Origin of the sequence: Sphingobacterium spiritivorum (genome assembly GCF_016724845.1) — a bacterium.
Taxonomy (GTDB): domain Bacteria; phylum Bacteroidota; class Bacteroidia; order Sphingobacteriales; family Sphingobacteriaceae; genus Sphingobacterium; species Sphingobacterium spiritivorum_A.
In genome coordinates this window covers 1,787,816-1,903,158 of record NZ_CP068082.1, presented here as the reverse complement: position 1 = coordinate 1,903,158, position 115,343 = coordinate 1,787,816, and the positions used below count along the sequence as shown (strand labels likewise).

Annotated in this window: 100 protein-coding genes (2 of these 100 running past the window's edge); 81 read left to right on the top strand and 19 right to left on the bottom strand. The window is 37.9% G+C overall.

Annotated features, from left to right (window positions below):
- From I6J03_RS07925 to I6J03_RS07915, 3 genes are all read right to left on the bottom strand, one after another.
- On the bottom strand, positions 1–1,599 hold the 5' portion of the coding sequence (locus I6J03_RS07925; RefSeq protein ID WP_003009116.1) for a protein-disulfide reductase DsbD family protein. The gene continues 78 nt to the left of window position 1, outside the view; the window shows 1,599 of its 1,677 coding nt (coding positions 1–1,599); the start codon lies at positions 1,597–1,599; the stop codon falls past the left edge of the window.
- A gap of 85 nt (positions 1,600–1,684) precedes the next feature.
- A complete protein-coding gene (locus tag I6J03_RS07920; protein ID WP_003009114.1) occupies positions 1,685–2,140 on the bottom strand; it encodes a protein-disulfide reductase DsbD domain-containing protein in 456 nt (151 codons plus the stop codon).
- A 121-nt stretch (positions 2,141–2,261) separates the two neighbouring features.
- Positions 2,262–2,978 (bottom strand): biotin--[acetyl-CoA-carboxylase] ligase, encoded by a 717-nt coding sequence (locus I6J03_RS07915; RefSeq protein ID WP_232279765.1) that lies wholly within the window; start codon positions 2,976–2,978, stop codon positions 2,262–2,264.
- Between the two features lie 108 nt (positions 2,979–3,086).
- Between I6J03_RS07915 and rsfS the strand changes: the two genes are divergently transcribed.
- The 5 genes from rsfS (at position 3,087) to I6J03_RS07890 (ending at position 7,412) form a co-directional block, all read left to right on the top strand.
- On the top strand, positions 3,087–3,461 hold the full coding sequence (rsfS, locus tag I6J03_RS07910; protein ID WP_003009107.1) for a ribosome silencing factor: 375 nt from the start codon (positions 3,087–3,089) through the stop codon (positions 3,459–3,461).
- A 41-nt stretch (positions 3,462–3,502) separates the two neighbouring features.
- A complete protein-coding gene (gene ftsH, locus I6J03_RS07905; protein ID WP_201694287.1) occupies positions 3,503–5,572 on the top strand; it encodes an ATP-dependent zinc metalloprotease FtsH in 2,070 nt (689 codons plus the stop codon).
- 76 nt (positions 5,573–5,648) lie between these two features.
- Entirely contained in the window at positions 5,649–6,296 is a 648-nt protein-coding gene (locus I6J03_RS07900) for a LutC/YkgG family protein (protein ID WP_003009103.1), read from the top strand.
- Between the two features lies 1 nt (position 6,297).
- Positions 6,298–6,924 carry a rhomboid family intramembrane serine protease gene (locus I6J03_RS07895; RefSeq protein WP_003009101.1) on the top strand — a complete coding sequence of 209 codons (627 nt, stop codon included), beginning with the start codon at positions 6,298–6,300 and terminating at the stop codon, positions 6,922–6,924.
- Between the two features lie 59 nt (positions 6,925–6,983).
- Positions 6,984–7,412 carry a hypothetical protein gene (locus tag I6J03_RS07890; protein ID WP_003009099.1) on the top strand — a complete coding sequence of 143 codons (429 nt, stop codon included), beginning with the start codon at positions 6,984–6,986 and terminating at the stop codon, positions 7,410–7,412.
- On the opposite strand, the gene I6J03_RS07885 is transcribed toward I6J03_RS07890, so the two are convergent.
- Positions 7,409–8,947, bottom strand: a complete 1,539-nt coding sequence (locus tag I6J03_RS07885) for a YifB family Mg chelatase-like AAA ATPase (protein ID WP_003009096.1) — start codon at positions 8,945–8,947, stop codon at positions 7,409–7,411. The two genes, I6J03_RS07890 and I6J03_RS07885, sit on opposite strands and share 4 nt — an antisense overlap.
- 229 nt (positions 8,948–9,176) lie before the next feature.
- On the opposite strand from I6J03_RS07885, the gene I6J03_RS07880 reads away from it, so the two are divergent.
- The 8 genes from I6J03_RS07880 to I6J03_RS07845 all read left to right on the top strand — a co-directional run bounded on the left by I6J03_RS07880 (position 9,177) and on the right by I6J03_RS07845 (position 19,470).
- A complete protein-coding gene (locus I6J03_RS07880) occupies positions 9,177–9,446 on the top strand; it encodes a YtxH domain-containing protein (RefSeq protein ID WP_002998090.1) in 270 nt (89 codons plus the stop codon).
- A 164-nt stretch (positions 9,447–9,610) separates the two neighbouring features.
- Positions 9,611–10,027 carry a hypothetical protein gene (locus tag I6J03_RS07875; protein ID WP_003009093.1) on the top strand — a complete coding sequence of 139 codons (417 nt, stop codon included), beginning with the start codon at positions 9,611–9,613 and terminating at the stop codon, positions 10,025–10,027.
- Complete coding sequence (locus I6J03_RS07870; RefSeq protein WP_003009092.1) at positions 10,002–10,508, top strand: hypothetical protein; 507 nt, start codon at positions 10,002–10,004, stop codon at positions 10,506–10,508. The genes I6J03_RS07875 and I6J03_RS07870 overlap by 26 nt, the downstream gene beginning before the upstream one ends.
- A gap of 74 nt (positions 10,509–10,582) precedes the next feature.
- Entirely contained in the window at positions 10,583–11,236 is a 654-nt protein-coding gene (gene trmB, locus I6J03_RS07865; RefSeq protein ID WP_003009090.1) for a tRNA (guanosine(46)-N7)-methyltransferase TrmB, read from the top strand.
- Positions 11,237–11,305: 69 nt separating this feature from the next.
- Positions 11,306–12,748 (top strand): M20/M25/M40 family metallo-hydrolase, encoded by a 1,443-nt coding sequence (locus tag I6J03_RS07860; RefSeq protein WP_003009089.1) that lies wholly within the window; start codon positions 11,306–11,308, stop codon positions 12,746–12,748.
- Between the two features lie 379 nt (positions 12,749–13,127).
- Positions 13,128–16,376 carry a SusC/RagA family TonB-linked outer membrane protein gene (locus I6J03_RS07855; protein ID WP_003009086.1) on the top strand — a complete coding sequence of 1,083 codons (3,249 nt, stop codon included), beginning with the start codon at positions 13,128–13,130 and terminating at the stop codon, positions 16,374–16,376.
- Positions 16,377–16,387: 11 nt separating this feature from the next.
- The gene (locus tag I6J03_RS07850; protein ID WP_003009084.1) at positions 16,388–17,917 is read left to right on the top strand and encodes a SusD/RagB family nutrient-binding outer membrane lipoprotein; all 1,530 of its coding nucleotides are present in this window, start codon (positions 16,388–16,390) and stop codon (positions 17,915–17,917) included.
- A 26-nt stretch (positions 17,918–17,943) separates the two neighbouring features.
- Entirely contained in the window at positions 17,944–19,470 is a 1,527-nt protein-coding gene (locus I6J03_RS07845) for a DUF5689 domain-containing protein (protein WP_232279764.1), read from the top strand.
- 461 nt (positions 19,471–19,931) lie between these two features.
- Here I6J03_RS07845 and I6J03_RS07840 read toward each other — a convergent pair whose 3' ends face one another.
- Entirely contained in the window at positions 19,932–22,043 is a 2,112-nt protein-coding gene (locus I6J03_RS07840; RefSeq protein ID WP_236586220.1) for a carboxy terminal-processing peptidase, read from the bottom strand.
- A gap of 239 nt (positions 22,044–22,282) precedes the next feature.
- Here I6J03_RS07840 and I6J03_RS07835 point away from each other — a divergent pair, with 239 nt between their 5' ends.
- Entirely contained in the window at positions 22,283–23,023 is a 741-nt protein-coding gene (locus I6J03_RS07835; protein ID WP_003009076.1) for a dienelactone hydrolase family protein, read from the top strand.
- Positions 23,024–23,119: 96 nt separating this feature from the next.
- On the opposite strand, the gene I6J03_RS07830 is transcribed toward I6J03_RS07835, so the two are convergent.
- Entirely contained in the window at positions 23,120–24,232 is a 1,113-nt protein-coding gene (locus I6J03_RS07830) for a tetratricopeptide repeat protein (RefSeq protein WP_003009074.1), read from the bottom strand.
- Between the two features lie 112 nt (positions 24,233–24,344).
- Between I6J03_RS07830 and I6J03_RS07825 the strand changes: the two genes are divergently transcribed.
- From I6J03_RS07825 to I6J03_RS07595, 47 genes are all read left to right on the top strand, one after another.
- Positions 24,345–25,625 carry a replication-associated recombination protein A gene (locus I6J03_RS07825; RefSeq protein ID WP_039990149.1) on the top strand — a complete coding sequence of 427 codons (1,281 nt, stop codon included), beginning with the start codon at positions 24,345–24,347 and terminating at the stop codon, positions 25,623–25,625.
- Between the two features lie 228 nt (positions 25,626–25,853).
- Positions 25,854–26,465, top strand: a complete 612-nt coding sequence (locus I6J03_RS07820) for a 3'-5' exonuclease (protein ID WP_003009069.1) — start codon at positions 25,854–25,856, stop codon at positions 26,463–26,465.
- Positions 26,466–26,530: 65 nt separating this feature from the next.
- Positions 26,531–27,493, top strand: coding sequence for a GDP-L-fucose synthase family protein (locus I6J03_RS07815; RefSeq protein WP_003009067.1), 963 nt, complete (start codon positions 26,531–26,533; stop codon positions 27,491–27,493).
- A gap of 149 nt (positions 27,494–27,642) precedes the next feature.
- Positions 27,643–28,782, top strand: a complete 1,140-nt coding sequence (gmd, locus tag I6J03_RS07810) for a GDP-mannose 4,6-dehydratase (protein ID WP_003009065.1) — start codon at positions 27,643–27,645, stop codon at positions 28,780–28,782.
- Positions 28,783–29,453: 671 nt separating this feature from the next.
- Positions 29,454–29,906, top strand: a complete 453-nt coding sequence (locus tag I6J03_RS07805; RefSeq protein WP_003009061.1) for an adenylyltransferase/cytidyltransferase family protein — start codon at positions 29,454–29,456, stop codon at positions 29,904–29,906.
- A gap of 67 nt (positions 29,907–29,973) precedes the next feature.
- A complete protein-coding gene (locus I6J03_RS07800) occupies positions 29,974–31,266 on the top strand; it encodes a nucleotide sugar dehydrogenase (RefSeq protein ID WP_003009060.1) in 1,293 nt (430 codons plus the stop codon).
- A gap of 90 nt (positions 31,267–31,356) precedes the next feature.
- A complete protein-coding gene (locus tag I6J03_RS07795) occupies positions 31,357–31,776 on the top strand; it encodes an adenylyltransferase/cytidyltransferase family protein (protein ID WP_003009058.1) in 420 nt (139 codons plus the stop codon).
- Between the two features lie 248 nt (positions 31,777–32,024).
- Positions 32,025–33,023: a mannose-1-phosphate guanylyltransferase gene (locus I6J03_RS07790; RefSeq protein ID WP_002998051.1), complete on the top strand. Its 999-nt coding sequence runs from the start codon at positions 32,025–32,027 to the stop codon at positions 33,021–33,023.
- A gap of 51 nt (positions 33,024–33,074) precedes the next feature.
- Positions 33,075–33,623, top strand: coding sequence for a helix-turn-helix domain-containing protein (locus tag I6J03_RS07785; protein WP_157600511.1), 549 nt, complete (start codon positions 33,075–33,077; stop codon positions 33,621–33,623).
- A 76-nt stretch (positions 33,624–33,699) separates the two neighbouring features.
- Positions 33,700–34,749: a dTDP-glucose 4,6-dehydratase gene (rfbB, locus tag I6J03_RS07780; RefSeq protein WP_003009055.1), complete on the top strand. Its 1,050-nt coding sequence runs from the start codon at positions 33,700–33,702 to the stop codon at positions 34,747–34,749.
- Positions 34,750–34,856: 107 nt separating this feature from the next.
- Entirely contained in the window at positions 34,857–35,183 is a 327-nt protein-coding gene (locus I6J03_RS07775) for a four helix bundle protein (RefSeq protein WP_232279763.1), read from the top strand.
- A gap of 34 nt (positions 35,184–35,217) precedes the next feature.
- Positions 35,218–35,766 carry a dTDP-4-dehydrorhamnose 3,5-epimerase gene (gene rfbC, locus I6J03_RS07770; protein ID WP_003009051.1) on the top strand — a complete coding sequence of 183 codons (549 nt, stop codon included), beginning with the start codon at positions 35,218–35,220 and terminating at the stop codon, positions 35,764–35,766.
- Positions 35,763–36,626 (top strand): dTDP-4-dehydrorhamnose reductase, encoded by an 864-nt coding sequence (gene rfbD / locus I6J03_RS07765; protein ID WP_003009049.1) that lies wholly within the window; start codon positions 35,763–35,765, stop codon positions 36,624–36,626. Before rfbC ends, rfbD begins: the two co-directional genes overlap by 4 nt.
- Positions 36,627–36,632: 6 nt before the next feature.
- Positions 36,633–37,493, top strand: coding sequence for a glucose-1-phosphate thymidylyltransferase RfbA (gene rfbA / locus I6J03_RS07760; RefSeq protein WP_003009048.1), 861 nt, complete (start codon positions 36,633–36,635; stop codon positions 37,491–37,493).
- 1 nt (position 37,494) lies between these two features.
- Positions 37,495–38,682, top strand: coding sequence for a UDP-N-acetylglucosamine 4,6-dehydratase (locus tag I6J03_RS07755; protein WP_003009046.1), 1,188 nt, complete (start codon positions 37,495–37,497; stop codon positions 38,680–38,682).
- A gap of 2 nt (positions 38,683–38,684) precedes the next feature.
- Positions 38,685–39,827 carry a LegC family aminotransferase gene (locus I6J03_RS07750; protein ID WP_003009044.1) on the top strand — a complete coding sequence of 381 codons (1,143 nt, stop codon included), beginning with the start codon at positions 38,685–38,687 and terminating at the stop codon, positions 39,825–39,827.
- Between the two features lie 4 nt (positions 39,828–39,831).
- On the top strand, positions 39,832–40,452 hold the full coding sequence (locus I6J03_RS07745) for an acetyltransferase (RefSeq protein ID WP_003009042.1): 621 nt from the start codon (positions 39,832–39,834) through the stop codon (positions 40,450–40,452).
- Positions 40,452–41,456 carry an N-acetylneuraminate synthase gene (gene neuB, locus I6J03_RS07740; protein ID WP_003009041.1) on the top strand — a complete coding sequence of 335 codons (1,005 nt, stop codon included), beginning with the start codon at positions 40,452–40,454 and terminating at the stop codon, positions 41,454–41,456. Before I6J03_RS07745 ends, neuB begins: the two co-directional genes overlap by 1 nt.
- Entirely contained in the window at positions 41,457–42,608 is a 1,152-nt protein-coding gene (neuC, locus tag I6J03_RS07735; RefSeq protein WP_003009039.1) for a UDP-N-acetylglucosamine 2-epimerase, read from the top strand.
- Complete coding sequence (locus I6J03_RS07730) at positions 42,605–43,657, top strand: nucleotidyltransferase family protein (protein WP_003009037.1); 1,053 nt, start codon at positions 42,605–42,607, stop codon at positions 43,655–43,657. The genes neuC and I6J03_RS07730 overlap by 4 nt, the downstream gene beginning before the upstream one ends.
- Positions 43,658–43,665: 8 nt before the next feature.
- Positions 43,666–44,394, top strand: a complete 729-nt coding sequence (locus tag I6J03_RS07725; RefSeq protein WP_003009035.1) for an acylneuraminate cytidylyltransferase family protein — start codon at positions 43,666–43,668, stop codon at positions 44,392–44,394.
- A gap of 2 nt (positions 44,395–44,396) precedes the next feature.
- Positions 44,397–45,317, top strand: coding sequence for a Gfo/Idh/MocA family protein (locus I6J03_RS07720; protein ID WP_003009033.1), 921 nt, complete (start codon positions 44,397–44,399; stop codon positions 45,315–45,317).
- Positions 45,302–46,048, top strand: coding sequence for an SDR family oxidoreductase (locus I6J03_RS07715; RefSeq protein ID WP_003009030.1), 747 nt, complete (start codon positions 45,302–45,304; stop codon positions 46,046–46,048). Before I6J03_RS07720 ends, I6J03_RS07715 begins: the two co-directional genes overlap by 16 nt.
- Before the next feature lie 31 nt (positions 46,049–46,079).
- Positions 46,080–47,219 carry an N-acetyl sugar amidotransferase gene (locus tag I6J03_RS07710; protein WP_039990146.1) on the top strand — a complete coding sequence of 380 codons (1,140 nt, stop codon included), beginning with the start codon at positions 46,080–46,082 and terminating at the stop codon, positions 47,217–47,219.
- Positions 47,216–47,830 (top strand): imidazole glycerol phosphate synthase subunit HisH, encoded by a 615-nt coding sequence (gene hisH, locus I6J03_RS07705; protein ID WP_003009026.1) that lies wholly within the window; start codon positions 47,216–47,218, stop codon positions 47,828–47,830. Before I6J03_RS07710 ends, hisH begins: the two co-directional genes overlap by 4 nt.
- On the top strand, positions 47,830–48,621 hold the full coding sequence (locus I6J03_RS07700; protein WP_003009024.1) for a HisA/HisF-related TIM barrel protein: 792 nt from the start codon (positions 47,830–47,832) through the stop codon (positions 48,619–48,621). Before hisH ends, I6J03_RS07700 begins: the two co-directional genes overlap by 1 nt.
- Positions 48,622–48,700: 79 nt before the next feature.
- On the top strand, positions 48,701–49,150 hold the full coding sequence (locus tag I6J03_RS07695; RefSeq protein WP_201694276.1) for an acyltransferase: 450 nt from the start codon (positions 48,701–48,703) through the stop codon (positions 49,148–49,150).
- The gene (locus I6J03_RS07690) at positions 49,147–50,340 is read left to right on the top strand and encodes a hypothetical protein (protein WP_003009020.1); all 1,194 of its coding nucleotides are present in this window, start codon (positions 49,147–49,149) and stop codon (positions 50,338–50,340) included. The genes I6J03_RS07695 and I6J03_RS07690 overlap by 4 nt, the downstream gene beginning before the upstream one ends.
- 2 nt (positions 50,341–50,342) lie before the next feature.
- Complete coding sequence (locus tag I6J03_RS07685) at positions 50,343–51,869, top strand: lipopolysaccharide biosynthesis protein (RefSeq protein WP_003009018.1); 1,527 nt, start codon at positions 50,343–50,345, stop codon at positions 51,867–51,869.
- 5 nt (positions 51,870–51,874) lie between these two features.
- Entirely contained in the window at positions 51,875–52,555 is a 681-nt protein-coding gene (locus I6J03_RS22840; RefSeq protein ID WP_003009016.1) for a CatB-related O-acetyltransferase, read from the top strand.
- The gene (locus tag I6J03_RS22835; protein WP_003009014.1) at positions 52,542–53,126 is read left to right on the top strand and encodes an acyltransferase; all 585 of its coding nucleotides are present in this window, start codon (positions 52,542–52,544) and stop codon (positions 53,124–53,126) included. The genes I6J03_RS22840 and I6J03_RS22835 overlap by 14 nt, the downstream gene beginning before the upstream one ends.
- A gap of 9 nt (positions 53,127–53,135) precedes the next feature.
- On the top strand, positions 53,136–54,272 hold the full coding sequence (locus tag I6J03_RS07670; RefSeq protein ID WP_003009012.1) for an NAD-dependent epimerase/dehydratase family protein: 1,137 nt from the start codon (positions 53,136–53,138) through the stop codon (positions 54,270–54,272).
- 5 nt (positions 54,273–54,277) lie between these two features.
- Positions 54,278–55,216, top strand: a complete 939-nt coding sequence (locus I6J03_RS07665) for a glycosyltransferase (RefSeq protein ID WP_003009010.1) — start codon at positions 54,278–54,280, stop codon at positions 55,214–55,216.
- On the top strand, positions 55,216–56,001 hold the full coding sequence (locus I6J03_RS07660) for a glycosyltransferase (protein ID WP_003009007.1): 786 nt from the start codon (positions 55,216–55,218) through the stop codon (positions 55,999–56,001). Before I6J03_RS07665 ends, I6J03_RS07660 begins: the two co-directional genes overlap by 1 nt.
- The gene (locus I6J03_RS07655) at positions 56,001–57,245 is read left to right on the top strand and encodes a hypothetical protein (RefSeq protein WP_003009005.1); all 1,245 of its coding nucleotides are present in this window, start codon (positions 56,001–56,003) and stop codon (positions 57,243–57,245) included. Before I6J03_RS07660 ends, I6J03_RS07655 begins: the two co-directional genes overlap by 1 nt.
- Positions 57,226–58,632, top strand: a complete 1,407-nt coding sequence (locus I6J03_RS07650; RefSeq protein ID WP_003009003.1) for a hypothetical protein — start codon at positions 57,226–57,228, stop codon at positions 58,630–58,632. Before I6J03_RS07655 ends, I6J03_RS07650 begins: the two co-directional genes overlap by 20 nt.
- A gap of 5 nt (positions 58,633–58,637) precedes the next feature.
- Entirely contained in the window at positions 58,638–59,960 is a 1,323-nt protein-coding gene (locus tag I6J03_RS07645; protein WP_003009001.1) for a UDP-glucose dehydrogenase family protein, read from the top strand.
- A complete protein-coding gene (locus tag I6J03_RS07640) occupies positions 59,950–60,939 on the top strand; it encodes a UDP-glucuronic acid decarboxylase family protein (protein WP_039990143.1) in 990 nt (329 codons plus the stop codon). The genes I6J03_RS07645 and I6J03_RS07640 overlap by 11 nt, the downstream gene beginning before the upstream one ends.
- Positions 60,940–61,003: 64 nt before the next feature.
- Complete coding sequence (locus I6J03_RS07635; protein WP_003008997.1) at positions 61,004–62,116, top strand: glycosyltransferase family 4 protein; 1,113 nt, start codon at positions 61,004–61,006, stop codon at positions 62,114–62,116.
- The gene (locus tag I6J03_RS07630; protein ID WP_003008995.1) at positions 62,113–63,012 is read left to right on the top strand and encodes an NAD-dependent epimerase/dehydratase family protein; all 900 of its coding nucleotides are present in this window, start codon (positions 62,113–62,115) and stop codon (positions 63,010–63,012) included. The genes I6J03_RS07635 and I6J03_RS07630 overlap by 4 nt, the downstream gene beginning before the upstream one ends.
- A gap of 20 nt (positions 63,013–63,032) precedes the next feature.
- Complete coding sequence (locus I6J03_RS07625; RefSeq protein WP_003008994.1) at positions 63,033–63,992, top strand: MraY family glycosyltransferase; 960 nt, start codon at positions 63,033–63,035, stop codon at positions 63,990–63,992.
- A gap of 12 nt (positions 63,993–64,004) precedes the next feature.
- Positions 64,005–64,430 carry a cupin domain-containing protein gene (locus tag I6J03_RS07620; protein ID WP_003008992.1) on the top strand — a complete coding sequence of 142 codons (426 nt, stop codon included), beginning with the start codon at positions 64,005–64,007 and terminating at the stop codon, positions 64,428–64,430.
- A 139-nt stretch (positions 64,431–64,569) separates the two neighbouring features.
- Positions 64,570–65,010: a hypothetical protein gene (locus tag I6J03_RS07615; protein WP_003008989.1), complete on the top strand. Its 441-nt coding sequence runs from the start codon at positions 64,570–64,572 to the stop codon at positions 65,008–65,010.
- 218 nt (positions 65,011–65,228) lie between these two features.
- Positions 65,229–65,798 (top strand): RNA polymerase sigma-70 factor, encoded by a 570-nt coding sequence (locus tag I6J03_RS07610; RefSeq protein WP_003008987.1) that lies wholly within the window; start codon positions 65,229–65,231, stop codon positions 65,796–65,798.
- 58 nt (positions 65,799–65,856) lie between these two features.
- Entirely contained in the window at positions 65,857–66,789 is a 933-nt protein-coding gene (locus I6J03_RS07605) for a FecR family protein (RefSeq protein WP_201694274.1), read from the top strand.
- 10 nt (positions 66,790–66,799) lie between these two features.
- Complete coding sequence (locus I6J03_RS07600) at positions 66,800–70,147, top strand: SusC/RagA family TonB-linked outer membrane protein (protein WP_003008983.1); 3,348 nt, start codon at positions 66,800–66,802, stop codon at positions 70,145–70,147.
- A 28-nt stretch (positions 70,148–70,175) separates the two neighbouring features.
- Positions 70,176–71,699, top strand: coding sequence for a SusD/RagB family nutrient-binding outer membrane lipoprotein (locus I6J03_RS07595; RefSeq protein ID WP_232279762.1), 1,524 nt, complete (start codon positions 70,176–70,178; stop codon positions 71,697–71,699).
- Positions 71,700–71,744: 45 nt separating this feature from the next.
- Here I6J03_RS07595 and I6J03_RS07590 read toward each other — a convergent pair whose 3' ends face one another.
- Both I6J03_RS07590 and I6J03_RS07585 read right to left on the bottom strand, forming a co-directional pair.
- Positions 71,745–74,291, bottom strand: coding sequence for a carboxylesterase family protein (locus tag I6J03_RS07590; protein ID WP_201694272.1), 2,547 nt, complete (start codon positions 74,289–74,291; stop codon positions 71,745–71,747).
- A gap of 193 nt (positions 74,292–74,484) precedes the next feature.
- Positions 74,485–75,276, bottom strand: coding sequence for a tyrosine-protein phosphatase (locus I6J03_RS07585; RefSeq protein WP_002997995.1), 792 nt, complete (start codon positions 75,274–75,276; stop codon positions 74,485–74,487).
- Positions 75,277–75,818: 542 nt separating this feature from the next.
- Here I6J03_RS07585 and I6J03_RS07580 point away from each other — a divergent pair.
- The 9 genes from I6J03_RS07580 (at position 75,819) to I6J03_RS07540 (ending at position 91,044) form a co-directional block, all read left to right on the top strand.
- Positions 75,819–77,612 carry a polysaccharide biosynthesis protein gene (locus I6J03_RS07580; protein ID WP_232279761.1) on the top strand — a complete coding sequence of 598 codons (1,794 nt, stop codon included), beginning with the start codon at positions 75,819–75,821 and terminating at the stop codon, positions 77,610–77,612.
- Between the two features lie 148 nt (positions 77,613–77,760).
- The gene (locus I6J03_RS07575) at positions 77,761–79,179 is read left to right on the top strand and encodes a sensor histidine kinase (RefSeq protein ID WP_003008974.1); all 1,419 of its coding nucleotides are present in this window, start codon (positions 77,761–77,763) and stop codon (positions 79,177–79,179) included.
- A 10-nt stretch (positions 79,180–79,189) separates the two neighbouring features.
- Positions 79,190–79,873 carry a response regulator transcription factor gene (locus I6J03_RS07570; RefSeq protein WP_003008970.1) on the top strand — a complete coding sequence of 228 codons (684 nt, stop codon included), beginning with the start codon at positions 79,190–79,192 and terminating at the stop codon, positions 79,871–79,873.
- 96 nt (positions 79,874–79,969) lie between these two features.
- Entirely contained in the window at positions 79,970–80,530 is a 561-nt protein-coding gene (locus tag I6J03_RS07565; RefSeq protein WP_003008969.1) for a discoidin/SUN/FTP domain-containing protein, read from the top strand.
- A gap of 42 nt (positions 80,531–80,572) precedes the next feature.
- Positions 80,573–83,677, top strand: coding sequence for a SusC/RagA family TonB-linked outer membrane protein (locus I6J03_RS07560; protein WP_003008968.1), 3,105 nt, complete (start codon positions 80,573–80,575; stop codon positions 83,675–83,677).
- Positions 83,678–83,699: 22 nt separating this feature from the next.
- A complete protein-coding gene (locus I6J03_RS07555; RefSeq protein WP_003008966.1) occupies positions 83,700–85,508 on the top strand; it encodes a RagB/SusD family nutrient uptake outer membrane protein in 1,809 nt (602 codons plus the stop codon).
- Positions 85,509–85,652: 144 nt separating this feature from the next.
- Positions 85,653–88,007: a GH92 family glycosyl hydrolase gene (locus I6J03_RS07550; protein WP_003008964.1), complete on the top strand. Its 2,355-nt coding sequence runs from the start codon at positions 85,653–85,655 to the stop codon at positions 88,005–88,007.
- 5 nt (positions 88,008–88,012) lie between these two features.
- Positions 88,013–88,729, top strand: coding sequence for a basic secretory family protein (locus tag I6J03_RS07545; RefSeq protein ID WP_232279760.1), 717 nt, complete (start codon positions 88,013–88,015; stop codon positions 88,727–88,729).
- Between the two features lie 5 nt (positions 88,730–88,734).
- Positions 88,735–91,044, top strand: a complete 2,310-nt coding sequence (locus tag I6J03_RS07540; RefSeq protein WP_003008960.1) for a GH92 family glycosyl hydrolase — start codon at positions 88,735–88,737, stop codon at positions 91,042–91,044.
- A gap of 167 nt (positions 91,045–91,211) precedes the next feature.
- On the opposite strand, the gene I6J03_RS07535 is transcribed toward I6J03_RS07540, so the two are convergent.
- The 6 genes from I6J03_RS07535 to I6J03_RS07510 form a co-directional block, all read right to left on the bottom strand.
- Complete coding sequence (locus I6J03_RS07535; protein WP_003008958.1) at positions 91,212–94,025, bottom strand: COG1470 family protein; 2,814 nt, start codon at positions 94,023–94,025, stop codon at positions 91,212–91,214.
- A 14-nt stretch (positions 94,026–94,039) separates the two neighbouring features.
- Complete coding sequence (locus I6J03_RS07530; protein ID WP_003008956.1) at positions 94,040–95,119, bottom strand: hypothetical protein; 1,080 nt, start codon at positions 95,117–95,119, stop codon at positions 94,040–94,042.
- A complete protein-coding gene (locus I6J03_RS07525) occupies positions 95,103–95,912 on the bottom strand; it encodes a fimbrial biogenesis chaperone (protein ID WP_003008953.1) in 810 nt (269 codons plus the stop codon). Before I6J03_RS07525 ends, I6J03_RS07530 begins: the two co-directional genes overlap by 17 nt.
- Positions 95,913–95,998: 86 nt before the next feature.
- Complete coding sequence (locus I6J03_RS07520; protein WP_003008951.1) at positions 95,999–96,589, bottom strand: hypothetical protein; 591 nt, start codon at positions 96,587–96,589, stop codon at positions 95,999–96,001.
- Between the two features lie 109 nt (positions 96,590–96,698).
- Positions 96,699–97,229 carry a hypothetical protein gene (locus I6J03_RS07515; protein WP_003008949.1) on the bottom strand — a complete coding sequence of 177 codons (531 nt, stop codon included), beginning with the start codon at positions 97,227–97,229 and terminating at the stop codon, positions 96,699–96,701.
- Between the two features lie 110 nt (positions 97,230–97,339).
- Complete coding sequence (locus tag I6J03_RS07510) at positions 97,340–98,248, bottom strand: helix-turn-helix domain-containing protein (protein WP_232279759.1); 909 nt, start codon at positions 98,246–98,248, stop codon at positions 97,340–97,342.
- A gap of 439 nt (positions 98,249–98,687) precedes the next feature.
- On the opposite strand from I6J03_RS07510, the gene I6J03_RS07505 reads away from it, so the two are divergent.
- The 3 genes from I6J03_RS07505 (at position 98,688) to I6J03_RS07495 (ending at position 102,645) form a co-directional block, all read left to right on the top strand.
- Positions 98,688–99,467, top strand: a complete 780-nt coding sequence (locus I6J03_RS07505; protein WP_003008945.1) for a polysaccharide biosynthesis/export family protein — start codon at positions 98,688–98,690, stop codon at positions 99,465–99,467.
- Positions 99,468–99,473: 6 nt separating this feature from the next.
- Complete coding sequence (locus tag I6J03_RS07500; protein WP_003008944.1) at positions 99,474–101,891, top strand: GumC family protein; 2,418 nt, start codon at positions 99,474–99,476, stop codon at positions 101,889–101,891.
- A gap of 121 nt (positions 101,892–102,012) precedes the next feature.
- Positions 102,013–102,645, top strand: coding sequence for a porin family protein (locus tag I6J03_RS07495; protein WP_039990134.1), 633 nt, complete (start codon positions 102,013–102,015; stop codon positions 102,643–102,645).
- 46 nt (positions 102,646–102,691) lie between these two features.
- Here the strand turns inward: I6J03_RS07495 and I6J03_RS07490 are convergent, their stop codons facing one another.
- The gene (locus I6J03_RS07490) at positions 102,692–103,030 is read right to left on the bottom strand and encodes a UDP binding domain-containing protein (RefSeq protein ID WP_232279787.1); all 339 of its coding nucleotides are present in this window, start codon (positions 103,028–103,030) and stop codon (positions 102,692–102,694) included.
- A 122-nt stretch (positions 103,031–103,152) separates the two neighbouring features.
- On the opposite strand from I6J03_RS07490, the gene dnaG reads away from it, so the two are divergent.
- The 3 genes from dnaG (at position 103,153) to I6J03_RS07475 (ending at position 106,847) form a co-directional block, all read left to right on the top strand.
- Entirely contained in the window at positions 103,153–105,204 is a 2,052-nt protein-coding gene (dnaG, locus tag I6J03_RS07485; RefSeq protein ID WP_003008938.1) for a DNA primase, read from the top strand.
- A 1-nt stretch (position 105,205) separates the two neighbouring features.
- Positions 105,206–105,562 carry a YraN family protein gene (locus tag I6J03_RS07480; protein WP_003008936.1) on the top strand — a complete coding sequence of 119 codons (357 nt, stop codon included), beginning with the start codon at positions 105,206–105,208 and terminating at the stop codon, positions 105,560–105,562.
- 250 nt (positions 105,563–105,812) lie between these two features.
- A complete protein-coding gene (locus I6J03_RS07475) occupies positions 105,813–106,847 on the top strand; it encodes a glutaminyl-peptide cyclotransferase (protein WP_003008934.1) in 1,035 nt (344 codons plus the stop codon).
- Between the two features lie 65 nt (positions 106,848–106,912).
- On the opposite strand, the gene I6J03_RS07470 is transcribed toward I6J03_RS07475, so the two are convergent.
- Together I6J03_RS07470 and I6J03_RS07465 are read right to left on the bottom strand one after the other, a co-directional pair.
- Positions 106,913–107,548, bottom strand: a complete 636-nt coding sequence (locus tag I6J03_RS07470; RefSeq protein WP_002997950.1) for a response regulator transcription factor — start codon at positions 107,546–107,548, stop codon at positions 106,913–106,915.
- A complete protein-coding gene (locus I6J03_RS07465; protein WP_201694270.1) occupies positions 107,541–109,565 on the bottom strand; it encodes an ATP-binding protein in 2,025 nt (674 codons plus the stop codon). Before I6J03_RS07465 ends, I6J03_RS07470 begins: the two co-directional genes overlap by 8 nt.
- A 192-nt stretch (positions 109,566–109,757) precedes the next feature.
- On the opposite strand from I6J03_RS07465, the gene I6J03_RS07460 reads away from it, so the two are divergent.
- A complete protein-coding gene (locus I6J03_RS07460) occupies positions 109,758–110,231 on the top strand; it encodes a hypothetical protein (RefSeq protein WP_003008925.1) in 474 nt (157 codons plus the stop codon).
- Positions 110,232–110,285: 54 nt separating this feature from the next.
- Here I6J03_RS07460 and def read toward each other — a convergent pair whose 3' ends face one another.
- The gene (gene def, locus I6J03_RS07455) at positions 110,286–111,509 is read right to left on the bottom strand and encodes a peptide deformylase (RefSeq protein WP_232279758.1); all 1,224 of its coding nucleotides are present in this window, start codon (positions 111,507–111,509) and stop codon (positions 110,286–110,288) included.
- Between the two features lie 179 nt (positions 111,510–111,688).
- On the opposite strand from def, the gene ruvX reads away from it, so the two are divergent.
- The 3 genes from ruvX to I6J03_RS07440 all read left to right on the top strand — a co-directional run bounded on the left by ruvX (position 111,689) and on the right by I6J03_RS07440 (position 114,226).
- Entirely contained in the window at positions 111,689–112,105 is a 417-nt protein-coding gene (gene ruvX / locus I6J03_RS07450) for a Holliday junction resolvase RuvX (protein ID WP_003008921.1), read from the top strand.
- A 22-nt stretch (positions 112,106–112,127) separates the two neighbouring features.
- Positions 112,128–112,556 carry an rRNA maturation RNase YbeY gene (gene ybeY, locus I6J03_RS07445; protein ID WP_003008919.1) on the top strand — a complete coding sequence of 143 codons (429 nt, stop codon included), beginning with the start codon at positions 112,128–112,130 and terminating at the stop codon, positions 112,554–112,556.
- A 101-nt stretch (positions 112,557–112,657) separates the two neighbouring features.
- A complete protein-coding gene (locus I6J03_RS07440; RefSeq protein ID WP_201694268.1) occupies positions 112,658–114,226 on the top strand; it encodes a calcineurin-like phosphoesterase C-terminal domain-containing protein in 1,569 nt (522 codons plus the stop codon).
- 77 nt (positions 114,227–114,303) lie between these two features.
- On the opposite strand, the gene I6J03_RS07435 is transcribed toward I6J03_RS07440, so the two are convergent.
- Complete coding sequence (locus I6J03_RS07435) at positions 114,304–114,723, bottom strand: nucleoside-diphosphate kinase (RefSeq protein WP_002997935.1); 420 nt, start codon at positions 114,721–114,723, stop codon at positions 114,304–114,306.
- Between the two features lie 182 nt (positions 114,724–114,905).
- On the opposite strand from I6J03_RS07435, the gene I6J03_RS07430 reads away from it, so the two are divergent.
- Positions 114,906–115,343, top strand: partial view of a 4-hydroxy-3-methylbut-2-enyl diphosphate reductase gene (locus tag I6J03_RS07430; RefSeq protein ID WP_003008912.1) — the 5' portion only. The gene runs 411 nt beyond the window's last position; the window shows 438 of its 849 coding nt (coding positions 1–438); its start codon is at positions 114,906–114,908; its stop codon lies beyond the right edge, outside the window.

Below are 115,343 nucleotides of genomic sequence, written 5' to 3'. Positions count from 1 at the left end.
TGGTGGCACCAATACATTACCTTCCGTATCTACAATAACATATAGCGGTTGTGAATTACTATTGAATGCAGAGGCCTGAAAGTCACTGTTTTTATTTCCTATAGTACGAATCTTTTTACCGCTGAATTTAGAAACATATTGTTCTTCAGGAGTCAGTTCGGTCTTGTCGTCTACAAATAATTCTGCCATTACGAATTGTTCTTTTAACAACTTGGCAACTCTCGGATCTGTCCAGACATTGGCTTCCATCTGTCTGCAATTGACACAGTTCCATCCTGTAAAGTCGATCATTACCGGTTTGTTCACTTCCTTAGCGGTCTGCAGCGCCTGATCATAATCGTAGTACGGATCAAAACCTTTTGGTGTACCACGCTCATGGAAGATTTCCGCATATTTCTTTACTTTGCCGTCATGTGCCGAAGGTCCTGCAGCCACACCTGCACTAAGATCAAAATCCTGTGTTGCGGAAGGAGGAAGGAAAGCCGAAATAGATTTCAGCGGTGCTCCCCACAACCCCGGAACCATGTAGACAACAAAAGAAAATACAATTATGGCTAAAAGTGTGCGCGGCACAGACATATATGCTAAGTCACTGTCATGCGAGAATTTGATCTTACCTATTAAATACAGTCCCATAAGTCCGAAGATCACGATCCACAAGGAAAGAAATACTTCGCGGTCAAGCCAGTTCCAGTGGTAGGCCAGATCTACGTTGGAAAGAAATTTTAATGCTAATGCAAGCTCCAAAAATCCCAGAACCACTTTGACACTGTTAAGCCATCCGCCTGATTTTGGCATTGACTTTAGCAGAGACGGGAATAAGGCAAACAATGCAAAAGGGATGGCCAGTGCAACCGAAAATCCCAGCATACCAATCGCCGGCCCCAAACGATCTCCTTTGGAAGCGGCATCGACAAGTAATGTTCCGATAATAGGACCTGTACAGGAGAAGGACACGACCGCAAGACTAAAGGCCATGAAAAATAATCCTATAAGACCTCCTTTATCAGATTTGGAGTCGATCTTGTTGACAAATGAGCTTGGCAGCGTAATTTCAAATGCTCCGAAAAAGGAAGCAGCAAAAACAACCAGCAAGATAAAAAAGAAGAAATTAAAGAATCCGTTTGTCGATAGGGCATTCAGTGCATCAGAACCAAAGGTAATGGTGACCAGCATCCCTAACGCCACATAGATAACAATAATAAAGAATCCATACAACAATGCCTGCTGTACAGCTTTCGCTCTGCTGCCGGCTTTCTTCGTGAAAAAACTCACCGTTAGCGGAACCATAGGAAAGATACAAGGCATCAGAAAAGCCAGAAATCCACCTACCAATCCGGCAATAAAAATGGTCCAAAGAGATTTTTCCTGATTATTGTCTGTTGTATTAGTCTGTGCGACCTGCTTTACGCCAGTTGTATCTGTGGTAATCGTATCTGTAGAAGATACTTCATCCTGACCATCCGAAAACTCCAGATCTGAAGGGATCTCCGTGAGTACGGCGCTGTCAGTGGAGCTGCTATCCTGTACATTCAACGCAAACGAAGCTGTAGAAAATGTCAGAAATAACGTAAGTAAAAGAAAATGAAGTTTTTTCATGTTTATGGATAAGAAATATCAAAAATAAAAAAAAGGCAGTAAACGAGTTTACCGCCAAAATTCATATTAACTTAAATTTTTTAAATTACTTAATCTGCGCAGTAAAAGCATATTCGTCCGGTGGAAGACAACGGGAATCATCACACACCATGAATTCTACTTTACCCTTTACTGCAGTCTGTCCTTTTTTAAGTTTGACTTTTTGTGCAAAAATGACTTCTTTCTCAAAGAATTTTACGTTCATTTTAAAGGCATCCTCATATTTTGATTTTGGAGTAGGTTCCGCTGTTTTGCCGGCTAATGTAAAGTCTTTAGAGGGAGTAAAGCTAAAAGAAGTCGCTACCGGACCGCCTTCACCAACATTTTGAGAATAAATGTGCCATCCTTTGTCAATAGTAGCTTTTATATACACAATGGCTTCTGTATTGCTGGTCTTTTTAGTCGCAACGGACCATTTAACAGGATTCAGAATCTGTGCATGTGTACTCACTACCGTAAATAATATAGCAACGATTAATAAACTTAATTTTTTCATTTTCATCTTTTAATATGTTATACCTCTATTTATGATTACTACTTTCATTAAAAGGTTTAATTAACCTTGTACAAAAATAGCGTAAAAGTTCTTTGTTAAACTAATCTCAAAGTAAAATTGTCGTTGCCTATAGCTGGTACGCGATCTCTTTTAAATTAAAAGAGATGAGCTTTTTTCCGAAATCAACCCATAGCTGACCTTCCTTGTCCACCTCTGTAATAGTGCCTTCGACTGTTACATTATCAATAAGGAAATTATGTTTTTCGCCGCGCCACATAAGGATCGAGTTATAGTCCTTCAATAATTCTGTCCCATCTCCGGCCTTTAGCCGGTCATACTGTGTTTCTAAATAATAGAAAAGCTCAGGCAAAAGGCTTTCTATGCAGATGTCGTCCGGTTTTTGCAGCAATTTTTTTAAAGAACAGACTTTATGACTGATTTCGCTGGGAAAATCAGTTTGATTAATATTTATACCCATTCCTATAATACTGCTCGAAATAGAATCTTTTTTAATTTGATTTTCGATAAGAATTCCGCAGATTTTCTGTTGATTGGCCATGATGTCATTTGGCCACTTTACAGTTATTTGTGCATTTGTTTGCGTTTGTAGCCATTTTGCAATACCCAGACTTATGGCCACATTTAAAAAAAATTGTTTGGATATCGCTAAAAAAGAAGGATAAAGTAAGATGCTTAAGGTGAGGTTTTTGCCGGGTTCTGATCGCCAGATATTACCCCTTTGGCCTTTTCCCTGGAATTGTTCTGTTGCCATAATGGCAGAACCCTCCGCAAATGGCTTGAAATTTGACAGTTGTTCTCTTAAATAATCATTTGTAGAAGCCACCCGGTCCAACTTTATTAAGTTTAGACCCATATAAAGTCGCAGAAATGTGTTATTTTGCACAGAAAAGAGGATTAAAGAATTAAAGGATCAAAACTATAATAATTTTTAATGGTTAAAAATAAAAACGTAGGATTATCTTCAAAGCTGGCCGAGATTGCTGTTCATGGAATGCAGGAAAAAAAGGGAAATGAAATAGTACGGCTTGATTTGAGAAATATTAACAGTTCCGTCTCCGATTATTTTGTAATTTGCCATGCAGACTCCACTACACAGGTCAATGCGATCGCTAAAAGTGTCGAAGAAGAGATTTTCAAAGCATTTGGTCAGGACCCCTGGCATAAGGAAGGTCATGGAAATGGAGAATGGATTCTGATTGACTTTGTAGATGTCGTTGTGCATATCTTCAAAACAGAAAAAAGAAGCCATTATGGCATAGAAGATTTATGGGGAGATGCCGATGTCAAGACTTATCAAAGTGCTTAACAGATTTTAGAAAAACATAATTTCACAAACAAGAGAATATAATGAATAAAATACCCAGTAAAAAAGTAACACCCATGCCACCGAAATTCAATATGATGTGGTTGTGGATCGCTATGATTTTGGGATTTTTTGGATTGCAGTATTTTTTAAACGGAGAGACAGCAAAGCAAACTACCTATAGCGAGTTCGAGTCGAAGATGCTCAATACGGGAGACGTGGAGAAACTCGTTGCCTATAAGAAAAATGATTTAGTTCAGGTCGAAGTATATATTAAACCCAACAAACTAAAAGAAGATAGTAAGTATAAAGATGTTGCACCAACGCCGAATGCCCTCAAACTAGGAAATTCACCTGGACCTCAATATGTTTTTACAGATGGTTCTTTTGAAGCTTTAGAGAAGAAACTGGAAACTTCTCAGGCTAATGTTGATCCGGCGCAGCGCATCCGCGTTGTCCCTGAAGATCGTTCCAACCCGTGGACAGGCTGGTTCGTCACTTTTATGCTTCCTTTGCTTATTATTGTTGTGATCTGGTTGTTCCTGATGCGCAGAATGAATGGCGGAGCAGGTGGTGCCGGCGGTGCAATTTTTAACATTGGTAAATCTAAAGCGCAATTATTCGATAAAGAGTCTCAGGTTAATATTACCTTTAATGATGTTGCCGGATTGGAAGAAGCCAAACAGGAAGTGATGGAAATTGTAGATTTCCTTAAAAATCCGAAGAAATATACGAATTTGGGTGGTAAAATTCCTAAAGGAGCTCTTTTAGTAGGCCCTCCGGGTACAGGTAAGACCTTGCTGGCTAAAGCTGTAGCTGGTGAAGCACAGGTTCCTTTCTTCTCGCTTTCGGGATCCGATTTTGTGGAGATGTTTGTAGGTGTGGGTGCTTCTCGTGTCCGTGACCTCTTCAAACAAGCGAAAGAAAAAGCTCCTTGTATTATTTTTATTGATGAGATCGATGCTATTGGCCGTGCCCGCGGAAAAAATTCCATCATGGGTGGTAATGATGAACGGGAGAATACGCTGAATCAGCTTTTAGTCGAGATGGATGGTTTCGGAACAAATCTGGGCGTTATTATTCTGGCTGCAACAAACCGTATAGATGTCTTAGATACAGCGTTGTTACGTCCGGGACGTTTTGACCGTCAGATCTCAATTGATAAACCGGATTTGATTGGCAGAGAACAGATTTTCAATGTTCACCTGAAGCCATTGAAACTTTCCGCTTCAGTTGACGCGAAAAAATTATCTGCACAGACACCGGGATTTGCCGGAGCCGAAATTGCAAATGTATGTAATGAAGCAGCTTTGATTGCGGCCCGTAAGGATAAGAAAGAAATCGATATGCAGGACTTCCAGGATGCGATAGATCGTGTCATCGGAGGGCTTGAAAAGAAAAATAAAATTATCTCTCCTGAAGAGAAGAAAATTGTTGCTTATCACGAAGCCGGACATGCTATTGCGGGTTGGTTTTTGGAGCATGCGGATCCTTTGGTAAAGGTTTCTATTGTTCCACGTGGAGTAGCTGCATTGGGATATGCGCAGTACCTGCCAAAAGAACAATTTCTCTATACTACAGAGCAATTGCTGGATAGTATGTGTATGACTATGGGTGGACGTGTAGCCGAAGACATTACATTTGGCCGTATTTCTACCGGAGCGCAAAATGACCTGGAACGTATTACAAAACTGGCGTATGCTATGACTGCTGTTTATGGTATGAACCATAAAGTTGGTAATATATCTTTCAGAGACAGTTCCGGAGAATCTCAATTCCAGAAACCTTATTCTGATCAGACAGCAGAACTTATCGATGAAGAAGTAAGAACATTGATTTCTGCGGTGTATGAGCGGACAAGAGAGTTGCTGTTAGCCAATCAGGAAGGATTGATCAAGATTGCGGAGAAGCTTCTTGAGAAAGAAATCTTATTCCAGTCTGATCTGGAAGAGATTCTGGGTAAACGTCCTTTTGTAAACAGAACAACTTATGACGAATTTGTAAACGGAAAATCTTCTGGTGTTCCGCAGACCCAATTGCCGATTCCTCCTATACCGGAAGAGTCTGCAGAAGGAATTGCTGATCAAAAAAACCAGGATTCCCCTAATTCGTAATTAAATAAAACTGATCGCGATGTACTGTAGCTTTGCTTACGGTACATCGTTTTTTATAGCCGTCAATACTTCTCAAATGAACATCAAGAATACGACCGCAAAAGAAAAAATGCTGAAGAAAATTCGGCAGGCTCTTTTACAGAAAAGAGAAAATCCTCATCCTGATTTTGAAGATTCACCGTTGTACAAAGATGAGGAAGAGTCCTTGGATGTAACTTTTGCGCGTGAATTTACAGCTATATCAGGCAAATTTGTGTATTGCGATGGAGAGATTAACCTGATTGAAAATCTGATTGCATTTGCAGAGCAGCAGAATGTAACACGAATCTACGGTTGGGAAGAGAGTATCAAACAACTCCTGGGACAATACGGCTTCCCACTAATGACAGATGATCAGAATTTGGAACAGGCGCAGGTGGGCATTACTGCTTGCGAAGCTTTAATTGCAAGGAATGGAAGTATTATGATCTCCAATGCAAATGCAGGGGGACGTCGGCTGAGCATTTATCCGCCTGTACATATCGTTATTGCCAAAGCCTCCCAATTGGTGATGGATGTAAAACATGCGCTTAATGGAATAAAACAAAAATACGGAGATCGTCTCCCGACAATGATTACCACTATTACGGGGCCAAGCCGTACAGCAGATATAGAGAAGATGCTGGTGTTGGGTGCACATGGTCCAAAGGAATTATATGTATTCATGTTGGAGGACAGATTTTAGCATGGAAAATTTCAACTACTTTATACAATCACCTGTGTCCAGTGTGATTTTTATTCTCACTATCGGGCTTAGCCTTTATCTGTTCTCAAATCAACATCTTTTTGGTAAATTGATGTTGCATCCTTATAGTGTATACCGTAAGCATCGTGTTTATACGATCTTTACCAGTGGACTTATCCACAAAGATTGGGGACACCTGCTCTTCAATATGATCACCTTTTACTATTTTGGATTCGGACTGGAATCTATTTTCGCGGGAATCAGTGCATGGGGACATTTTTTGTTTGCAATCCTTTACCTGTTCAGTCTTGTTCTGAGTGATATACCAACAATCTTACAGCAAAAGAACAATCCCGGATATTATAGTCTGGGCGCATCCGGTGCAATAAGCGCGGTATTATTTGGTTATATCCTGTTTGATCCTCAGGCTGAGCTGGGTATATTCTTTGTCATTCCTATGAAAGCATATTTGTTTGCTGTATTGTTTATGGGCTACAGTTACTGGGCTTCCAGAAAAGCAAATGACGGAATTAATCATAGTGCCCATCTTTTTGGTGCCCTGGCTGGATTACTGTTAACGGTTCTGTTTTTCCCGGATGTTATACAACACTTTATGCGTCAGTTTTAAAATCGGAATCTTTTGATTATACCAATATTTACAGCTGTAAAATCTAATTCACACTTATTATGACAAAAATCATAACCCTGTCTTTTTTCTTTGTATTGCTATTGTCATCCTGTAATTCGGGCGGTTCAGGCGGAAGTGATAAATCCAAAACTAAAAATGTGGCTATTGCGCATATTGCCAAAGCAGATGGTTGTAGCGTAGAGGCTGTCGTCAGAAAGCTAAATGAGCTAGAGGAGATCAAAGAGCAGAAAGCTGTTTTGGATTCCCTATTCGCTGATAAACCTAATATTTCTTTTATGGTAGACAGTGCAGATGTCAATGGCAAACAGGTGTATACAGTAACTGCTGGCTTTAACGGAGAATTACGATACGAACCTTACTATCATTTCTACGTTAACAAAGCTACCTGCGGAGATATTGAGGTGATGGATGTGGTTAGCGGAGATTACCTTACATTGGAGGAATGGCGTAAAAGCCGGGACAACTAACCCGCCCAGTTCTCTCTATCCAGGCTTCTGAAGTGAATGGCCTCCGCAAGATGTTCATTTCGTATATCTGCAGATTCCTCCATATCAGCTATTGTACGGGCTACTTTCAGAATGCGGTCATAAGCTCTTGCTGACAGACCAAGTCTGTCCATCGCTGTTTTGAGTAGTTGTGTTCCCGTTTCATCCAGCATACATACTTCACGAACTGTTTTTGTGCTCATTTGTGCGTTACTGTGTATGGTTTGTAAATCAGCAAACCGTTGTAACTGTATATGGCGTGCCTTTATTACACGCTCGCGGATAACAGCGCTTTTCTCTGCGATCCGGACAGAGGAGAGTTCTTTGAAATCGACCGGTGTAACTTCCACATGCAGATCAATACGATCTAATAAAGGGCCTGATATTTTGCTCAGATATCTCTTCACTATATTTTTGGCGCAGATACATTCTTTTTCCGGATGATTATAGAATCCACAGGGACAGGGATTCATTGCAGCGATAAGCATAAAACTCGCCGGATAATCAACGGAAAATCTGGCCCGGGATATGGTAATGGTCCGGGATTCCAGAGGCTGACGCATAACTTCTAATACAGAGCGTTTGAATTCAGGTAGCTCATCAAGAAAGAGGACACCGTTGTGAGAAAGCGAAATCTCACCGGGTTGAGGCTGGGCACCTCCGCCAACTAATGCAACATCGGATATGGTGTGGTGCGGAGCACGAAAGGGCCTTACAGTCATAAGAGATCCGGTGACCGGAAGTTGGCCTGCAACAGAGTGAATTTTTGTTGTTTCTAAAGATTCGTCAATTGTGAGTGGCGGTAATATAGTAGGAAGACGCTTGGCGAGCATAGTTTTCCCTGAACCGGGCGGACCAATAAGAATGACATTATGTCCACCTGCTGCAGCTATTTCAAGCGCACGCTTGATGTTTTCCTGCCCCTTCACTTCTGCAAAATCTGCATCGTAGTTATTAATATTCCGGAGAAATTCATCGTTGATATTAACATGTGTTGCTTCGAGCATCTTCTTCTGATCAAAGAAATCAATAACATCCTTAAATGATTCCACTCCCAATACCTCCAGTCCTTCTACAATAGCTGCTTCTCTGGCATTGGCTCTCGGAAGGATCACGCCTTTGAATCCATCTTTGGCTGCCTGTACGGCTATGGGAAGCGATCCTTTGACAGGTTGTACTTTCCCGTCTAGCGAAAGTTCTCCCAATATGACATATTGGTCCATTTTGTCATCTGTCATCTGTCCGGAAGCGGCAAGAATAGCAGTCGCAATGGCCAGATCATAGGAAGATCCTTCTTTGCGGATATCTGCCGGAGCAAGATTAACCACTATTTTTTGTCGTGGCATACGGTATCCGCTGGAAGATATAGCTGTTTCAATACGCTGAAGGCTTTCTTTGACAGCATTGTCAGGAAGACCCACGATATAATACTTTACCCCCGGGGATATATTTACTTCAACGGTAATAGTGGTGGCCTGAATGCCATAAACGGCACTGCAGTAGGTTTTTACGAGCATAATTTAGTCAGTGTGGTTTCTCTAAAGTTAATAAAATATTAATGAAACTGCAAGCTGTTAAGGCTTTTAGAAAAATAAACTTGTTGAGAATCGATAAATTTTGTATTTTGAAAAGGAAGAAATTTCATCATAAATGAATTAAAAATCGGGTGTTTGGCAAACGATTTGCTATTTCACTTGTTTAGTAAGTAACACGTAGAATCATTAACAGCAATTAAAATTAAAAATCATGAATGATAACGGTAAAATAGTAGCTGCTTTGTTGGCAGGTCTTGCGGCTGGGGCAGTTTTAGGTGTATTGTTTGCTCCTGAAAAAGGTTCTGAAACAAGAGATAAAATTAACGAATCTCTTTCTGATCTGGGAGATGCTTTAAAGGAAAGAGCAGAAGAACAATTTGACCAATTGAATGACTTTAAAGATAAAGTTGTAGCAGCAGTCAAATCTAAAATAAATAAAGCCGGACACTCTGTAGAAGGAGAGCTGGAAGAGCATGCGTGAATATAAGAAAGCATACTGCTTTTTTAATTTTTTAAATTTTTATGGAAGGTATGTGGTTGGTTACAGAAGATGGCCGGCCTGAGAATTTCAACATATTCTCAGGATTACTGATACAGGTAATCTTTTTATAACGGTCATATACCTTTCTGTTAAACATTGAATGCATGGACGAAGAACAAAAATTTTCCCTTTCCGGTACTTTTCAAAAGTCAAAAGAATACCTGGATTCGCAAATTGAGCTTCTAAAGCTTAAGGCTATTGCCCGCGGATCACGTATGCTGGGTAGTCTTATCTTGGATATCAGTAAAGTTGTATTGACGCTTTTTATTGTGTTTTTCCTGAGTCTGGCTTTTGCATTTTATTTAGGAGAACTAATGAACAGTAATGCTCTAGGCTTTTTAGCTACTGGTGGTATTTTCATTCTACTGGTGGTAATCGTTCGACTGACAGAGACAAAACTGGAGGCTAAATTTATGGATCTTTCTATCCGAAAACTATTGGGGAAATGGAATGAAGAGGATGAGGAAGATGTAAAATCTGAAAATGGAAAACGTAATGAGGAAACCTTTAAAAATAAATAATCTTACCGAGCTAAAAGCTGAAATAGCACGGCTCAATGAGCTGAAGTTTGAGCAGGAAGCCTATTTAAAGGATCAGTATCATTTGTTAAATAGGAAAATAGAAGCACCTGTACGTTTATTCAGGTCCATTACTTCCCGTATTCCTGGTGTTGATATTGTCACCCAGTTATTTTCATCTTCAGGACACAAAACAACCGAAGAAGGTGAAGGCGGAGGATGGGCGACAAAAGCATTGCGAATAGGTGTTCCTTTTCTCTTAAATAAATTTTTTCTGAAAAGGGCAGGATGGCTTAAAAAAGCTCTTGTTTTACTTGCATCTGAGACAGCTATTGGTCAGGTAAACAAAGACAAGATATCTTCTGCAATATCCAAACTGTCTGATTATATCCGTCCCGGGAAAAAGAAAGAAAAGAAAATTAAACCAGTGATGGATGAAGATGCGCCTCACTTTGGTATCCCTCCTGATAGTGAAACTTACTAAGTTTCAGCTCACTTTTTGCCTGTAAGATTTGACTTCTATGATTTTAACCTTATTTTTGCCCATATTTTTTTAAAATGGGTAAAGATAAGTTAAGGAAATTTGCGGAAGTCTCCACGTTCAAAAATGTTGTACAATTGGATGAAGGAAAGGATTTAAAAGGCAAATGGTGCACTCAACATTTTGGTAATAACAATCCGATTGTATTGGAACTGGCCTGTGGAAAAGGAGAATATACAGTCAATCTTGCCAAGCTGTTTCCACAAAAGAATTTTATCGGAATAGATTATAAAGGCAACAGAATCTGGAGAGGAGCGAAAACTGCTCTTGAAGAGGGTATCGAAAATGTCGGATTTTTGAGAATCCAAATCGAAACCATACTGGAGCATTTCGAAGAGAACGAGGTAGATGAAATCTGGATAACTTTTCCTGATCCTCAGCCTCAGGAAAGCCGTGAAAAGAAGAGATTAACGAATCCTAAATTTTTGGAACGCTACCAATATATTATGAAACCCGATGGTCTGATGCATTTGAAAACTGATAATGACGGGTTTTATGCCTATACATTAGAACAGATTGATCTTCTTGGCTTAAAGAAAGAAGTACAGACCGATGATCTTTATCATTCAGAACTTGTGGATGATGTACTGTCTATAAAGACGTACTATGAGAAGAAGTATCTGGCACATAACAAGAATATCAATTATGTAAGGTGGACATTTAAAAAATAGTCCTGCATAATTTTTATAGAAATTGTAACTTTAAAGGAGGTAAATAATGACCTCCTTTTTTATTTCAATATGAATCGTCTCCTTTTTCTTCTTTTTTTATTTGTCGGTCCTGTATATGCACAGGATTATGCGGCAACGTACAAGCAAATTATTGATGAAGTAGATCATCACTACGAGGGATATCATAATCTCCGTCATATCACCTCCACAATCGGACATCGGCTGACGGGTTCAGAAAATGGACGTAAAGCTGAGCAGTACGTGTATGACCTTATTAAGTCGTACGGTGTGCAGGTGGAATTTCAACCTTTTGATGCCAGAGGGTGGAACCGGGGGCCATTACGTGTCGAGATAAAGACAAATACAAAAGATTTCAGACCTGTAAAAGCCGTCAGTCTGGCACATGCTCCCGTTAGCAGCGATGTAGAAGCATCAGTTGCGGATCTTGGAAACGGACTGGAAGAGGATTATGTAAAAGCCGGAAACAGTATAAAAGGGAAAGTAGCTTTGGTTTATCTGGGCGTATTGCCTGGTTCTCCGGCTGGAACTGGTTCTCTGCATCGATCAGAGAAGACAGCCATTGCCTGTAAGTATGGTGCTACAGGGATTATATTTATTAATCAGGTTAAGGGAAATGTTTTATTGACCGGAACAGCATCCATTGATGGGGAACTGATTAAGATTCCTGCCATATGCATAGGTCTGGAGGATGGTATGAAATGGAAGGAAGAGTTGAAGAAGGGAGCGAAGGGGGCAGTACGTATTCATATGAAAAATGAGGCCGGAATGATACAGGCAAGAAACATTATTGCAACTTTCAGGGGTGCAAAATTTCCGGATGAAAAAATTATAGTCGGCGGACATCTGGATAGCTGGGATCTTGCAACAGGCGCAATTGATAATGGGATAGGTGCATTTGCCGTATTGGATATGATCCGGGCATTTGCAAAATTACAACTGAAGACGGAGCGGACGGTGCAATTTGTACTGTTTATGGGTGAAGAACAGGGGTTGCTGGGATCCAAAGCTTTTGTCGATAACCTGTTGAAGAAGCAAAAGCTGGAAAAAGTACGTTATATGATTAATTATGATATGACAAATGCTCCAACCGGTTTTTTCAGTTCCCGTTCTGAGGTAAAAGAACTTTTTGCGAAGTGGGGAGAGTGGTATGCTAAAGCCGATCCAACATTTAAAAATATCTTTGTTTCGGGGGCCTGGTTGCATAGTGATCATCAGCCATTTTTATTAAAAGGGATACCCTATGCCGGAGGAGCTGGAGACAAACTCCCCAATAATGCCGGTTTATATTACCATTCTGACGGTGATGTGTTCAGCCTGGTTTCTGAGGATGGAATGAAACAAACCACTAAGAATGGATTAATATTGGCATATTCACTTGCTAATGAGGATAATCTGCCTGTGACAATACTGTCAGGAGATGTATTGAAAAACTATCTTAAAGAACATCAACTGGAAACTCCTCTTCGGATTTCGGGAGATTGGGTTTGGTAACAGAAAATAATAATTGTGTAAAGAGCTTATCCAAAAGATAAGCTCTTTTTCTTTCATTTACTTTTATTGTCCATATAAAAGTTACGTATTCATGAAGTTTTTATAAAATGTTAATTTGAATTTAATATTGTCTTAATATTAGAATTGAACCTTTGTGCTGCCTTGAAAATTGCTTTTTTATTATAAAAAAAGGCCTTTATTTAATTTACTCAGCATGTCAGTCTCTTCAAATCAACACAATCGTATAAATCTTTTGACAAATTTATTTGATGAAAATGTCAATTGTTATTATATATTTGTTTTGAATAACCAATCAAAACTAAAAATAACCAAACGTAAGTTTTAGTAAAAGTAAACAAAACTAAATCCAATTTATACTATGAAAGAATTCTACATTTCGAATTTGAAGAAAGCTCTCTTTCTTCTTCTTTTCTGTTTTGGAGCATTTCAGGACGGGATAGCAGAAGCGATATCGGCCAATGCCGTCCCTGTCAAAGCTGTAGAACAAGAACTCTTTGATATCAAAGGAGTCGTAAAGGATGCTGTCAATGGTAATCCGGTAGAGGGGGTAACTATACTGGCCGGTAATAAATCTATCGGTAAGACGGATGAAAATGGAAAGTTTAGCTTTTCAGTTCTTAAAGGAACACAGGTCTCGTTCCGTGGTATAGGATATACTACTTACAATCAAACGATCAATAAGGAGAATAATAATCTGACGATCAGTCTGCAACCAAATGAAACTGCTTTGTCTGAAGTTGTTGTTACCGCATTGGGGATTAAAAGGGATGAGAAAGCATTGGGGTATTCCGCGACAGTAGTTAAAGGAGAACAATTCACAGATGCACTTTCCAACAACTGGACAGATGCCCTGTCCGGAAAAGTAGCGGGTGTCAATCTGATGCGTTCCAATTCGGGTCCTACTGGGTCTACAAAGATTATTCTCCGCGGAGAATCCAATCTGAATGGTGATCCGGGTGCTTTGATTATCGTTGATGGTATTGTTGTAAGTAATGGTAGCGGACGTAAGACCGCAATAGGCGGGGAGAGTGCTTACGGAACTGCAGCAGATAATATGCCGGCAGATTACGGATCGGGTATTGATGACATCAATCCGGAAGATATCGAAAATGTGACGGTACTGAAAGGTCCGGGTGCTGCAGCACTCTATGGTGCCAGAGGGGCCAGCGGTGCAATTATTATTACTACAAAATCCGGCTCAAAAGGTAAAAAGGGAATAGGAGTTACTGTAAATTCAAATACCGCATTTGAAAGTGTAAACCGCTGGCCTGATATGCAATATGAGTACGGGCAGGGTTTAGATGGTTCGGATTATTACTCTTATGGTACAACTGCCGATGGTACAAGTACAAGCGGAACGAGTTCGGCCTACGGACCTAAGTTTGACGGACAGATGTTCTTTCAGTATGATCCTCTGACCAATACGACAGGAAAGGAACGTACTCCATGGGTACCTTATAAAAATCAAATCAGAGATATTTTCGAAGTAGGACGTACCTATACCAATTCTGTCAGTATAGATGGTGGTACAGACAGAACAACGGCACGTTTTTCAGCAACAAATGTTAATAATTCCTGGATTCTGCCCAATACTGGCTTCAAAAGAAATACAGTAGCATTATCTGTCAATTCAAAAGTAAGCGATAAGTTAACTATCAGTTCCAAAATCAATTATACCAATAAATGGAGTGATAACCTCCCCGGTGCGGGGTATGGTAATCAGTCACTGATGTACTGGTTTATATTCTGGCAGCCAAATGCAGATCTGAATTGGTTAAAAGATTACTGGCGTCCGGGAGAAGAGGGGCTTAAGATCAGATATCCGTTTAGTTCTTATCCTGAAAATCCATATGCGATCTCGAATGAGTTTATCAACAGGTCCAATCGTCAGGGGGTAACCGGAAATGTACAGGCTAGCTACCAGTTTAATAAAGAATGGAGCTTGCAACTGAGATCGGCTATTGACTTTGCTTATGAAGACAGAGCGCAGGAGCGTCCATTTGATGCTGGTAGTAAGCTGACACAGGGGAGTTTCAGGACACAGAGTATCTTTTCTAATGAAAATACAATCGACTTCCTGTTAAAGTATGACAAAAAAATCAATAAGGACTGGAATGTGTCTGCCACTTTAGGGGGAAGCCGCATGCAGAATAAATACAAAAAAGAAGAGTTACGTGCAGATTCACTGACCTTCCCGGGTGTGTATACATTTGCGAATGCAAAGGGCCCTTTGGATGCCCGCCCTTATTCTTCCAAATTTGAAGTAAATTCACTTTATGCATTACTTACAGCAAGTTACAAAGACTATTTATTCTTTGATGTTACAGGACGTCAGGATTGGTCAAGTACATTGGCTTCTGTCGATATGCCGGATAAAAACCTGGGATTTTTCTATCCTTCTGTGAACCTGAGTTTTATCGCTTCAGAGTATTTTACACTTCCTAAACAGATCAATTATGCCAAATTCAGGGCTTCCATAGCTGGAGTTGGTAGTGGGGGTACAGATCCTTATCTGACAGGATACTCTTATGAAACAGCAGGAAGTCTTTATTCAGGTGGACTTCAAATGCCAACTACTCTTGGAAATGGTGGGTTGAAGCCTTTGAAAACAAATTCATATGAGGTCGGTGCGGATTTACGGTTTTTCAAGAGCCGCTTAGGAATTGATGTTGCTTTATATAAGAGTGAAACAAAAGATCAGCACTTATTACGCTATGTAGATCCATCTACAGGATACAGAAGATATGTTATCAATGCCGGAGCAGTAAGCAACAGGGGGCTGGAAATCGGTCTGAATGGTAAACCTGTTCAGAATAAAGAGGGTTTTAACTGGAATATGTTTGCCACATTTACACGTAACACCAACAGGATAGACAATCTGCCAGATAGCTCTATAGTAATACAGACCGGGCCGGTAGCTGGTGGCCAGCTTGTCGCAAAAGTAGGAGGAAGTATGGGCGACTTGTATGGATACGGTTACAAACGATCTCCGGACGGACAAGTAGTTTATGATGCAAATACTGGATATGCGTTATTGTCTGATGAGATCATCTACTTAGGTAATACTATTCCTAAGGGCAGAGCCAGTATCGGCAGTGATTTCAGTTATAAAGGATTTAAACTAAGTGTGTTGTTTGATGCGCAGTTTGGAGGAGTATCTCATTCACTGTCTCATTACAAACTGGCTGAACAGGGTAAAACTACGAATACTTTGCCGGGAAGATATAACGGGATCATAGGTAACGGGGTTATTCAGAATCCGGACGGGACTTATCGTAAAAATGATGTAATTGCCAAAAATATCGATGAATATTACCGCTCACACTATGGTCAGGATAATGCGGAAGGAAGTGTTTTTTCTACAGACTTTATTAAGTTCCGTGAAGCTCGCTTTGATTATACATTGAATAAAGATCTTACTAAGCGTCTGAAAATCCAGCGCGCAACAGTAGGGGTATATGGCCGTAATTTATTTATCTGGTCGGGCTGGCCGATCTTTGATCCGGAATTCGGAACATTGAGCGGTACAGATATAGTGAAAGGATTTGAGGTGGCTCAATTCCCTTCAACCCGCACTTTTGGTTTTAACATAGTCGTTGGATTTTAAGCGTTAAAAAGATGAAAAAGAACATTATTTATATCATATGTGCATGTGTTGGAATGAGTTTGTTTTTCCAGTCATGCGATAAGAATTTTCAGGAGATCAATACAGATCCGAATAAATCGTTAGAGGCTTATCCGTATCAGTTTATGGCTCCGGCACTGGTCAATTCGGTATCCTATAATATGAACCGTAACCGGGGTTTTAATAATGAATTAATGCAGGTGACAGTGAATGTCGGAGATTCAGAAGGAAAGGTATTCCGTTATGATTTCAGACGTAACTGGGCAGATTATATGTGGAACAATTTATATCCTGTACTCAACAGCTGGAGAGAAATGTATAAGAAGGCAGATGGAGGTATAAATGATAATCCTTCCTACCGTGCAATCTCACTGATCAATCAATCCTGGATATTTTCAATCCTGACAGATACTTATGGAGATATTCCATACTCACAGGCTCTTTTAGGAAAGGATTCGTTGATTATTGAACCTAAGTTTGATACACAAAAGGAAATTTATGCCGCCATTTTTGCAAAACTTGATACTGCAAATGCATGGTTAAAGGCGAATAAATCTATTAATGCAAGTCAGGATCCGGTTTTTCAGGGGAATATTTCCCGCTGGAGAAAACTTGGAAATTCATTGTATCTCAGATTGTTGTTAAGAATTTCAGGAAAACCTGAGGTCAGTGCTTTGGTACAGGCTAAAATTAAAGAAATCCTGGAGACGAATGCTTCAAACTATCCGATTATGACGAGTAATGATGATTCAGCTATATTGCGCTGGACCGGAGTAGCTCCCTATACTTCACCATTTGCTACGGTGCGTGAAGCGGATTTCAGACAACCCGGAATTGCCAGTTTCTTTATCGATAATCTTGTCAACTGGAATGATCCGCGTATCAATACCTCATTGGGAACGAATGGTGTAAACCGATGGAGTATTGCTCCCTATCAGGGCGGATTTGTGGGTGTACCAAGCGGGTATGCTCCGGGAGAAGGATTTGACCGTAAAGCTTATTTCTATTCTACAAATCAGAAAGTAGGAGACTATAATGCGACTACACTGATGACAGATCCAATGACAGGAATGATTATGAACTTTGCCGAGCTGGAGTTTATTAAAGCAGAGGTAGCGCTGAAAGGCTGGACAAGTAAGAATGCAGGCGAACTTTTTAAAAGTGGTGTTAAGAACAGTATTACCTTGTGGTTGCCAACATGGTCTGTTCCGATAGATGAATATCTGGACGCAGCAGATTTTAACTGGAGTGAGAGTGAAAGTTTTGAAGCCAAAATGCAAAAAATCCACTTGCAGAAATACTACAGTTTATTCCTTGTGGATATGCAGCAATGGTTTGAATACAGGAGAACAGGATATCCGGTATTGCCAAAGGGTAAAGGATTACAGAATAACGGAGAGATGCCGGCTCGTATGACTTATCCTGTATCTATACAATCGACTAACCCTACTAATTATAAGGTAGCTATTGGTATACAGGGGCCGGATGAAATCAATACGAAGGTTTGGTGGCAAAAACCATAATATTCATGATATCAAAAAATATACAGATGAAAAATATTCTAAACTATATTGTTTTCGCCTTTGCTGTAACTATGGTATTTTCTTCTTGTAATAAAGATGGAAACTATCCGGGAGGTGAAATAAGTCCTTACTATGGGATATATGATTTGAGAAATCTTTATAAAGGAAGTGCTGTTGAGCTGAATACAGAGTCTCTTGAGGGATCAAATATGCTGACCGGTGTCGTTACATCCGATCACAGAGAGGGCAATCTTCCTGCAGGTTTGTTGACGATGCAGGACAGAAGACGCCTTAATAAACTGAGAGGTATTGCTATTAATCTGGGGGATGCTGCCAAAAACTATCTTCCGGGCGATTCAATTGTTGTCAATGTAGTCGGCGGAAAGCTGGAGCGTGTGAATGGTATCTTGCAGATTTCGGGATTGGATAATTCGAAGATCAATAAGGTTGCAGAAGGGGTCAATATCCCGTTGAACCGTGTAAATATCAATGCTATTCTGAATAAACCTGATCAATATGAAAGTACACTCGTTGCGATCGTAAAAGGTATTTTTACGCCGGTTCCGAGCCCCGAAGCAACTCTTGCAGGGGATAAAATTATCAACGACGGATTTGGCGATATAACATTGAAAACTCAAGCTAATACATCATTTTCAACGATGCACCCTCCGGGAATGGCTAATTATTATGGTATTATTTTCAGTGAACAGGCAGCAGATGGTACATTGAAGCCTTATGAAGCGGTCAGAAGCGCTGCGGATATTGTCGTGCTGGGATCGGACAAAGAAGAGACACCGGTGGTTATATCCGGCTTTGTGAGCGATGCCAAAGGTGGCGATGGAAATTATGAATACATTCAGTTTCTGGCTACTCAGGATATTGATTTTTCAGTAACTCCATATGCTGTTGTTGTAACAAATAATGCCGGAGCATCGCAGCCGACAGGTTTTCCTGAAAAAGGGTGGGCGACAGGTAATCAACGGACATATAAGCTGAACCTGACTAAGGGAATTGCTAAAAAGGGTACATTTTTCTATGTCGGAGGTATTTACAAATTAATAAACGGATCAGCTTCCACAGATATTTCAGCGGCAAACTGGATATTAAATTATGACTATGTCAACAAAAATGGTTATGACTTTGGAAATAAAACGGGGGGACTTCTTGCGAATTCCGGTTTTGCTTCTGGTATTGCTATTTTCAAAGGGACAACCGTTACAGAGGCTACTTATCCGGTAGATGTGATGTTTGTGATTGGTAGCGGAGGCAGTCTGAACGGAAATGGCAGAGGCTACCGTATAGCAAATTCAGATTACTATGATAAGATCAATCCGATTGATCTGAAACCTCAGCCTTTTTATCTGAGCGGCAGCAATACACTCGGTCTGCAATATAATACGGCTGATCTGGGGTATTTTGTTATGCTGGGTGGCGAGTATAATACAAGACTCGGAAGATGGACAAAGGCCAGATCACAGAATAATATATTAATGACCAAACAGTCATTGTTGTCTGAGATTGAGACGGAATTGTCTACAAAACTTGTTGAATAATACCTATCAAAAATATCTTACTATTACGGAAGGGTGGTACTATTGAGTACTGCCCTTTTTTAGCTCTGTTTTCTAAAATAATTCCCTTCTTTTCTAAGGAGAGAGTTCGGAAGAGGTTCAATTTCATGATATTCTTGCGCCCGTTAGTGTGCTCACCAACGGTTTGATAAGTTTCAAACAGCCGGTGAGGACACCGTCTGTTGCTACCTAAATTTATGAGTTAAACCTGTTCCCTCTCCTTTTTAAGGAGAGGGTTAGGGAGAGGTTCAATAATATCTACTTGTGTCCGTTGGTGTCTTCGCCAATGGTTTAGTAAGTGTCAAGTTGCCGGTGGGGACACCGTCAGACGCTGCTTGAATTTATGAGGTTCTCGTTTTTTCATCACAAAAAAATCCCCTACACACTTTGTGGTAGGGGATTAAGTAAGGAAATGCTTTAAAGCATTTTAATATGCGATCGATTTATTTGTGTTTGAGGAAATCTACCATAATATTGGCACTTTCATCCATTACATAGTCAAAATCAATTTTTGGCTGAGGTTCACCTTCTTTCCATACAGGCTTACCGTGCAGTTTTAATTCCTCATTGATTCTATTTCGGTTTTTAACTTTATTCGCTTCGCGTTCTTTTTTCAGCTTAGCTTCATTCAGTGTCACTTTAGGAACGGAATCCAATTTGTTAAAGGCATCGATATCCTCCAGTAAGAACTTATATTCCTGAGATTTCTCCATTCTTGCTTTGTGGATGGTTTCAAGTTTTTTGACAACATCATCTAAGTTTGCAACTTTTTTGAAGTTTGTAGACTTGATCTGATCCCAAGGCAATGCTGCAGGTTCTGAACTTTCACCGAATTTTTCTGCGGAGAACTGGGTCGGGAAAGTAATGTCAGGAGACACACCTTTGTGTTGTGTACTGCTACCATTGATTCTATAGAATTTACCCATTGTGATATTGATCTGTCCGAATTCAGGTGCACCGTTAGGAGTATCTGGGTCCTTTTCACCTTCTGCCTTTAATAATAAACGGCTTGTAGCACTGATAAAGCGAGACATATCTACAGCAGATTGTACAGTACCTTTTCCATAACTTTGAGAACCTAAGATCAGTCCTCTGCCATAGTCCTGAATAGCTCCTGCAAAGATTTCAGATGCTGAAGCCGAGAATCTGTTGATAATAACACCAAAAGGTCCGCTCCAGGCCATACCTGCTTCTTCATCATTATCTACTTCTATTCTGTTACGGGTATCACGAACCTGTACTACAGGGCCTTTATCAATAAATAATCCGGTCAATTCGATTGCTTCCTGCAGGGATCCTCCGCCATTACTTCTTAAATCCAGAATTACGGCATCCACTTTTTCCTGTTTTAAGGTATCCAGAATTAATCTTACATCACGAGTTGTACTTTTGTAGTTCGGATCACGTTTGCGATAGGCGTCAAAGTCAATATAGAATTTTGGAAGGTTGATCACACCTATTTTGTAGGTTTTGCCATCATCACCTTTGACCATTTTTATCTCTTTTTTGGCAGATTCTTCCTCCACAACGATTTTTTCTCTTTTCAGGGAGACAATCTTTGGCTGAGCGGTCATTTCCTGACCGGCAGGAATGATTTTTAATCTTACGATTGTTCCTTTAGGGCCTTTGATCTTCGCTACTGCAGCATCTAATCTCCATCCTATGATATCTTCAAATTCACCTTTTTCGCCTTGTGCGACACCAATGATTTTATCATTCATATGAAGACTTTTGTCGCGGAAAGCAGGACCTCCCGGCAATACTTCCGAGATAGTGACAGCTTCATTGTCTATCATCAGTCGTGCGCCTATACCTTCGAAGGTGTTGGACATGCCTTCGTTGAAAGCTTGCGCAAATGAAGGATTATAGTATGTTGTATGCGGATCTACAGCATCTGTTAACGCAGACATTATCAACTGAAATGCATCATTAGCATTTGTCTTTTTTGCCTGAGAGATCAGATTGTTGTAGCGTTTGCGTAAAGTTTCTTTTTGTTTAGCCGCATCATCTTCTTTACCTGTGCTGCTTAGTTTAAGGTTCAGAAGATCATATTTTACTCTCTTGCGCCATTGTTCTTTAGCTTCGTCATCTGTTTTGAACCAGTTAAGCTTTTCTCGATAAGCAGTGTAATAATCATCCTGATTAAAATCCTGAGGAACATCAATCTGCGCTAAAGCATAATTCATTCTTTCCAGATAGCGTTTTGAGTATACATTGAAAATATGAAATGCAGCCGAAAGATCTCCGCTTTTGAAATCCTGACTCAGTTCGTTTTTATATTGCTGAAACTCATCAATATCCGATTGGAGCAGATAGTTTTTGCCCTGATCCATAGATTTGATCAGATTGTTAAATACGAGATTAGAAAGCGAATCGTTCATCGGAACTTTCTTATAGCTGACATTCTCTAATAGATTTGCCACTTCTTTCGCTATAATCTCGTGCTGCATGGTGGGTTTTACGCCTCCTTCCCCTTCTTCCAGATTGACCCTTGGCTTGGCACCACAGGCTACAATAGAAACGATAGAAAGAGCAAATACTAGATTTTTAAACATAAATTTATAGTTGTTAAAATTCATTCGCGTGAAACAAAATTGATTGTTCGACTCTTAAACGTTAAAATTAAATAAAAATGTATGATGTATGTGTTACAAGGACTAAATATAGTAACTATTTTACATCCAAAGTCAAATATTATTACAAATCTGTGTCTTAAACGGAAGTAACATTAGAAAAAACAAAATGAAAACATGAGGGTTAATCATACAGGAAGACAGCTAATTCAAATACAGATATGAAAACAATTTTTTTAATACTACTTACAATGGGAATGGTACAGACTGGTTTTGCTCAGCTTCAGGAAGTGGACTATAGCGATGGAGAACAAAAACTAAAGGGATTATTATCCGGAGCAGATCAGAAGAATAAACCCGGGGTACTGATCCTGCCTGCATGGATGGGTATTGATGAAGAAGCAAAGACTGCGGCCGAAAATCTGGCAAAAGCAGGATATACGGCTTTTATTGCCGATATATATGGTCAGGGAAATATACCAAAGACTTCTGCTGAAGCCGGTAAGATCGCAGGACAGTTTAAATCTGACTATGCCTTATATCAACAACGAATTAAAGTGGCTTTGGATGAACTGGTAAAACAAGGAGCGGATCCGCAACGTATAGCTGTCATTGGTTACTGCTTTGGCGGAACCGGTGCATTGGAAGCTGCACGTGCGCAACTACCTGTTAAAGCTGTGGTATCTATACATGGCGGACTTGGAAAAGGAGACCGAGCGAATGGTCCTGTCCGTACTAAAGTATTAGTATTACATGGGGCTGCAGATGCAAGTGTGCCGGCAAGTGATATTGTGGCTTTGCAAAAGGAATTGGATGAGGCTGCCGCTGATTGGCAAATGATCTATTATGCTGCAAGCAAGCATACTTTCACTAATCCTAAATCGCAGGATTACAATCCATTGGCAGCAAAACGCTCCTGGCAACATTTGATGATGTTTCTGGAAGAAGTTCTGGAGAAATAAATTAAGAAAACCTTATAACACAAATCTCTCCGTTTCAGGATAAAACGGGGAGATTTTTTGTTTTCAAATAATCGCTTTAATGTGTTTTAAGCTTATTTATTTGAAGAGTTCAGCTCGTAGCGCCCAGTATTTTTCGAGTGATTCCTTTGCTGCGCTGTAGTCTTTTAATTTCATAAACAGCTCGCCGATTTTGTTTTCAATGGCTAATTGTAAAAGTTTATTATCTTCTTTTTCGGCTAATTTGCGGGCGTTTATAAATTCATTTTTAGAAACTTTCAGGTTGCCATCATCAAATTTGGATTCAGCCAGCATATATTCCAGTTCAGCCAGTTCTCCGGGCAGACTTTTCTTCTCTGCCAGTTCGCGCGCCTGTAAAAGAAACCACTGGGCTTGTGTATGCTTTTTCTGCATCTGATAGATCAGTGCAAGTTGCTCCCAGGCCAGTATCTTGCCTTCGTAAGAACGTGTTTTGTTGTATAGCGGGATAGCTTTTCGGATAATCGTCTGCTCTGCGGATTTAAAATCTCTGTCAAATGCCTGAATTGTCGCAATCTTAACCAAAGAATTAGCCTGATCCAGATATGTTTTATTCTGAATGGCATTTTTATAGTACTGCTCCTGGAAATTAGCTGCCTGTTCAAATTTTTGATCAAACAGATAGAGGTTCGCCAGATTGAACTGAATAATGGACAGATCATTTTTGTTTTCTGTCTTTTGTACTGTAGATAGTGCTTCTTCCAGTTGTTTCAATGCAAGCGGATAAGCTCCGTTTTTGATTGCATATAATGCGGACTCATTCAAAAGGCCATACAGTGTATTCATGTTGTCTGCATTGCGGGTCTGCTGAATAATAGTTTCCCAGGCCTGTGGTGTTGCAGGGAGAGGGGAGATCAGATATTGCAGCTGTGCCGAATTGGAAGTCAGCTTGTAATCAATCAGAAAGCGTTGTAAGGTCAGTGCAATGGCAATGGTATCTGCGAAGGTTTGTTTGTTTTTATACGCATCATGTAAGATTTCTTCTGTGGTACGTGGAGCAGGGACAAAATAGACCGGAGGACCTATGCCGGCAAAGTTAGGGTTGTATTTGCTGATGTAACCGGCAGGATCTTCCTGATCTTTTTGCTGTGCAAAGGAAGGGGCAGAAATTGAAAACAGACCGATCGTCAGGAATAAGACTAATCCTGTAATATTCATTTTATATTTAGTCATAAAAAAAGATAACATCATATGTGAAAAACGGAGCTCTTCAGCAGAGGTCCTTCTGTAAAGTTATTGTAATCCGTTGAAAGTCCATGAAAAATCTGCTAAGTTTGTTACTATCATGGCAACACGAATTCCATTAGCAGAACGAATGCGTCCCCGAAATATTGTCGGATATGTCGGGCAGGAGCATATTGTAGGAGAGGGTGCGGTATTGCGAAATGCACTTGAACAAAATAATATTCCATCGATGATATTGTGGGGTCCTCCGGGAGTAGGGAAGACTACTTTAGCCCTGTTAATGGCTAAAGCATTGGACCGGCCTTTTTTTAGTCTCAGTGCGATACAATCCGGTGTCAAAGATATCCGGGAAGTCATTGAAAAGGCTGATCAACTGCAGAAGTTCAATCAGGAACAACCGATACTTTTTATAGATGAGATTCATCGTTTCTCAAAGTCTCAGCAGGATTCTCTATTGGGAGCTGTTGAACGGGGACTTGTTACATTAATAGGTGCTACTACGGAAAATCCCTCTTTTGAAGTGATCTCCGCGCTCTTGTCCCGTTGTCAGGTATATGTATTAAAGCATCTGACTGAAGAAGAACTGATCGGTATTGTAAATTCGGCTATTTCTGAAGACGAATTTCTAAAAGAAGAGAAAATAGAAGTTCTGGAATATGAAGCTTTATTACGTCTTTCAGGAGGTGATGCACGTAAGCTGCTGAATGTGCTGGAGCTTGTAGTAAATGCGTCTCTAAGCCTGAATAAGCCGATTACAAATGAATTTGTGCTTAAGCAGGTGCAGCAGAATATGGCGATCTATGATAAGACCGGGGAGCAGCACTATGATATTATTTCAGCTTTTATCAAGTCGATAAGAGGGAGTGATCCCAATGCGGCTGTCTATTGGCTGGCTCGTATGATTGAAGGCGGGGAAGATCCTTCCTTTATTTCCCGCCGGTTGCTGATCCTTGCATCAGAAGATATTGGCAATGCTAATCCTAATGCGCTGTTACTGGCTAACAACTGTTTTCAGGCAGTGAATGTCATAGGCTGGCCCGAATCCCGCATTATTTTATCCCAAACAGTCACTTACCTTGCAAGTTCAGCGAAAAGCAATGCTTCATATGAGGCCATCAATAAAGCGCAGGGACTTGTCAAGCAGACAGGCGATTTGTCTGTTCCTCTTCATCTTCGTAATGCACCTACTAAACTGATGAAAGAGCTTAATTATGGGACTGAATATAAATATTCACATGCTTTTCCGGGTAATTTTGTCGATCAGGAATTTATGCCGGACAAGATCAGTGGCACATTACTGTATGATCCTGGGAAAAATGCTGCGGAGGAGAAACTTCGCCAGTCACTCAAAGAAAAATGGAAGAATAAATACGGATACTAAGAGTATGGTGTTGATATAGAAGCCAACACCACGCTGATAAGCAACTGTATCAGCGTCCGGGCCAGCAGTCTGACAAACCTGTTTAAAGAATCTTATTTTAACGTTCTTTTTGGCACATCAGGCTTTCGTTGATACCTCCGTGGCTGAAATTACAATCGAAGTCAGGAGATTCTGTTAATTTTACGAAAGTTGTATATCCTACTAAGTTTATCTAGATTTGTAACCTACATGGCATTACAATCATTTATTGCAATAGATTTCGAGCTGGCAACTGCTGCCTACAATAGTGTGTGTTCTGTTGGTATTGTGCGTGTTGACCAGGGAGTAATCACAGACGAATTTTATAGTCTGGTCAAACCTCCGAAGAATGAATACATGTGGCAGACGACCCGTGTTCATGGCATCAAACCCAAAGACACCGCAGATGCACCTACTTTTGAGGAGATCTATCCAAAGATTAAAGATCTTCTTCAGAACAAAAAGATGGTCGCACATAATGAAAAATTTGATCGTGAAGTATTATCCAAAACAATGAAGGCCTGCGGTCTGGATTATCGTGAGCTTCACTTGCCGGTCATGTGGGAATGCACCAGCAAAATCTATAGGGACAAGGGCTTTAAAAAAACAAAGCTTAATTTATGCTGTGAGATCATGGGTATAGATCTGAATCATCATGAGGCTCTATCAGATGCGAAAGCAGCCGCTTTCCTTTACCTGAAGCAAAATGAAGTCACTCAGGAGTTGTTAGATCGTGTATTTCCTGCGGAAGAATTATTGATTCAACCGGATGAGGTTGCTAAAAAGGGCGAGCCAGATAACGGAAGAGATGGTGTTGTGTAGTCAAGTACATCCTAAACGCAGGTATTAATATTGCCGGATTATAGATTTCAATTGAATCAGAATATATGAATGCAAATCCCTTATTAAACAGTAAAATATATATTGCAGGACACCGCGGAATGGTTGGTTCAGCAATAGAAAGAGTACTACGTGCTCGAGGATATACAAATATTATTGGCAAAACCAGTAGCGAACTCGATCTGCGGGACCAGCAACAGGTAGGAGATTTCTTTGAAAAAGAAAATCCTCAGGTCGTGATTGATGCTGCCGCACGTGTAGGCGGAATACTCGCAAATAGTACTTATCCCTATCAATTTCTGATCGAGAATCTTCAGATTCAGAACAACCTGATTGATTTTGCAGTTAAGGGAAATGTCGAAAAATTTATATTTTTAGGGAGTTCCTGTATTTATCCTAAGTTTGCTGCGCAACCCTTGACAGAAGATTCTTTATTGACAGATACACTGGAACCGACTAATGAGGCGTATGCTATAGCAAAGATTGCTGGTGTAAAAGCCTGTGAAGCGGTCAGGAAGCAGTATGGTAAAGATTTTGTCAGTCTGATGCCCACTAACCTGTACGGAGTCAATGACAATTTTGACCTGAACAGCTCGCATGTATTGCCTGCAATGATCCGTAAATTTCATGAAGCTAAGTTGGCGGGCGATCGGCCGGTTACACTTTGGGGGTCGGGGACACCGTTACGGGAGTTTTTATTTGTAGATGATCTGGCGGAGGCCACAATTTTTGCCTTAGAAAATACATTACCGGAACATTTGTACAATGTAGGTACAGGGGAAGACCTGAGTATCCGTGATCTGGCCATTGCTATACAAAAAATCGTAGGGCATAAGGGGGAGATTTTGTGGGATTCGGAAAAACCGGACGGTACTCCGCGCAAACTAATGGATGTGTCTAAAATGCACGCTTTGGGTTGGAAACATCGGGTTGAACTGGAGGCTGGAATACAAACAACTTACAAGTGGTTTTTAGCAAATACTGATCGCTATAAAGAAGTAAAATTGTAGTTTTGCTTTGTTAAAGTATGCTTTATAAACAAAATAAATCTATAAAAAATAGGGTTGTAAAGTAGCTTTAATGTTGCATTCAGTGTATAAAAGCAGATAAACAACGTAACAATATCACATATAACAGAAAAAACGGTAATTATATAAAGATGAAAACAGCATTAATCACGGGAATCACCGGACAGGACGGAGCTTATTTGGCCGAATTGCTTTTGAGTAAAGGGTATATGGTTCATGGGATTAAGAGAAGATCATCATTATTTAACACAGCCCGTATAGATCATCTGTATCAGGATCCTCATCATCCTCATCAGCGAATGAAGCTCCATTATGGAGATTTGACGGATTCCATGAATCTGACGCGTATTATTCAGGAGACACAGCCGGATGAAATCTACAACCTTGCGGCGATGAGTCATGTAAAGGTTAGTTTTGATACACCGGAATATACAGCCAATGCAGATGGTATAGGTACGTTGCGTATTCTGGAAGCTGTGCGTCTGTTGGGTTTGGAAAAAAAGACAAAGATATATCAGGCTTCAACTTCAGAATTATACGGTCTGGTACAGGCTGTCCCGCAATCTGAAACAACTCCTTTCTATCCGAGATCTCCTTATGCCGTAGCAAAGATGTATGCGTACTGGATTACAGTCAATTACAGAGAAGCCTATGGTATGTATGCGTGTAATGGTATTCTTTTTAATCACGAGTCTCCATTACGCGGAGAAACTTTTGTAACACGCAAAATTACAAGGGCCGTTGCTAAGATCGCATTAGGTTTGCAGGATAAGCTGTATATCGGGAATCTGGATGCCCAGCGGGACTGGGGACATGCAAAAGATTATGTGGAGGCGATGTACCTTATTCTTCAACAGGAAAAACCGGAAGATTTTGTCATTGCGACAGGTGTAACCACAAAAGTTCGCGAATTTATCCGTATGGCATTTGCAGAGGTCGGTTTTCACCTGCGATTCGAAGGAGAAGGAGTCGATGAAGTTGGAATTCTGGATCATATAGACGAAGCTATAACAAGTGTTTTATTAAAAGATTATACTCCGACAGTCAAGGTTGGAGATGTTTTGATACATGTTGATCCGGCTTATTTCCGTCCTACAGAAGTAGACCTGTTAATCGGTGACCCTACAAAAGCGAATACGCAATTAGGCTGGAAACCTAAATATGACCTGGCCGGATTAGTACAGGAGATGGTGGCCTCTGATGTTGATTTATTTAAAAGAGACTGTGAACTGATGAAAGCAGGACATAAAGTTGTCAATCAGGCTGAGTAAGTTTTTATTTTTATAGTGCAAGCTTAAGAGAAGCGACGCTTGTGATCAGGCTGTTTAATGAATTGGGTACAAGCGGACGCTGCACCATAGAAGTGACAAGGACCCAACCAGATTAATGCTCTTCTTGAAAAGGAGAAATGCCCACAGGACAGAGAGGCTCTGGTGAAGTTATAGAGACTGTAAAGGCAAAGGTGGACGCTCATCATAGAAGTGGCAACGGTTTCGCGAATTAGTTTCTCTACTCCTTTTTTATCGGGAGGGCTTAGATCCTGTTCATATCAACCTCAAGACTTCCGTTGATGAGAATACTAACAAATGTTTCTGGGGCGTTTGCCAGTCACAGGGAGACATTAATCAAGGATCGAAAAACCGTTGATGGGTACAGCAACGAAGCTTAAGCAGACCGATAAACGAAAGAGTATTTTTTTTATCTGACTATTAGTGAATTAGCTCTAAGCAGATGCTTTAGCAAGATAGGTGCTGTTTCACTTATTAGGTGGCCAATTAATCAATTCATTATTGCTAACTTTACAATTGAAAGAGATTAAATTATCTTTATTTATTAAATGCGTATATAAGGCATATAATTTGCTTATTGCTGTTGGACTTTTGATAAGTGGATTAGTATAAAGTGGTAATTTTATACTTTCAAAAGATGATATAAAATTAAAATGAAAGATATACAACATAAAGATGTCCGTATAGGCATCACATTTAGTGCATTTGATCTGCTTCATGCCGGTCATATCAAAATGCTGGAAGATGCTAAACGTCAGTGTGACTTTCTAATCTGCGGACTTCAGACAGATCCTACCATAGATCGTCCTGAAAAAAATAAACCTACGCAGACTGTTGTAGAGCGTTATATCCAGCTCAAAGGATGTAAATATGTCGATCAGATTGTTCCTTATGCTACAGAACAGGATCTGGAAGATATTTTGAGGGCATTCAAAATTGATGTTCGTGTCGTAGGAGATGAGTATAAAGAACGGGATTTTACCGGGCGTCAATATTGTGAAGAAAATGGTATTGAGCTCTATTTCAATAGCCGTGACCATCGCTTCTCAAGCTCAGGGCTCCGTCGCATTGTGGCTGAGAAGGAAGCACAAAATACACAGTCATAAGTCTTGATCGTACAATCATAATTCAAAAAGTCTTTTTTGAGGTATAAAATTACCATAATACACGGATATGCAGGATAGCATGAATATCGCCGTTATCGGACAGGGATATGTGGGGTTACCTTTAGCGCTGGCCTTTTCAAAGTATCATCAGGTTACCGGATTTGATATTAATGAAACAAGAGTTGCTGAACTTAATAGCGGATATGATCGTACTTTGGAAATCTCTAAAGAAGAATTGCTTGCCCTGATCAATGGGGAAGAATCTTCTTCTATTATGGGTTATGTGGCCAGTAGTGATCTTACGGATATAAGAGATGCTCAGGTATATATTATTACCGTACCTACGCCCGTTGATGCTTTTAATACCCCAAATCTGCAGCCTCTTTTATCCGCGACCCGTCTTGTGTCAAGTGTATTAAAAAGAGGAGATATTGTAATCTATGAATCCACTGTTTACCCAGGCTGTACAGAAGAAGAATGTGTACCTCTTTTGGAGAGAGAATCCGGACTCACATTTAACAGAGACTTTTTCGTGGGATATTCGCCTGAGCGAATTAATCCGGGAGATAAAATAAATACCTTGTCTTCAGTGGTAAAAGTGACTTCCGGTTCAACACCTGAAATCGCTGTTGTCATTGATCAGTTATATAAACAGATTATTACAGCCGGAACGCATCTTGCTCCTTCTATTAAAGTTGCGGAAGCGTCCAAAGCGATAGAGAATGCACAACGGGATGTCAATATTTCTTTTGTAAATGAGCTGGCGTTGATCTTTGATCGCATGGGGATTGACACTAATGAGGTGTTGGAAGCTGCGGGAACAAAATATAATTTTTTAAAATATAAGCCCGGATTGGTCGGCGGACATTGTATCTCTGTGGATCCCTATTACCTGACATACAAAGCAACACGTCTGGGCTATCATCCTCAGGTGATCTTATCAGGTCGTCAGGTGAATAATATGATTGCCACTTTTATAGCTAAAAAGCTAATAAAGCTTATGATCTCCAGAGAAACCGCTTTAATGGGTGCCAGAGTCTTGATATTGGGCGTTACATTTAAGGAGAATTGTGCAGATTACCGGAATACAAAAGTAATGGATATTATCCGTGAACTGCAGGATTTTGGACTTACTGTAGATGTCTATGATCCATGGGTAGATGAGGAGGCATTTGAAAAAGAATACAATATCCGTATTTTAAAGGAGCTTTCTTCTCTTGTATTCTATGATGGAGCTGTATTAGCTGTTGCTCATCATCAGTTCGGGCAGATTGAACCGCGATCTCTGGTCAAAGAAAATGGAGTAATATTTGATGCAAAAGGATTTTGGGATAAGCAATCAGTGGATGCCCGACTGTGATATCAATATAGTAGAGCACAGAGAATCAAATTGTGTTTTTTGACAAGAGTGTTGTTTTAATTATTAATTTTGACTAATACATTTTTACATATGAAAATAGGGATTACATTTGGCGTTTTTGATTTACTTCATGCCGGACATATTATGATGTTGGAAGAAGCAAAGAGAAATTGTGATTACCTGATTGTAGGATTGAATACGGATCCTTCGGAAGTCTTTCCTGAGAAAAATAAACCTACACAAACTATTGTTGAACGGTATATTCAACTGGAAGGCTGTCGTTATGTGGACGAAATTGTTCCTTATACCAGTGAGCAGGATCTGGCAGATATTATCCAGGGAATGCCTATAGATATACGGATAATCGGAGAGGAATATCGGGATAAGGATTTTACCGGACGTCAGTATTGTGTGGATAAAGGTATTGAGATCTATTATAATAAACGTACACACCGGTTCTCCAGCAGCGGGTTAAGAAGGGTTGTAGCAGAGAAAGAGTCGGATAAATAGTCGAGTCGATAAAGTTGGCTTTAGTGTATTTGCCGCTATAATACCTCTCTCCTTGAAAAGGAGAGAGGTGTAATAAGTGAAGTTTGACAAGATTAAGGTTTCTTTTGCGTTTGTTGGTGTCCACACCAACAATATGACTGACAGAATTATCCGCAATAGGAGCTGCCGATGATTGATTTTGTTTTTAAACCGATATAGCCTATTGACAATATTATAAAATTTAATTAAAATATAGTAACAACATAAAAATGAGCAATATTGTACACGTTATTCTCTCTGGCGGAGTTGGAAGCCGTTTGTGGCCTTTGTCACGTAAGAGTTATCCCAAACAATATCTGAGTCTTTTTAAAGAAGGGTCATTGTTTGAGATGACAGTCAATCGTAATCAGACTTTGGCTGATCAGGTTATTGTTGTCGGTAACAGAGATAATCATCAACTCAGTCGCGAGGTGATGGAAAACAATGGTATACAATATATAGATATAGTTGAATCCACTCCCCGAAATACGGCTGCGGCAATTGCTTTTGCTGCCTTTGCAGCCAAATCGGATGATATTCTGATTGTTACCCCTTCGGATCATGTGATTGTGGGCGAGCAGGCCTATGAAGAATCGATGAAGAAAGGGATTGAAAAGGCCTCTCAGGGATATATAGTTACATTTGGTATACAGGCCACACGCCCTGAAACGGGATATGGCTATATCGAGTATCAGGGCGATCAGGTTATCTCCTTCAGAGAAAAGCCAAATCAGGATACTGCAGAAGATTTTATTGAACGGGGAAATTTTCTGTGGAACTCGGGAATGTTCTGTTTCAGAGCGGATACTTTTCTACAGGAATTACAACAATTTGAGCCAAAAGTATATGCTACGGCTTTAGCTGCATGGAAACATCGCAAAGACAACTTGTTAGATGAGCAGTTGTCTAAGGAAATCCCGGCCATTAGTATAGATTATGCGGTAATGGAACGGTCGAAGAAGATTCGGGTTGTGGCAACGCATTTCAACTGGTCCGATCTGGGGTCTTTTGAATCTATGTATGATTATCTAAAACAGACGGGTCATCCGGTAGATGAAAATGGCAATATGGTAATCGGTACAGATACCTATACTGCTTTTGTGGGATTAAAAAACACTATTCTCGTATATACCAAAGATGCTTTTCTGATTTTACAGAAAGAAAAATCACAGGATGTCAAGAAGATTTATAATACTTTGGAAAGGCATCAGTCGAAATTGATAGATTAATCAGCAAAAAATAAAGCGCTAAATCCGAAAGATTTGTTAATATAAATCATTGTGAGTACTTTTGTTACTCAGTTAGGTTGTCCAATGCTAGAATCGATAATTACTTCAAAAACCAGGCTTAAATTGCTGATTAAATTCTTCGTTTCAGCAAGTAATAAAAGCCATTTACGAGGTTTGGCAGAAGAATTTCAGGAGTCAACAAATGCGATCCGAAAAGAACTTAATCAACTTTCAGATGCAGGCTATTTGGATAAGGAAACAGAGAAAAACAGAATACTTTATAGAGCTAATACTAAACATTCCCTATTTAAGCCTATTCAAAATTTAATTCATACTTTTTTGGGAATTGACCAGTTTGTTGATCATATATTGGAGCAAGCAGGGGATATTAAGGAGGTTAGTTTAATTGGTAACTATGCAAAAGGATTAGATAGTGGAGTTATTGAGGTGCTTATTTTAGGTAATACAATAAATCAGGCATATTTATTGCAGTTAGCGGACAAGGTCGGCTTGCGTTTGGATAAAAAAGTGGAAATTTATTTTAATAAACCTTTTGAAGAACAAAAAATTAACTTATACCGAAGTAGCTCTCATGAATAGATTGGTGAGAAAAAGGATTGTATTACATTAGTAATTCTATGATTTATTAAAATTTTAAGAATAGCATTTGAAATATATGAGCAAAACAATTATCATTACCGGCGGAGCCGGATTTATTGGCTCCCATGTGGTTCGTGAATTTGTTACAAAATATCCGGAATATCATCTTGTCAATTTAGATGGATTGACCTATGCAGGTAATTTGGAAAATTTAAAAGATATTCAGGATAAACCGAATTATCAATTTATTAAAGCTGATATTACTGATGCTGCACTGATCCTTGATATATTCCGACAGTATAAACCGGATGGAGTTATACATTTAGCTGCAGAATCCCATGTCGATCGGTCTATTACAGATCCAACAGCTTTTGTTATGACGAATGTTATCGGAACTGTTAACTTGTTGAATGCAGCTAAAGAAATATGGAGGGATAACTTTGAGGGAAAACGTTTCCACCATATCTCCACGGATGAGGTTTTTGGAGCACTCGGTGCTACAGGATTATTCACAGAGGAAACCAAGTACGATCCACATTCCCCTTATTCGGCTTCTAAAGCTTCATCGGACCATTTTGTAAGAGCATATCATGATACGTATGGTTTACCAATTGTATTGACGAATTGCTCCAATAATTACGGTCCTAATCATTTCCCGGAAAAGCTTATTCCCTTATGTATACATAATATTTTAAATAATAAGCCACTTCCTATTTATGGTGATGGTAAGTATACACGTGACTGGCTTTTTGTAATTGATCATGCTAAGGCCATTGATCTGGTATATCATCGGGGGAAAAATGGTGAAAGTTATAATGTAGGTGGATTTAACGAATGGCAAAATATTGATCTGGTCAAAGAATTGTGTAAACAGATGGATGAGAAATTAGGAAGGCCGGTAGGCACCGCTGATCAGTTAATCACCTATGTTAAAGATCGGCCCGGACATGATCTTCGTTATGCTATTGATGCTGCTAAGATCAATCAGGAACTTGGTTATCAGCCATCAGTAACTTTTGAAGAGGGGCTCTCTGTCACTATCGATTGGTTCCTCAATAATCAGGAGTGGTTGGATCATGTTACTTCTGGGGATTATCAAAAGTATTATGAGGAGCAGTATAGATAGTTAAAAGGTTAGGGTGTTATAAAGTGATAAGGATATAAAGTTAAAAAGTTAGAAGGGATAAGTCTATGATTACTTCGCATAAGGATTTAAAGCTGTGGCACGAGAGTATGATACTTGTTGAAGATATCTATAAAATTGCTGCAAGCTTTCCAAAAGAGGAAATGTTTGGTCTAACCAGTCAGATTAAAAGATCAGTAGTTTCAATTCCTTCTAATATTGCTGAAGGGGCTGGAAGAAAAGGAAAAACCGAATTTATCCGGTTTCCTTATATTGCCTTAGGGTCGACAAGTGAACTCGAAACACAATTGGAAATTTCTGTCCGATTAGGATTTATGCAAAAGAATGAAGATATCTTTAAGCGAATACATTTTATTAAAAATATGATCGCTAAACTTATCACGAGTTTAAATAATAAAGATGCTAATGCGCTTTAACCATTTATCATTATAACTATATCAACAAATAAAGATGAAAGCTACAGAAACAAAGCTTCAGGGTTGTTTTATATTGGAGCCAGCTAAGTATGGCGATTCGCGTGGTTATTTTATGGAGAGTTTCAATGAAAAGACCTTTAATGATCTTACTGGAACTAACACGCATTTTGTCCAGGATAACCAGTCTTATTCCACAAGAGGAGTTTTGCGGGGATTACATGCCCAAGCTGGAGATCATGCCCAAGCTAAACTGGTTCGGGTTTTAGAAGGCGAGGTAATTGATATTGCTGTAGATGTACGTGCCGGATCATCTACGTTTGGCCAATACGTTGCAGTAAGACTATCTGCTGAGAATAATCTGCAGCTATTTGTTCCGCGGGGATTTTTACATGGTTTTGTCGTGTTAAGTGAGACCGCTACCTTTTTCTATAAATGTGATAATTTCTACAATAAAGAATCAGAATGTGGTGTGCATCCGCTGGATAAAGATCTCGCTGTAGACTGGCAAATTCCAATAGAGGAAATGGTATTATCTGATAAAGACAAAGCAGCTCCCGGTTTTAAGGAAATTTTTGGAATATGAGAATAGTAATTACTGGAGCAAACGGACAATTAGGATCTGAACTTAAAGATATACTAAGAAATGATACTGAAAAAGAATATCATTTCTTAGACCGTAAACACTTGCCTTTAGATCAGACATTGATCATTCAAGATCTTTTAGCACAATACCAACCTGATGTCATTATTCATGCAGCAGCCTATACTGCTGTAGATAGGGCGGAATCAGAACAAGAGTTAGCTGATCAGATTAATCATCTGGCAACATCGGAAATTGCTCAATACTGCCGTATTCATGGAACTAAGCTTATAGCTATTTCTACAGATTATGTTTTCGATGGCAATTCCAATATCCCTTTGAAAGAGGACGCTCCCGTAGACCCTATCAATATATATGGATTGACAAAGTTGAAAGGCGAGCATGCTATCCAAAAATGGCTTCCTGATGGAATTATTATCCGTACCTCATGGGTTTATTCAGTTTATGGAAATAATTTTGTAAAAACTATGGTTCGCCTGATGTCCGAGAGGGAGGAAATTTCAGTAATCAATGATCAGATTGGTTCGCCTACATATGCACACGATCTTGCTCTGGCTATTGTGGACATTATTGAAAGTGACAAATGGATTGGTGGCATTTACCATTATTCAAATGAAGGAGAAATTTCCTGGTATGATTTTGCGGTAGCGATTCGTGAGATTAAAGGCTTAGATTGTAAAATAAATCCCATTCCAACTACGCAGTATCCTACACCGGCTAAACGACCAAGGTACTCCTTATTAGATAAATCAAAGATAAAGCATGCATTTAAGGTTGACACTCCCAATTGGAAAGATAGCCTTAAAGTGATGATTGCTAAGAACATAGAAATTGAAAGCTAAAAAAAAATGAAAGGAATAATATTAGCAGGCGGTTCAGGTACACGTTTACACCCCTTAACATTAGCTGTTTCAAAACAGTTAATGCCAGTGTATGATAAACCTATGATCTATTATCCATTGTCTACATTGATGCTGGCTGGTATTAATGAGATTTTGATTATTTCGACACCTCAGGATCTTCCCAATTTCCAAAAATTATTGGGAGATGGTTCTCAAATTGGATGTAAGTTTTCATATAAGGAACAACCAAGCCCGGATGGATTAGCTCAAGCTTTTATTTTGGGAGAAGATTTTATTGGTAAGGACAAGGTTGCTTTGATCCTAGGAGATAATATTTTTTACGCATCAGGAATGTCAAAATTATTACAGGACTCATCCGATCCCGATGGAGGCGTTGTATTTGCTTACCAGGTATCCGACCCGGAGCGATATGGTGTGGTAGAGTTTGATAAGGATAATAAAGTTGTTTCTATTGAGGAAAAACCAAAAGAACCAAAATCTAATTATGCTGTTCCCGGACTTTATTTCTATGATAATGATGTAGTGGAAATTGCCAAAAATATTAAACCTTCATCACGAGGAGAACTGGAGATTACTGATATCAACGCAGAGTATCTACGAAGAGGAAAATTGAAAGTAGGTGTTTTTAACAGAGGAACGGCTTGGTTAGATACTGGTACTATCAATTCGCTAATGCAGGCATGTCAATTCGTTCAGGTAATAGAAGAGCGTCAGGGGATGAAAATTGCCGCTATTGAAGAGATAGCGTATCGTATGGGGTATATTAATAAAGAACAGTTATTGCAGATTGCTGAACCCTTAAGAAAATCTGGATACGGTGAATATTTATTGAATATTGTCAGGTAATATGAATATTTTAAATCTTATAGGCCGAAAGGAAGAGCTCTTTAATGAAGATATACAAAAACATGAAGAGAGACTAGAAGCTATCATTTCCAATGCAAAATTCTTAGTTATTGGCGGAGCCGGTTCTATTGGCCAGGCAACAACAAAGGAGATTTTTAAAAGAAATCCCAAGAAATTACATGTTGTAGATATTTCTGAGAATAATATGGTAGAATTAGTTCGCGATATCAGAAGCTCTTTTGGATATATCGAAGGAGACTTTCAGACTTTTGCTTTAGATATTGGTTCTATCGAATACGATGCCTTTTGGGAAGCAGATGGTGATTACGACTATGTTTTAAATCTTTCAGCATTAAAGCATGTACGTAGCGAAAAGGATCCCTATACTTTGATGCGTATGGCGGATGTCAATGTCTTCAATACAGACAAAACTTTGCAACAAGCTATTGAGAAAGGTGTAAAAAAATACTTCTGCGTATCTACGGATAAGGCTGCAAATCCTGTGAATATGATGGGAGCCTCTAAGCGCATTATGGAAATGTTTCTTATGCGCCGTAGTAAAGAAATTACTATCTCTACAGCTCGTTTTGCAAATGTTGCTTTTTCGGATGGTTCTTTACTGCATGGATTTAATAAGCGTATCGAGAAGAGGCAACCTATTGTTGCACCTAATGATATTAAGCGTTATTTCGTCATTCCTAAAGAGTCGGGCGAATTATGTTTAATGTCTTGTATATTTGGTGAAAATAGGGATATCTTTTTCCCTAAATTAAGTGAGAATTTACACTTAATTACTTTTGCGGAGATTGCTGAAAAATATTTGAAAGAAATGGGGTATGAGCCTTATTTGTGTGCAGATGAAAATGAAGCTAGATCGTTAGTCCATACTTTACCTCAAGAAGGAAAATGGCCTTGTCTATTTACAGGGAGTGACACTACTGGAGAGAAAGATTTTGAGGAGTTTTTTACAGAACACGAAACTCTTGATATGAATCGATTTGAAAATTTAGGTGTAATTAAGAATGAATTGAAGATTGAAGAAGATAAACTACAGTTGTTTGAATCTGCTATTCAGCATATGAAATCGAATAAGAAGTGGAATAAAGAACAAATCGTCGATTTATTTTTTCAAATGATTCCGGACTTTGGGCATAAAGAAACAGGGAAATATCTCGACGCTAAAATGTAATTATGCAGAGTATAGATAATATAATCTCTTTTATTAGGGATCAGTATAAAACTGATAAATTTATTCCACTTCATGAACCGCGGTTTAGAGGTAATGAGAAAAAATATGTTGTGGATACTATAGATTCTACATTTGTTTCGTCTGTTGGAGCTTATGTAGATAAGTTTGAGGAAATGATGCAAGCCTATACTGGTGCTGAAAAGGCTGTAGCAGTTGTCAACGGTACAGCATCTCTTCAGGTAGCTTTAAGGTTGGCAGGCGTGAAAGCTGGTGATGAAGTAATAACCCAAGCGTTAACTTTTATTGCAACAGCTAATGCCATTGTTTATAATCACGCAACTCCGATTTTTGTAGATGTAGATTTAGATACTATGGGGTTGTCTCCAAAGGCTTTATCATTCTTTTTAGAAGAATTTGGTGAACTTCGTGAAGATGGTTGCTATAACAAATCTACCGGAAATCGTATTGCTGCTTGTATGCCCATGCATACATTTGGTTTTCCTGTACATCTAGATGAATTATTAGCGGTTTGCGATAAATGGAATATTCCATTGGTAGAAGATGCTGCGGAATCTTTGGGTAGCTATTATAAGGGAAAACATACAGGTACCCTTGGATTAGTATCTGGATTTTCTTTTAATGGCAATAAAACGATTACTTGTGGTGGTGGTGGTGCTTTAATTACTAATGATTTAGAGTTAGGAAAACATGCCAAGTACTTAACAACAACAGCTAAACGACCACATCCTTATGAATTTTTCCATGATGAACTCGGATATAACTTTAGAATGCCGAATCTGAATGCTGCGTTAGCTTGTGCTCAAATGGAGGTCTTAGAAAGTTTCTTGGCGGATAAAAGACAGATGGCAGATGAATATGCTGCATTGTTTTCTGAATTAGGAATAAAATTCAGAAAAGAAACTCCAGACACGAAAGCTAATTATTGGTTAATGTGTGTTGAATTGAATGATAAGATGGATAGGGAAGATTTTCTAAAGTATACAAATGAGAATGGGGTAATGACAAGGCCAATTTGGAATCTTATGTATCGCCTGCCTATGTACGAACATTGTCAGCGGGATTCTCAACGTAATGCGGAGTTTTTAGAAGAACGAATTGTAAACATTCCTAGTAGTGTAAGATAGAAAGATGGATAGAGTTGCAATAATAGGATATTCTGGACATGCGTTTGTGGTATTGGATGCATGTAAAAAAATGGGAATCCCCGTTCATTTTTATTGTGATCGATCTAAGAGAAAACATAATAACCCTTACCAACTGACATTTTTGGGCGATGAGGGTAGTGAATCCTTTAATTGGAATGGGATAGATAAGTTTGTGCTGGGAATAGGAGATAATAATACCCGAAAACGGGTGGCTGAACGGATTATAGAAGCGGGTAAAGAGGTAGTTACAGTTGTACATCCCACCGCGGTAATTAATGATTTTGTTCGCATCGGTAAAGGAAGTTTCTTATCCAGTAATTGTGTTGTGAATACGTTAGCAATTGTTGGACAAAATTGCATAATCAATACCGGAGCTATAATAGAGCACGAATGCGTGTTAGGTGATTCAGTTCATATTGCACCAGGAGCTGTTTTAGCAGGAAGTGTTACGGTAGGTACAGGAACATTTATTGGAGCAAATGCGATAATTAAGCAAGGGATAACTATTGGAGATAATGTTATAGTAGGAGCGGGATCAGTAGTTATTAAGGATATTGAAGATAACGAAACTTGGGTTGGAAATCCAGTTAGAAAAATAAAATAATGAGTAGAGTATTAATAATAGCCGAAGCAGGAGTAAATCATAATGGTTCACTGAAAAATGCTTTTAAGTTGGTTGATGCAGCTGCAGAAGCGGGAGTTGACTATGTGAAGTTCCAAACTTTTAAAGCGGATAAGCTTGTTTCTAGAAGTGCGAAAAAGGCAGATTATCAGATTACGAATACGGGTAATAGTGAAGACTCACAATTAGAGATGCTTAAGCAGTTGGAATTATCACACACAGATCACGAAAAAATAATTGCTTATTGTAAAGAAAAAGGTGTTCAGTTTTTCTCTACCGCATTTGACTTAGATTCTTTACAATATTTGAAAGATATAGGGTTGGATTTAGTCAAGATACCTTCCGGTGAAATTACAAATTTACCTTACCTCCGAAAGGCAGCTAAATTGTTCTCAAAAGTTATATTATCAACAGGTATGTCCACAATGGAAGATATTGCAGCTGCGACTCAAATCTTTGTAAAAGAAGGTGTATCTGATATTTCGATTTTACATTGCAATACCGAATATCCAACACCAATGAGAGATGTGAACTTAAAAGCTATGTTAAGCATTGCAGATGAGTTTAAAGTAAATATTGGATACTCTGACCATACTTTAGGAATTGAAGTTCCTGTTGCTGCGGTAGCTCTAGGTGCGAAAATCATAGAAAAACATTTTACATTAGATAATACAATGGAGGGGCCAGATCATGCTGCCTCATTAGAACCAAAAGAGTTGAAAGCTATGGTTAGTGCTATTCGAAATATAGAAGAAGCTATTTCAGGTTCTGGAATTAAAGAACCTAGTGCGTCAGAGAAAAAGAACATGGCAATAGCGCGTAAAAGTTTAGTAGCCTCTCAAAATATAAAAAAGGGAGAAATTTTTACGGAAGATAACTTAACCGTCAAAAGACCAGGCAATGGGATTTCGCCAATGGAATGGGATAATGTTATCGGGAAGGTTGCCATTCAGGATTTTAACGAAGATGAAATAATTGTGTTGTAGATGAGAAAGATTTGTGTAGTTACAGCGACAAGAGCGGAGTATGGTTTATTAAAACCATTAATGGATTTGATCCAGCAGTCACCGGACTTAGAATTACAAGTTATTGTTACTGGAGCACATTTATCTCCTGAATTTGGCTTGACTTATTTGCAAATTGAAGCTGATGGTTTTACAATCAATGAAAAAATAGAAATTTTATTGTCGTCAGATACATCGGGCAGTATTGTTAAGACAATGGGGCTTGCTATGAACGGTATGGCTGATGTCCTGCCTAGATTATTGCCTGATTTATTGGTTATATTAGGAGATCGTTATGAGATGTTGGCAATTGCTTCTGCAGCAACAATTTTTAAGGTTCCGATAGCGCATCTACATGGAGGTGAGATCACGGAAGGGGCTTATGACGATGCTATTCGACACGCAATAACCAAGTTGAGCCATCTTCATTTTGCCTCAACCGAAGAATATAGAAATCGAATAATTCAAATGGGCGAAGACCCTAACCAAGTGTTCAATGTGGGGGCAATTGGATTGGATAATATTAATAATCTTAAACTTTTGACTAAAGAAGAAATTGAAAACGATTTAGGAATTAAATTCTTAAAATACAATTACCAAGTTACTTTTCACCCTGAGACTTTAAGTGAATTAAGTTCTGCTGAACAGTTCCAGATATTATTGGATGCAATAGATCTACAAGACCAGAGTTTTTTTATCTTTACGAAAGCAAATGCTGATACAGATGGCAGGGTTATAAACCAAATGATAGATGATTATGTTTCTAAGAATCACAATAATGCAAAAGCCTTCACATCTTTAGGTGCTTTAAGATTTTTATCTGTTGTTAGAGAATGTACTGCTATTGTTGGAAATAGTTCTAGCGGGATATTAGAAGCTCCTTCTCTACATACGGCAACTTTAAATATTGGCAATAGACAAAGGGGACGAATTCAGGCCGACAGTGTTATCAATGTTGACTGCAAAGTGGAAGAAATTGTAGCAGGTTTTGGACATTTAAGAAGCGATTCTTTTCAAAGTAGATTAAATTTGGTTTGTAACCCTTACTATCAAGGAAATGCTGCGAAAAGGATTATAAAAGTAATTTCCGAACGTAGCGCATCCATTGAAAAACATTTTAACAATATTGTATGAATACTTTAGTAGATAAGCATGTTATTCATAAAGGACAGTCCGTAAGAGATGCTTTAATAAAATTGGATTTGATTGCTCCTTCGTCCATATTATTTGTTGTCGATGAAAACAAAAAGCTTTTGGGTTCTTTGACAGATGGAGATTTGAGACGTGGATTTATCCGAGGATTAGGCTTTGAAAATAGTTTGTTAGATTTTATACAGTCAAATCCAGTATTTATTCGTGAGAATGAATATGATTTAAATCAGTTAGAGAAATTTAGGAAAGATTTACTTAAAATAATACCTATAATAAGCCCTACACGCCATATTGTAGACATATTAGATTTTAGCTTACGTAGAACTTTAATTCCTGCAGATGCAATCTTGATGGCTGGAGGTGAAGGTAGGAGACTACGCCCGTTAACTGAAAATACGCCTAAGCCTCTGTTACGTGTAGGGGATAAGCCTATCATAGAGTATAATATAGATAGACTGAAAGAGGTAGGAGTTAGTACGATCAATCTTAGTATAAATTATTTGGGAGAACAATTAGTAGAGTATTTTGGAGATGGATCAAAAAAAGAAATCAATATTAAGTATGTTCGTGAGGATAAGCCTTTGGGCACTATTGGGGGAATTCTATTAGTAGATCATTTTAATCATGATGATATTATAGTTATGAACTCAGATTTATTAACGAATATCGATTTTGGAGATTTTTTCAAGACATTTAAAGACACAAATGCTGACATGGCTGTTGCAGCGACCTCATATCATGTTGATGTTCCTTATGCTGTATTGGAAGTTAATGAAACAAATACTGTACGTTCTTTAAAAGAGAAGCCTAGATATACTTATTATTCTAATGCGGGAATCTATATATTGAAGAAGGATTTGCTAAGAATGATTCCTAAAGATGAATTCTTTAATATTACAGATTTGATGGATCGTGTCATTGAAATGAATTTGAAATTAATTACTTATCCAATTAATGGTTATTGGTTGGATATTGGAAAACATGAGGATTTTAAAAAAGCACAAGAAGATATAAAGCATATTAAGTTGTAAGATATTATATGAAAGGATTAATTACAATATGTGCAAGAGGGGGTTCAAAAGGGATTCCTGGAAAGAATATTAAGTTCATTGGTGGAAAACCTTTAATTGCATATTCTATTGAAGTGGCTTTGTCATTTGCTAAAAATTGGGATAGTGATATTTTTCTCTCAACCGATTCTAAAGAAATTAAAGATGTTGTGAAAGCATTAGAATTTTCATGTGTTAATACAGATTATAATAGACCGGACTTTCTTGCAAATGATTCTGCTGGAAAATTGGATGCTATTAAAGATATAAAGTGTTATGCAGAAAATAATAACAATTATAATTATGATTTTGTTATTGACTTAGATGTTACATCACCGCTTCGTACAAAAGAAGATTTAAGTAGGGCTATTAACATTCTATTTGATAATGAAGATGCAGTAAATTTATTCTCGGTTAGTCCAGCAAATAGAAATCCTTATTTTAATATGGTAGAAGAGAATTCAGATGGTTTTTTTAGTTTATGTAAAACCGGCCAATTTTTAACTAGACAATCAGCTCCAAAGGTTTATGATTTGAACGCTTCTTTTTATGTGTTTAAACGTAAATTCTTTGAGGAAGGGCATAAAACAGTAATTACAAACAAGAGTATGGTTTATGAAGTCCCGCATTTGTGTTTTGACCTGGATCACCCAATTGATTTTGAGATTATGTCTTATTTGCTGGAGAATAAAAAATTAGATTTCGATTTTAAATATTGATAATGAAGGTTCTTATAGTAGGATTAGGGTCTATCGCAAGGAAGCATATATTTGCACTTCGGGAATTAGATAACAATGTTAAAATATATGCATTGCGAAGTGGAAATAATTCAACCTCAGATATTAAAGAAGGAGTAATAAACATCTTTGATATTTCGGAATTGGATATGCTTGTGATTGATTTTATAATCGTAGCCAATCCTACAGAATTTCACTATATTACTATAAAAGGATTAATTGAGTTTGGAAAGCCACTATTTATTGAAAAGCCATTATTCTCAAAAATCACAATAGAAACAAAAGTTCTGTTAGACACTATTTTGAAAAGGAATCTCCAAACATATGTTGCTTGCAACCTTCGATTTTTAGATTCCATTATTAGAATAAAACATTTGATTCAATCAGAAAGAATAAACGAAGTCAATGTTTATTGTGGATCTTATTTGCCAGATTGGCGTCCTGGAATTGATTTTCGAAAAGTGTATAGTGCAAATAGAGAAATGGGGGGTGGTGTGCATATAGATTTAATTCATGAGTTGGATTATATCTATTGGCTATGGAATGAGCCTATAGAAAGGCGAGTGTTTTTTTCTAACAGTTCCTCATTAGATATAACAGCATTTGACTATGCAAATTATTTATGGAGTTACAAAGGGTTTACAGTGTCTATTATTCTAAATTATTATAGAAAAGATGCTAAAAGAGTAATGGAAATTGTTTCTGAAAATGGAACTTATTTGGTAGACCTGTTGGGAAATACAATTACTAAGGATGGAGAGTTAATCTTTTCTTCAGAACAAAGAATTAAGGATACTTATAAATCACAAATGAACTATTTTATTAAAACTGTATTAAATGGTAATAGTTCATTTAACACGGTTGAAGAAGCTAATAGAATTTTAGAATTATGTATGCAGGATTAAGAAATAGAGTTATCATACTAACAGGAGCTGGAGGTTTGATCGGCCAAGAAGTTCTTAAGCATTTGTCTTTGCATGGAGCAAAAGTTGTCGCGGTGGATTTACATCCTGTAGATGGAGCAGACTCTATGATGTGTTTAAATATTACACAAAAGGACGATATTGATGTTTTGATTCAAACTGTTTTAGAGAAATACGGTAATATTTACGGTCTTGTCAATCTAGCCTATCCTAGAACATCTGATTGGGGCGCTGCATTCGAGAATATTTCCTTAGACTCTTGGGAAAGAAACGTGGATATGCAACTGAATGCGGTCTTTTATATGTGTCAGCGTGTCTTGGAATGTATGAAGGAACAAAACTATGGTTCCATAGTCAATATTGCTTCTATTTACGGAGTAGTGGGAAATGACTTTACAATTTACGAAGAGTATGGCGGAACATCGCCAGCAGCATATGCAGCAATCAAAGGAGGTATTATAAATTTTACAAGATACTTAGCTTCGTATTATGGGAAATATAATGTTAGAGTAAACTGTATGTCCCCAGGAGGCGTATTGGATTTGAAAAATCAACATCCATCCTTTATAGATCGATATTCAAAGAAATCACCATTGAAGAGATTGGGGAAACCATCAGAAATGGCTCCGGCTATTTCATTTTTATTATCAGAGGATGCTTCATTCATTACAGGACACAATTTGATGGTTGATGGGGGGTGGACAGCAATTTAATTAAAATTTAAAAATAACTAAATACAAAGAAATGGAAAGAATATTTTGGTGTAAGAATTGTTTAAATATGTCTACACGGCCTAGAATTTCATTTGATAATAGAGGATGGTGTAATGCGTGTCAATGGATGGAAGAGAAACGGGAATTAGATTGGTCTTTTAGACAAACACAATTAAAGGAATTATTAGACAAACATAAATCAAAAACAGGTAATTTTGACTGTATAGTTCCTGTGAGTGGTGGTAAAGACGGCTCTTATGTAGCTTATATGCTGAAACACAAATACGGCATGAATCCCTTAGCAGTAACAGTGAGACCAGCCTTATCACTACCTATCGGAGATCAAAATCTCTTCAATTTTATCCAATCAGGTTTTAATCATATTCATGTCTCTACAAATCCAAAAGTATTAGACAGACTCAATAAGTATGGTTTTATTGAAAAAGGTTTTCCTTATTATGGTTGGTTAATAGCAATTCATACTGCAGTCATTCGAACAGCTATTAGTTTTAAAATTCCTTTATTGTTTTATGGAGAAGATGGTGAAATAGAATATGGAGGTTCGACTGCCAGCAAGAATAACCCAACATATGGTATTGATTATATGCGTAGTGTATATCTTGAAGGTGGGCACAAAAAGGTTTTTGATAGAATTTTGGAAGATGGTGATATTACAGAGGCTGACTTAACATTTTTTACATTTCCAAGCGAAGAAGAAGTATCCTCTGTTGGAATGGAGTTTACACATTGGTCCTATTATGAGTCATGGGACTCTTACAGAAATTATGTTGTTGCAAAGGAACATTGTGGTCTAACAGAAAAGGATGAAGGTAATTCTGATACTTTTACAAACTTTGCCCAAAACGACCAAGCCTTATATGCATTGCATGCTTATTTAATGTATTTAAAATTTGGTTTTGGAAGAGCAACGCAAGATGCGGGAATTGAGATTAGACGTGGCTCGATGACAAGAGATCAAGCTTTGAACTTAGTTAAAATGTACGATAATGCATATCCTGCTGATTTAATTCCTCTTTATTTGGAATATTATAAGATGACTAAAGATGAATTTGATGCAGTTTTGGATAAATATGCAAATAAGGACTTATTTGAAAAAGTTGAGGGTATTTGGCAACCTAAATTTACGCCAGGAGACGATTTTGAAATATGAGAATTGCAATAGTTGATTATGGAATGGGAAATATCCATTCCATAATTGGTGCATTAAAATACTTAGGTATTACTGATGTTATAGTAAGTAATGATTTCAATGAGCTTATTATTTCAGATAAATTGATCTTACCCGGAGTAGGAGCATTTGGAAAGGCTATAAAAGAAATACAAGATAGGTCTCTTGATAGTATTCTTCGCGAGATTGTAATAGAGGCGAAGAGACCAATTTTGGGTATTTGTTTAGGTATGCAAATATTATCATCATCTAGTAATGAAAATGGCGAACATTTAGGATTAGGATTTATTGAGACGCGAGTAGAAAAGTTTGAGGAAGAAAATCTTACAATTCCACATGTGGGGTTTAATCAAATTGATTTACCTCTTTCTCAATCAAGGTTATTTAAGGGGTTTAATGACCATCCTGATTTCTATTTTACTCATAGTTATAGAATGATTGGTAGTGATGATATTGTATTTGCAAATTGCAACTATGGAGGGAACTTTATAGCTGCTTTTGAAAAGGAGAATATTGCCGGAGCTCAGTTTCATCCTGAACTCAGCCAAACTAACGGATTGAAATTTTTAAATAATTTTTTAACAGAATTCTAATGCTAAGAAAGAGAGTTATATTTACTTTACTTTATTGCGATGGCTTTTTTATGCAGAGTCGAAATTTTCGTCTTCAAAAGGTGGGAGACATAAATTGGCTTGAAAAGTTTTATAAATTTAATAAAATCGCTTTTTCTTTAGATGAATTAGTTATACTAAATGTTTCTAGAAAGAGCAAAAATCAAGAGGAATTTGGAAGGACGGTAAGCCGGCTTGTAGAAGGAACTTATATGCCTGTTGCTGTTGGTGGTGGAATTAGAAGTTTGGAAGATGCGGAAATGTTATTTAAAAGTGGAGCAGATAAAATAGTTCTTAATACTTCTTTATCGTCTGATCCGGATTTAGTTAAACTTATTGTTCAAAAGTATGGATCTCAAAGTGTTGTTGCCTCTATTGATTATTTAAAGAAAGGCGAAAGCAGTGAAATTTTCATAGAAAATGGCTCTTTAAATATTAATGAAGGTTTTGAGAATTACCTTTCACATTTGAAAGATCTTAACGTAGGTGAAGTATATCTAAATTCCATGGAACGGGATGGTACAGGGTTTGGGTATGATTTCTCTTTAGTCAAGTTAGTAAAGTCTATTTTAAATGTACCATTGATAATTGCAGGGGGAGCAGGAAATGAAGGTCATCTAAAAGAAGCTTTGTTACATTCTGAAATTAGTGCCGCAGCAACAGCTAATCTTTTTAACTTTATAGGGGATGGTCTTCCAAAAGCAAGATTTTTTTTAATTAATTCAGGTGAAAACTTAGCAAATTGGGATGTTATTAAGGGAAATAATAAATAAATATAAATTTTGCTTACATACGGATAGAATTGGTCCGGATATTCCTTTTACTCATTGGAGACTACATTTTGAGTCTACAATGAAAAAACTATGTAAGAAAAAATTTAAATATTTTGATGAATCGGCTCAATTTAGAGCTGGAGCATATGCTGTAGGTTGTTCAAAAATACACATTGGAAAAAGGGTAGTTATTCGTCCTGGAACTATGTTATTCGGAGAAACAATAATTAGTATGGAGTGTTCTATCTTAATAGAAGATGACGTAATGATAGGAAGTGGAGTTCATATTTATGTGAATAATCATAAATTTGATGATCCTAGTACTCCGTTAATAGAACAAGGGTATTACCCTGATCAACAGGTTATATTAAAGAAAGGATGTTGGATAGGTGCTAATGCGATTATATTACCAGGGGTCATAATAGGTGAAAATGCAGTGATAGGAGCAGGAAGTATTGTTACAAAGTCAGTTCCTGATAGGACAGTTTTTGCAGGAAGTCCTGCAAGATTTATAAAGGAAATACAATGAGTTCAAGATTTGATAAGATTGTGTATTTGAGATACATGCCTTTAACGTCAAAAATTTTTACAGATTTTTATATGGACTCCTTTTCCGAAGGTTCAAATATAAAGGTGGAATACTGGGATTTATCAGATATTTTCTTTCCCAATGCTTTTTCAGAAAAAGGTTTTTCTCCAGAAAAACTTTTTATTAAAGAATTTGAATCTTATCATGCTTTAGAAAAGGAATTAGAGTTGAATATCGATGTTAAAAGGACACTGTTTGTTAGTTTGATGAGTTTTGAAGGACGAATTAGAAAACTTTTAAGAATTTTAACAAGATTCAATTGTACTATGTCGGTTTTTGCTCGTAATATGTTTCCTGTAGGTTATCAATTGAAATCATCATTTCTTTCAAAATTAAAATCTTTGAATTACAGCAGTTTGATTAATCGTTTGGAATCTGTTTTGTTGAATTATGATTTAAAGAGGGGGGTAGTTAAAGGTTATGATATCATATTTCAGGGAGGACGTGAAGGGTGGAAAGGAATTGGCCGGATAAATTATGATTTTATTAAAAATTCAACAGTTGTAAGAGTCAATAGCGATGATTATGACAGCTATTTAAATAACTTAAAATGTGAGCCGGTTATAGCACCCGGTTATATATTATTTTTAGATGAATACTTACCTCTGCATCCAGATACTATATTATTCAAAATAAAAAACATACCGGAAGAAATTTATTACAAAGAATTAAATAGCTTTTTCAATTTTGTTGAACAAAAAACTGGATTACCTATTATAATCGCTGCTCATCCCAAAGCTGAAAAATATAAGACAAAAAATTTTTTTGAGAATAGAAAGGTTATTTTTAATAAAACAGTATCATTAACGAAATTTGCAAAATATGTCATAGCCCATGATTCTACATCAATTAATTTTGCGATTTCCTTTAGAAAGCCTATTTTGTTTCTTTCTTCCGAGAACATAAATAAATATATTTCCACTGTTCATAATAATGTGATAAATTTTGCAGCATACTTGAACCTCCCTCATTTTTTAATGGAAAATTTGGAGATAAATTTGGTTAATGATATTTCTGAGTTAAGGTATGAATCCTATAAATATGATTTTCAAACTTCACCCGAGACGGAGAATATGTTAAGTCAAGAGATTTTTAAAAATTTTATCCTTAATAAAGATAATCATAGTTAATAATGGGGAATTTTGTAAAAATTTACTTTTGGCAAATTATTTCCATTTTTTTTAATTTTGGAAACGTTTTTATTGTAACACCTTTTATTTCGTCAAACTCTATTTTATATGGTGTATATTCAATATTAATGTCTGCATATTTATTTATATCTTATGCGGATTTAGGATTTTTAGGAGCTGGGATGAAATATGCTTCTGAGAGTTACGCTCGTAAAGATAGAGAAGAAGAAATGCGCCTTTTAGGTTTTACAGGTATTGTTTTTTTATCTTTCGTTTTTTTATTTTCTTTGGGACTATGTGTCGTTGCCTATGACCCTGGAATACTCATACATGGAATATCAAGCTCTGAGGATCTTAATACTGCAAAATCTCTGTTTTTAGTTTTAGCATTATCTTGTCCAATTTATGTAATACAAAGAATAGTACAAATAATTTTTGCCATTCGTTTAATGGATTTTAAATTTCAACGTATTCTAATTCTTTCAAATATTCTTAAAATTCTATCATCTTTTTTGTTCTTTGGTGGAGATGCGTACAATTTGGTTTGGTTTTTTATTACGAGTAACGTTTTATCTGCTTTAGCAGTTATAGTTGGTATATATATAGCAAAGAAAGAATTTGATTATAATTTCATTGTTTTCTTTAAATCATTAAGGTTTTCTAGAGAAATATTCCAGAAAACCAGAACATTAGCTTTTACTTCACTTTTTCTAACAGTATGTTGGGTATTATACTACGAACTAGATAATTTTTTTATAGCAAAGATTTTTGGAGCTAATGAGGTCGCAAAGTTTGCAATTTGTTTGACAGTGTTATCGTATTTTAGGGCTTTATTTGGGATTTTGTATTCCCCATTTATATCAAAATTCAATCAACTAATCGGTATAAAGGCCCACACACAGCTTATTGATTTGTTCAAAAAAGTTTTAATAGGATTTATGCCTATAGTAGTTTTTCCAGTCTTAATTGTGGTTCTTACAGCTGATAATTTTATAATGTGTTGGGTTGGAGAAAAATATAGTGATAGTATATTAATCACTAAGATTATGTTATGTGGATATATGTTTTGTTTTATCACAAATCCAACTGGTATTTTAGTTATGGCTTATGAAAAGGTTAGACAATTATATGTAACAAGTGCACTGCAACCTATAGTTTATTGGCTTGGTATTGGAACAACTGTGAATCTTTTTGGACTTTTGTCATTTGCTATATTTAAATTTTTAGCGTTTTTAATTGAAAGTATTGTTTACATATTTATTTTAATAAAATCCTTTAAAATTCCTGTTAGCTTCTTCCTAAATAATATTGTCAAAAGTATAATTTTACCAATTTTAGTTATATACTTTAGCGTGTATTTATTAAAATCATATTTACCTATGTCAAAAGGGTATTTTTATTTGTTAATTTACTTCCTTGAAATAGGAGTGATTTTTATCCTTTCAATGTTGACATATTATTTCACATCTATTGTATTCAGAAATTTTGTAAAAGAGAAATTAGCTAACTTTTCGCTATCCAAGTTTTAATTATTATGGTTTTATTTTATATTTTGAAATATATCTATTTTGATTGTTTTACAAAGTTGAAGAATGTTATTAGTTTAAGCGTAATTCAAAATAAATATAAAGGGTCAAAATTTTATCCAGGATGTAATATCCGTAAATCAGAGTTTTTTGAAAATACGGTTGTATTCAATAATGTTACACTCTATGATTCGATTGTCAAAAGTCATACATATATACAGAAGGATACAACTGTAATCAATTGTGAAATTGGTAAGTTTTGTAGTATTGCCAAAGGTGTTAGTATCGGACCGGGAATTCATTACATTGATGGAGTAACAACACATCCGTCACTATATATTAAAGATACACCGTTGTTAAAAGTTTTTTCTAACAGAAATCTTTATGAATCGTCAAAAAGGACCATAATAGGTAATGATGTATGGATAGGTGAAAGAGCAATTATTTTAGATGGAGTATCAATAGGTGACGGCGCAATAATTGCTGCGGGATCAGTGGTAACTAAATCTGTAGAGCCTTATCAAATCGTTGGAGGAGTTCCGGCTAAACTAATAAGGTATAGATATTCGGAGCAAATTATTGACCTTTTATTGCGTGACAAATGGTGGGATAAGGGTTCAGATTGGATTGAGGAAAATTGGGAATCATTTTATAGTATAGATACATATTTTAAAGATGAGAAAATTTAGTTATTTGTTGACAAGAATTTTGTTTTTGCAATATCAGTTGCGTAATTTTTTCTTGTTTAAAAAGTTGAGTTTCACAGCATTTATTCATCCTTCAGTAAAAATAGAAGGTAAAAAATATGTGTCAATTGGCAATAAAACAACTATAAAAAGAGGGGGATGGATTTTATCATTAAAGATTGATGAAAACGTACCTGAAATATTAATTGATGAAAACTGTGATATTGGTGACTATGCACATATAACTTGTGTGAGGAGGTTGGTTATTGAGAGAAATGTCCTGATTGCGAATAAAGTATATATATCTGATAACACACATAAATATGATGATGTTTTAATACCAATTAAAGATCAAAGTGTTTTATTTAAAGGTGAAGTTGTTATTAAGGAAGGGGCTTGGATAGGAGAAAATGTTTGTTTGATAGGATGTAGTGTGGGTAAGAACTCTATTGTTGGAGCCAATTCTGTTGTTACAAAGGATGTTCCAGATTACTCTGTAGTATCGGGAAATCCTGCTAAGATTATAAAAAGGTATTGTGGAGAGACTGATACTTGGATTAAAGAAGATTATTAAATTTATAATATGAAGAATGTTTTGATAACAGGTGGAGCAGGATTTATAGGCTCAAATCTAACTAAAAGGCTTTTAGAAAATGGCGGTTTTAATATTACCATCTTAGATAATTTCTTGCCACAAATTCATGGAGATGTCCGGAATCTAAATGTTGAAATCCAATCAAAAGTACGATTAATAATAGGAGATGTAACGGATAAGAAGTGCTTCTATGAGTCTTTGAAAGAGCAAGATATAGTGATCCATTTGGCCGCTGAAACAGGAACAGGCCAATCAATGTATAATGTGTCGCATTATGCAAATGTTAATATTCAAGGTACTGCATTGTTATGTGATTTTCTTGTTAATGAAGAACATGCCATAAGTAAAGTTATAGTTGCATCTTCTAGGTCGATATATGGTGAAGGGAAATATTTTTCTCAGAAATTTGGAAACGTTTATCCAAAAGGTAGGAGCCAGGAAACAATAAAATCTGGTTTTGAAGTACTATGTCCGATAACTGGAGAGCAAAATTTAATTTTACAAGCTACTGACGAGGAAGCATTGATTCACCCTTCTTCTATATATGGAATTACTAAGCAGGTTCAAGAGCAAATGATTATTCTTTCAACTGGGATTAAGAAAATAGACTCATTTGCTTTGAGATTTCAGAATGTATATGGTCCTGGACAATCTTTAAAAAACCCGTATACTGGAATTTTATCGGTGTTTTCTAGACAAGCTCTGCAGGGACAGAATATTAATATTTTTGAAGATGGTTTGGAAAGTAGAGACTTTGTCTTTATTGATGACATAGTGGAATCTATCTTATTATGTTTATCGCCTAAAGTAAAGGGTCAGCACATATTAAATGTTGGAAGTGGGGAACGCACTTCTGTTTTGGAAGTGGCACAAGAAATAGTTTCGTATTTAAAGAGTAATTCTAAAATTGAAGTTTCAGGAGCTTTTAGAGAAGGTGATATTAGACATAATTATGCTGATTTGGAAAAAATTAAAAATACTTTGGGGTTTTCCCCTAAATGGACGTTTACTCAAGGAATAAGAAAATTTTTAGATTGGGTTTTGATTCAGAATGATATACCATCATCTTTAGATGATTATATAAATTCTATTAAAGAACTTAAAGATAGAGGCCTTTATAAATAGAATATATGAAACCGAAGATAAGTATAATTTTCACGAGTTATAATCATAGAGAATATTTAGTACAATCATTAAATTCTCTAATTGAACAAACATATAGGGATTTTGAATTAATTATTATTGATGACTGTTCTACTGATGGTAGTCAGGATATTTTAAAAGAATATCAAAAATATCCTTTTGTGAGGCTCTTTTTAAATGAAATAAATTCAGGTAGCTATGTAAAGGCTAGTAATTTTGGGGCGGAGAAAGCTATTGGAGAATATATAATTTTTGCTCAATGTGATGATTTTGCAGAACCCAATCAATTAGAAAAATTAGTTGAACATGTTAGTGAAGATTTTGGGGTGATATTTTCAAAAAGTATATTAATAGATGCAAATAATAAGGTCTTAGGGGATGATTTTTCATTAAGAGAGAAAGCTTTTAGAGAGTTTTGTAAAAATGGAGGAGGCATTTCTGGAAGTATTATGTCTCAATTTTTGTCTAAAGGGTGCGTTATTCCAAATCTAAGTGCTGCATTAATAAGAAATGATCTATATTCAAAAGTTGGAAGACTTTCTGAGAAGTATTTAGTTGCTGCTGACTGGGATTTTTGGTTAAAATTAAGTCTGATTACAAATTTCTACTATATAAATTCCCCACTTAATAATTTTAGGCAGCACGAGGCAACTATAAGAAGTTCGATTAAGATCAAGAAGCAAATTTTGGAAATTTATAACATTTTTTATGACTTTATAAGTCAAAATAATTTATCTAAAGCGGCAATTCGTGATTTTCAAGTCGGCGCAGGTGCTATCTGGATCTCATTTTTTAAGTCGGATAAGAGGAGTTGGATTCAGTCTTTTATATCGATTTCGAGGGAAACATCTAAATTTGAGAAGCGTAACATTTGGTTTTTGTGGTTAGGTTTTATTTATAAAATTAAAGAGGTGGTTAATAGGTAATGGAAAAGAAAGTTTCAGTTATTGTTGTTACATTTAAACGATTTGAATATTTAAAGCTTACAGTTGAAAGTATTTTGGCTCAAACTTACAAGAATTTTGAGCTCATTGTTGTTTCGGATGGTTATGAGTCTGATGTAAAGGAATATGTTAAATCTCTTTTTGAATCAGGATACTCTATACAATATGATTTTACAGAGCATTGTGGGTATCCTGCAAGACCAAGAAATCTTGCACTGAAAAAGTGTAAAGGTGAATATGTTGCTTTTTGTGATGATGATGATTTATGGGAATCAGATAAGTTAGAAAAGCAAATTGATGTCTTAGATAGAAATGAGGAAGTTATTTTATGTTGTACAAATAGAGATGAAATCGACTCAGATGGACACCTTTTGGCAAAAAAGAGCATAAATTATGTTCCAAACTTTCCTACTTTTAATAAGTTGTTGTTTACTAATTTTATATCTTATTCCTCTGTTCTGATTAGAAAGTCAATTATTGAAAAGTCTGGTGTATTTATTGATGATATTAAATTTAGAGCAGTAGAAGATTATCATTTATGGCTAAGAATTGCTTATTATGGTAAGATATATTTTCTTGATGAGATTATGGTACATTATAGAAAACATGGAGGCAATATTACATCAAAGTTTTCTGTTGGGATTAAGAAGAATATTTTAGTATATGATAGTATATTTAGTACATTAAATGTAAGCGAAATTCGAAGATTTTTTAGTTACGTAACTGTTTACTTTAAGTCAGCTATTTATCGTTTAAGTGGAAAGTGATGGTGATCATTATTTATATCTACTTTTTAGTTTTTCAATTCCTAAATACTTATTTGGGTGTTCTTAGTGTATTTAATCCTTATGCTTTTTGCTTATTCTTTACTTTACTTGGCCTTCAAAATAGAACAGATAAAATCAGTAAAAGATTTTTTCTTATTCTTATTCTATTTGTAGTCTTTTTTATCGTTGTTTATTCTTTTAAATTTTCATTCTTTTCATCATTTGGAACAACTGCAAAGGCTCTACAATTCAATTTTGGATATTTATTTTTGATTCCAGGCTTTGCTTTTCTGTTCAAGTTTGATAAAGGAATTTCATTAGAGAAAATTCTTAGCAGTACTTTTTGGATACTGACAGTCGAACTTTTTATGGAATTTATCCTTATTAGAATTGTGGGCATCTCACCTGATCTATTTCAACATTATCCAAAGATAAATCATATTAGAATTGACGAATTAACAGGTGCTTATGTTGCAGATAGGATGTTAGGTTTGACAGGGAATGCTTCAGTTATGGGAGTTTTTTTTGTATCTGTATTTAGTATGTATATGGGAAGACTTATTGAATTAAATCCTAATAAAATAACGTTAAAGATGAAGATAACAATAATTGCATTTTTGTGTTGTTTTTTTATGATAACATCAGGATCTGCTTTTTTAGCTATGTTGGCATCTTTTTTAGTAATATGGGCTAGTAAGAAAGGGAATCTAATAAAAAATTTGATATTAGTATTGATAATTCTTCCAGTGATAGCTCTTGGCGTAAATTATCTGGATGTAAACTTTAATTTGTTTAATGGTAAATTTAAATTTGATTATTTAATTTTTCTTTTGAGCAATAATAGTATTGAGGGGTCTCTTCCATATTTATTGCGTGATATGTCCAAGGATTATAATTGGTATGATATCTTTTTTGGGAAGTATTACTTTGAATGGGGAAACCCTGATGCCGTTATAAAAACTGTAGATTATTTTTATATAAATTTGGTTTATGAATTTGGCATTTTTGGTTTGATAGTTTTTCTCTACATTATTAAAATTGCTTATGATAAAATCTCCGCTTCTCAGATTATAAGTGGTAATTATCTAAAGTTTGCTTTTTTGGTACTAGTATTTGGATCACTCCATTATCCTGCAATTGTATATATGGCACCACAGGTATTTATTTCTGCAGTAACTGGTTTTGCAATAAACCATATCTATACTAAGAATATGAAAAAAAAATATGAGGAGATTCTTGTGTAATATTTATCGGGTTGTTTTAGTTGTATTGTTTCCAAATTTTATTTTTGGGCAGCCAAGAATAATCAGTGTGCCAAAGAATGGTCCGGACACAAAAATGATCAATAGGTATTTAGTACATTTTGAAAATAAATTACCTTTTGATGGGCTATCGATAGGATTTCATTCTAATAAAACTAACCACAAAGGATTTTTAGGAGCTTATGGTCGAGGTCCTGATGAATTAAGTTTCTCTGTATTTAATGTGAAGAATAGTATTAACTATTTAGATTATACAAATGCAATTAATGATCTAAAAAGATTAAATTTTGTGAAATTTAAATCTAATTTCATGTTTTTAGCTTTATTTTCAAACAACTGGGTAAAATGGGATGATGATAAAAACTGGGAAGTTCTATTGAAGAATTTTAGAGAAGCATGTAAAATAGCTAAGGATAGTGGATTGAAAGGTATTATTTTAGATACTGAAACATATGGGAGTGCTCAAAATTTAGATTTATCATTCTATTGTATACAGTTCGTTGATTATCTAAAAAAAATTGATGACAAAACTGTTTATGAGCGAATTGGTGAAAATAAAGAGAATGGAGATATTGGCGATCTATTCTATAATAAAAGTAAGTTGGTACATTTGAAGCATTCTGAATATAAGATTGGTTCGGCTTCAGTCACTAAAGTATTTCTTAATATATACAAGGATAAATCAAACAATTATTATTATCCTGTTATAGACGAGAAGTTTAAAGATGAAGTATTAAAAATTATAAATAAAGTTGAACAAAGGGGGACACAAATTGCTAAAATATTGAAATCTGAATTTCCAAATGCAGAAATTTTATTGACTTGCGGACCATCTTACGTTAAAGAAGTGTTGAGTAATATATATGGGCTTAATGAGCATAGTACATTTTATCGAACAGGATATGGCTTAGTAATACCATTTGTATATGGGATGTTGGAAGAGGCAAATTCATCATCTCTTATAATAATTGATGGAATGGAACAAACCTATTATCATAAATCCAAACAAGAATTTGATAGATCTATAAGTAATTTTTATGCTTCAAAGGCTTATTTCAACAATTTTAAGAGAAATAGTCTATTTGATGATTTGCAGATTTCAGCAGGTCTTTTTATAACTCCAAAAAATAATGAAAGTGATTTGTCCGTAAGTCGTAGGTTTAATAAGAAGGAGATTTTTAATTCACTAAATTCAGTTTACAACATCAGGAAGTTAAAATATATATGGATGTATGAAGAGAACGAAAGTTATTGGTTTATACCCAAGGAAAGTAAAAGATACTATGACGGATCAAAAAATACATATGGAATTTATGGAGATAATGAATCCGAATATTTAAAAATTATAAAATCAGCAATAAAAAGATAAAAAATATGAATATTGCAGTAATAGGAACTGGTTATGTAGGTTTGGTTACAGGAACTTGTTTGGCGGAAACTGGAAACCAGGTGATTTGTGTGGATGTTATCGAAGAAAAGGTAAAGAAAATGCAAAATGGTATAATACCAATATATGAACCAGGTCTGGATGTTCTTTTTCAGAGAAATATTAAACATGGTAGATTATCATTCACAACAAACTTAAAAGAAGCGATTAAAAATGCCAAAATTATTTTCTTGGCATTACCCACACCTCCCGGAGAAGATGGGAAGGCAGATTTAAGTTATGTTTTAGGTGCAGCAAAGAATATAGCTTTACTGACAGAATCTTATAAAGTAATTGTAACGAAATCGACTGTTCCTGTAGGAACTGCAGATAAGGTTAAAGCTGTTTTTTCAACACATTCAAAGATTAAAGTTGATGTTGTATCGAATCCAGAATTTTTGAGAGAGGGTGTTGCTGTTGAGGATTTTATGAAGCCTGATAGAGTTGTTTTAGGCGTGGAAAGTAAAGAAGCTCAAGAATTAATGACAGAGTTATATGCGCCATATACACGTTCTGGAAATCCATTGATATTTATGGACACACGATCATCTGAATTAACAAAATATGCTGCAAATTCTTTTTTGGCCACAAAAATTTCATTTATGAATGAAATTGCAAATTTATGTGAGCTTGTTGGTGCTGATGTAGATTTTGTAAGAAAGGGTATAGGAGCCGATGATCGGATTGGGAAAAGATTTCTTTTTCCGGGAATAGGATATGGGGGCAGTTGTTTCCCAAAAGATGTTCAGGCTTTGGCACTATCTTCTGAAGAATATAATTATGACTTTAAAATTTTGAAGTCAGTTATGGATGTAAACCATCATCAAAAAGGAAAACTTGTAGAAAAAATAAAACAATATTTTGGCAGTAAAATTTCTAACATTACTGTAGGGCTTTGGGGAATGGCTTTTAAGCCGGAAACTGATGACATTAGAGAAGCACCTGCACTTTATATAATAGAATCTCTTTTGGAATTAGGTGTTAAGATAAAAGCATATGATCCTGAAGCGATGGCGAATGTTGAAAGTTTGTTAGGCGACAAAATTATATATTGTGAAAGTGCATATGATGCAATTGAAGATGTAGATGCGTTGATTATTGCTACCGAATGGCAATTGTTTAGAAACCCTGATTTTGATTTAATGAAGGAGAAATTAAAATCTCGGGTTATTTTTGATGGGAGAAATCTATATGATTTACATAAAATGATTGACCTAGGATTTTATTATAATAGTATAGGACGTAAAGTTGTTGATAGAAATGGTAAATAAAAGAATTTTAATTACTGGAGCTGCAGGTTTCTTAGGCTCTCATTTGTGCGATTTATTTATTTCAAAAGGATACTATGTTATTGGAATGGATAACTTAATAACCGGAGATTTGAGTAATATTGAGCATTTATTTAAGCTGGAAAATTTCGAATTCTATAACCATGATGTGTCAAAGTTTGTGCATGTCGCAGGGTCTTTAGATTATATTCTGCATTTTGCATCTCCTGCAAGTCCAATTGATTATTTAAAAATTCCAATTCAGACCTTGAAAGTTGGATCATTGGGTATTCATAATTTGTTGGGACTCGCTAAATCAAAGAAAGCAAGAATTCTTATTGCTTCAACTTCAGAAATTTATGGTGATCCTGCTGTTAATCCTCAACCGGAAAGCTATTGGGGTAATGTGAATCCTATTGGACCTAGAGGAGTTTACGACGAGGCTAAAAGATTTCAGGAAGCTATAACAATGGCTTACCATACCTTTCATGGTGTTGAAACTCGTATAGTACGAATTTTTAATACTTACGGACCGAGGATGAGATTAAATGATGGTAGGGTGTTACCTGCCTTTATTGGCCAAGCTCTTCGTGGAGAAGATTTAACTCTATTTGGAGATGGATCCCAAACAAGATCTTTCTGTTATGTTGATGACTTGGTTGAAGGAATTTATAGACTATTATTATCTGATTATGCTTTTCCTGTAAATATTGGAAATCCAGATGAAATCACCATAAAGCAATTTGCTGAAGAAATAATTAAGCTAACAAAGACCGAACAAAAACTAGTATATCACCCTTTACCTCAAGATGATCCAAAACAAAGGAGGCCTGATATCACTAAAGCTAAGGAATTATTAGATTGGGAACCAAAAATATGTAGAGAAGAAGGGTTGAAACTAACGTATGCGTATTTTAAGTCCTTAAGTCGTGAACAGTTAGAGAAAGTCGACCATAAGGATTTCACAAATTTTAATAAATAAATCTGATAAATTTTAATGCTATGCCGAAAGTATGGAAATTAATTAGTGCCATTGGTTTGGAAGAATGAACACAAAAAAGATACTTCATGTGGTATCCGTTTCTTTTTCTATAAAATACTTTATAGGAAATCAGTTTCGATACTTTAAAGATAAAGGATATGAATTTCATGTTGCATGTTCAGAATCCGAAGAACTATATGGTTTAGCTGAAAAGTATGATTTTAAGCCTTTTCCTATACCAATTGTTAGAGCAATTGATCCTATTCAAGACCTAAAGTCAATATGGATACTGAAAAAATATATCAATAATGAAAACTTTGACGTAGTTATTGCACATTCTCCAAAAGGAGGATTAATAGGAATGTTAGCAGCGTATTTGGCAAATGTTCCTAATCGTTTCTATTTTAGACATGGTTTAGTTTTTGAAACTTCAAGTGGGCTTAAGAAAAAAATATTAATATTAATAGAAAAACTTATAGGAAGGCTCGCGCATAAAATTATAAATGTTAGTCAGTCCGTTGAAAATATGGCTGATAGTTTAAAGCTCAATGATTTTAGTAAAAATATATTGTTAGGAAAGGGGACATGTAATGGAGTGGATTTAAATGAATTTAAATATAGGGTAGGTTTGAAAAATGAATCACTTATAACAATAGGATTTGTGGGACGGTTAACGAAAGATAAAGGAATTGTTGAGTTGATCGATGGGTGGAAGATTCTTAAAACAAAATATAATAATATTAGATTAATGTTGGTGGGACCAGTTGATTCTCGAGATCCATTAAATGATGATTTGGTTAATTATATCAAAAGTGACAAAACGATAGAACTAATAGGTGGAGTTCCAGATGCAAAAATTTATTATAATATGATGGATATATTTATTTTACCATCTTATAGGGAGGGTTTTCCAACAGTAATACTAGAGGCATCATCATCACAATTACCTGTAATTACAACTCGTTCTACAGGTTGTATTGATGCAATTGTTGAAAATGAAACAGGACTTTTTGTTGAAATTAATGGAGAGAGTATTTCCTCTATGATTGAACAATATTTGATTAGTAAAGAACTTCGTGTTAGACATGGAATTCAAGGTGCAAAGTTTGTGAAGGAAAATTTCTCTGAGAAGATTATTTACAAGGAAATAGAAAAGAAAATATTTTCGAGCCAATGAATATAGTTCTAGGTAACTCAGGTTTTATTGGGTGCTCGATATTAAATATGTTGTCTTCAACAAAAGGAATATCATTACGAGACTTAAATTGGCAAATGTCTCTGAATGATTCTGAATTTATTATTAACGTTGTCGGCAAAGCACATGATCATAAGGGGACAGCTACAGAAGCGGATTATTATCATGTAAATGTAGATTTAGTTAAAGATGTATTTGAAGCTTTTAAACAATCATCGGCCAAATTATTAATTCATATCAGTTCACTCGCGGCCTTAGAGGAGTTTGAATCGGATATACCTCTGTTGGAACAAGATATCTGTAATCCTGTTTCCTGGTACGGTAAATCAAAAAGAGCCGCAGAAATGTGGCTTCTCGGTCAGGATTTACCTGATAACAAAAAACTTATTATTCTTCGTCCACCAATGGTTCATGGTCCGGGAGATAAAGGGAATTTAGGGTTGTTATATAAGTTGATATCAAAAGGAATACCTTATCCTTTGTCAGCATTTAATAATAAAAGGAGCTTTATATCCATTGAGAATTTTTGTTTCTTTATAAATCAGATTATTCAAAATCATGATAAATTAAAATCAGGAATATATCATATTGCTGATAATCAGCCTATATCTACCAAAGAAATAATAGAGATAATAAAAAAAGAAACTGGTAAAAAAACTATTGACCTTTCTCTGCCTAAATTTCTTGTAAATGGAATCGCAAAGCTTGGCGATGTAATTCCTATACCCTTAAATACGAAAAGACTTAAGAAGATGACTAGTAATTTGTTGGTCTCCAATCAGAAGATCAAAACTGCATTGGGTATTGAGAAATTGCCATTGACTGCGACAGAAGGGTTGGTGAAAACGATCAGATCCTTTAATGCAGACAAGAATTAGTATACGGTAAATAGTAAATAATGATATATATAATAATATTTATAATTCTTTTTATTGCTGAGCTGCTTTACTTTAAAATTGCGGATCGGTTTAATATTATTGACAAGCCAAACGAACGTAGTTCACATACCTCCGTTACATTGAGGGGTGGAGGAATTATATTTTATTTGGGGACATTGGCTTATTTTATTATTTCCGGCTTTCAGTATCCCTATTTCTTTTTAGGGTTGACCTTGATGACAGTGGTGAGCTTTGCGGATGATGTAATGACCTTGTCCAATAAGATCCGTCTATTAGTTCACTTGCTTTCGGTTTTGTTAATGGCCTATGAACTGGATGTATTTGATATGCCCTGGTATTACCTGGCTATTACTTTTGTAATTGTCATTGGAGTTATCAATGCATACAATTTTATGGATGGAATTAATGGCATTACAGCTTGTTATAGCCTTGCTGTAGGAGGTTTACTAATGCTAGTCAATCATCAGATAGATTTCATTGATCAGGATTTACTGATTTATAGTATGTTATCGGTGTTAGTTTTTGCATTTTTCAACTTCAGATCAAAAGCTAGATGTTTTGCTGGTGATGTAGGGTCTGTTGCAATAGCGTTTATCTTATTATTTGCTATTGCTACATTAATTATTAAAACGCAGAATCTTATCTATATCCTCTTCTTGTCTGTTTATGGCATTGATACGATCTGGACGATTATAAGGCGTTTGTCAAATGGAGAAAATATCTTCAAAGCGCACCGTTCCCATTTGTATCAATATCTGGGAAATGAGGCCGGAGTGAATAAGCTGATGGTATCTTTTCTATACGGAGCTTTACAGTTTTTAATTGGTTTTGTCGTTATTCGAGTTGCAAACGAAACAGCTAACGTTCAGATAATCTTCTCTTTGTCTTTACTTGCCTTTCTCAGTATCATATATTTGATTACAAAAAGTAGTATAATTAAGAAATACGTAAACAAGTAACAGATTCAGAATATGATAAACTTCATCTCAGGCGGTATTGCCAAAGACCATAGAGGTCAGATCCGATTTGTCAATGATTTCGATATGTCGCAGGTCAGACGGTTTTATATTATTAAGAATGCAGATGTCGAATTGATAAGAGGCTGGAGGGCGCATCAGATAGAACAGCGTTGGTTTCATGTGCTGTCCGGTTCATTTTCAGTAGATCTGGTTAAGATTGATAACTGGGATTCGCCTTCAAAAGATCTTCCTGTGAAGACAGAGATGTTAAAGTCAGAAGAACACCGGGTATTACATGTTCCTGTAGGTTACGGGACTGCTTTCCGGGCTTTAGAACCGGATAGTGAGCTGTTAGTCTTTGCGGACTATGGTATAGAAAATGCGAAGCTTGATGATCATACCTATCCGTTGGATTATTTTGTTAACATCAGCCGATAGATCCCCATTAACAGCTCCTTAGAGAAATATTTAAACCGGAATATTTTTATTCAGCCGGATAAAAGTTTCTTCGTTTGCCATTGTTAATGATTTTTGATAACTTGCTGATAGTGAAATAATCCTTCAATATCAGCAAGTTATGATGCAGTTCAGATTTTTTGTAGTTATCCTCCTTACTTTTCTATCCCTCAGCCTTTCCGCTCAACAGATAAATACATTTCAGCAGCGAAGTGTAGATATTCCTGCCGACTCCACATTTACAAAATCTATACAGTACTTACATAATAACGGATACAGGCTTACAGCTGTAGACCGGCCATCCGGTTTTATACAGATTCGTACCTATATCAAACACAATAAGATTTTCTCTGCCAAGATGGGCGAATGGAGAACATTAAATTTTCTGATTCAGCCAGATGATTCTAACCGAGCTTTAATAACATTGAATATTTATCAGGAGGATAAGATCTTTGGAGGCGATATCCACAATAAAACAGCTTATGATGAAGATAACGGATTAAGTGATGATCCCAAATTATATCAGGAGATCTGGGATAAATTGTTGCCTGCATTAAGATAGTAATGAAAAATTCCTCTTATATAGATACGTAAGATTTACATCGGCCATTTTTGCTAAAATCCAATATTTAAATTGAGATCTAAGAGTAACAGCACACAAACTAAAGAAATTGTGAGGAAGTATACAGGGTTAAGTAATTAACACTAATATAATATACAGTATTTTTATTTCTGTCAAAATGTATCTAACATTGTGACAGAAAAGTGTAGAAAAAATCAATGAAGCTAACGCAGCAACATATTGAACAGGAGATAGCTGGCCAATTCAGGGAATTCTATTTGGAGTATAAGGACAAAGTATATAGGTATGCCCTTATACATCTGCGGGAAGAAAGCCAGGCGTTAGATATTGTGCAGGAAGTCTTTTCTAAAATCTGGATCCGGTTTGAGGAGCTGGATAAGAATCAAAATATAAAAGCTTATCTCTATACCGTAGCCCGAAATACGGTATTTGATGAACTCCGGAAAATAAAAATTAAACATAACTACGCAAATACAGAAGGACAACGGCTCCCCGCTGTTGATAATTCCAATGCAGAACATATTGCCTTCAAGGATCTGGAAAAGGTATATCAGCAAGCTATTCTGCAATTACCTTCCGAACGTCAGCGGATATACCTGCTGAGTAAGATAGAATACCTTTCCAATGTTGAAATCGCAGACCAACTGGGGATTTCAGTCAACACAGTACGTGATCAACTCGTCAAAGCCAACAAATCTGTTCGTGCTTTTATTCTCTCCCATTTTGAAATGTCCATTACCATTTTGATTTTCTTACGAATTTTATAATCTCCGATCGTCTTCTTGTCAACATGATACGTATCTATTAATAGAAGTAACCTAGACGATGAATCAAATAGCGCTTAAAGCTCTGCATAAAAAATATTTGGAGGGAAATTGTTCGGTATCTGAAAAGCAGATACTCCTGGAGATACTTGCAATTACACCCGATGATCAATTAATGGATTTTGAAGAAGTCCTTGCGTTGACAGATCCGGGCGTTTATATAGATGAGGATATATCCGAGGCGATTTATAATAAGATAGTTGCTGCCCAACCTCAGAAAAGATCAAATCCTCTGTTTCTATGGCAGCGAGCTGTAGCGGCAGCAATAGTCTTTATTGCACTTTCTGTGCTGGCGTCTTATTTTTTCCGGAATAATGATAATAAGCTGCCTACTTATACAAACCATACGAATTTTATTAAAGAAATCACGCTTGGTGACAAAAGTACAGTTCTTCTCCGACCCGGAAGCTCACTAAAAATCCTTTCACATTTTGATACAGACAGTATTCGTCAGGTTAAGATGAATGGTGAAGCCTTCTTTTATGTACAGAAGAATGCGCATAAGCCTTTTATTGTAGCAGACGACAGAAATTTTGATGTCAAAGTATTGGGAACAGAGTTTAATCTGATCTCAGATGAATCAGAGGCCATGCTGGTTCTTAATAGCGGGATAGTAGAAGTTTCCAAAGGAAAAATCAGGACAAAGATCAATCCTGGAGAGAAAGTGAGTTTTGAGGGTCAGCATCAGATGTTTCGTGTTGAAAAAGTTGATACATCAGCTTATTCCGCCTGGAAGTATAACCTGATTTATTTTGATGCGGTCAAACTTTCCAAAATCATTGATGAATTGAAAGAAACCTACCCCGATCAATCTTTCCGCTTTAGTGAAAAATATGCAGACTACCATTTTTCGGGATATCTGCCACAACATGATCTGGATAAAACCATAAATCTGCTTAATAAGGCCTACAACTATACCATAATTACCAAATAACAATATCCATATGAGAAAAACCAATTACTATCTAAAACTTATGGGTAGCCTTTTGTTTTTGCAACTGTGTGTGCAAAAAACGATTGCTGCCGAAAATCAGCAAAACAGGGAAATCGGGCCTGTTATCTCAAAAATCGAAAAAAAGCTGAATATCCGGTTCGGTTATGATACAGGAATCGGACATCTGAAAATTAAGGATGATACGGACCTTAAAAATCTGAAGAAGGATAATCTGAATGCCTTTATTATGGAAATATCCTATGATCAGTTACAGGTAAGTCAGGTCGATAACATGCTATTTGTCCTTTCCAGAAAACATGAACAAAAGAAAAAGGGGACAAACACAGGTTTTCAGAAAATTACAGTTCATGCTGATCAAAAAATTCTGAAGGGAGAAATTATTGATCAGGAAACCAAAGCCAGAATTGCCGGAGTAACGGTCAGGGTAAAAGGAACCGACAAAGTGACGACAACAGATAATAATGGTGTCTTCTCAATAGAAGAAGTGGCTCCGGGAGCGATATTGGTGGTTTCTTCTTTGGGGTATCGTACCGTAGAGATCCCGGCAGATCAGGCAGCACAGATTGAACTCAACAGATCATCCGAAGAGTTACAGGAAGTGGTTGTAACGGCTTTGGGAATAAAAAGAGAAAAAAGAGCGCTTGGATACGCTGTGCAGGAGATCAAGGGGGATGATCTGCAAAAGGTAAAAGGAGTAGACGTGGGTACAACACTTACAGGACGTATTTCCGGATTGCGTGTATTCAATAGTACAGAATTCAACAAGATGCCTTCTATTACTTTGAGGGGAATGGATCCGATCTTGGTTATCGATGGGGTGCTTTATGAAAATATGAATTTACGGGATATTCCGGTAGATAATATTGAAAATATTAACGTACTCAAAGGGGCTACAGCCACAGCACTCTATGGCGAGCGCGGAGCAGGAGGTGCCATTATGGTAACAACCAAAAAAGGATTAAAGAGTAAAGGCACAGAGATATCTGTCAGTACCAACAACATGTTTTTTTCCGGATATCTGGCATTACCAAGTGTCCAGTCCTCATATTCAGCAGGCTATGGAGGTAAATTCAATACCGATGATGAGGTTTGGGGAGATAAACTGGATATTGGTCGCCGTTATCAGCAATGGAATCCGATAACCAAGCAATTGGAGGAAAGCGAGCTGGTGTCTAAGGGTAAAAACAATTTTAAAAATTTTCTGGAACCGGGATTTATCAGCAACAATAGTGTAAGTTTTACCAATCAGGGAGAGAATGGTAGCATTACCACTTCCATCAGTCATGTTTACAATAAGGGACAATACCCCAATACAAAGCTGAACATGACAAATATTTCCGTTTCAGGAGAGACAAAGATTACCGAAAAGCTTAATCTGGAAAGCAGATTTGGATATAATCGCCGCAATACACCGAATGATTTCGGGGCAGGTTATAATGCACAGGGGTATATTTACAATATCCTCGTCTGGACAGGGCCTGAGTACGACCTGAGTCAGTATAAGGATTACTGGATCGTTAAGAATGAAAAGCAAAACTGGAATTACAATGCCTGGTATGATAACCCTTATCTATCTGCATATGAGAAAATCAGTGCTGAACTAATCAATAAGCTGAATGCTGCTATTACCCTTAATTACCAGATTACAGACTGGGGTAAGTTAGTTTTACGGTCCGGGTATGATTACTATGGGAATACGCAGGAGCAGACCAATCCTATGGGTATATATGGTACCAGAGGAGGATTCTCCGGTTATGATAACAGAGGTAAATACTGGACACGTAAACAGGATGGCTTTTCTACCAATAATGATCTGATATTCACTGCGAAAAAAACCTTTGGAGATTTTGGCATTGACGGATTATTAGGCGGGGCTGTTTTTTATCGTCGTAACAATACGCTAACCGCTTCGACCGTTAATGGTCTTGCTATTCCAGGCTTTTACTCTCTTCGTAACTCGGTAGGCCCGGTTTCAAGCGTGGAAAGTAAGATCAAGGAAATGACGAATAGTGTATATGGAAGATTGTCGCTATCCTGGCGTAATCTTATCTTTCTGGAAGCCACTGGTCGTAATGACTGGTCATCTACTCTTCCAAAAGAAAACCGTTCCTATTTCTACCCGTCCTTATCGGGAAGTGTAGTTGTGTCTGATTTATTCGAGAAGCCACAGTGGTTAAATCTGTTAAAAGTAAGAGGTTCCCAGGCGGTGACCAAACAGATTCTCGATCCGTACGAAATCAATCAGGCATTTACAGTGACAGCGAACGTCTGGGACGGCTTGTCAACGGGATCTTATCCAAATTCGATCAAAGACTTTTCCATATCTCCTACACAACGGAATCTGACGGAGGTGGGATTAGACTTTTCAGTTCTGAATAACAGATTGTATGGTGACTATACCCGTTACTACCGCAGAGAGCACAATGCCATTACTTCGGCTACAATCTCGGGAGCTACTGGCTTTACATCCCGGTTAATCAATACAAAAGAAGAGACAATGACAAAAGGACATGAGATCACTATAGGAGGAACTCCCGTGAAAAAGGAACACTTTCAATGGGATATCAGCGGAAATCTGTCCCAGAATCTGAAATATTATCATAAGCTGGATCCTGACTATTCTGCAGATGCCCTATATGTCAAAGTCGGAGAACGTACAGATCATTATGTGACACGCGACTGGGAACGTTCACCTGACGGACAGATCGTACACAATGCTTCCGGAATGCCGATCAGTGCGGTACATGAGTCGCGGTTATTTGGCTATACTGCTCCAAAATGGATATGGGGATTGACCAACAACTTTCGTTACCATGACTTCGCTTTATCCTTTAGTCTGGATGGTCGTATAAAAGGACTTTCCTATTCCAGTATGAATGCCCGTCTGTGGCAGACAGGCGCTCATCCGGATTCAGACTCTCCTGAACGATACGAAGAAGTGGTCAACGGTAACAAAACATATATTGGTCAGGGAGTTAAGATTGTCTCCGGAAATGTAACCTATGACAAATATGGTCAGATCGTGACGGATACACGTCAGTTCGCACCTAATGATAAGACCGTTTCCTATGAATCGTACTGGAAGAGGGCATATTCAGGAACACGCAATATCTGGGATGAAACGTTTATCAAACTGAGAGAGATTTCATTGAGTTATTATCTGCCTGCAGAAGTTGCAGCCAGATTTAAGGCAAAAAGAGCAAGTGTAGGTGTGACAGGACAAAATCTGTTCTTATGGACGAAAGAATATCGTTTTTCAGATCCGGATGTAGGATCTGAAGACCTTAATTCTCCTTCTATGCGGTACATAGGCTTTAATATAAATGTCAGTTTTTAGATTATCAAAGATCTTAACCACAGTTAAAATGAAAAAAATTTTAAAATATATCCTGTTGGGACTCGTCATAAGTAATTATTCCTGTTCCAAATTTGACGAAGTCAATACCAACCCTGAAGCTCCTGAAAAAGTGACTTCAGCAATGATAGCAACCCGTATTATTATAAATCTTGCGAATCAGCCAAGTCAGAAAGGTTTCTTACAACCTTATATGCTGAATAAGAATATTGTCTGGACAGAATTTGTCGAATCCTTCCAATATAATGGTTTCGGAGCATCCAGTCTGAGTTTCACATCCATCAACGATGCTCATTTTATGGGAAAATTCGCGGGTACCGAAAAACTGGCTAAATCATATGATGGCCTGATGTATTTTGCCAGGGCAGTGAAATTTTTCGAAGCCACCATGGATATGGGAGACATCCCTTACCAGGATGCTTTGAAAGGTGAGCTGGATAAAAATTATTTTCCGAAATATGATACTCAAAAAGAGGTATTTCTGGGTATTTTGAAAGAACTGGAAATGGCTGATCAGTTATTTGCGGAAGGGGGAAAATTCGTTGGAGATCCTATGTATGGAGGAGATCCTGTCAAATGGCGTAAACTGGTCAATAGCTTTGCCTTAAATGTTCTGATGCAGTTAAGTAAAAAAGAAGGAGATGCCGATCTGCAACTGAAAACCAGATTTCAGCAAATTCTTGCCGCTAAGCCTATTTTTACATCAAATGCGGACAACTATCAGCTGATTCGTTCGGATAAAAGCGGTCAGACTTATCCCTTTTATAAAGTGGGTAACAATTTTACCATTTACCCGATAATGTCCACTGAAGTCATAGACCGGCTGAAGACCTTACAGGATAGAAGACTGTTCTATTATGCAGCCCCTTCTCCTGTCAAAATTACCGGAGGATTGACACAGAAAGATTTTGCCGCCTATGTAGGTATCGACCCTTCTCTTGTCTATGATAATATCACGGCAATAAAAGGAACAAAAGATTATTCAAAACTGAATGACCGGTATACTGAACTTGCTACAGGAGAGCCTACGCAACAACTTTCGTATGCTCAGGTTTGTTTTATAATAGCGGAAGCTGCGGCAAGAGGCTGGGTGTCTGATCAGCCGGTGGATTGGTATAAAAAGGGAGTAGAGGCTTCTATGAAGTTTATCTATGATAACACCCCTAATGCGGAACAATTTCATCACAATATGCCATTAGATGCTTCTTATGTAACATCATATGTTAATGGATTAGGCAGCACTTTTCCAGCCGGAACAGAAGCCCGTATAGAAGCCATCATAACGCAGAAGTATCTGGCCAGTTTCTTACAGTCTGAATTTTATACCTATTATGATTATCGCAGGACAGGATATCCGAAATGGAAGATCAACCCTGCAAGTAGTCTCAATTCTGAAGCTCCGGATAAGATTCCGGTCCGATGGAAATATCCTTCCAGTGAATTTAACTATAATACGGCGAATGTAGATGCAGCCGTATTAAGACAATACGGAGGTATAGATGATATCAATAAGCCGATGTGGTTATTACAATAAATAGTGAAAAGGAAAGAGCTGGATATTTCCAGCTCTTTCTTATTTCTAATTAGATTTTACATTCCACTCATTGCTGTAAAATCCGGCATCTACAATACCTTCGACTCCATCTTTGAGCATAGCCAGTTTAAAGAACATATAATCAGGAAAGCCACTCGCTCCGGCAAAGTATTGATTAGCCGTTGCTGCCCGCATACCTGCGATTCCGGTGCCGGTAATTACTCCCACAGATAAAACATCTGATCCCGGTTTCCTCCAGTAAAAGTATCCGCCCAAATCATTTCCCGCATAGGTTTTCCCTCCGATATTGATTTTTCCTGTCTCCACCTGAATCGGACAATCTTTCATCAAAGTATTCCATGCGCTGTTTGTTTTTGCATTACCGATCAGAATAATATTTCGGCCAGCATATTTGGTTTCTTCAAAATCCCGGTCAGCAATGATATCAAATGCACCATTACCCCGATAGTACCAGGCTTCAGCATCATACTGCACCTTCTCCATGGCCCAATTGTTTTCTTCTTTCGTTCCCTGAGTTCCGTAAACATAGACCATCCTGTTGTTAAATGCTTCTTTGAATGTGCCATTTCTGTGAGGACCTTTACGCGCAAGGCTTGGCTCATTGGTTACAGTCCATGATACTCCTTCTTTTTTCAGATAAATAAAAGGCTTTTCGGAGTCTGTCATGCGGTATTCAATGGTATTTAAGCTGTCTAAAGTTACAGATACAGGTTCTTCATTATTAAAACCACTCAGATCCAGACGCAGTGTCTGTACATTTGTTGTTTGCCCTACAATACTATGCTTCGTTATATCGCGATCTAAGAGAATACGGGAATAATCCAGTGGATGGATTTGCTGATAGACGGTTGCCCAATAATAAGAAGCTGATATTCCGGGATTAGCGGTCATAAAATCTATATGATCAACCTCGCTTTGTGTTTTCCTTTTGTGCCACTTAAAATAATCAAATAAAGGCTTCCAGTCTACACTTTCGTTGCTATACCAATGAGAACCACCGGGATATTCATAATAGCTAAAATCAGGATGGAATTCACCCAGAATATTTCGCATCTGTCGTGCATAATCCACAGAAACTGTGCGGTCTGCATCGCCATGCAATATATACACACCCAGTGGTCTGTAATTTGTTGCGTAGGCAGTGACATCGCTCTGATTACCCGATTTAAGTAATACTTCTTCCAGTGCATTACGTCCTTTTTCGGGCACTAATCCATCTGCAGACCCGTAACCTTTCAGGGTCGGATATCCTGCACATGGTGCTATTGCAGCCCACTTATCCGGGTAGGTAGCCCCCAAAAACCAGGTTCCATGTCCTCCCATTGAGTGTCCGGTCAGGTAGATGCGTTGTGTATCCGGCTGCAATCTGGCTTTTGCTAAACTTAGTACTTCCAGAGCATCTAAGCGTCCCCAGTCTTCCCAGTTAAATCCGCGGGGGCGGCGATTTGTAGGTGCCACTAATGTTCCCCAATCTTTAGATTGATATGCTTGTGCCTGACCCAGAGCTTCTACTCCTGCTCCATGTACAGAGAAGAAGAGCGCATCCTGAGGTTTTTCTCCTCCTGTTGCAGGGTTGACCGCATAATATTGTACACTATTATCTATATTACTTACGAATGTAACTCTGTAAGCCGTTTTTTGATCCACACTTCTTAACTGAATTTGCGTATGACCAATAACTTTTCCATTCTTTAATAAAGATAATTGAGAACTGATGTTTCCCGGTTGCTGAACAGTGGATCCATCAATACGTACAGCTATTTTTCTGGTGCTGTTACCATTAATGACAGGCACAGCACTGATCACTTTCCGGCCGTTTGTAGTACTTTGTACCTGAAGACCTGAGAGATTGTGAGTACTATTATTTAATAGTACAATTCCTATAATGAGGTCACTGTTATCTTTACCCTGCACGATATCCGGTAAAGTAAGATCCTGAGTCGAAAACTGGATGGGATGCTGCGGAAAAGTTAGATTCGCTGATACATAAGCTCCACGGACATAAAATTCATTAAGTCCTTTTTTTAACTGTACAGGAATGTCCATCCATCCCATTCTATACGGATCCCCGAAGTGCAGAGCCCCGTTTACAAGTACCGCACTATTTCCCTTCACATTCAATATTGCAGTTTGTTCTTTGGATGAATTGTAAGTCAGATACAGATAGCTGGGTCTTGGACCACGGAATTGTTGTGCAGGTCTGGGACTTGTATTCTGTTCTGCTATTCGCCCCGGACCGGGAGGGTTATTAGGCTGCCGGAGATTTCCTCCCTTTCCCCGTTCAGGCCTGAAGAAGCCTGTACTGTCTGCGGTCGCTTTTATCCATTTATTTTGGGATAGGGAAAGTTCTAAGGTTTTGTCAGCTGCAGGTGTAGATAGCTTGTTGCTGTAGAGTTGCCATAATAATTCATCTGTATACAGCGCTTCCCGACCATAATTCTGGGGAATCTCAACATGCAGACCTTCAGTAAAGGTATGCGTTTTTTGAGCGCCTGCATATAAGGATATTAAACTAAATGATAAGAATAAAAAGAAATGCTTCTGTTTTAAGAGTAATAGGTTGTTTTTCATATGCAAAAAGGTTTAAGCACTGTAATAATAACATATAAAATTGAAATTTTCGCCAAAACAGATTGATAATGTCGTTACAAATATGTGTTAAGAGCAATAATTTTTAAGAGAATATGAAGGGCTATATGAACAATATATACAAAAAAAAAGCAACCCATTTTTGGAGTTGCTTTGATAATATTGTTATATCCGTTTATCCTACAGCAATAAATTCTTTGCTTGGGTTGTTACTTGTAAGGAGTTCATGATTGCGAATCGGACAGGTTTTCAGAAGATCGCCTAACGGATATTTTGTAGCGACTTCTTTTATAGCTGCCAGATGTTTTTCGTGGTGAATATCTGTTCCGATAAAATCATATAACCCAGATTTTATCAACGTAAGCGCAGTTGTTTTTACATTACTGCCGTAATATCTGGACACTGACAGCAGATTAAGTTGAAGGGCACAGCCGGCATCTTTGATTTGTTTAAAAATCTTAAAGTTCTGATGATAATAGTTATATCTCTCCGGATGGGCTAATATGGGTTTGTAACCCATAGCCTGTATATCCATGATCGTCCTAAATAAAGACTTTGATTCCGCTAAATAGGACATCTCTATGAGTACATAATCATTAGGCATCACGCATAATTTATTATCTGCTATGATGAGGTCAAGACCCTGATCAATCATATGTTCAGCCGCAAAGCTAAGCTCTACTTTTGATTCTCTGGAAACAAGTGTAGACTTAAGTTTTTGGTACGCAGCGTCAATCGTTCGACTCGTATTGGCATATACACCATCCATGATATGGGGAGTACATATAAACTTGTGTAGTCCTAATTCTTGTAATCCCTCAATTAGTTTTACAGACTGGTCTACTGATTTACTACCATCATCAATACCTGGTAAAAGGTGATTATGCATATCAACCTCCATAAAAGCCAGGGCATTATGATGAAGTGTATTTTCTTTCTTACGGAATAACTTTGATAGAAGACTCATATTGTTGTTTATACTGTACAATTATTAATCATAACGTTGTATTGATCCTATACGCTACAACAGAATTAAATAATTATCAATTACAAAGATAAGTTGTTTAATTTGAAAATGTAGTAGAATATTTACTTTTATTTTCTTTTGGCATATCTAAAATTAACGAAGCGTTGATTTTGTATTTGTTTTTCATATTTTTGAATGCGTGTTGATTATTGGACTTGCGTAAAGGGATAATAAATGTTAACTATTAATATCCATACATTTTTATAAATTTTAACGATCATTTATATCTACTGATTTTTATTATAGCAAAAAGTTGTCCAAATTTGATTATTATCAGAATTGATACGAATGTGGAATAATACTTGCATATTTGTGATCACGGAAAATGTGATATGTGGAATTTTATAGACCTAAAGCGAAGATTAAGAAAGGATAATCCCAGATGGGTTATTTTGCTGATTGATATCTCAATTGTATTTTTCTGTTATTTATTCTCCAACTTTATTATTAACAGTTTTAAGGGCAGTTTTGAGCTGGACTTAATGTTGAAAAAGGGTATCCTGATTATTCTGGTCTATCTTTTCTTTTTTATCGGCTATGGTACCTACAGAGGAATTGTCAGACAGACGGGTATTCGGGATGCTATAAGCGTATTCAAAGTCATATGGGTGGCAATGCTGACATTAATGGCAGCAAATTTTGTTTTCCGCTTTTTTATTCCGGAAGACTCGATTTTGGACGATTACCTGCGCATGTCATACGCTGTACTCTTTATGCATGCATTTCTAAGTATGGTGGTGCTGGTCGCTGCACGTATTTTCTACAGGACTATTTATGAAGCATTTTTTCTACGAAAAAGAAAACAGGTAAATGTCTTGATTTTCGGAGCTTCAAGACCTGGTCTGATGGCTTTGTCATTACTAAGAGATGATGTAAGGGTCAAATATTCAGTATTTGCATTTGTAGAAGACAAACCATCAAGAGTAGGCAAGCGCCTCGCTGGATTCAAAATTCTGGGCTTGGATCGTCTGGATAAACAATTGATCCATGACTGTAATATCGAGCAGATTATTATTGCGGTAGAGAATAATGATCCGGAGAGACTGGAACGTATTACTGAAAAGGCGCAGGATCTGGAACTGGAGATACGAATAATGCCTCCATCTAATACTATGTTAAATGCCGGAAAACAACGGCAGATCAGGGCGTTAAAAATCGAAGATCTCTTAGGTAGAAAGGTTATTCAACTGGATAATCCAGCTATACAGCATGAGATGTATGGAAAAGTGATATTAGTGACTGGCGCTGCAGGGTCAATAGGTTCCGAACTGGCCAGACAGATTTCCCTACAGAATTATGATCAGTTAATTTTGATCGATCAGGCTGAATCGGCTATATATGATGTGCAGCAAACGCTACTCGCTACTCATCCTGAACGGGTGCACTATATAGTGGGTAATGTGAGAGACCGGCTTTTTATGGAGGAGATATTTGCACAGTTTCATCCGGATCTGGTGTTTCATGCGGCGGCATATAAACACGTTCCGTTAATGGAACAAAATCCATATGAAGCTATCTTAACAAATGTTATAGGCACACGAAATGTGGCGGATATGGCCGTTAAGTATAAAGCCAAAAAATTTGTTATGGTTTCGACGGATAAAGCGATTAATCCGACGAATGTGATGGGAGCGACAAAAAGAGCTGCAGAGATATACGTAAACAGCTGTCAGCAACAATTGCAGACAGCCTTTATTGTTACCCGTTTTGGTAATGTACTGGGATCAAACGGATCTGTTATTCCTTTATTTGAAAGACAAATGGAAGCAGGTGGTCCTTTGACACTGACGCACCCCGATATTACACGTTATTTTATGACTATTCCGGAGGCTTGCCAGCTTGTTCAGGAAGCGGGAGTAATGGGTAAGGGCGGAGAAATATTTGTCTTTGATATGGGCAAATCTGTAAAGATCATAGAGCTTGCGAAGCGTATGATCCGACTAAAAGGCTACCGCTATCCGGAGGATATTGATATCAAGATAACTGGACTACGCCCGGGAGAAAAGATATATGAAGAGTTGCTGGCAAATAATGAAAATACAATCAGAACACATCACGAAAAAATAATGATCGCGAAGATCAACAGTGAAGACCTGAATGAGAAAAGGATTTTGCTGGATAAGCTTTGTGAACACATATGGGATAGGCGTTCAGGAACAATAAAACCAATAAATTTGGTTCGGATTCTAAAAAATATTGTACCCGAATTTGTATCGCAAAACTCCATATACGAACAACTGGACAGTCAGCCTACTGTGGAAATAAATCGGGAATAAAAGAACTGGTTCCCATTTAGAAAAATCAACCCTTATGTATACGAATGGACTGACCGGATTTATCTTGAAGAGATATGTTCCGGAATAAAATAAAATTGGTCTCTTTGCTATATAATTACCAAATTTGCGAATACCCAATCGCTGATTTATGTACCTGAATACCGAAAGAATTTATAAACTTATTGCTATTGCCAGTTTTTTGGTTTTGATGATCTTGCAATATCAATTGATATCAAGTACGTATACTATCAAAAGCAATGATCTGTTCAAAAAGGAGAAAAATAAGCTTAAAATAGCGTATGAGAGAGCCATTATCAACGACAAGCTCTTTCCGGGAGGACAAGCTATAATTGATTCCGTATTGTTGCCAAAAATGTCAACACTGGATAGTCTATATCACAGCGATCCTGAATTATTCAAAAAGAGGAGCGCAGAAATCTATCATCAGATTGTCCGACAGCTTCAGGAAGGATCTACGATGGACAGCTTATTTGCGGAACTGCTCAAAAAGGATAATCTGGATTCTCACTTTAAATATACACTGGTTCTGGGTGGTATTTCTGTTACTTTTGACGGGCACAGTTTCATTGATTTGCTCGACTCCGGCCCAATGTCATCTCCTGATACCATGACCATTATTCAGGGAGATCCCCGGTTGATCAAGCCCCATCAAATGGTTTCCAGTTTATTTATTTCTTCCCATCTGAAATATAGCAATCGGGTCGAATTTTCCCTGTATGCAGATAAAGACGGTAAAACGTTAGCGGTTCTCAAAAATATTCTTCCTTTACTTTTGTTATCAGGCTGTTGTTTGCTGGCTGTTGTCGGAATTTATTTTCTGACCTTCAACAATTGGGTAAGACAAAAGAAAATGAATGAAATGACGACAGATTTTCTTAATAATATTACCCATGAATTTAATACTCCACTGGCAACAATACAGGTGGCGAGTAAAAATGTGAGAAGAGATATCCCTGCAGATAGCACAGGCGGCATGACTACTATCAATCTGGATATCATCGACAGACAAGCCGGTCGGCTTGACAAGCTTATCAATCAGGCTATCAATGTGAGTAAGTTCAGCCCTCATCATGTAGAAAAAGATATCTACAATCTTCATGAGCTGCTGGACGAAAGTGTTACAGACCTGCGTATCAATTGCGGGAAAGAGGTCGAAATTGATTATTCTCCCAAAGATGAAGAAAAGCGATATCATATTGTTACTAACAGATTTATGTTTACGACATTACTCAATAATTTGGTAGAAAACGGAGTTAAGTACAACAACCGGAAGGATAAACTTATTCAGGTATGGGTAACTGTGCAGGAACAGCTAATTGAACTTCATGTGAAGGACAACGGAAATGGGATAGATAAAGAAACGCTGACGCATATGTTTAAAAAATTTTTTAGAGGTAAGCCGGAGTATGCGAAAAACGGGGTAGGGCTGGGGTTGTATTATGTGCAACAGACCGTGGTACAACATGACTGGGATATTAAAGTAGATACTGTAATCGGAGAAGGGTCAGTATTTACATTAGTTATCCCTATGGTGGACGTTAATTAACATACGAGTTATGAAGGGAAAGATTCTGATTATTGAGGATGATATAGATCTGGGTCTGGTGACGCAGCAATATCTGCAAACTTCCGGATTTGAGACTTTACTGGCAACATCCAGCCGTGAAGCGGAAGAGTTGTGTGAGAAACAACTTTTTGATTTGTTAATTGTGGATGTGCAGTTGCCAGATGATACAGGTTTTGACCTGGTTCGTCAGCTATTAGAAACTCAACCTGAGCAACGTTTTATTTTTCTGACCGCCCGAAATACAAAAGAAAGCAAGATCTATGGGTTAAAACTGGGAGGCGATGATTATATCACTAAGCCGTTTGATATAGAAGAACTTTCCTGGCGTATTCATAATATTATTAATCGCCAGCAGGTCAGACGATCTGCAGATCTGGCTATCGGAGATATTCGTATTATTCAGGATCAGATGATGCTGATTTTTGAGAATAATTATGAGGTAAAACTAACCGAAAGAGAATTTGCTGTCTGGAAGTATTTTGCACTGAATCCTAACCGTGTGCTCAAACGTGAAGACATTCTGCTGGCAGTCTGGGGTGAGAACGATTACTTTCTTGGTCGAAGTCTGGATGTATTTGTGTCCCGCATCAGAAAGCTGTTGTCGCATTCTGCTAATGTGCAATTAGAAACCGTCTATAAGGTGGGATTTATTTTCCGTATACCACAGTCCTGATTTTTTTGTCATTAACAACCGGTTAACAACTTTATTAATTAAGGCTTTGTAATTTCGATATGCTAATCCGTTTTAGTGTAACAATTACCTTAATTTATGAAAAAGCTAACCAAATTTCAACAAGCATTTGTCCTCTGCGGGCTGTTTGCCTGTCTGACGGGCTGCGACAAAACCGAAGTCAGGCAATACGACCTATTGGAATCCGAAAAGGAACCTGAGATGGACATCACGGCCTATGGCAACCTTTCGGTTAATCGTGAAAACTCGGGCGGGAAAACCGCAAATGAGGGATCCCTGAAAGTAGTCGACCAGGACTATAATACCAAATTTCTGATCAATCCATACTATGATGATCTTTACATGCAGCTTTCTTTTCCGGGAGGTATTTCTGTAGGTGCTTACATTCTTGCATCTGCCAATGATGCGCAGGATCGTGATCCTAAAGACTGGGAACTTATGGGGTCTAATGACGGATCCGCATGGATATCAGTAGACAGTAAACAGGGCTATCTGTTTACATCCCGCAACCAAAAGGTACGTTTTGATATCAGTAACAAAGAGAAATACCGGTATTACCGTTTGAATGTGAAAGCTATTCGGGGGGGAACAGGACTGTTTCAGCTTGCGGAGTGGAGAGTTATTAACGTGCCTGAATAAGCCATCCTATCTAATCAATTTCTAAACTAAACTAAACCAAATATGAAAAGAAAGTTACTCGTCAGCCTTTGGCTGCTGATCGGTACAGTCTGTATGTCTGCAGCATTTGCGCAGACAAAATCAGAACTGGATATTACTGGTACAGTAAAAGACGAACTGAATAATCCGCTTGATGGTGTTACTGTCGTCAATACGGCTTCTAAAAAGACTGTTGCTACTGATCCGTCAGGACAATTCAATATTCTTGCAGCAAGAGGAGATACCATAATAGTTCGTTATATCGGTTATGAAGATTACCGAACCGTTATCAATACGACTATCAACCTTAATGTTACCCTCAAAGCGATCAATAACAGCATCAATGAAGTTGTGGTGGTCGGCTACGGACAGCAGAAGAAGATCAGTCTGGTCGGTGCGCAGTCTACTGTGAAAGTTGAAGATCTTAAAGTACCTATCGCCAATCTGAGTGCGGCTTTAGCAGGACGGATTTCTGGACTGATTGGTGTACAGCGGACAGGGCTCCCCGGATCGGACGGAGCTGATCTTTGGATCAGAGGTATCTCGACCTTTAATCAGTCCGGAAATAATGCTTCCCCGTTAGTGGTTGTAGATGGTATTCAGGGACGGGATATCAATAGCTTCGATCCGGAGGATATTTCATCTTTTACCATATTAAAAGATGCTTCAGCTACGGCGGTCTATGGTGTGGCAGGAGCAAATGGGGTAATTCTCATTACTACGAAAAGAGGGGTGAGCGGAAAACCTGTCCTGATGTTCAATTACAATCAGGGACTGACTTCCTTTACTAAAAGACCTGAATTAACGGATGGAGTGACGTATATGAAACTTAGGAATGAGGCCCGGATAGCGACAGGACTGGAGAAAGAATATTCAAATAATTATATAAACAATACCATTCTGGGTACAGATCCTTATTTATACCCTAATGTAAACTGGATGGATGAATTATTCAGAAGTGTATCTACTAATCGCAGAGCCAACTTCAGTGCAAGAGGTGGATCTGAGTTTGCCAACTATTATGTGTCGGGAGCCTATTATGATGAAGAGAGTCTGCTACGTACCGATGCATTACAGAGTTATGATGCTACTACAAGATTTAAGCGGTACAATTTCACCTCTAATGTATCGATGAACTGGACTTCTACCACCAAATTTGAGTTGGGAATGCAGGGATATGTGGCTAATATCAACTATCCGGGGGTAAATCCGCAGGATGCCTTTTCAAATGTCATGCAGACCAATCCGGTTTTATATCCGGTGATGTACCCGGGTAATCTGGTGCCGGGAGTCAGCAGTGCAGGAGCACAGCCCAACCCTTATGCGCTTGTCACACAGACAGGTTTCCAGAATATCTTCTCTAATCAGATTATGACTAATGCAAGATTGACACAGGACCTGAAATTTTGGGTTCCGGGATTGACATTTTCTGCTTTATATTCCTTTGATATATGGAATTCGCACACCATTAATCGTGTCCGCAACAGGAGTACTTATCTGATCAACAGATTATTCCCCTATGATGAAAACGGGAACCCGATATTGAATATCATATCACAAGGTACAGATGATCTGGCGTTCTCAAAGAGTAATGATGCAAACAGACAGTTCTATACCGAGGCATCTCTAAACTATAACACCACTATTGCAGAGGATCATACGATCAGTGCTATGTTGTTATTCAATCAAAGAGAGAAAACATTTGCTTTTGCGAATAGCGTAACTTCCTCATTGCCTTTCAGAAGTCAGGGATTAGCCGGAAGATTGACTTATTCCTTTGCCGATAAGTATTTTGTGGAGGGAAATTTCGGATATAACGGTTCTGAAAACTTTGCTCCAGATATGAAATTCGGATTTTTCCCTTCTTTCGGAGTCGGATGGGTTGTTTCTAATGAAAAATTCTATGAACCTGTAAAGGATGTTTTTGATTTCTTAAAACTACGTTATTCCAATGGTATAGTCGGAGATGGCGGAGCATTGGATATTAACAGTGGGGTGCGGCGTTTTGGCTATCTGACTTTAGTTAATACCGATGCAGGAGGCTATACTTTCGGTAACGGATCCAATAATGTGGGATATGGCGGAACGGCTATTACAGATTACGGAACCAATGTACAATGGGCTGAATCTCATAAACAGAATCTTGGTATAGAGATCAAAACCTTTAAATCTAAATTATCATTGACAGTCGATTTCTTTAAAGAAAGACGCTCAGGCGTTTTCCTGCAGCGGGGTGCGCTTCCGGGCTATGTAGGATTGAACAGTTCTCCGTGGGGCAATCTGGGGATATTGGATAATAAAGGTATAGATGCAACTCTGGAACTGGCTCCCATTGCTATAGGCAAAGCTTATCTGGATATGCGGGCGACCTTTACCCACAATAAGGATAAGGTTATAGAAAATGATCAGCCAAAACAGCCATTCGACTATATGGAAAGACGTGGCGTGAATTATCTGTCTCGTTTTGGTTATGTGGCAGATGGCTTATTCCAGTCGCAGAAAGAGATTGCTGAACATGCCGATCAGAGTGCTTTGGGTGCGCAGCGAGTAGGAGATATCCGTTACAGAGATCTGAATGGAGATGGTGTAATCAATGCAAATGATGTTACACGCATTGGTAACGGGGATGTTCCGAATACGATTTACGGTTTCGGATTTAATGTCACTTATAAGCAGTTTTATGTAGGTGCATTTTTTCAGGGAATTTCAGGAGCCGACAGGCAGATTGCCGGAGATGGTATTATTCCATTTAATAACAGTACAGGAGCCGAGAGAAGTAACTTATTTGCTGTTGCCGAAGATCGCTGGACAGAAGAAAATCCTAATCCCAATGCTTTCTATCCGCGGTTGGCTTATGGAAATGCCGCAAATAAAAATAATGCTGTCAGTTCTACCTGGTGGGTCAAAGACATCGATTTCCTGAGATTAAAAACCATCGATCTGGGGTATAATTTTAAAAAGGGAACCTTTCAGAGTATAGGAATGAAAAATGCCCGGATCTACATCCAGGGAGTCAATCTGCTGTACTGGAGTAAATTTAAGCTGTGGGATCCTGAACTCAATACCAGCAATGGTACCCGATACCCGAATGTCCGCACAGTAACATTAGGTGTTCAGGCTAGTTTTTAACTCATCTATTAAATCAAAGATCATGAAAAAATCAATATATATCTTATTTGCACTGCTGACGATGTCGTGCTTTAGTGGCTGTAATAAGTATCTGGATCAGGTGCCGGATGATGTCATTACAGTAGAGGATATTTTTAAGTCCAAAGCCAATACCGATAAATTTTTGGCCAATATCTATTCTGTAATTCCGAATGAAATGGTTCAGCGGTTTGTGGCTACACAGAATTCTGGTCCGTGGACGGCATCTTCGGATGAAGCCAAATACACCTGGGATTTTAATTACAGTAACAATATGATCAGATCGGTATGGAGTAATACGGATGGGACCATAGAAAGTTTCTGGAACAGCTACTACCGGGGTATCCGGAATGCTTCATACTTTATTCAAAACATAGACGGGGCAAATCCTGTAGAAGTAAACGATCTGATGAAGACGACTTACAAGGCAGAAGCAAGAGCATTGCGCGCCTTGTATTATTACTATCTGGTAAGAGCTTATGGGCCTGTGCCGATCTTGGGAGAGGAGATATTGGATATTAATAAACCTATCTCTGATCTGAAACTGGCTCGTACACCATTTGATGAGTGTATTGCTTATATCGTGTCAGAACTCGATAAAGCATATACAGATCTGCCATATGAACCCAGTAATAATGAATATGGACGCATTACAAAAGGTGTGGTAAAGGCATATAAAGCAGAAGCGTTATTATTGAATGCAAGTCCGTTGTTTAATGGTAATACCGCTTTTTCGGGAATAAAAAATACGGACGGTACTGCGCTGTTCAGTACAACTGCAAATCCCGAAAAGTGGAGAGATGCAGCAGCAGCAGCTAAAGCATTTATTGACGAATTTGTACCTAATTACTATCAGCTGTATAAAGTGAGCAATGCAGATCCATTTGTTGCTGCATATCTGTCCTGTCGCAATGTGATGACAACGGACTGGAATCAGGAGTGGATTTTTGCCCGCTCCAACAGTAGTAATAATGCACAATATGACCGCACGCCCAAGCATGTCGGATTTCCTTCGGGAGCACAGGGAGGAGGAGCTTTAGGAGCTACTCAGACAATTGTAGATGCTTACTTTATGAATAACGGAAAATCTATAACGGATGTAACTTCCGGCTATACAAAAGATGGATTTGTCAGCTTTAAAGCACCCTATGATGTGGCATCACGAACGACATTCGGAGCATATGTAAACAGAGAACCGAGATTTTATGTGGGCATTACTTATAATGGAAGTTATTGGCTAAACCAGGCAAACAGTAGTACGGCTGTACTTTCTCAATTCAATTACAGCGGTAATTCGGGAAGATCACAAAGTACTTCGGATGTGACTCCAACAGGATACACCGTTCGCAAAAATGTGTCTGCAAATGGAAATAGCCGCGGAGCACTTCTGATCCGGCTGGCCAATATTTATCTGGATTATGCAGAGGCTCTCAATGAATCTGATCCGGCAAATGCGGATATCCTCAAATATCTCAATCTGATCCGCGAGCGTGCCGGAATACCGCTCTATGGATCTGCCACTATCCCTGTTCCGGGATCTCAGGGAGCCATGAGGGAGGCAATACGTAGAGAAAGACAGGTCGAACTGGCTTTTGAGAATGTAAGATTTTTTGACACAAGAAGGTGGAAAATTGCCGAAGATACAGACGGAAGTGCTGTATACGGATTAAATCTGAATGCTGACGGAGATGCTTTTTATACCAAAACTCTTATTGAAACAAGAGTATTTAAGAAGGAGAGAGATTACCTGTTTCCGATACCGAATATAGAGATTTTGAAGAATGAAAAAATGGTGCAAAATGCAGGGTGGTAACAGGTTTTTAAACCTGAACAGCAAGATGCTCAACGCATAATTTACGAATGGAGATCTTGTGCTGATGGATATGGCGCAAGATCTCTTTACTTACAGAGCCCGAATATTGCTCTGACATATTGATGACGAGACTAATATATACCCATGAAAATAAAGAATAAACTATCAGGATTAAGCATAGGCATATTTCTGGCAATTGGATACATAAATCCGATTCCTGCAGTAGCACAGAAGATCAATGGCCGTTCAATAGAACCTGTAGATCTGGTAAACCCTTTAATGGGTACAGATTCAAAACCATCACTTTCCAATGGGAATACTTATCCGGCTATAGGATTACCATGGGGTATGAATATGTGGACACCGCAGACGGGTAAAAATGGTGATGGATGGCAGTATGTGTACGCTGCGGATAAAATAAGAGGGCTTAAGCAGACACACCAGCCCTCTCCATGGATGAATGATTACGGACAATTTTCACTGATGCCCGTAACCGGAAAAGCGGTGTTTGATCAGGAAGGAAGAGCAAGCTGGTTTTCTCATAAGTCGGAATCTGCCAAACCCTATCATTATTCGGTGTACCTGGCTGATCATAATGTCAAAGCTGAAATAACACCTACAGAGCGTGCGGCAATGTTTAGATTTACTTTTCAGCCAACAGATAGTGCCTTTGTCGTGCTGGATGCTTTTGACAGAGGTTCCGAAGTACAGATTATTCCGGAAAAGAATATGATTATCGGATATTCATCAAGATATTCAAGAGGGAAACTCCCAAATTTTAAAAACTACTTTGTATTGATGTTTGATCAGCCTTTTGATAATTTTTCGACCTGGGAAGACAAGTCGAGGTTCAATGGTAAAACAAAATCAACGGCGAATCAGACAGGTGCTATTGTTGGATTTAAAATTAAGGACCGGTCAAAAACTGTTCATGTTAAAGTCGCATCTTCTTTTATCAGCGCAGAGCAGGCTCTGGTAAATCTGGAAGAATTGGGCAACAGATCCTTTGATCAGCTGGTGTCGGATGGGCGGAATATATGGAATGCAGAACTTGGTCGTATTGCAGTAGAAGGAGAAAATATTGATCAGATGCGAACCTTTTATTCTACGCTGTACCGTACTTTATTTTTCCCGAATAAGCTTTATGAAATATCCCGAGAAGGTGAGGTTTTGCATTACAGTCCTTATAACGGGGAAGTTTTGCCGGGTTATCTCTATGGTGGGACAGGATTTTGGGATACATTCCGGGCATTGTATCCGTTTCTTAATCTCATGTACCCGTCCATAAATGTGGAAATGCAGGAAGGATTGAAAAATGCTTATCTGGAGGGAGGTTTTCTGCCCGAATGGAGCAGTCCCGGATATGCAGACATTATGATTGGAAACAACTCGGCATCTGTAGTTTCTGATGCCTATATGAAAGGGTTGAGGGGCTATGATATACACACACTTTATGAAGGTCTTCTGCATGGGGCAAACAATGAAGGTCCGATGACCGCTGTAGGACGTAAGGGAGTGGGCTATTATAATGAGTTGGGCTATGTTCCATACGATGTAGGCATCAATGAAAATGCGGCAAGGACTCTGGAATATGCTTACGATGACTTTGCTATTTATCAACTCGCAAAAGCATTAAAGCGACCACAGAAAGAGATAGATCTGTACGCAAACCGTGCACAGAACTATCGTCACCTGTTTGATCCTTCAACCAATCTGATGCGTGGAAAAAATAAGAATGGAAAATTTCAGACACCTTTTAATCCGTTGAAATGGGGGGATGCTTTTACCGAAGGAAATAGCTGGCATTACTCCTGGAGCGTATTTCATGATGTGAAAGGGCTGATCGATCTGATGGGAGGGAAAGCGATTTTTATACAGATGCTGGATAGTGTTTTTACACAGCCACCTGTATTTGATGACAGCTATTACGGAGGAACTATTCATGAAATCCGGGAAATGCAGATTGCGGATATGGGGCAATATGCTCATGGCAATCAACCCATTCAGCATATGATCTATCTTTATAATTATGCAGGACAGCCGTGGAAAGCACAGTACTGGGTCAGGCAGGTTCTTGATCGAATGTATAGGGCTACACCAGACGGATACTGCGGAGATGAGGATAATGGCCAGACCTCTGCATGGTATGTTTTTTCAGCATTGGGATTCTATCCGGTATGTCCGGCAACTGATCAATACGTAATAGGTGCACCTTTGTTTCCAAAGGCAGTGCTTCATTTTGAAAACGGTCATAAAGTAGAGATTATCGCAAAGAATGCATCAGATAAGCATATTTATATTAATAATCTGGAGTTGAACGGACAAGCCTATTATAAAAACTGGCTTAGTCATCACGGTTTAATGCAGGGCGGAGTCTTGAATTTTGATATGAGTACTACACCCAATCTGTCGAGAGGAACGGATGCATCTTCCGCTCCGTATTCAATGAGTGAGGAATGGAAAACAATAACAAAGAAATCAACCAAAAATAAAAAATGAAAAAAATGAAACGAATCTTGTGTTGCCTGCTATTAATGATTGGAACAGGACATGTTACGGTATATGCACAAAACAACTGGCAACACACAGATGATGATCGGAAAGAGGCTTTTGAAGTAGATACACTCAGTAAAGGGAAATTTTCTTTGATATGGATCAACAAACAGGCAGATTTTGATCCGGCTTTAAAACAAAAACTTATTGATACTTATTTTGTTAATTATCCGAAATTAGCAAAGAAATATAATAAGCATACTCGGAAGCAGGTTTCTTTTGTGATCGATCCGGGCTACAATGGAGTAGCAGCTACTGCCGGAGGCATTGTTCGCTATAGTCCGGGATGGTTTAAGAAAAATCCCAATGATATTGATGTCGTGACCCATGAAGTGATGCATATTATACAGGGGTATCCAAATGGTGCCGGCCCGTGGTGGATCACGGAGGGTATTGCAGACTATGTGAGATTTACAGAAGGAATTGATAATGCTTCCGCAAACTGGAAGCTGCCTGACTTTAATGAAAAACAGAAATATACAGACTCTTATCGTATTACAGCCCGTTTCTTTTACTGGCTGGACAGAAGAGTAAAGAAGAATATTATTAAAGCACTGGATCAGAAAATGCGAATAAAAAAATATAGCGACAGCTTTTGGAAGCAACAGACAGGTCAGGATCTGGATCAACTCTGGGACCGCTATGCTGCTGATCCCTCATTAAACTAATCACTATGAATGTAAAGTTAACAGTCTCTTTTTTATCTCTTGTTCTTTTGGCGCATATTCCATTTGTAAGTCAGGCACAACAGCAAAACCTTATCCAATATGTCAATCCATTGATTGGAACGGCCAAAATGGGACATACTTTTCCGGGAGCAACCGTGCCCTTCGGTGCTGTACAGCTCAGTCCGGATACAGATACAATTCCTTATGCAGTCAACGGGAAGTACAATGGGGATGTGTATAAGTATTGTGCCGGTTATCAATATGATGATCCGACAATTGTCGGTTTCAGTCATACACACTTTAGTGGGACCGGACATTCTGATCTGGGGGATGTATTAGTCATGCCAACACAAGGTGAATTACAGCTCAATCCCGGGACTGTCCAACGGCCTCAGGACGGATACCGCTCGCCTTACAGTCATCAGAATGAAATTGCTCAACCAAATTATTACAGCGTTCTGCTGGATAAACATGGCATACGGGCTGAGATGACCACTACTGCGCGTGTAGGTGTACATCGCTATACTTTTCCTAAATCGGATGCATCACATCTTATCCTTGATCTGACAGCAGGTATTTATAATTATGAAGGCAAAAATGTATGGACAGTAGTTAAAGTACATAATGATTCCCTCATTACAGGATACCGGCAGACTAATGGATGGGCACGTACGCGAACGGTTTACTTTGCTATAAAAACATCTAAACCATTTAAAAACTATGGCGCACGTTATGTGGACGGGAAGCCGCTCTATAACGGATTCTGGAGAAAATTCAATCAACAGGATAATTTCCCGGATCTGGCAGCACATAATATTCGTATGCATCTGGATTTTGATACGGATGATAACGAGCAGATAACGATGAAGGTTGCCTTAAGTCCGGTAAGTATGAAGAATGCTCTGGCGAATATGGATGAAGAAACTCCGGACTGGAGTTTTGAACAGCTTGTTAAGAAGGGGCAGCACCAGTGGGAGAAGGAACTGGCAAAAATCGAGGTCGATATGCTCAACAGTGAAGATCTTGTCAATTTCTATACCGCGATGTATCATGCCAGCCTGATGCCGACCATCTATATGGACAGCAACGGTGAATATAAAGGTCTGGATCAGGAGATACATAAAGCGGAAGGCTTCACTAATTATACTTCATTCTCTTTATGGGATACGTTCAGGGCATTTCATCCTTTGATGAATCTGATCAACCCTTCCCGTAATTCGGATATGGTGGCCTCAATGATGGCGCACTATGATCAAAGTGTGTTAAAGATGTTGCCCATATGGTCGCATTACGCAAATGATAACTGGTGCATGAGCGGATATCATTCGGTATCCGTAATCGTAGATGTAATAATGAAAGGCGTATACAAAGGTGATGCCCAGGCAGCTTTAGCAGCCTGTGTACAGACGGCTAATACCAGAAGATATGAAGGTATCGGAGCCTATATTGATCTGGGGTATGTGCCCGATGATATCTCCGGGACTTCTGTGTCCAATACATTGGAGTATGCTTATGATGACTGGTGTATTGCTCAATTGGCTAATAAACTGGGTAATAAGGAGGTTTATGAAACGTTTATGAAACGTGCCGGATCCTGGCGGAACCTTTACGATAAGTCAATAGGCTTTATGCGTCCTAAAGATTCCAAAGGAAATTTCAGAAGCAAATTTGATGTTCTGGATACGCATGGACAGGGTTTTATAGAAGGAAATTCATGGAACTATAGTCTATATGTACCGCATCAGCCAAAAGAAATGATAGCTGTAATGGGCGGAACCGAAAAAATAGAAGCTTATCTTGATTCTCTGTTTACTATGCATCTTCCGGATCACTATTTTGCACAGACAGAAGACATTACGCGAGAGGGTATCATCGGTAATTATGTACATGGAAATGAACCTTCTCATCATATTGCTTATCTCTACAATCTCACAAAAAGCCCATGGAAAACGCAGAAACGCGTACGGGAAATTATCCGTCATCAATATCAAAACGGGGAGGCGGGCTTAGGTGGTAATGATGATTGCGGTCAGATGAGTGCCTGGTATATCTTCAGTTCATTGGGCTTCTATCCGGTAGCTCCCGGTGATAATAATTACTGGATTGGCAGTCCTCTTGTCAAATCCGCTAAGTTAAATCTGGAAAATGGGAAAACATTAGTTATTAACACACAAAACCAATCGGATAACAATGTATATGTTAAAAAGGTATCTTTTAATGGTGTCGTAATAAAAGATTTTCTGCTGTCCTATGAAAGCATCAAAAATGGGGGTGAACTTCTTTTTGAGATGAGTAACAAGCCTGTAAAGCGGTAGCTGCTTATAGCTGAAGGAGTAACACAGGCTACTGACAGGGTGTCTACATCAAGGTTAGTAGCTGAAAAATAATCAATTGGTGATTGATAAGGTGATCCGGGATTTATGAAACCATATCATTTGGATAATGATCCCGGAATAGAGCGCAGGAAACTGCGCTTTATTTTTTAAAATCGCTTTATTTGTATATTTTTTGCTTTGATCTGTAAGTTGAATGCAGGCGCTGTTGCTTTCTGTCCGATGGTGACCTTCATCGGATAGGAGTTCTGATCGAGATAGATATTTTCCGGGAAAGTACTTTCATCCATAAAGAAGATATATTCCCCTTCAGGCAGTAAAAGCGAATAGGATCCTTTTGTATCGGTCTGGGATTCAAATACGTGTCCATAGTTATCTTTTGCATAAACTTTATAACCCAACAGGTCGGTATCTACAGCTACACTACGTACCGGATCGTAGGCTAGCTGAATAGTCCCTTCGATTTGTACGCTTTGCTGAAGCGGAACGGATAGCTTTGTCTTGCTCCTGTTGATGAGAATTTTTTGATTATTTGCCTGAAAACCATCTTTCGGAGGGAAAACAACAGCTAGTTCTCCATATGGAATATTTTTGAAGGCTACCTGTCCCTGCCTGTCAGTTGTGAGCATCAGATCATTAATCAATAATGTATAGTTAACAGCTTTGCTTTCACCTGTGTCAAAAAATCCATTATTATTATTGTCGTAAAAGCAGAGGATTTCAAGATCTCCATTTTTGGTTTGCTGACCTGAGGAGACGCCTGACGGAAGATTCTGCCGTACACCAACCTGAATATTCCCGTACCCATTTGTATAATTGCTCCTGCTGTTGAGATAATAATAGTAGTATGAACCACTTAGAATGGTATTCTTCAAGACCCGGTACTGCAGAGAGGCATTGGCTATATAATTCTCTCCGGAATAGCTGCTGATATTCAGTATTGCTCCTACTGTAGCAGACATTTTTTTATTCCAAAACTGCTTTTGATAAGAGGGGCTGATCGATACTCTGTAATTTTCATCATCGACACCGGATAAATTAGGTAGGGCATCATAAATATGAAAATTGCCTTTTTGAAAATTTCCGTACAGATTGAATGCATCATAGTTGTAAGAGAAATTTCCCCTGTAAATCCATGTATTATTTTCTATATTTTTTAACCGGCTCACGCCTGTTTCGAACGAAATATAAAAAGTATGTTTGTAATTCCGTGAGCGTAAATAGAAGATATTATTTAATGTCCAGCTCTTAATACTTAATGTTGGGTAGCTGTTGTTGATAAAGCTATTCCCGCTTTCAGTCGTGTAGTTTGGCTGGACAGAATAGGTAAGCAGGTCATTTACCGCAATGGTAAAGTCTATATTTGCTCGTGAATTTGTTGCTTCCATATCGAACAACAAGTTCCGGTTTAGATATTTAGGATTGTATTTATTAAAAAGGTATCCTGCGGTAATACTTACATTCCCCAGTTTCCGGTTAATATACTGATTGAGTTGAACACTTCCTCTTCTGTTTCCGGGATAATAGGCTGTACTGATATAATTGTCACTGGAATAGGTGAATCCCTTTTGTCTTGTGAAGAGGCGTAGTCCCAGAGCTGCAGAAGGTCTGGAATCATCTGACATTCCCGCTAACGGATGCAGCCGGTTGGTTAATCCGACACCAATATCAGCGTCAAGTCGTATTTTGTCCCTTTGTGCTTGTTTGAAGAAGCCAAAAGTATTACTGAACAGAAAACTTTCCGTACTGTCATAAGGAGAATGATCGTAGAATAGAGTTCCCGAATAGTATTTTTTATCCGGAAGCTGATCGCCTAATACAGTTCGGACATAGGCCGAATAACCCTGATCCGTGGTGTTATTGGCCAACAGATCAAATGATTTCTCTGCTACAGCAGCTTCGAATGAATTATTTTTAGCAGAGTCTGCAGTATAAAATTTCACTCCGCGACCATAGAAAAACATATCGTAGCTTTCCTGCAGATTGCCTGCAACGATACCTTTATTATCTTTTTCTACATTGATCCAGGTATTTGTAATCTGTGGTTTTTCGGCTATTTTCCCATATGTAGTAGCATATAGATTGTATCGCAGATACTTCGCTTTTGAAAGTTCATACTCCCCCACAGAACGGAGATAATACATACTGTTAAGCTCTCCTATGTTGTTGGCTATCCATTCTATATTATTTCGCGAATAGGTATTTATATCCGGATCCTGACGAAACATCTTGTCATAATTTCGCACAGAAGATACATTGTTAAATACAAGGGAAAGGTTGCCAAAGATATCATTGGAAGGATATAGCCCGTTAATATTGAGATTGTACCGTGGTAATTGCATCATGTACTTTTCAACTGTAAAGCTGTAGGTAACTAATGTATCCTTCCCGGAAGGTAAATCCATGGAAATGGTTTGAAAGGAACGGCTGCCTATTCTGTCCGGAGATGAAAAGACTAAATTGATCTTCTCGTCAGATGTTCCCTCATTTCGTATAAGTGCTTTTACATATACAATATCCCCTACACGCTGTAGCAGCTGAACATCGGTCATATTGTGCAGGGTGACAGCACGTTTCTCTGCAACATCCAATCTGATCCGGACGGGAGCTGAAACGGCGTTTGCCTGTTTGATCGCCGTGATTTGTATCGCTTTGTCTTTCAGGTTTGCTAATCCGGAACATTTGAACTTAAGAGACAGATACTTTTTTTTGCCTGGGGCAATTTCAACTGTATTCTGACTCAATAAAGAAAGATTGGCCGGTGCGTCTATTTTTAAAGAACCATTGAAAATGGATGAGCCCGTATTTATAACTTCCACCGAGAGCTGGATCACACCTTCTTCTACATGCAGCGACGAGGCGGTATTAATCTGAATACCGGAGTGAACCTGGGCTTTTGCTGCTTTCATATGAAACATAAAGCTCAGGAATACAATCGGTATGAGAAATAAAAAACGCTTCATGACAAATCAGCTGACTATCTTGGAGTCAGAACATATATTATAGAAGTTTGGTAAGCTCCGGACTTAATAGTAGAAAGTTTTTGCTGATCAAAAGATGCATTATACTGAATATTAAAATATTGCGGTTTTTTCTTGCTTTTGTTTGCTGTCCCTATAAGATAAGTTTGTGCAGAAGTGCTTATCGGAAGCATGGGGTTGCTATATGTTTTGGAAGCATCGGTAGCGGGTTGCAATTGTATATTTAAAACCGAAAGGTCCAATGTATTGTTGGCTGCATTTTTAAATTCGGGATCCAAAGCTTTGATATTTACTTCAAAGTCTGTGATAGAATTAATTCGGAGTCCATCCGGGTATTGTGCTGTTACTCCTCTCTTGTAGTCTGCATAAGAAATAAATTCCAGCACTCCGTTTTTTGCATTCTCCATAATGGAGATACTGTAATCCGGTTCGGTAGATCCTCCCGTAAGGGTATTGTTGATCTGTATTCTGTAGTATACGTCTCTGCTCAGGATTGCCTCTCCTTTTTCATTATAAACGGTATACTGGACAGGAAGTCCGTAAACAATAATATTGTAGGGGTCTTTATTCTTTAAGAGATCCAGATAATCACCTCCGGCAATCTGAAGTGTATAATAAAGCCGAAACTGCATATATCCGTTATATTGGCTTTGAAAAAATATTGGCGCTTTGGAATTGTGTATCATAAAGACCTCGTTGCTTTGCTGCAAAGGAATTAAGGCTGTGGTCGCTCCGATGCTGGATAGATTGACAGACTGTGCATCGTCATGTGTAAACCTGAAGCCGATCTTATCTGCCGGAAAAGGTTGGCCGGAAACATTATTCCCGCTTTCCGGTACAATAGGGGCTTTCACCCGGGCTGTTACAGACCAGTTTGGAATATTGATACTTGTGCCATTATACGAAAAATGAAAAGTATGACTCCCGACTCCGCTATCATATCCGTTATAAGAAGTTACATTGTGATATTGTGTGCTGTAAACATCAAAGCGCAACTGTCCCTGACTTTGGAATGGTATACTACCAAAGAGAAGAAATATGATAAGAGCAAAAAGAACGTTAATTTGATTTTTCATAATTGAATTCAAGTTCTCCGATTTTTACAGCATCTTTCTCTCCATAGCTGATAAGTACGGAAGCGAGATAGGTTCCGTTTTCCAGTTCTTTAGGTAAGGGAATAGGGAAGATGCGCTTATCCCGTGGCATGGTAAAGAAATTTGAAGAAGGTAACTCCGTTTTTTTTCCATTTTCCTGATTAAGTAACTCTACTGCAATCTGTCCGTCTGCCCAAATGTTACCTATATTGCTGAAGTTAAGTTCAAGTGTCTGCAATTCTCCCTTGTTATATTTAAGTCCTTCAATCTCGATATCCGCATTGTTTTTACCCGGCAATGCCTGGTAAAGTTTAATTCCGGAACGAAGTGCTATACGAATATTAGCTCCTTCTTTGTTAACTCCGGTCTTTGGATTCATCTGCGTGACAAACATCATGGCTGTACGCACGGGTACTGTATCGAGTGCCACATAATCTTTTGGTACGGAAATATTAACATTGATCATCTTGGTCTCTTCAGGTTTCAGTGAAAAGTAAATCTCCGGTGTAGAAAGCCATGCTGCACATGATGTCGCTAATGTTCCCTTAGGAAAAGTCTGATTGTCTCCATATGTACTATACTGCCAGTCTTCAAAAGAAACGGCCAGTTCCATAGTATAATCTTTACTCGGATTGCTGATAGAAATACGTTGTGTTTGCTGCTGGCCAGGACCGGCTACAAAATAAGTCCGCGGAGGGCCTACCGTAATACCTGTCTGAGCAAATACAGATGATGCAGATACCAGTAAAAGTATACTAATAAGCAGATTTTTCATAGTGGTAGGATCTTATAGAATGTCCTAAAATACAAAAAACTACACCAAGTAAGATGTAGTTTTTTGTATTTATAAATGTTCTGAGATTACTCTGCTGTGATTTCATACACAACATTTACAGTGTATGTAGTTTTTTGTTTGTTCAAAACTTTGTCAACATAAGCATTGTTTCCAGCTGCTGCATATGTTACGTTTAATGATTCTCCTGAGGTAGCTGTTGACTGGTAAGCATCTTTACCAGCAACAAGGTCACGGATATTGTTTGTATATGTTGTTCCTTTTCCTTCAATCTTAACTGTTACAGTGCTACCGTCAATGTTTTTTTCGGCTGCGGTAGTCGCTACCGGATTGTTGACTGATGACTTCGCTTTTATCTTATAGCCTCCACCAATGGAAGTAACATATAGTTGATTGTTTACTGTTTTGGATACTCCGTTTTTGTAATCTTCAACCGTTTTGTATTCTAAATTTACAACGTCGTTTGAAGCGCCTTCTCCAAGAGAAATAGATTGTATTGGGTTAAGGATAACATTAACTTTTACTGCTGCTGTTTGTGCTTTTACTGCTGTTACCATAGCTCCTGTAACTACAAGTGCCAATAAGAATTTTTTCATTTTCGTTTGTTGTTTAAAATTTGCTATGTCTCTGAAAATAAACTGTTTGTATTTCTTTGACATGACAAAATTACTATGGAATAACGGATCCAAAAAGATGAAAAAGGAACAAAGAAATATGAAAAACTGTTGTAACACCTATTTTTGTAGATGGGTCTCTACAAAAGAATATTTACTTGCTTTCGATGCTGTAGAGAATGGTGTTGGAGTAGGTGGTTTTCTCGTTATTTCTGATGAAATCTATAGCAGACTGTTGTCCTGTACTTTTGTAGATAACATCGTAATATGTGCCTGTACTTGGGTGGTCACTACTGATTAAAGAAGCATCTTTAGTACTGAGTTGCTGAAGCTCGGTATGAACAGGAAATGTAGAATTAGTGGGTTGCGCAAAAAGCTCAAGAGAAGGTGATGACCCAGATGCAGAATTGCCTGCCTGGTGCTCATTTTCCATAACCTGTACTTTTATAATATAAGGTGTAGTACTAAGTACTGTCAGGTGATTGTTCTGTGTTTTGGAAACACCCTCCTGATAATCTTTTACTGTTTTATATTCAAGGTTAGTAGTAGATTGTTCAGGATTGACGGAGAGGTGCTGTACTTCATGAAGTATAATGTTTAATTGTACAGGTCTTGTCGCCTGTGCAAACGCAGTCTCTACATTTGCAACACTTATAAATATGAACAGAAGTACTAACCATTTCATAGAGCCTCCTCAATAGGTGATATTGTAAATTTAACAAATCATACTTTAATATCCGATTAATTTCTTGTGAAATTACAGGTTAATGAGTACGATCATTAATTTATGTAATCTTAGTCTTTAGGCGGGTATTGGTTCCGGCGACGGTATATTTTCGGAGAGCAACCCACTTCTTTTGTAAACAGAGAACTGAAATTGTTCTCATCCTTGTATCCAAGAGAATAGGCGATCTCTTTTATACTTTTTTGTGTGTTTGTCAATTTACGCTTCGCTTCCTGTGTAATATGCTCGAGAATAATCTCTTTTGGTGTTTTGCCTAAGGCCTGTTTGGTAGCAGCAGTAAGCTTGCGGGAGCTAACCTGCAACATGTCCGCATAAAATTTGACGGATTTCTCTTTCGCAAGATGTTGTTCCAATAACTTCTCGAAATATCTGCTCAGAAATTCTTCAGAATTTTCGCTGTGAATATATTCAATATGATGCGGATTATAGATCATACCCAGCAACAGTATCTGTTCTAATAAATTGTGCAGTAGATCCTGATATATCTTCTCTTTGTATTTGTCTCTTATATTATATAGCAGATTAACCAGATTTGTAGCATATAAAATTCCTTCTTCAGATAACTGAAACAGATTGATATTCTCTTTGAAGAGCGGACTTTGGGTTAAGAAAAATGTATCTCTTGATGTCTGAGCATAAAAATCTGCTGTGAAATAAAGGATATGCATATGCGCATCGCCCTGAGGAATAAAGCGCGTAGCCATATTCGGATTAATATAGGCAAGTGTATGAGGCGCAAGTTCAACTTCTGAATCTCCGATATATAATCTGTAAGGCTTATCCTGAGTCAGCAGAATTATATAGAGATCCCTTCGGATATTGTTAAACGCTTGGGGAAGATGATTATGTATACTGTCTGATAAATGTATTCCGAAGTCAATAGGCATAGAACTCATACTTGTGTTACAGTTTTCCATTGACATATAACCCCAACCCGAAAAGAGATTGTACAATCTCATTTTTGTAGTGAATGTTTTTCTGACGAAACGTTGGTAGATGTCTCTGGTATTCTGGATGCTAATATAGCTATAGCGTATGGATAGTACAAGTTTTGAAGAGGTTTATGAAGATAATATTTGCAGTATTTTGTACTTTCTAATTATCCTGTTTATCAGTTGATGTTAACTGAAATGAAAGGTAACTTAGGTTTAAGTTTATTTGCTCATTCTTTCGTATGTTTTTGATATATAGATATTTGTGTTGTTTTTTAGTTTGATTGGAGAATATAGATGTAAATAAGTCCTGCCTATTTATTTGAAAAAAACGTACCTGCTTGTTGAAAAGAATTGTATTTTTACGGTTTATTGGGATAGGAATGGTGCCTTGGACTGATTATTGCTGTGCCAAAGCATTATAGAAAATTTTTAATACCATATCAATCTTTATTCAGCAGAATATATGAATATCAATTTATCGAGGGCTTTTTTCTTGTCGCTGCTTCTTCTTACCCTGGTCGGGATGTTTTCCTGTGGATCGCGCAAAGAGATTATTTATCTTCAACCTGACTCTACTCAGATCAGTACAATTTATCAGCAGCATATTCCAAAGATACAGCCGAATGATATTTTGGCTATCTCGGTTTCTGCGGCAGATATTAAAGCTACCCAACCCTTTAATCAACAGAATGCTTATCAAATGAATGCAGGATCTGCTACGGATATGGCTTTTAAACCAACTTATACAGTAGATGATAGTGGAGAAATTGATTTTCCGGTATTGGGAAAACTTAAAGTTGGTGGATTGACACGTCTGGAGGCAATGGATATGATCCGTCAGCGATTGAAAACCTATATACTGGATCCAGGCGTAAATATTTCGTACAATAATTTTAAGGTAACCATCGTCGGAGAAGTTGGTAGACCAGGAACATATACATTAAATAACGAGCGGGTAACTATATTTGAAGCTTTGGGACTGGCTGGAGACATGACTATGAAAGGGATGCGAAATAATGTCTTGGTCATCCGGGAGATTGATGGGGCCAAGACCATGAACAGAATAGACCTGACAAAGCAAGATGCGCTTAATTCGCCGTTCTATTATCTCGCTCAAAATGATGTGGTATACGTAGAACCGAATGGTTCTCAGATCAGAAATGCTAATTATGGCCAGAATACGAATATTATTATCTCAATTGCAGGATTAGTTATTACCATTATATCCGTTATTGTACGTTAATCTATTATGACTCCAAAACCCAACCATACTCTGCCTAATGCTTCTATGGAAAGCGAAGGAGAGGAACTGAATTTAAAGGCTGTATTTGAACAATACTTCTACTACTGGAAGTGGTTTATTATTTCAGTGTTTTTTATACTTGCTCTTGCTTTTTTATACCTGCGGTACGCACCTAAGCAATACGCTGTAGATGCAAAGATTCTTTTGCCGGATGAGAAAAGTGCAAAAGGAGAATTGGCGGGGTTATCTGATCTCGCTGAAATGGCTGGTTCCTCAACAACCTCCTCTCAAATAATGGATCAGATTGATGTGCTGAAATCCAGAAGATTGGTAAGTAAAGTTGTAGATAGATTGAATTTATCAACTAATTATAGTGTAAAAGGCAGCTTAGCTTCTCAAGACATTACAGAGCAGGAATCACCATTCAAATGGGTGCTATTGAATCAATCCTCAGAATACAGAGACACAGTAAATGGAGGATTTACTGTAGAGGTGTTATCAAATACGAAATTTTTACTTAAAAACCTCAAGACGAAAGAAGTAGGAACATTTGATTTTGGAAAGAAAATCAAGACTACCATCGGAGAGGTTTTGTTGGTTCCAAATGGGAATCAATTGGACTTGGCGAAAAGTAAATCTTATGGTATTACTATTGTTCCTAAACAGAAAATGGTATCGGATCTGATAAAAGGAGTGAATATTACTCCAAATCAGGAAAAACAATCTAATATTATCAATTTTTCAATGACTGCAAATTCGAAAGGAAAGGCAGAACAGATTGTAGATGAACTGATCAACCAATATAATTCAGATCTGACAGAGGATAAACATAAATTGACTCGTGCTACTTCTAAATTTATTGGGGATCGTCTGGCTATTATTACAGGAGATTTGACAGGTGTAGATCGGGAGGCTGAAAAATTTAAGGAAGGAAATCGACTGACAGATGTAGAAGCTGAAGCAAAGTTATATTTACAAACAGCTAGTGAATCGGATAAAAATGTCATGGAGCAGCAGACGCAATTGGGTTTGGTGGACTTTATGAGAGAGTCTATTCAGTCTAATAATACAGAATTGTTGCCAACTAATGTGGGGTTACAGGATGTATCTATAGAAAAGACAATAGCTGAGTACAATAGGATGGTTTTAGAACGTGATGATCTTTTAAAATCGTCTACTCCTGAAAACCCTGTAGTAAAGAATCTGAATGATAATATCCGTGTACTCAATAATAACCTGCTTCGTTCCTTGAATAATTACAGAACTTCCGTACAGCTTTCGCTGAATGCGGCAAAGGGTAAGAAATCTGAACTGCAGGGTAAATTGAGTAATCTGCCTCAACAGGAAAGAGGTTATCGCGATATCTCCAGACAACAACAGATTGTAGAGTCGCTTTATCTCTTCTTATTACAGAAAAGAGAAGAAAATGAGATCAAGGCCGCTGCCACTCCTGACAATCTGAAAATAATTGATAAAGCATTTGGATCAGACATTCCTGTTGCACCTAAAAAAGGTATCGTTTTGCTTGCTGCACTGTTATTAGGAATATTACTTCCATTCGGAGTACTTTACATCAAATTTCTGATGGACAATAAGGTGCATTCGAGAAAAGATATAGAGGAGAAGCTTTCAGCTCCTATTCTGGGAGAAGTTCCGTCAGCTAAGGATCCCATTATCAAAGAGAATGACCGTAGTTCACTGGCGGAAGCGTTCCGGATTTTACGAACCAACATTTCCTTTATGCTGGGGAATCGCAAGGGAAGTTCTTCTGTTATGTTTATTACCTCCACTACATCAGGAGAAGGTAAATCCTTTGTATCGACCAATCTTGCACGTATTCTGGCCATGTCAGGAAAGAGTGTGGTATTGATAGGAGCGGATATCCGTAGTCCGAAAGTACTGGATTATTTAGGATTATCACACCTTCAGCATACCAATATCGGAATTACGCAATTCCTGATTAATCCGGAGATGCCGATCGACAATATTATTATTAAGAAACCGGGATCTTACGATTTTGATGTTATTTATTCCGGATATGTAGCTCCTAACCCTGCTGAATTATTGATGAACGGACATTTTAATGATGTGATCGAGTATTGCAGAACGCATTATGACTATGTACTGGTGGATACAGCTCCTGTGAGCTTAGTAACGGATACGCTATTGATCGCAGATAATGCAGATCTTACTATTTATGTGGCGCGAGCCAATTATCTGGACAAGCGTTTGCTAAATGTTCCGAAAGAGCTGTATGAGAAAGGCAAATTGAAGAATATGGCTGTAGTAATCAATGATGTGGACTTTGCCAGAGGCTACGGCTATGGATACGGTTACGGCTATGGATATGGCGATACCGGTGAGGTATCTTTACGTAAACGCTTGAAAAATCTGATCTTCGGAAAAGATAAGAACAGAATTTAATGAACTCTATTCTATAAAAAAATGCTCAGAGCGGGATGTTAAAATTGACTTCCCGCTCTTATTTTTTGGTGCAAGGTCTGGGTTTATCTTGTATATTTGAGAAACACTTATTTTATATTATATGAAAAGACTTTGCATAGTATTAGCTTTTATCTGTATGAGTGTTGCGGTGCATGCGCAATATAAATCAAAGATCGAATTCGGAGTCAAGGGTGGATTAGCTTTTCCTACTTTTCAGTTTGCTGAGGGCGGAAATCCGAGGACATATTTATCCGGTTTTGTCGGAGGTTTTGTAGATCTGCCTGTTGCACAATATTTTTCAATTCAACCTGGTGTTTCACTTGTAGGGAAAGGGTATAACGATAAGTTTTTCGAGAGTGAAACCAGCTATGGTAATCTGAAGACCAGACTTTGGGTAGTTGAAATTCCTCTTCATATTGTTGGTAAGATGTTGATCGGAAATGACCAATTGCAATTTGGTGCCGGGTCTTACATTGGATTTAACCTTTCTGGAAAGCAGAAGTTTGAAGGTCAGAGTGATGATTACAAAAGCGGAACAATTGATTTTGACTTCGACGGTAAAGACATGAAAAGACAAGACTATGGAATTAGCCTGATGGCTAATTATAAGTTTGAGAATGGCTTACTGGTGAATATGGGCTATGCTCTGGGCTTATCTAATTTATACGGAAGTAATATCGACAATACAGCGAAAAACAGAGTATTATCGCTTGGTGTTGGAATTCAATTGTAAAAAAAGCGCTGTCTCCTGTAATTCAACAGAACAGGAGACAGCTCTTTTATTCGCCGATAGCGTAATATTTAAATCCTAATTCTTCAAGTTGCGTCCGGCTCAGTAATTTTCTCCCGTCAAATACAAAGGCCGGTTTTTTCATAAGGGTCTTTATTTGTGCCCAATCGTAGTCTTTGAACTCATCCCATTCCGTCAGGATGGCCACAGCATGTGCTTTATCTGCAGCTTCTGTCGGGTTCTGTACCACTTTTACCAGGCGTCTGTTTTCTTCCGGGCTACGGGTATTGAGATAATCCAGATCGGCATATATTTTCTCCGCAGAAACCTTCGGATCAAAGACAACAATTTCAGCCTCTTCATTTAAAAGATAATCTGCCACATAGATGGCTGCAGATTCGCAGGTATCATTGGTGTCTTTTTTGAATGCCCAACCATAGAATGCAATTTTCTTTCCGGATACGGTAGAAACTATATATTTCCCTGGTAACTAAAGTATTTGCTACTTTGTTGCAAGTAATCATTTTGTCTACTCAATCCTATTACCTAATTTTACTAACACAAAAGGAAGATGCTGTGATTAAAAAGGAAACGATAGATAAAGTGTTGGATACGGCCCGTATTGAAGAGGTCGTGGGAGATTTCGTAGACCTCAAAAAACGGGGAACTTCTCTGATCGGAAATTGTCCTTTTCATAACGAGAAGACACCTTCTTTTCACGTATCTGTAGCTAAAGGTATTTACAAGTGTTTTGGTTGCGGGGCGGGTGGCGATGCACTGAAATTTGTGATGGATCTGGAGAAATATTCCTATCCGGAAGCTATCCGTTATCTCGCAAATAAATATCATATCGATGTAGAAGAACAGGAGCGTAGTCCGGCACAGATGGCGGCACAGGACAAACGCGAAAGTCTGTATGTACTGAGCCAATGGGCAGGTAAATTTTTCAAAGACAATATGTGGCAGACGGATATGGGGCAATCCATTGGTCTGGCTTATTTCAAGGAAAGAGGATACCGGGAAGATATTATAAAAAAGTTTGAACTCGGATATTCTCCGGATCAGTGGACAGCTCTTGTCGAAGCGGCCAAAACTGCCGGTTTTCAGGAGGAATATCTGAAAGAAATCGGACTCACTATACAACGGGACGACGGCAGTATGTACGATCGTTTCCGAGGAAGAGTTATGTTTCCCATTCAAAACCTTACAGGACGAGTCATTGGCTTCGGTGGCCGGACACTGAAAACTGAAAAAAGTGTTCCGAAGTATGTCAATTCTCCCGAAAGCGAAATCTATCATAAATCGGATGTACTTTACGGACTCAACTTTGCAAAGAAGGCCATAGTTGATGCGGATAACTGTTATCTGGTAGAGGGATATGCAGACGTATTGTCTGTGCATCAGGCAGGTGTGGAGAACGTTGTGTCTTCCTCCGGAACTTCGCTGACATCCGGGCAAATCCGGTTGATTTCCAGATTTACAAAGAATGTAACGATACTGTATGATGGAGATACAGCCGGAATAAAAGCCTCACTGAGAGGAACAGACATGTTGCTGGAAGAAGGACTGAATGTAAAAATTCTTTTATTTCCGGACGGGAATGACCCCGATTCTTATGTGCAAAAATTCGGATCAGATGCCTTCAAAAAATATATAGCCGATCATCAGGAAGATTTTATTTTTTTTAAAACAAATATCCTCCTTAAGGATGCCGAAAATGATCCAATAAAGCGTGCTGATGTTATCCGGGATGTCGTAGAAAGTATTGCTCTGATACCGGATGAGATCAAGGTGGCTGTATTTATACGTCAGTGTAGTAATCTGCTGGATATAGAAGAGCGCGTATTGCTTTCTGAACTGAATAATATCCGGGTTAAAAAGGCCAAGGATGCGGATAAGAAAAATCAGCGTAATCTGTCCGCTTCTTCCTCCCCTTTTTCTCCGTCTGAGGGAGACGGGCCTCCTGCGGATTTCTTTATGACAGATGAGGAGCGTGGGGGACCGGCTCCGGAACCCGAACATAAAATCACTCCTGAGATTCTTCAGGAGCGCGAAATCATTCGCATACTGCTCAATTATGGAGATTATCTGGCAACCTGGGAAGGAGACGGAGATATTCCTATTGCACCATTGTTACTCGGCAGTATCGATGATGTAGAATTCGAAGATAAGCCAAGTGCTTATATCCTTAGTGTGTATAAAGAGTACGCGGAAAGATTTGAAATTCCTCAGGCAAAACAGTTTTTCTCTCATGAGGATAGGCTGGTTTCCGATCTGGCCATTACCTGTGTTGCCTCACCTTACAATCTAAGTCCTAACTGGAATGACGATAAGCGAAAGATCTATGTCACACAGGAGTACGAGCTGCTTAAAAATCTGGTGATACAGGCAATTTATCGTATCAAAAAGCGTAAAGTAGAGTCTGAAATGCTTAGAATCCGGGAAGAGTTAAGGACTGAGCAGGACCAGGCCAATCTGGAAATACTACTGAGTAAATATCAGAAACTCAAAGAAGCAGAACGCGTACTGGGAGATTTTCTGGGAAATACTATTGTCAAGTGATATGGCACAGCATCTGGAACAAGGAAAAAAGGGGGAGCAAATGGCTTTATCTCATCTGACTGCCTTGGGATACCAGATTTTAGCTCTGAACTGGAGAACAGGAAAACTGGAAGTCGATATATTGGCTTATGATGGTGATATTCTTGTTTTTGTAGAAGTTAAGACCCGATCTTCAAATGCTCATGGAGAGCCTGCGGATTTTGTCGATATACAGAAACAACGAAAATTGATTCGTGCAGCCCGGGCTTGTATAGAAGAGCGCGGACATCAGGGAGATATACGTTTTGATATTGTGTCTGTTTATCTGGGTGAGCCAGCTTATATCCATTTGATTAAGGATGCATTCTGGAGTGAATAATAAGTATCCAGATATACGATTTGTCGGCTGACCAGTAATGAAGAAGCAGCAAGCCAAACCTGGTTCAGTATCTCTGAAGAAAGATATGGAGAGTTAAAATATGTTATTGTGCTCCGGGAAATAAAAAAAAATCCTTAAAATTGATAAATCATAAGCATATTTTAAATCATATTGTTTCCGTAACTTTGAGTAATGAGGATACATTTTCGGTACAGAAAGCCGTAAATTGTATTAATAATTGTAGGAATAAATGAAGAAAATTATTGGCGTTTTTGCCGTTGGAGCAATGCTGCTCAGCAGTTGTTTTACAAAAAAAGGAAAACTGGAGTTTGTATCTCCCGAATCCGGGAAAGTAGTTATTCTGGGACAGAAAGTGAATCTGAAGCTTAATTTTGCTTCTGCAACTTTGGATTCTGTAGTCTATTCTGTGGATGGAAATATAATTGGCCGCAAGCAGGATACGAGCAGCTTAGTTGTGGACTCTCAGACAATCGGATTAGGGAACAAAAATCTGACAGCAAAGGTATACGCAGAAGGGAAAGAAGATATGGCTTATTCCAATGTCCTGATTGTTCCGGAATCTGCGAAACAGTATGGATTTGAAATTATTAATACATTCCCTCATGATACCTCGGCCTTTACTCAGGGACTAGAATTTGCGGATGGAATTTTTTATGAGTCTACAGGCCGCTATGGTCTTTCATCCTTAAGAAAAGTAGAAGTCAATACAGGTAAAGTATTGAAAAAACTGGATCTGGATTCTAAATACTTTGGTGAAGGGATGACGATATTCGGCAATAAAATAGTGTTGCTGACCTGGGAAAATAATATGGGTCTTGTATTTGATAAAGCTACATTCAATCAGACCGGAACTTTCAATTATGAAAACAGTAAGGAAGGCTGGGGACTCACAAACGATGGTCAGCGCCTGATCAAATCTGACGGAAGTAATAAATTGTATTTCCTGAATGCAGAGACCTACAAGGAAGAAGGATCAATCGGTGTATACGATGAGAACGGTGCCGTAGAGCAACTGAATGAACTGGAATATATAGATGGAAAGGTATATGCGAATGTCTATCAAAAAGACATAATCGTTATTATAGATCCAAAAACCGGGGCTGTGACAGGACAAATAAATCTGGTAGGTATGTATACCAACCCTCAGCGTCAATCCTTTGATAACGAATTAAATGGTATCGCTTATGATAAAGCTGGAAAACGTCTTTTCTTAACGGGTAAAAAATGGAATCAGCTATTTGAAGTAAAATTAGTGGAAAGGTAGATTAAAAACGATATTCAGTATAACAATAAAGGTTTCTTTTTAAAAGAGACCTTTATTGTTTATTATTAAATCAGGTTGTGCTCCATAGCGGTCTTAATCAGCGCAGCCATATTCTTTGCTTTAAATTTGCTCATCATCCTCTTACGATGAGTTTCGATCGTCAGCGGACTCAGAAACAATTCATCAGCTATTGTGGTCGTTGTTTTTCCCAGTGCAATGTGTTGTAAAATTTCTTTTTCTCGTTTTGTGAGCTTTGGAAGTTCGATCAGGTCATGCAGATGAGGCCGTGCTATGATCTCCTTGACATCAGAGCTGAATGTTACTTTTCCGCTGAGTGCTTCATTAAGCGCATTTTTCAGTTCATGCAGATCAACATTTTTGAGAAGGTAACCTACAGCTCCGTTTTGGAGCATCTGAAGGATGATACTCCTTTCAATATGGTTGCTGATGGCAATTATTGCAGCATCCGGTGCTACCTTTTTGATTTGAAGGCATAAATCTATCCCGCTGATATCAGGCAGGCTTATATCTAAGAGTACAATATCCACAGGCTCTGTTTTGACGAAAGTCAGAAAATCATAACCATGTGTGAAAGTACCAGCAATTGTATATTCCGGGTTGCTTTCAATTAATCTGCTCAGACCTTCTAAAACGATGAGATGATCATCGACTATTGCTATCTTAATTGTTTTTTCAAACATATACTTCAATATTTACGGTGGTTCCTTCTCCTGTAGAAGACTCTATGTCGATATGACCATTCAAGAACCCCACTCTGTTTCTAATATTAGTAAATCCCATACCTTTGGCTTTATCCAAAGTTTCGGTTTCAAATCCTTTTCCATTATCTTCCACGGCAATAGAGAATATTTTACCTTCCTGACTGCACTGTACCAGTATTTCTGTAGCTTCTGAATGTTTAAGGGCATTATTCAGCAGTTCCTGTATAATGCGGTAGATATAAAGCTCCGTCTGTTCGGGGATATCTTTACGAATACCGTAGGCCTGATACGAAACTTTTATCTGTTCATGAGGTATGGTTTCACAGAGATCTTTGATAGCGACTTCAAGTCCGAATTTAATCAGATTGGCAGGCATCATATTGTGTGCTATATGCCGTAGTTCGGAGACGGAATTGTCGAGTTGCTTAATCACGGGAATAAGATCTGATACATAATCCTGATCTGTACTTTCGGCTATTTTTCCGGACAAACTCATTTTTATACCAACCAAAGCTCCGCCTAATCCATCGTGCAGGTCTCTTGCCAGTCGCTGTCGCTCTATTTCCTCTCCGGCCATGAGTGCTTTCCCATAACGGATTTTTTCTGTAAGCTGAATATCTTTAAGCTGCTGAAGATGATTGTTCTCTTTTTCGATCAGTAGTTTTTTATTGTTTCTGTAGTAGAGAAAAGAAATACCGGCCACGACTAATAAGAGCAGGCAAGTAATGAAGAGCGACCAGCTGGTCAACCGGCTGTTCTGGGAGGAAAGCTCTGCTTCCCGCTTTGCAGCTTGAAGTGCTCCGATCTGCTTCTCTTTCTCTACAGTTCTGAACTTTGTCTCCAGTTCGTTTATCTTAATATTTGTCTCACTGTTATGAAGGCTGTCTTCAAAGAGATTATACTTTTTTAACCATTTGAAGGCTTCTCCTGTATTGTTTGTCAATTCATTGATCCTTACCATCTGATTATAGATTTCCTTTTTCGAAGAAAGATCCTGAAGGATTACATTGTCGGGTTTACTTAAAGCCGTCAATATTCGTTTAGCCTCCGAGTATTTTTTTTGCTCGACTAATACCTCATATTTCCGGAAATTCAACATTTCCCTTAGGTGAAATTGATTGTTTCTTTGTGTGATTTCAATTCCTTTGTCCAGATTTTGTAGTGCCTCACCAAAATTTTTGTTGTATAAATAATAGGAACCGGCCTGATAATAATAGTAGGAGGCATTGACGGATTCTGGATATATCTTTAACAGTGATGCGGCTTTGTCCAGCAGTTTTTTTGCATTTGAAAAATCTTTGAGCTGTATATAATTTTCAGTGCCGGTTAGATAAGACAACAGTAAAGTCGGAGATTTGGGGTCTTTCTTTTCCAGAAGTTCAATCGCTTTTTTGTTGTATATCGCTGATTTATCAAATTGCCTGCTGTACATCATTATAGCTCCGAGTTGTGCATAATAATGTGCCCTCTTTTCATAATCTTCAGTTTTATCGGCTAAGGGAATAGACTTATTGAGCAGGATGTCTGTAACGAAGGCATCTCCTTTCTGTTCCCTGACCATAAGTGCATAATTATACCAGCATGCAGCACGGAGCAGATTTGCTTTCGGATGGCTGTAAGTACCTATTATCTTTTCACTTTTTAAATAGGCGCTGGCTGCCAGAGGTTTATTCCAGTTGTAATAATGCTGACCCAGATAAAAGTAATAGAGTCCTTCCAGGTACCTGAATCTGTTGTCAAATTTTCCGTCTTTTGTGATTATTTGTTTCCCTTTTTCAAGCGCTTCTCTGCTTTGTAAAGTGTCTTTAAATCTCCAGTAGTCTGATATAAAAAAGTAAGTATTAGCTTTTATACTATCCGATTTGGTTTTGGAAATAACGGTTTGCATACTGTCCAGAAATTTTTTCTCATCCATATGAGATAGTACCTGTTGGGATCGGGCAGTAAACCAGCACATTAGCATGAGTAAAGTGAGCAGAAATGTACGGATATGCATAGGATTCAATGTTTTGATAGCAGAAGTATATATACCTCAGTTTCTAATGTATAGATTTTTTAGAAATATCGGAATTATATGGGGTAAAATTACCTGTTTGCAGGTAATAAATTTTACTGTTTTCAGGGGATTTAAATCTGGAATTCCTGCATCTATATTTGTATATAACTGACCATTATATACCATAAGAAAATGAAAAAGATTTTATTAAGTTGTTTGGCTCTAATGTTCTTAGGGACAGCAACAGTACAGGCACAAGGTTTTCTGGATAAATTAGATCGTGCTTTGGATAAAGTAACCAAAGCCTCAAATTCAGCAGAAAAGGCGGCAAGTGCAGCCGGAAAAGTTAAAAATTCGGGAAATTCACTTCTTCAGAAGTCAAATAACGAAGTTACCGGAGATCTCAATAAGACTACTATTAATATTGTGGGCACAGATATGGCTACATTACGGAAGCTTAACGCTGCTATTGAGACCTGCGATATCGTAACGGATGCAAAATTAAAGTATAGCAGTAAAAAATCATCAATAGAAGTGAGCCACAACGGTTCTACAGATGAATTGCTGGAAGCTATCCTGAAAAAGGAAACAGGAATATTTACAGATAAGAATATAGAAGATCTGAAAGATGGGGCTATTCAGGTAAATCTGGGACCGCAGAAATAATCGTATGCTAAAGAAGCTATCCAGAAACTAGTTAGATAGCTTCTTTAGTATATATTAAGGGAGTATAGTTTTCGGAGGAATGGAAAACTCAATTTTGTCCTGCAGAGAGACATGCGGAGTTTCGGCTTGCTCTTCCAGTCGGTCTGTAAACAATATTCCATAGAGATGATCTACTTCATGCTGAAAGATCACAGCCGTAAACCCTTCAATATTTTCTTCGATTATATCACCGGTTTTATTTACGTATTGCAGGCGGATAGCATAGCTGCGTAATACATCTTCTTTTCTGGACGGAATGGACAAACAGCCTTCCGCTCCCTTGCGTGTGAGCTTGGATCGCCAGATGATTTTAGGATTCACATAGAACTCAAAAGGAGTATCTTTTTTGTCAAATCGCTGCACCCAGATTGCATTTTTATTAATTCCTACCTGTGGAGCAGCAATCCCTACGCCCGAATGATCCGGATCATTGACGGTGGCATACATACGTTGCGATAGTAATTCTAATAAAGGATCATCATACTTTATATCTTGAGAAGTAGCCTTTAAGATCGCCAGATCATTAGTCTTAGTCACCTGTAATACATACATGATTTCTGAGGCAGTGCCCGCCTTTATTTTCTTTTTCTCAGCTTCTGTGAAGCCTTTTGCTGCGTTTTTGTTCACAGGTCTTTCATTTTTTGGTCCAATATATTTTTTTTCACCCGCTTCCACCGCCAGTTGCAAATGGTTTTCAGCCGGAGGTTGCGGACATCTGTATCCGTTACTATAGGCACAATACGGGTTATAAGCTTTATTGAAGTCGATTTCTACACTCTTGTTTTTTATATCTTTAATATCAAAATCTATGTACCGACCACCTTCATATGTCTGATTACCATTTGTCTGATCTAAAAATGGTAAAAATAAATGATCTTTATAGGCAGGATTTTGAAATAAAGCGGCACTTTGGTAAGCCGTGAGGGTTACTTTCTCGCCTTTAAGTGTAAAATGAAGCAATGCATATCTCTTATACTCATTACTGGTACCATCGTAAGTAGGCATACGAAAAGTAGGTTCATTAAACAGGATCTCCACTGTGGCACTGACTTTATATTGCTGATCGGGTTCAAAATAACGCAGATGAGCGATATCCTGCGGACGAAGCGGGCCAAATTGTTCTTTCGCCAATGCCGTCTGCTGATCTGCTCTGAATTTGCTGATCGTAGAACTGTAGGTCTGACCCAATGCCATCACACTGATACACCATAACATAACAGTCACAAATGTTAATTTCATATATAATTTGTTTTTTACCAGCCAAATGGAATATCCAACCTCTGCTCTTCGGTTTGCACTATCCGGATACTTCATATGGGATTGTTTTAATATAGTCTAGCAAAATTATAGATTTTCTCTCGTATAGCTATTAATCTTTTTGTCATTTTGGAATAGTACTTTTGTAAAAATAAACAGATATGCGGTTAATGGCATTTGATTACGGGACCAAAAGAATAGGAATTGCAGTGACGGACCCTCTGCAGATTGTGGCAAATGCACTTACAACTGTACATCCTAATGAGATTTTTGACTTTCTGAAGAATTACCTGCAAACAGAACAGGTGGAAACATTTGTGGTAGGCAAACCCAGGCAAATGGATGGCTCAGACTCGGAGTCAGCCTCTCATGTAGTCGGTTTTATCCGTTTACTGAAAAAGCAGTTTCCCACAATTCCGGTTGCTGAAGTGGATGAGCGTTTTACCTCAAAAATGGCTTCTGCTGTGATTGCACAGAGTGGCATGAAAAAAGGAAAACGTCAACAAAAAGGATTGGTAGATACCATATCCGCGACAATAATACTACAGTCGTACATGGATAGCAGAAGTTTTTTATAAGATTTAAAAATAATAATACAACATGAAGAATATTAATTTCTTTGCAGAGGATACTGATTTCAAACCTAAGGAAAAACAAAAGATCCGCCAGTGGATAGCCGAGACAATCAAGTCTGAAGGCTTTAAACGAGTGGGAGAATTGAATTTTATATTTTCTTCAGATGCCTATCTGCTAGAAATCAATAAACAATACCTGAATCATGATACCTTTACAGATATTGTCACTTTTGATAGTTCAGAGGAGGAAGATACGATTGCCGGAGATATTTTTATCAGTATCGAACGGATTCAGGATAATGCAGAAAAATTTAAAGTGGCAGAGCGGGACGAACTGCATCGTGTGGTGATACATGGAGTATTGCACTTATGTGGTTATCATGATAAGAAAGCGGAAGATAAGAAGCGTATGACTGAGAAGGAGGATGAGTATCTGTCAAAGAGAACTTTTTAAGAATCTTCTTCTTTAGTGTCTTTATTCATATTTTCTTAACAATGTGCTGATTTTGGGTTTATGCAGCAAATGTATTTTTGCGGAAACGCAAAATAGCTGTTATGAAGAAAATTTCGACATTTTTAACTTTTTTATCCATACTCTCAACCTTGCATGCGCAGGATGTGGTGAGAGGAACTGTATTTGCTGATGCCAATAAAAATGGTGTGCGCGAGCAGAAAGAGGCCGGCATAGCCAATGTATCTGTCAGCAATGGTGTACAGGTAGTGAAGACCGATGCTAAAGGTAAATATGAGCTCCCGTTGGGTAAGGATAATATTATTTTTGTAATCAAACCAACAGATTACAGCATCCCGGTCAATGCTAATAATCATCCTCAGTTTTATTATATACACAAACCGAAAGGAAGTCCGGCCAGTAAATATGCAGGTGTGGCTGCAACAGGAAAATTATCAAAACCTGTAGATTTCGCTCTAATTCCGGCTAAAGAAGATGCAAATTTCTCTGCTTTTGTTTTTGGAGACCCGCAAGCTTATACGCTGGATGAGCTGGAGTTTTTCAAAAAAGGTGTGATCGATCAGATCGGCGATAAGCAAATTGCAAAATTCGGGATCAGTCTGGGAGATCTTGTCGGTGATGACCTGAGTTTGCATCCGGCGTATCAGACAACAATTGCCAAAATGGGCTTGCCCTGGTTTCAGGTCATGGGTAATCATGATATGAATTATGACGCTACTACAGACTCTCTTTCTGATGAATCTTTCGAAGCGACTTTTGGTCCTAATAATTATTCCTTCAATTATGGTAATGCTCATTTTATAGTACTGGATGATATCTTGTATCCGCACCCTACAAAAGGAAAAGGTTATCTGGGCGGATTCCGGAAAGAGCAGTTGGATTTTGTAGAAAATGATCTCAAGTTAGTACCAAAAGACAGACTTATTGTACTGGCATTTCATATTCCATTATTACTGGAACACGATGATGTCTTTCGTGTAGCAGATCGTCAACGATTATTCGATCTGTTGGCTGATTTCCCACATACGCTTTCGTTGTCTGCGCATACCCATTTCCAGACTCAAAATTTCTATGATCAAAAGGACGGATGGAAGCAGTCTAAGCCTCATCATGAATATAATGTGGGAACAACATCCGGAGATTGGTATTCCGGAATTAAAAATGAACTTGGAGTACCGGTATCTACTATGCGTGACGGAACACCAAAGGGATATGCTGTATTGAATATCAAAGGCAATCAATATACATTTGATTACAAAGTAGCAGGCAAGGATCCGCAATATCAGATCGCTATCTACGGGCCTGAAATTGTTGCACAGAAATACTCCGGACGTTACCCGATTTATGCCAATTTTTTTATTGGTCGTAAAGGGGATAATGTACAGTATCGTATTGATGACGGTGCATGGAAAGCAATGGATTATACTGAGGAAGCAGATCCGGCTTATGTGTATGCGGTCAGCAGCTATGATCTGGCAAAAGAATTATTGGACGGAAGAAGACCTTCTGACGGTATCTCTTCTACACACCTGTGGAAAATGAAACTACCAAAGCTAAAGGCCGGGAATCACAAAATTGAAATTCAGGCTGTGGATATGTTCGGAAGAACACATACCGGAGTAAAAGAAATAAAAGTAGAGGCTTCTAAATAGATTAGCCACTTATTTCTAATAAAAAAATCCTTCCCGATTCCGGGAAGGATTTTTTTATTTTCTTTTCAGTCTGCAGACTAGAATCTTTCGAATTGAGAAAAGAAGAAGTTTCCTTCGATTTCAGCATTTTCATCAGAATCAGATCCGTGGATTGCATTTGCATCAATAGATTTTGCGTATTTGTTACGGATTGTTCCTTCCGCAGCCTGAGCCGGGTTAGTCGCACCGATAAGTGTACGGAAATCTTCTACTGCATTGTCTTTTTCCAGGATAGCTGCAACGATTGGTCCTGAAGTCATAAAGCTGACCAAATCACCATAGAAAGGACGTTCTTTGTGTACTGCATAAAAATTTCCTGCAGATTCATTAGTCAATTGAATGTATTTCAAAGCTACGATTTTGAAACCGCCTGAAATGATGTCGTTTAAGATCGCGCCGATGTGACCATTTGCTACTGCATCTGGTTTGATCATCGTAAAAGTTCTGTTAGTTGCCATTACAATATTAAAATTTTTGCAAAGGTATGAAATTTAGCAACTAAAAGGTGAAATGTAAGATCGAAAATAAAAAATGAGAATATCAGGTAATAAGCAGAACATAAGTCTTGTACAAAGTTTTCCAAATGTAAATTATCATATCCGGCCTGTCAGATATGATATGTAATGCTTAGTTTTGTATTATGAGTAAAAATCTGACTGTAACAATAGATAAAGATTCCGGATTTTGTTTCGGTGTAGTGTATGCTATAGATATGGCCGAAGAGATTCTGGAAGAGGATGGTTATTTATATTGTCTTGGAGATATTGTACATAATGATGAAGAGGTCGCAAGACTGAAAGCAAAAGGGTTACGTATCATTAATCATGAAGATCTGCCGGCCCTGCAACATGAAAAAGTGTTGATCCGCGCACATGGCGAAGCTCCGGAAACCTACAAAATTGCACTCAAAAATAATATTACACTGATTGATGCCTCATGTCCTGTTGTACTCAAACTGCAGAACAGAATCAAAACCTCGCATGACGACGATGAGAAGATTTTGATTTTTGGAAAACACGGACATGCAGAGGTTATCGGTCTTCAGGGACAGACAAATGATGAAGCATTGGTTTTTCAG

Coding starts and splice junctions, on each gene's coding strand:
- neuC (WP_003009039.1), top strand. CDS start 41,457: ATGAGAAAGATTTGTGTAGTTACAGCGACAAGAGCGGAGTATGGTTTA.
- gmd (WP_003009065.1), top strand. CDS start 27,643: ATGAAAACAGCATTAATCACGGGAATCACCGGACAGGACGGAGCTTAT.
- I6J03_RS07830 (WP_003009074.1), bottom strand. CDS start 24,232: ATGACTAAATATAAAATGAATATTACAGGATTAGTCTTATTCCTGACG.
- trmB (WP_003009090.1), top strand. CDS start 10,583: ATGGGTAAAGATAAGTTAAGGAAATTTGCGGAAGTCTCCACGTTCAAA.
- I6J03_RS07755 (WP_003009046.1), top strand. CDS start 37,495: ATGAATATTTTAAATCTTATAGGCCGAAAGGAAGAGCTCTTTAATGAA.
- I6J03_RS07690 (WP_003009020.1), top strand. CDS start 49,147: ATGAGTTCAAGATTTGATAAGATTGTGTATTTGAGATACATGCCTTTA.
- I6J03_RS07575 (WP_003008974.1), top strand. CDS start 77,761: ATGTACCTGAATACCGAAAGAATTTATAAACTTATTGCTATTGCCAGT.
- I6J03_RS07835 (WP_003009076.1), top strand. CDS start 22,283: ATGAAAACAATTTTTTTAATACTACTTACAATGGGAATGGTACAGACT.
- I6J03_RS07475 (WP_003008934.1), top strand. CDS start 105,813: ATGAAGAAAATTATTGGCGTTTTTGCCGTTGGAGCAATGCTGCTCAGC.
- def (WP_232279758.1), bottom strand. CDS start 111,509: ATGAAATTAACATTTGTGACTGTTATGTTATGGTGTATCAGTGTGATG.
- ruvX (WP_003008921.1), top strand. CDS start 111,689: ATGCGGTTAATGGCATTTGATTACGGGACCAAAAGAATAGGAATTGCA.
- I6J03_RS07480 (WP_003008936.1), top strand. CDS start 105,206: ATGGCACAGCATCTGGAACAAGGAAAAAAGGGGGAGCAAATGGCTTTA.
- I6J03_RS22840 (WP_003009016.1), top strand. CDS start 51,875: ATGGTTTTATTTTATATTTTGAAATATATCTATTTTGATTGTTTTACA.
- I6J03_RS07590 (WP_201694272.1), bottom strand. CDS start 74,291: ATGAAAAACAACCTATTACTCTTAAAACAGAAGCATTTCTTTTTATTC.
- I6J03_RS07555 (WP_003008966.1), top strand. CDS start 83,700: ATGAAAAAATCAATATATATCTTATTTGCACTGCTGACGATGTCGTGC.
- I6J03_RS07720 (WP_003009033.1), top strand. CDS start 44,397: ATGAAGGTTCTTATAGTAGGATTAGGGTCTATCGCAAGGAAGCATATA.
- I6J03_RS07435 (WP_002997935.1), bottom strand. CDS start 114,723: ATGGCAACTAACAGAACTTTTACGATGATCAAACCAGATGCAGTAGCA.
- I6J03_RS07710 (WP_039990146.1), top strand. CDS start 46,080: ATGGAAAGAATATTTTGGTGTAAGAATTGTTTAAATATGTCTACACGG.
- I6J03_RS22835 (WP_003009014.1), top strand. CDS start 52,542: ATGAGAAAATTTAGTTATTTGTTGACAAGAATTTTGTTTTTGCAATAT.
- I6J03_RS07850 (WP_003009084.1), top strand. CDS start 16,388: ATGAAAAAGAACATTATTTATATCATATGTGCATGTGTTGGAATGAGT.
- I6J03_RS07900 (WP_003009103.1), top strand. CDS start 5,649: ATGAACATCAAGAATACGACCGCAAAAGAAAAAATGCTGAAGAAAATT.
- rfbB (WP_003009055.1), top strand. CDS start 33,700: ATGAGCAAAACAATTATCATTACCGGCGGAGCCGGATTTATTGGCTCC.
- I6J03_RS07620 (WP_003008992.1), top strand. CDS start 64,005: ATGATAAACTTCATCTCAGGCGGTATTGCCAAAGACCATAGAGGTCAG.
- rfbD (WP_003009049.1), top strand. CDS start 35,763: ATGAGAATAGTAATTACTGGAGCAAACGGACAATTAGGATCTGAACTT.
- hisH (WP_003009026.1), top strand. CDS start 47,216: ATGAGAATTGCAATAGTTGATTATGGAATGGGAAATATCCATTCCATA.
- I6J03_RS07805 (WP_003009061.1), top strand. CDS start 29,454: ATGAAAGATATACAACATAAAGATGTCCGTATAGGCATCACATTTAGT.
- I6J03_RS07640 (WP_039990143.1), top strand. CDS start 59,950: ATGGTAAATAAAAGAATTTTAATTACTGGAGCTGCAGGTTTCTTAGGC.
- I6J03_RS07845 (WP_232279764.1), top strand. CDS start 17,944: ATGAAAAATATTCTAAACTATATTGTTTTCGCCTTTGCTGTAACTATG.
- I6J03_RS07525 (WP_003008953.1), bottom strand. CDS start 95,912: ATGAAAAATCTGCTTATTAGTATACTTTTACTGGTATCTGCATCATCT.
- I6J03_RS07570 (WP_003008970.1), top strand. CDS start 79,190: ATGAAGGGAAAGATTCTGATTATTGAGGATGATATAGATCTGGGTCTG.
- I6J03_RS07665 (WP_003009010.1), top strand. CDS start 54,278: ATGAAACCGAAGATAAGTATAATTTTCACGAGTTATAATCATAGAGAA.
- I6J03_RS07635 (WP_003008997.1), top strand. CDS start 61,004: ATGAACACAAAAAAGATACTTCATGTGGTATCCGTTTCTTTTTCTATA.
- I6J03_RS07685 (WP_003009018.1), top strand. CDS start 50,343: ATGGGGAATTTTGTAAAAATTTACTTTTGGCAAATTATTTCCATTTTT.
- I6J03_RS07605 (WP_201694274.1), top strand. CDS start 65,857: ATGAATCAAATAGCGCTTAAAGCTCTGCATAAAAAATATTTGGAGGGA.
- I6J03_RS07560 (WP_003008968.1), top strand. CDS start 80,573: ATGAAAAGAAAGTTACTCGTCAGCCTTTGGCTGCTGATCGGTACAGTC.
- ybeY (WP_003008919.1), top strand. CDS start 112,128: ATGAAGAATATTAATTTCTTTGCAGAGGATACTGATTTCAAACCTAAG.
- I6J03_RS07870 (WP_003009092.1), top strand. CDS start 10,002: ATGAGGAAACCTTTAAAAATAAATAATCTTACCGAGCTAAAAGCTGAA.
- I6J03_RS07550 (WP_003008964.1), top strand. CDS start 85,653: ATGAAAATAAAGAATAAACTATCAGGATTAAGCATAGGCATATTTCTG.
- I6J03_RS07470 (WP_002997950.1), bottom strand. CDS start 107,548: ATGTTTGAAAAAACAATTAAGATAGCAATAGTCGATGATCATCTCATC.
- I6J03_RS07495 (WP_039990134.1), top strand. CDS start 102,013: ATGAAAAGACTTTGCATAGTATTAGCTTTTATCTGTATGAGTGTTGCG.
- rfbC (WP_003009051.1), top strand. CDS start 35,218: ATGAAAGCTACAGAAACAAAGCTTCAGGGTTGTTTTATATTGGAGCCA.
- I6J03_RS07800 (WP_003009060.1), top strand. CDS start 29,974: ATGCAGGATAGCATGAATATCGCCGTTATCGGACAGGGATATGTGGGG.
- I6J03_RS07700 (WP_003009024.1), top strand. CDS start 47,830: ATGCTAAGAAAGAGAGTTATATTTACTTTACTTTATTGCGATGGCTTT.
- I6J03_RS07580 (WP_232279761.1), top strand. CDS start 75,819: ATGTTGAAAAAGGGTATCCTGATTATTCTGGTCTATCTTTTCTTTTTT.
- I6J03_RS07920 (WP_003009114.1), bottom strand. CDS start 2,140: ATGAAAATGAAAAAATTAAGTTTATTAATCGTTGCTATATTATTTACG.
- I6J03_RS07540 (WP_003008960.1), top strand. CDS start 88,735: ATGAATGTAAAGTTAACAGTCTCTTTTTTATCTCTTGTTCTTTTGGCG.
- neuB (WP_003009041.1), top strand. CDS start 40,452: ATGAGTAGAGTATTAATAATAGCCGAAGCAGGAGTAAATCATAATGGT.
- I6J03_RS07670 (WP_003009012.1), top strand. CDS start 53,136: ATGAAGAATGTTTTGATAACAGGTGGAGCAGGATTTATAGGCTCAAAT.
- I6J03_RS07730 (WP_003009037.1), top strand. CDS start 42,605: ATGAATACTTTAGTAGATAAGCATGTTATTCATAAAGGACAGTCCGTA.
- I6J03_RS07460 (WP_003008925.1), top strand. CDS start 109,758: ATGAAAAAGATTTTATTAAGTTGTTTGGCTCTAATGTTCTTAGGGACA.
- I6J03_RS07775 (WP_232279763.1), top strand. CDS start 34,857: ATGATACTTGTTGAAGATATCTATAAAATTGCTGCAAGCTTTCCAAAA.
- I6J03_RS07795 (WP_003009058.1), top strand. CDS start 31,357: ATGAAAATAGGGATTACATTTGGCGTTTTTGATTTACTTCATGCCGGA.
- rsfS (WP_003009107.1), top strand. CDS start 3,087: ATGGTTAAAAATAAAAACGTAGGATTATCTTCAAAGCTGGCCGAGATT.
- I6J03_RS07750 (WP_003009044.1), top strand. CDS start 38,685: ATGCAGAGTATAGATAATATAATCTCTTTTATTAGGGATCAGTATAAA.
- I6J03_RS07505 (WP_003008945.1), top strand. CDS start 98,688: ATGAATATCAATTTATCGAGGGCTTTTTTCTTGTCGCTGCTTCTTCTT.
- I6J03_RS07440 (WP_201694268.1), top strand. CDS start 112,658: ATGAAGAAAATTTCGACATTTTTAACTTTTTTATCCATACTCTCAACC.
- I6J03_RS07715 (WP_003009030.1), top strand. CDS start 45,302: ATGTATGCAGGATTAAGAAATAGAGTTATCATACTAACAGGAGCTGGA.
- I6J03_RS07825 (WP_039990149.1), top strand. CDS start 24,345: ATGGCAACACGAATTCCATTAGCAGAACGAATGCGTCCCCGAAATATT.
- I6J03_RS07880 (WP_002998090.1), top strand. CDS start 9,177: ATGAATGATAACGGTAAAATAGTAGCTGCTTTGTTGGCAGGTCTTGCG.
- ftsH (WP_201694287.1), top strand. CDS start 3,503: ATGAATAAAATACCCAGTAAAAAAGTAACACCCATGCCACCGAAATTC.
- I6J03_RS07520 (WP_003008951.1), bottom strand. CDS start 96,589: ATGTCAAAGAAATACAAACAGTTTATTTTCAGAGACATAGCAAATTTT.
- I6J03_RS07630 (WP_003008995.1), top strand. CDS start 62,113: ATGAATATAGTTCTAGGTAACTCAGGTTTTATTGGGTGCTCGATATTA.
- I6J03_RS07725 (WP_003009035.1), top strand. CDS start 43,666: ATGAAAGGATTAATTACAATATGTGCAAGAGGGGGTTCAAAAGGGATT.
- I6J03_RS07600 (WP_003008983.1), top strand. CDS start 66,800: ATGAGAAAAACCAATTACTATCTAAAACTTATGGGTAGCCTTTTGTTT.
- I6J03_RS07895 (WP_003009101.1), top strand. CDS start 6,298: ATGGAAAATTTCAACTACTTTATACAATCACCTGTGTCCAGTGTGATT.
- I6J03_RS07500 (WP_003008944.1), top strand. CDS start 99,474: ATGACTCCAAAACCCAACCATACTCTGCCTAATGCTTCTATGGAAAGC.
- rfbA (WP_003009048.1), top strand. CDS start 36,633: ATGAAAGGAATAATATTAGCAGGCGGTTCAGGTACACGTTTACACCCC.
- I6J03_RS07840 (WP_236586220.1), bottom strand. CDS start 22,043: ATGTTTAAAAATCTAGTATTTGCTCTTTCTATCGTTTCTATTGTAGCC.
- I6J03_RS07610 (WP_003008987.1), top strand. CDS start 65,229: ATGAAGCTAACGCAGCAACATATTGAACAGGAGATAGCTGGCCAATTC.
- I6J03_RS07625 (WP_003008994.1), top strand. CDS start 63,033: ATGATATATATAATAATATTTATAATTCTTTTTATTGCTGAGCTGCTT.
- I6J03_RS07745 (WP_003009042.1), top strand. CDS start 39,832: ATGGATAGAGTTGCAATAATAGGATATTCTGGACATGCGTTTGTGGTA.
- I6J03_RS07565 (WP_003008969.1), top strand. CDS start 79,970: ATGAAAAAGCTAACCAAATTTCAACAAGCATTTGTCCTCTGCGGGCTG.
- I6J03_RS07695 (WP_201694276.1), top strand. CDS start 48,701: ATGAAAAAACTATGTAAGAAAAAATTTAAATATTTTGATGAATCGGCT.
- I6J03_RS07660 (WP_003009007.1), top strand. CDS start 55,216: ATGGAAAAGAAAGTTTCAGTTATTGTTGTTACATTTAAACGATTTGAA.
- I6J03_RS07655 (WP_003009005.1), top strand. CDS start 56,001: ATGGTGATCATTATTTATATCTACTTTTTAGTTTTTCAATTCCTAAAT.
- I6J03_RS07530 (WP_003008956.1), bottom strand. CDS start 95,119: ATGAAAAATCAAATTAACGTTCTTTTTGCTCTTATCATATTTCTTCTC.
- I6J03_RS07890 (WP_003009099.1), top strand. CDS start 6,984: ATGACAAAAATCATAACCCTGTCTTTTTTCTTTGTATTGCTATTGTCA.
- I6J03_RS07650 (WP_003009003.1), top strand. CDS start 57,226: ATGAGGAGATTCTTGTGTAATATTTATCGGGTTGTTTTAGTTGTATTG.
- I6J03_RS07860 (WP_003009089.1), top strand. CDS start 11,306: ATGAATCGTCTCCTTTTTCTTCTTTTTTTATTTGTCGGTCCTGTATAT.
- I6J03_RS07815 (WP_003009067.1), top strand. CDS start 26,531: ATGAATGCAAATCCCTTATTAAACAGTAAAATATATATTGCAGGACAC.
- I6J03_RS07465 (WP_201694270.1), bottom strand. CDS start 109,565: ATGCATATCCGTACATTTCTGCTCACTTTACTCATGCTAATGTGCTGG.
- I6J03_RS07510 (WP_232279759.1), bottom strand. CDS start 98,248: ATGAGATTGTACAATCTCTTTTCGGGTTGGGGTTATATGTCAATGGAA.
- I6J03_RS07790 (WP_002998051.1), top strand. CDS start 32,025: ATGAGCAATATTGTACACGTTATTCTCTCTGGCGGAGTTGGAAGCCGT.
- I6J03_RS07545 (WP_232279760.1), top strand. CDS start 88,013: ATGAAACGAATCTTGTGTTGCCTGCTATTAATGATTGGAACAGGACAT.
- I6J03_RS07645 (WP_003009001.1), top strand. CDS start 58,638: ATGAATATTGCAGTAATAGGAACTGGTTATGTAGGTTTGGTTACAGGA.
- I6J03_RS07820 (WP_003009069.1), top strand. CDS start 25,854: ATGGCATTACAATCATTTATTGCAATAGATTTCGAGCTGGCAACTGCT.
- I6J03_RS07615 (WP_003008989.1), top strand. CDS start 64,570: ATGATGCAGTTCAGATTTTTTGTAGTTATCCTCCTTACTTTTCTATCC.
- I6J03_RS07585 (WP_002997995.1), bottom strand. CDS start 75,276: ATGAGTCTTCTATCAAAGTTATTCCGTAAGAAAGAAAATACACTTCAT.
- I6J03_RS07595 (WP_232279762.1), top strand. CDS start 70,176: ATGAAAAAAATTTTAAAATATATCCTGTTGGGACTCGTCATAAGTAAT.
- I6J03_RS07885 (WP_003009096.1), bottom strand. CDS start 8,947: ATGCTCGTAAAAACCTACTGCAGTGCCGTTTATGGCATTCAGGCCACC.
- I6J03_RS07875 (WP_003009093.1), top strand. CDS start 9,611: ATGGACGAAGAACAAAAATTTTCCCTTTCCGGTACTTTTCAAAAGTCA.
- I6J03_RS07515 (WP_003008949.1), bottom strand. CDS start 97,229: ATGAAATGGTTAGTACTTCTGTTCATATTTATAAGTGTTGCAAATGTA.
- I6J03_RS07535 (WP_003008958.1), bottom strand. CDS start 94,025: ATGAAGCGTTTTTTATTTCTCATACCGATTGTATTCCTGAGCTTTATG.
- I6J03_RS07855 (WP_003009086.1), top strand. CDS start 13,128: ATGAAAGAATTCTACATTTCGAATTTGAAGAAAGCTCTCTTTCTTCTT.